Origin of the sequence: Escherichia sp. 93.0816, assembly GCF_013368855.2 — a bacterium.
Taxonomy (GTDB): domain Bacteria; phylum Pseudomonadota; class Gammaproteobacteria; order Enterobacterales; family Enterobacteriaceae; genus Escherichia; species Escherichia ruysiae.
In genome coordinates, this window is record NZ_JABWNC020000008.1 from 57,672 (window position 1) to 173,014 (window position 115,343).

The following is a 115,343-nucleotide window of genomic DNA, read 5'->3' on the forward strand; positions in this document are numbered from 1 at the left end:
AACGCGCTGTTGGTGTTTACCTGTTGATTATTCTTGACCTGCGCGCCTTGTGCACCGGTGGTGACGCGTCCATCAATCCATTCGGCTTGTTCCAGTTGTTCGCGAACGCGGGCGACGTCTTGTGGCGATAACACGCCGGGAATGTGGTACATCATATAAGTTCTCCAAAAAGTGGGGCTTTCACCCCACATCTGAATCAGAAATGCATATTGGCGGTGAGCAGGAAGGTTCTTGGCTCACCCGGGTGATAACGGTAACCGCTCTTGTTGATTGAGGCGACGTAATCGGTATCAAACAGGTTGTAGACGTTTAGCTGGAAGTCGAGATTGCGATTAACCCGATACCCCAGTTTGGCGTCGGCGACCCAGTAACCTTCGGTAAACGCTGGCGTTCCCACCGCGCCGTCTGAACCTTTATGCATACTGCCGATATAGCGTGCGCCCGCGCCAACAGAGATATCATCGGTTGCCTGATATTGGCTCCATAAGGTGAAGGCGTGTTCCGGGGTATACGGCAGCGATGAGGAACCGTCCTGGGCAACATCTTTGCCGTTTTTGATGGTTGCTTTTTGCTGGGTATAGCCGCCAATCACCTGCCACGCGGGAGTGATATTCCCGGCCACGGATATCTCATAGCCTTCGACGCGTTTCTTACCGTATTGCGAGTAAGTCCCGTCATCATTTTGCTCAACTTCATTTTCGATATCAGTACGGAACAGTGCGGCGGTGAGCAACAGGCGTTTATCCAGAACCTGCCATTTGGTGCCAATCTCGCTGGTGTTGGCTTTTTGCGGTTTAAAATCGGTGCGGCTGGCACTGTTACCGCTACCAGACTGCGCAAGGGCGAAATTACTGCCACCTGGTGGTTGTTGGGAAACGGCATAGTTCACGTAGACATTGCCATTGTCTGTCAGGTGATACAGCGCCCCGGCTTTCCAGTTCACCAGATTGCCAGACTTAGCGGTGTCGACAGTGGTGACTGGAGAACCGTATCCCACGCCGCTCGGGCAGGTGACGGCACCGCGACCACTGCCACCGCAGGCGGTAGCACTGTCGTATTCAGTATGATAATTGTCCAGCCGAATTCCGCCGTTCAGCTCAAAATCACGGGTGATTTGCAGCGTATCGAAGGCATAAATCGCGAAGGTATCTGTCTGACCGTTAGCATTGGCACCGTTGCGCGTCAGGCCACCGGGATGAATGCTGCTGTCAGGATGATAAATATTCACCGCCGGTAACGTCACCGGATTAACGCCGTAGTTGGTTTGCGTTTCGCGGGTAAATTCCACGCCGGTACTGATATCATGACCGATAGAGCCGGTATAGAACGTCGAGGTCAGGTTGGTCTGGTTGGTGAGAATTTTATTACTCACATCTTTGGTATTCGCAGTGCGTGACCACGTCCAGCTATTCACATCGCTGGTGGGCTGGGTAATATTCGACGCCCCCCCCATAATTGCCGTCATCAGGTAATCCTGCTTCACGCGCGACCAACGCGTAGTATTGCGAATAGTTGTGTTATCGCTGATGTCGTGCTCAAAACGCATGGTGGCAGTATCGGTGGTCGAATCGTCGTAATCGGAATCCGTACCATAAAAGTTATGCGTATCAACTTTTCCAGAATGATTCAGCGCCGCCGTACCCGCAGAAGGTGCGGAATAGCCCGGTAAACCAATGGTCGGAATGCCGCCGTCTGGCGTATTGTGCTGGGTAACGTGTAAATAGTTGAGATACAAACGATTCGACGTACCGAGACCAAATGCCACGGAAGGGGCGACGCCATAACGCTCATTTTTGACTTTATCGCGCCCGGCATCGTGCGTTTTTTCGCCCATCATATTCAGACGTACCGCTGTGGTATCGCCAATGACCTGATTAACGTCCAGCGTGCCGCGACGGAACCAGGCGCTACCAATACTGGCGGAGGCGTCAATACCTGAATCATTGCGCGGCTGTTTGCTGATCATATTGATCGAACCCGTCGGCGCGCTGCGCCCGTAGTCGGTGCCGGACGGGCCTTTAATCACTTCGACCTGTTCGGTATTGAAGGTGTCGCGCGAGACGCTGCCAATATCGCGAATACCATCAATATAAATGCTGTTAGAGGTATCGGCGCCGCGCATATAAATGGCGTCACCAGTGGTGGAGTTACCGTTCTCACCAGCAAAAAACGCACCCACGCCGGGGACGTTTTTAAGCGCGTCGGTAAGGTTGGTTGCGCCCTGATCTTTAATCACTTGTTCCGAAATCACCGTCATCGTGCGGGTTGTATCCGCTACCGGACGTGAGAATTTCGGATCGGCAGATTGTTGTGGTGCATAAAGCGAAGGCGTTGATGCTTCGACAACCAGCGTGTCATCCGCGTTAGTTTGCCCTTCGGCGGCGAGTGCCTGTGCCACAGGCGTGATACCGATACAAAGACCGGCAAAGAACGTGAGCGAATGAAATTGTCTGGCAGGGAAATTGCGATTGTTTTCCATTTTGCAGGTGACTTTTTCTTATATGTTAAAATTTTCACTGTCACGAGAAAGCATCTCTGCGGATGCGATGCCACTGTTAATCCCGTAAAAGCGATCGTGCAAGTGATAATAATTTTGATAAGCATTATCACTTGGCGCGATTTTCTATCACCCATTGCGCGAAAAAGAAATACATTTATTTACATTGTGTTCATATTTGATGTTTTTCGATTACAAAATGGACGAAAACTGCATCCAGAGGCGAATGCAGTTACGTTGGTGGGGTTATTTGTAGATGGTTGCAGTACCGAACATCTGGTCATTTCCGCCTGCGGAATTAATGACATAACCTTTCGCGCCTTGTTCGCGCGCTTTTTCTGCCAGTTTATCCTCCAGATCGCTTAGGTTAGATGCGCCGGTCGCCGAAACGGTTCCGGCTGGTCGTAGTTGACCGCTGTCCTGGTTACTCAGTGGCTGCGCGGCATAAGCCGTGAAGGTGATTCCGCTCAGGACGGTGGCAATCAGTAGTGCGAGGCACTTTTTCATAATGACATCCTCATAAATACAACGAGTAGTGCCTGATAAGTGTAGGTCTCCTGTGCGATGAAAATGACGCAAAAAATTGACAGAGATGTGCTTATTTTTTGAACAATATATTTTTACAAAACAAGACAAATCAATGACATGCAGCGTGCTGATTTTTATGATGAATTGATGAAAAATGCAGTCAGGTTAAGGTTTTGAAGCATGTTAAACGCAGCCAGATATTTACCCTGCTGCGTTATGCGGGTATCTTACGCCGCTGCTTAAAGGAGAATGCTATGTCCGCCCAGAAACCGGGGTTACACCCGCGCAATCGTCATCACAGTCGCTACGATCTCGCCACGCTTTGTCAGGTGAATCCTGAACTGGCGCAATTCCTTACGCTTACCCCTGCAGGTGAGCAAAGCGTTGACTTCGCCAATCCGCTGGCAGTGAAGGCGCTCAACAAGGCGCTGTTGGCACATTTTTATGCTGTGGCGAGCTGGGATATCCCTGACGGTTTTCTCTGCCCACCGGTGCCGGGTCGGGCAGATTATATTCACCATCTTGCTGATTTACTGGCTGAGGCAAGTGGAACAATTCCAGCCAATGCCAGCATTCTGGATATCGGTGTTGGTGCGAATTGTATTTATCCGCTGATTGGTGTGCATGAATATGGCTGGCGTTTTACTGGTACAGAAACTAACAGCCAGGCATTAAGCAGCGCGCAGGCGATCATCAGCGCCAATCCGGGTCTTAACCGCGCTATCCGCCTGCGTCGGCAAAAGGATACCGGCGCCATTTTTAACGGCATCATCCACAAAAACGAGCAATACGACGCAACCTTGTGCAACCCACCGTTCCATGACTCCGCAGCAGCAGCGCGTGCCGACAGCGAACGCAAACGGCGTAACCTGGGGCTGGACAGAGATAACGCGCTGAACTTTGGGGGTCAGCAACAGGAGTTGTGGTGTGAAGGTGGCGAAGTGGCCTTTATCAAAAAGATGATTGAAGAGAGTAAAGGCTTCGCGAAGCAGGTGATGTGGTTTACCTCGCTGGTATCTCGTGGCGAAAACTTACCGCCGTTGTATCGTGCTCTGACGGATGTTGGCGCGGTGAAAGTGGTCAAAAAAGAGATGGCCCAGGGGCAAAAACAGAGTCGCTTTATTGCCTGGACCTTTATGAACGACGAACAGCGCCGTCGTTTTGTCAATCGCCAGCGTTAAAGCGTAGGCTCCCCCGATGGCAGTGGTGCTACCGGGGGCGTTCCCGGCAGCACCTGATAAGTTTGTACCGGCGCACGAACACCCGCCAGGTCGAAATGTTTTTTCACCTGGCTGTCGAGGGCAAATCTCACCGTCCACTGTTTGAGCGGCAGCGTGGTAAATGAAACACGCAGCGTAAACGCGGTATTGCTTAAGCCGACAATACCGGCAAAGTTCGGTTCACCAATAATCAGCCCGCGAATTTCTTCATTTTCCATCACCGCCGCTACGGCATCCTTCAGCGCCTGATTGGCTTTATCGGCATCCTCATGCCGATCGACATCATAGTTTGCTACCACCGAACCAATGCCACGGACGAAGTTAGCAAAGGTGGTTATCGAAGACCACGGAATGATGTGATACGCACCGGTATCCTGACGCACGCCCACGGAGCGAATCGACATCCGTTCCACCGTGCCGGTCAACGGCCCGATGGTAACCAAATCTCCAGTGTTCATACCGTTTTCAAACTGAATGAACACGCCAGTAATAATATCTTTCACCAGCGTTTGCGAACCAAACGAGATAGCCAGACCTAATGCCCCGGCACCTGCCAGCAGCGGCGCGATATTGACGCCGATTTCCGACAACACAATCATGATGGTGATGGTACTGATAATCACCGCCAGCGCGTTGCGAAACAGTGTCAGCAGGGTACGCGTGCGGGCGCTAGGCAGCGGGCGACCGTGAATATCCGAAGCCAGCCGGTTTTCGATCAAACTGGCGAGCACCGTCCAGCCAACCGCCGAGAAGAAAAGGATGAGCGCGATACGGATCAGGATATCCACGGTTTTCTGCCCCGCGCCGTTTTGCAGCCAGTTCCAGAAATCGAACAGCCCCCAGGCGCTGAGCAGCAACATTACCGCCACGCACACCGTCAGAATACGCGCCGTTTTCAGTGCTGCTGATAGCCAGCCGTTCAGCCGTTTTTGCAGCTCCGGATAGTTGCGCTGAGTATGTGGCGAGAGAGTGATGGTTTTCGCCAGCCAGCGGGAAAACATACCGGAAACAAACGCTGCGATACCAATAATCGCCAGGCTGCGCACCGTTGCACCCATCATAAATTTCAGGCTGTTGCCCGGATCGAACAACGAAAAGAAAAACAGCACGATAAAATAGGCGCTTGCCAGCCAGTGCCACACCAGCGCAAAGGCGCGGATAAACAGGCTGAAAAAGGCCAGCGAATGCTCCGCAAAGTTGAGCAGATGCTGGGTAATCTCTTTTTTATTACGAAAGATCAGATACAGCGCCCAGACGGTCATGCACAGCATGATTATCACGTTTGCCAGCGCCCCGATTTGCACATTCACCTGATTAGAGATAATCGGCACTGCCACAATCAGTCCATAACCAATCAGACTGCTTAACCAGCTAAGACGGCGGCACCAGTAGCGGGCGCTTTCATCCTGAATATTGAACGGGCGCAGCTCTGCCACGTTCGGGCAGAAAATCAGGCGTAAAACAGCTTTGAAAAATTCAATCAGAGCGAAAGCATTGAGAAACAGGCTTTGTTGAAAAGCAATGGTTTTACTACCGGCGTTCAGATTGTCGCTTAATACCTGGCCGACAAATAATGTCATTGCCAGCAACAGCAAATCGATAATAAACGCGCCGATGATCATCGCCGGAAGCTGTAACCAGTTGCTGCGCTCACGGTTTTTTTGCCGCGCCCACTGACCCATTTTGCGATATAACGGCAGCGCGCACAGGCGAATCAGCCAGTAAAAACCAAACACTAAAACCGCTAGCATTGAAAAATGGGTCAGCGCGTTGTTGAAGGTTTGCGGGTTAAAGGGTTTATGCGGGGAGCCAGTGATATTGCGGTAAAGTTGCCCGAAGCGCGCGGAGAGGGCTTCGCCATAATGGCGGCTGATTTCAGTCACCTTTTGCAGCACGGTTTGCTCTTCAACCAGCGTCGGCGGCACGATTTTCGGTACGGGGTCTGCGGGGGGCGTGGCGGCAACGGTGCGTAGCTGGTCGATCAACTCTTTGCGCGAGGTGTCATTATCCAGCACATCCGCCAGTGCGCCATAGGCCGCTTTTTTTTGTTCGATATCCGGTTCCGGAGCCGGTTCGGAGGTTGAATCTGTTGTTGCTGTGGTTGTTACGCCGGGTATGGACACCGCGTGGGCAGGTGCGCCCAGCAGGCAGATGAGGATGAACAGAATCCACCGCATGACTCCTCCAGTGAGAAAACAGAGCAAAAAGATAAGTATAGATGCTGGGGGAGGAGCGATTTGAAATGAGAGGAATCTGGTGTTCCTCCCTTTCGGGGGAAAGGGAGGCTGAGAAGTTAAGAGACGTGCTGTAAAAATTCCTGCAAACGCTGGCTCGGCGGGTTCTTGATCAACACCTGAGGATCGCCATCTTCCGCAATCCGGCCTTTATCAATAAAGATCAGACGTGAAGCCACTTTCTCAGCAAAACCGATTTCGTGGGTCACAATCACCATCGTCATGCCTTCTTCTGCCAGATCCTGCATAACCTTCAGCACTTCATGGCGCAGTTCCGGGTCAAGAGCGGAAGTCGGTTCATCGAACAGCATCATTTTCGGTTTTACCGCCAGCGCACGGGCAATCGCCACACGCTGCTGCTGACCACCAGAAAGTTCGGAAGGGTAGTGATGCGCGCGTTCTGCCAGACCGACCTTCGCCAGCAGCTCACGTGCCAGTTTTTCCGCCTCTTCTTTGTTTGCGCCACGCACGCGTAGCGGACCAAACATCACGTTTTCCAGCGCCGTCAGGTGCGGGAAGAGGTAAAACTGCTGGAACACCATGCCCGCTTCCTGGCGAATCAGTCGCTCGTCAACTTTCGGATCGTTAACCTTCAGACCATCGACAATCAGATCGCCAGAGGTAATTTCTTCCAGTTTGTTGATGCAGCGCAGCAGGGTTGATTTACCGGAACCAGAAGGCCCGATAATCACCACCACTTCACCCTGGGCAATGTTCAAATCGATATTGTGCAGCACCTGGGTAGGGCCAAAATGCTTGGAGACGTTTTTAAATTCAATCACAGGATTTTCATCCTTCTTTCCAGACGACGCAGAATAAAGCTCAGCACCAGGGTAATAATCAGATAAAACACCGCCACGGCGCTCCAGATCTCAAGGGCGCGGAAGTTACCGGCAATAATTTCTTGCCCCTGACGGGTCAGCTCCGCCACGCCGATAACAATAAACAGCGAGGTGTCTTTAATGCTGATGATCCACTGGTTGCCCAGCGGCGGCAGCATACGGCGCAGTGCCAGAGGTAAAATGACGTAGCGAATGGTTTCCCAACGTGAAAGACCAAGTGCCAGCCCGGCTTCACGGAAACCTTTGTGGATTGACAGCACTGCACCACGCGTGATTTCCGCAATGTATGCGCCGGAGTTGATCATGATGGTGACCACCGCCGCAGTAAACGGGTCGATGCGTAAGTCGTTAAACGCCATCGGCAGGGCGAAGTAGATAAACATCACCTGGACGACGATAGGTGTGCCGCGAATCACTTCAATAAAGACTAACGCGACGTGGTTGGCTATCCAACCGCCAAAGGTGCGTGCAAAACCTGCCGCCAGTCCGATCACCAGGCCGCCAGCCAGACCGAGGATCGAAATCCACAGGGTCATTTTGGCGCCTTCAATCAGAAGCGGAATGGCAGGCCAGATGGCACTCCAGTCAAACTGCATATGTTGTTCCTGTTACCGTGGTGTAAATAATCAAATTCAGGGTAATTAATGGCCTGTGTCCCTCACCCTAACCCTCTCCCCAGAGGGGAGAGGGGACTGTCCGTGCGCTTTACAGGCGTAGTGTTATTATTTCGGTTCTGTACCGAACCATTTTTTGTAGATTTCGTTGTAAGTTCCGTTTTCGCGCAGGGTTTTCAACGCGCCGTTGACTTTATCACGCAGCTCGTCGCTACCTTTCGGGAAAGCAATACCGTATTGCTGTGCTTCCAGAGAGTCACCCACCGCTTTGAACTGGCCGTTACCGGCGGTTTTGATGAAGTAAAGAATGTTTGGTGTATCGTGCAGGACGGCGTCTGCGCGGTTAGTACCCAGTTCCATATAGGCGTTATCGATGTTCGGGAACTGTCGCAGATCTTTGGTTTTGATGTTCGTCTTCGCGTAATCAACGGAGCCAGTGCCGCTCTTCACAGCAACCACTTTACCGTCGAGATCTTTCACGCTTTTCACATCGTTGTTGTTCGCTTTCACCATCACTAACAGACCGCTTTTGTAGTAGCCGTCAGAGAAATCGATCGCTTTTTTACGCTCGTCGGTGATAGTTATGCCCGCCAGCGCCAGATCGACGTTTTTGGTTTGCAGCGCCGGAATGATACCGCTGAAATCCATCGGTTTCAGTTCGTAATCCAGCTTCAGTTCTTTGGCGATTGCCGCCCACAGATCGACATCAAAGCCCACGTATTTGTCGCCCTGTTTAAATTCAAACGGAACGAAAGCGGTATCTGTCGCGACAACTAATTTTTTATCTGCGGCATGGGAAGAAACCGCAAAAGCCAGGGTCAGTGCTGCCAGTGAAACTTTTAATACAGACTTCATAGCATTTCCTTTTTTCTATCCACGGGACGATCCCCTGCGTAACATTTACCTATATGAAAAAATCGTGCCAGTTTTGCAACTCGTTGATTTTTCGAGAGGCGATGAAAACGGATTGCACGATTTATGAGGCAACACCGTTAGATTGCACCATTATGGGGCGCCAAAGTGGTGCGCTAAAATAGTGCAGTCAACACAGTGATTATTTAGCGTAAATCCTGATGAAAAAACAATCTTTATGTAACGATTGTGTGATGATGTTGATACAAAAAGTTTACTTTGTCAGGCTGGAAGGGCGGTTGGATGCACTAAAAAAGTGCGTAGAGACTGGGCATCAAAAAAAACGGCCCCCTTTCAGGAAGCCGCTTTTATTGTTTGTTAACGTTTTGAACCATCAGCGGTGGTGTTATTCGATGTTAGATTCGATAAACCACAGGAATTTATCCAGGTCGCGGGAGGCGGCGGTCAGGATATCTGCAGTATCATCATCTTTTGCTTCACCGATGGCTTTACGTACATCATTGGCGACAATTGCATAACGATCCGCCAGCTCTTTCAGGTGATCCTGAACGTTGTGGATGTCCAGTGGGTAGCTTTTCAGCGGTGTTTTGCTATTGATAACTTGAGTGGTGCCAAGGGCAACGCCGCCCAGTTGTACCGCACGTTCAGCCATGGTATCCAGATGATCGATCAGAGCGGTACGGAAGCCATCCAGCATTTCATGTACGGCAATGAAGTTAGCGCCGCGCATATTCCAGTGTGCCTGTTTGGTAATCAACGAAAGATCAATAAACTGGATAACCTGACGATTCAGCAACTCTACTGTCGCTTTTTTCTCGCTGTCAGAGACATCGTTGCGGGTATAAAGCAGATTGGTCGCTTTTGATTTAACTAATTTAGCGGTACTCATAATTTCATATCCTCTTGATGTTATGTCCCAGTAATTAACGAGACTAAGTATAGCACCGGCTATGTGTTCCGCTATTCTGGCTGTTCCTATCACACTAATAGTGGTAACAAGCGTGAAAGATAAAACCACTGAAAATACAGAAGCTTATATATTCCAATAAGAACGATTCTTATTTATTTGTCCACCAGGAATTTTCGGAATAAATATGCTTTTGTATAGTCAGATATATAAGGATGTGGCAGGTGAAAATTAGCGAAATATTCTGCATGGTTATGCATAACCATGCAGAATTGTAAATTTAATTAATATCTATTTCTTCTATTTTGCTCTCTTTGCGTGCTGTCAGCGTGGAGCCCATTGAAGCTGCGATGATAGCGCCGAGCGCCAGAATCTGTATTGGCGTCAGCATCTCACCGAGGAAAATCATCCCGGAAATGGCGGCCAGTGCCGGTTCCATGCTCATCAGCGTACCAAATGTCCGCGTCGGCAAACGGGTGAGGGCAATCATCTCCAGCGAGTAGGGCAGAGCGGTCGAGAGAATTGCGACAGCTAAACCTAATGGAACAACCGACCAATGCCAGAGAGCCTCTCCAGCCTGTAACGCGCCGATTGGCACGAAAATTAATGCCGCAATCAGCGAACCGATCGCCACCGTCGCAGGGCCGTGTTCAGCACCGGCACGTTGCCCACTTAATATGTAGATAGCCCAGCAAGCACCGGCACCGAGCGCCAGCGCACAGCCAGTTAAATCGACATGGGAAACATCTTGCCCCAGCGGCAGCAGGAACCACAGACCGAGTACTGCCAGCAAAACCCAAACGAAATCTACCGGGCGACGAGAGGAGAACAGCGCCACCGCCAGTGGCCCGGTGAACTCCAGCGCAACTGCAATTCCCAGAGGTACAGTCTGAATAGAGAGATAAAAGAGATAGTTCATCCCACCCAGAGATACACCGTAAAACAACAGCGGTAACCGTTGTTCTCTGGCAAAACGCAGCCGCCACGGTTTAAAGAAAGCGACAAGAATCAATGTTCCCAGCGCAAGGCGCAGTGCAGTCACTCCAGGCGCGCCAACCAGTGGAAAAAGTGATTTTGCTAATGAAGCCCCACCCTGAATAGACGCCATGGCAACGAGCAATATGACTATTGGTAACCAGACCGGCATTTTACGTAATGACCCTGGCATCTTTTCTCCCATAAATTTGTATAGCAAGGTAAAGCGTGGAGTGTACTGGATGTACCAGTGGCTGGTTGAGCATTTGTTGAAAAATTTTTCCCCATTTTGGCTAAAATGCGCCAGGATTGATGGATTCATCAGTTTGCTGATTAAGAATAATCTGGATGAGAGAGTGTGAATATATGCGTAATACTTACGCTGTTCACAGAAAAAGTGATTTAAATTTAGATGGATAGCGGTGAATGGAAACGTTCTGTTACACGAAATGGCCCGTTAGACATCACAAATCGCGAAGAGTTTCCCATTAATTTTTGATATATTTAAAACTTAGGACTTATTTGAATCACATTTGAGGTGGTTATGAAAAAAATTGCATGTCTTTCAGCACTGGCCGCAGTTCTGGCTTTCACCGCAGGTACTTCCGTAGCTGCTACTTCTACCGTAACTGGTGGTTATGCACAGAGCGACGCTCAGGGCAAAATGAACAAAATGGGCGGTTTCAACCTGAAATACCGCTATGAAGAAGACAACAGCCCGCTGGGTGTGATCGGTTCTTTCACTTACACCGAGAAAAGCCGCACTGCAAGCTCTGGTGACTACAACAAAACCCAGTACTACGGCATCACTGCTGGTCCGGCTTACCGCATTAACGACTGGGCAAGCATCTACGGTGTAGTGGGTGTGGGCTATGGTAAATTCCAGACCACTGAATACCCGATCTACAAACACGACACCAGCGACTACGGCTTCTCCTACGGCGCGGGTCTGCAGTTCAACCCAATCGAAAACGTTGCTCTGGACTTCTCTTACGAGCAGAGCCGTATTCGTAACGTTGACGTAGGCACCTGGATTGCCGGTGTTGGTTACCGCTTCTAATCACTTCGGTGATATAAAAAATCCGCCTCTCGGGGCGGATTTTTTTATCTTAAGATTTGGGATCGAATATATCGGTTCCGAGATGGTTGTAATCCACCTTCTGTAACTGGAAGTTAGTGATATATATCGGCCCGGCTTTCTTCTCAGAGATAAACGGGTAATTGATGTTGATCTCCTTCGCTTTAATCCCTGTCCATTGAGAGAAAAAACCTAAGAAGTCATTGGCTGAACGGCGGGCTTTAATTATCCGGTGCGCTTTATCGTCGCTGGAAATGACCATAAAAGGCACCTGGAAATTTTGCTGATATTTATCGTCATGAGCCAGATATTGCACTTCTTTACCGCGTTCTTTAAAGGCCAGACCGTGGTCAGAAAAGTAAACCAGCGAGAAACTGCTACCGCTGTTGCGTAACTGGTCATAGAGTTTGCGCAGTAAATCGTCCGTTTGCGTCATGGTGTAGAGATAGCACGACGTCTCTTTCGATTGCACAAAGGTTTCGTATTTGCCTTGTGTCCGGTCGCAGGCCTGCGGATGTGAGCCCATCAGATGCAAAACAATCAGTTGCGGTTGCGAGTGTTCTTGCGCCAGCACCTGAGCGGTCATGTCCAGTAACGCTTCGTCTTTGGTGTTCTTATCTGCTTCAAAATTACCTTCTTTCAGGAAGTGCACTTCATCTGCACGTTTAGCAATGCTGGCGATGGCGGTATCGTACTCACCAATTTGTCCCTGATTGGAAAACCACCAGGTCTGAAAACCTGCGCGGTTGGCAAGGGTGACAAAGTTATCCTGAAATTGTGGCTTGCCATCGACGACGCGGTTAAGCGTTAAGCCAAGCGATTTTTGCGTGGAGCCGCTGGCGGCAATGTAGTCAGCGAAGATCAGACCGTTAACGCTGCTGGCAAACGGGGTGTTGTTCCAGTGACCGCCAAAGGCACCGAGAGCGTCGCGACGTGCGCTTTCACCGATCACCACCACATAGGTCTGATATTTCGGTTTAACTGCAGTAACCGTCCAGGTATCTTTCATCCCGGAAAGTTTTGCCATCCGCTCTTGCTCTTCAATCACCTCGTTATTGTTGACGATGACATCCTTAGCGAAACGAAATACCGGATAGCCAGTATCCTTCAATTTAAATACGCCGCCCCAGGCCAGGTTTTGCGCGGGGGCAACAAAAAAAGTCGCCACGCTGAATACCAGACACAGGCTGTCGAATTTACTCCAGCGCGTTTTTTCACTCTCTTTTTTTCGCCGGACAGCTATCACGCCGAGCGCAAAAATAAATAAGCCGATCAGGTAGCTGTACCACGGAAAAATCGTCAGGATTTCGGTCGACTCTTCCATATTGGTGGAGTGCAGGGCCAGCAAGGTATTGAAATTAGGCGCGCCGTAGGCCTGAGCAAAAGGGAAATAACAGGCTGCCACTAACGAACTGACGCCGACCAAGACTTTTTGCACGCGAGGCAATGTCCGCCATAGCAAAAGCAAAATAGCCGTAAACGCGGCGGTGTAGAGAAAACTGAAGGGATAGCCTAAGCCGAGATTAATTAATAGCGACTGTAAAAAGTAGAACGCAGTCCACGGGCTAAATACCCGGCTACGGGTAACAAGCGATTCTTTGAGGGTTAAATTCATATGCCACTATCGTAACAAACGCCATGTGCTTACCCTGGCGTCAAGGGTCAATACCTGCAAGAGTGCGTGAAGAGGGGAAAAGGGTCCGCATCCGCGAGCCGCAATATACGCAGGGCTGCAAGAAGATAGAGCGAGCCGCCGTTCAGGTCAACTACTGACGAACAAATCTTTTGCGAAGGGGATTAAAAATCCGACAAAAAATGGGGGTTTTCAGGCAGAAACTATTTATGCCTGCAATAAAGCACGAGTGAAGCGGCGTACCGCGACGCCGCTATTTATCGGAAGGTTTATCTTGCTGCGGTTTATTGTTGACCATATCGCACAACATAGAGAGCAACATTAACCGTACTTTAAAGGGAGAATGACTAAACACGCGCATACACCTCTTGAACTCATTCATAAGACCTCCTGACTTGCTAATCCCGTCGATCCATGAGGGATGATTGCATTACATACAGATATAGCACAGGCTATATTATATAGCTATTGCTAAAACGTTAATTTTTTGTGCCTTCGCAACTCTGGTTTACAATGTGCGCACGAAATGAGAACGCTATATGTGTGTCACCATAATGAGGAAGCACAATGAGTCGTCGCGCAGGTACGCCAACAGCAAAAAAAGTGACGCAGTTAGTGAACGTGGAAGAACACGTTGAAGGGTTTCGCCAGGTCAGAGAAGCGCATCGCCGCGAACTTATTGACGATTATGTTGAGCTGATTTCTGACCTGATAAGAGAAGTGGGGGAAGCCCGTCAGGTGGACATGGCTGCTCGTCTGGGCGTTTCGCAACCGACGGTGGCTAAAATGCTTAAGCGGCTGGCAACCATGGGACTGATTGAAATGATCCCGTGGCGTGGCGTGTTTTTAACGGCGGAAGGGGAGAAGCTGGCGCAGGAAAGCCGCGAGCGCCATCAGATAGTCGAAAATTTCTTGCTGGTGTTGGGCGTCAGCCCGGAAATTGCCCGTCGTGACGCGGAGGGTATGGAACACCATGTGAGTGAAGAGACGCTGGACGCCTTTCGTTTGTTTACCCAGAAACACGGTGCCAAATGAGCCTGCCTTTTTTACGCACGCTGCAAGGCGATCGCTTTTTTCAGTTATTAATTCTCGTTGGTATCGGATTAAGTTTTTTTGTTCCCTTTGCGCCGAAATCCTGGCCTGCTGCTATCGACTGGCACACCATCATTACCTTAAGTGGCCTGATGCTGCTGACCAAGGGTGTTGAATTAAGCGGTTATTTTGATGTGCTGGGGCGCAAAATGGTGCGCCGCTTTGCTACGGAGCGTCGGCTGGCGATGTTTATGGTGCTGGCGGCGGCGCTGCTTTCTACCTTTCTGACCAACGATGTCGCGCTGTTTATTGTTGTTCCGCTGACTATCACGCTAAAAAGACTGTGTGAGATCCCGGTTAATCGGCTGATTATTTTTGAGGCGCTGGCAGTCAACGCTGGTTCTCTACTGACGCCGATTGGTAATCCGCAAAATATCCTTATCTGGGGACGTTCGGGTCTTTCGTTTGCCGGTTTTATTGCACAGATGGCACCGCTGGCTGGTGCGATGATGCTGACATTGCTGCTGCTGTGCTGGTGTTGTTTTCCTGGAAAGGCGCTGCAATATCATACGGGGACGCAAACGCCGGAGTGGAAACCACGGCTGGTGTGGAGTTGTCTGGGGCTGTATATCGTCTTCCTTACGGCGCTGGAGTTGAAACAAGAGCTGTGGGGGCTGGTGATTGTGGCGGCGGGCTTTGCGCTGCTGGCACGTCGCGTGGTGCTCAGTGTGGACTGGACGTTGCTGCTGGTGTTTATGGCGATGTTTATTGACGTCCATTTACTGACCCAGCTTCCGGCGTTGCAAGGCGTGTTGAGTAACGTGAGTCATTTATCCGAACCCGGATTATGGTTAACGGCGATTGGTTTATCGCAGGTGATCAGTAACGTGCCGAGTACTATTTTGCTGCTGAACTATGTGCCGCCGTCGTTGCTGCTGGCATGGGCGGTTAACGTAGGTGGTTTTGGCTTGTTACCGGGATCGCTGGCAAATTTGATTGCGCTACGGATGGCGAACGATCGTCGTATCTGGTGGCGTTTCCATCTTTATTCGATACCAATGCTGTTGTGGGCGGCGCTGGTAGGATACGTTTTGTTAGTTATGCTCCCGGCAGTGTAAGAGCTGGCAAATAAAAAGGCGGATTATGAGTCCGCCTTGTGCTTTAAGTTTTGAAGATTAATTCAGACGAACCGGCATCCCGGAACGGTTTTGAATAGCCTGATCCAGAACAGCCTGGTCAACATCTGGCTGACCGGTCACTGTCTGCACGCTCTTGGTTAGCGTAATCGGCACAATTTCCTGACCTTCAAACTGAGCTTCGGTCGTAGACAGCGGATTATGGACTTCAATATAACGGCTGCCGTCCGGCTCGGTGGTGGCTTTTACCGGCTCATCAATAAACTGTACGCGAGTACCGACCGGCACTTTCTCGAACAGGAATTTGATGTCTTCGTTACGCAGGCGCACACAACCGTGGCTTACGCGCAGACCGATACCAAAGTTGGCGTTGGTGCCGTGGATAGCGTACAGGCGACCGATATACAGTGCATACAGTCCCATCGGGTTATCCGGGCCAGCCGGAACGACAGCCGGAAGCGGTTCGCCCGCAGCGCGGTATTCTGCATGCATTTTGGCGGTCGGCGTCCAGGTCGGGCCTGCTTTCTTACGCTCTACTTTGGTGGTCCAGTTGATAGGTGTGTCTTTACCTAACTGACCAATGCCGATCGGCAGTACGATAACGGTGTTAGTCCCTTTCGGATAGTAATACAGACGCATCTCTGCGCTGTTAATCACAATGCCTTCATGAACAGTGTCCGGCAGGATCAGTTGCTGCGGGATGTTCAGTACGGTGCCGCCTTTCGGCAGGAAGGTATCCACACCAGGGTTCGCTTCCATCATATTGGAAAGCCCCATCTGATACTCCGCCGCAAAGTACTCCAGCGGCTGAGTGTTACCTTCAGGGATAGTGATCACCTGATTTTGACCAACCAGGCGACTCCCGTCGGTTGGCAGAGGATAAGTTACCGCTGAAGCGGTACTGCAAAAGCCGACAACAGCGAAGGCCGCTGCGAATAACGTTTTCAATTTCATATTCATGTTAAGCGAGATTTCGTGCCTGGCAGGCCATTAGGTTGAGAATATTAGAGTATTGGAAGCGCATTATATGTTCATTCCAGCTAACAGTGAAATCAGATGTGTACGAAATCACATTTTTTGCCTTTGGGAAGAGTGTAGACCTTAAGCGGGGGACGGGATCTTCTTTCAGACTTATGGCATAATGCGCGGTTTGTCATATCTCTTTTCAGGATACGCCTGTGTTAGTTTCCAGTAACGTCACCATGCAGTTCGGCAGTAAGCCGTTGTTTGAAAACATTTCCGTCAAATTTGGCGGCGGCAACCGTTACGGCCTGATTGGCGCGAACGGTAGTGGTAAATCCACCTTTATGAAGATCCTCGGCGGCGACCTTGAGCCGACGCTGGGTAACGTTTCCCTCGATCCCAACGAGCGAATTGGTAAGTTGCGCCAGGATCAATTTGCCTTTGAAGAGTTCACCGTGCTGGATACGGTGATCATGGGGCATAAAGAGTTGTGGGAAGTGAAGCAGGAGCGCGACCGTATCTATGCTTTGCCGGAAATGAGCGAAGAAGATGGCTATAAAGTTGCCGATCTGGAAGTGAAATACGGCGAAATGGACGGTTACTCTGCGGAAGCTCGCGCTGGTGAACTGTTGCTTGGCGTGGGAATTCCAGTGGAACAACACTATGGCCCGATGAGTGAAGTTGCTCCTGGCTGGAAGCTGCGTGTGTTGCTGGCGCAGGCGCTGTTTGCTGATCCGGACATTCTTCTGCTCGACGAACCAACCAACAACCTCGACATCGATACCATTCGCTGGCTGGAGCAGGTGCTGAACGAGCGTGACAGTACCATGATCATCATCTCGCACGACCGTCACTTCCTGAACATGGTTTGTACCCACATGGCGGATCTGGATTACGGCGAACTGCGCGTTTATCCGGGCAACTACGATGAGTACATGACGGCGGCGACGCAGGCACGCGAACGTCTGCTGGCTGATAACGCCAAGAAGAAAGCGCAGATTGCCGAGCTGCAATCTTTCGTTAGCCGCTTTAGCGCCAACGCCTCGAAATCTCGTCAGGCAACTTCGCGTGCGCGTCAGATTGATAAAATCAAACTGGAAGAGGTGAAAGCCTCCAGCCGTCAGAACCCGTTCATCCGTTTTGAGCAGGATAAGAAACTGTTCCGTAACGCGCTGGAAGTGGAAGGGCTGACCAAAGGGTTTGATAACGGTCCGCTGTTTAAAAATCTCAACCTGCTGCTGGAAGTGGGTGAAAAGCTGGCGGTACTCGGTACCAACGGCGTCGGTAAATCGACCTTGCTGAAAACGCTGGTGGGTGATCTGGAACCGGATAGTGGCACCGTAAAATGGTCAGAGAACGCGCGCATTGGTTACTACGCGCAGGATCACGAATATGAGTTCGATAATGACCTGACCGTGTTTGAATGGATGAGCCAGTGGAAGCAGGAAGGCGATGACGAGCAGGCGGTGCGCAGCATTCTCGGTCGCTTATTGTTCAGTCAGGATGACATCAAAAAGCCTGCCAAAGTGCTTTCCGGTGGTGAAAAAGGCCGTATGTTGTTTGGTAAGTTAATGATGCAGAAACCGAACATTCTGATCATGGACGAACCGACCAACCACCTGGATATGGAGTCCATCGAGTCGCTTAACATGGCGCTGGAACTGTATCAGGGCACGCTGATTTTTGTTTCTCACGACCGTGAGTTTGTAAGCTCCCTGGCGACCCGTATTCTGGAAATCACGCCGGAACGCGTGATTGACTTTAGCGGTAATTACGAAGATTACCTGCGTAGTAAAGGGATCGAGTAAGTTATTGTCAGTAGCCCTGGTAATGTCAGGGCTACTGGTGACAAATGCAAGATTGTTATCAGGCCTACGCAGTACCTGCAATATATTGAATCTGAAGGACTTTGTAGGCCGGATAAGGCGTTAACGCCGCATCCGGCATGAATAAAGCGCACTTTGTCAGCAATCTGAGCAACATCGAACCGACTTCCTTAACCTCACATCAATTCACTTCCACTAATCCATCACCTCTCAAACATCCATGCCCAGCGCGCGTTTACCGTGAACGTTCAGATCCTCCAGCGTAAAACGACCTTGCCAGTTTGTTTCATAATCTTCACGCGGGAAATCCCCCGGCGAGATGCCTTTTTCCAGTGCCTCTTTGACCTTGTGCGCATAAGCCCGGTTCTTCTCGCACATCGGCGCGGCAGGAATATACATCACGTTCCCCCAGCCCTGTTGATTGTCTACCGGTGCGACACAGTGGATCACATCGCAGTGCCACCAGACAGAATCCCCCGCTGTTATTGCCGGAATTGACGTTAGTGCTTTCATCAATAAGGGGTGCCATTTCTCAGAAACAGGCAGAACTTTACCAGGCGCGACGCCGCACAGCTCGTCGTCCGGCACGTCATCCAGCAACGGACGCAGCAGAATGTATACCATCGCTTCCGGGATCGGCACCACATGTAACAACCCCTGGCCTGGTAACATATCGGAAAGTGCCGTCCAGCCCTGGAACGTGCGAAACACCGAACATTTGGTGGTGTTATCGACGGTGTATTCTTCTACATCGGTACGGTGTGCGGCATCCCACGGATCGTAATCATCAAAATTACCGTTGAAAACATGGGCAAAAACGCGCTGATAAGCGGGTAATAACCAGCGTTCCAGCGCGCCAGAATCGGTGTGAGCGCCCAGGCCTTTGGACGTCGTGCCCGGTGGGCGACGGCGGATCCTGTCTGGATAGATCACGCTGACATCGGGCTCAAACCATTGTTTGCCGCTGCTTTCAGACTTCCACAGGCGGTTAAGGAAAGATTGCACCGCAGCCATATTGTCACTTTGTCGTGCTTGCATCTGCGCCTGTGACCAGTAAATGGGATAGATTTCGGGGCGAGACGCCTCCAGCGAGCCGAAAAAGCTGTCACCGGGACCTTTATAAACATCATCAAAGTGATTGGCATCAAGGTAGTTGAGCATTGCGCGATCCCACGCCAGCGCCTGCTCGCGGGGGAAATGGCTTTTTATTACCGCGCAACCGCGACGTTTTATCTCATTGCGCGTGGCTTCACTCACTGTACCTGCTGCAATGTCGCTATAAGGAACTTCCGGCCAAACCGGCAATCCTTGCGCTTTCAGTGCGTCTATTTCTGCTACACGCGCTTCGATTTTTGCAGAGAGTTTATCGAAGACCTGTTGTACATCGCCGATCTGTTGCCGCAGCTCCGCTTTCATCTCACGGATAGCCGTTTTCGCATCTGTTGGCAGCGTCTCATGGGTAAAAGTCATATCAACCTCATAGCTTTCGTTCGAAAGTAAAAATGATTACGATTGATACTTTAAGTTAAAAATAAGTTAACGCAAGATGAAAATCTTGAGTTAGTGCACAAAGTGAGCAAAAAAGAGAGATGCCGGAGCGGTCACTCCGGCCGGGAGAAGATTACTTATTGAAAGGAGTGGTGCTATCCAGAACCGCCTGAATTACATTCAGCGCGCCTTCATGATTATTATCATCGGTAGCGTAACGGGCGATTTGTTTAATGTTTTCCGCAGCATTGCCCATTGCAAAGGAATAATGCGCCATTTTAAGCATCTCTGCGTCGTTACCGCTGTCGCCAATCGCTACCACATTTTGCGGCGACAGACCCCAGCGTTTTAACAACCGCGAAATACCATTTGCTTTATGCAGGCCGGGAATAATCAGGTCGATAAAACCCGCGCCACTGGTGACAGGTTTCATAATGCCATCGAGCGCAACGTGCAGTTTGTCGACAACCAGCGGGATTTGTTCATCTGGCAGGTTGAGCGAAAACTTAAAAAGCACGTCATCAATCTCCTGGTAATCCTTCACAGGTTTCAGTCGATGGTAGTGTTTTTCCATCAGTGCGACGAATGCTTCCGGCGCATTTTCACTGATGTATGCGCTTTGCAGACCACAGGCGACAAAATTGAGTTGTTTATCTTTCAGCAGTTCGCCAATGACAATCCTGGATTCATGCAGGGTCAGTTCGCCGTGGAACAACTGCTTGCCATGTTCATAGACCAGTGCGCCATTTTCCGCGACAAAAGAGATTTCATCTTTTAGCTCAGGAAAGAAGGAAATAAGCTGGTAATACTGGTTACCACTGGCGACAACGAACTCAATATCGCGCTTTTTCAGTTCCTGATACTGCGCCATAAAACGTGACTGGTTGTACATTTTGGCGTCGTTAAGAAAAGTACCGTCCATATCGCAAACGATAACTTTTACAGTCATAAAAGTGCTCCCGGCAATGAATGCAAACGCCACAGTGTAATGACAATGTGATGCGGAGCACAAACTAATTTCGAATGAAAGCGAGAGTAAAATTGATTTCGTGAATGTTTTAGCCCGGCGGCGACGCCGGGCTGAGGGGATTACAGCATGTGTTCGGTGCGGGCGATGATATCGTCCTGTGCGTCTGGAGAGAGCGCGGTGAAGAAGGCGGAATAGCCCGCGACACGCACTACCAGATCGCGGTATTGATCGGGATGTTTTTTCGCTTCCAGCAATGTTTCGCGGGAAACAATGTTGTACTGAATATGCCAGCCTTTATGCACTTCGAAGAAGGTGCGCAGCAGGATCATCAGTTTCTGCTTGTCAGATTCGTTCTCCAGCGTCGCCGGGTTCAGTTTCTGATTGAGCAACACACCGCCGAGAATCGCTGCCGTAGGCAGTTTACCCACAGAGCCAATGACCGCCGTTGGGCCGAGATGGTCAGTACCGGAGGCCGGGCTTGCGCCTTCTGCCAGCGGGGTATGCGCTTTACGTCCGTCCGGCGTTGCCATCGTCTGCGCGCCAAACGGTACGTTGGCGGAAATAGATGATGTACCTGCGTAATAGTTGCCACCAACCGGACCACGACCATAGCGCGGGTTGTGGTATTGCTTCAGTTCGTCGATATAGGTCTGATAGGCGTGAGCCAGCAGCGTATCGACGCTATCATCATCGTTGCCATACTTCGGCGCGCCGTTAATCAGACGCTGACGCAGTTGCTCGTGAGTCAGACCTTCGAAGTCTTCCGCCAGTGCGGCAGCCAGTTGTTGTTGACCAATCGCACCCTGTTCAAATACCAGTTTTTTCACCGCCGCCAGGCTGTTGCCGAGGTTGGCAATACCAACCTGCAAGCCGGAAACCCAGTCATATTTCGCGCCACCTTGCTTAATACTCTTCGCTCGCTCAATGCAGTCATCCACCAGCGCCGAGCAGAGAATATCGTGCACGTTCTCTTCCAGCATGGTGTCGACGACATATTCGATTTCGATTGATTTGCGGGTGTAGTAACGGATTTGCGTATCCCACGCGTCCATTACTTCATCGAAGTTGTTGAAGTTACCCGCTGACAACGCTTTTTCTTGTGGCAGGAACACTTTGCCACTGGTGGCATCACGACCGCCTTCCAGCGCCGCCAGCATCACGCGGGCGAAGTTGATAAAGCTCATGCCGGTGCAGCGATAGCCCCATTTACCGCCGACGGCGGTTTCGATACAGCCAATCGCTGCATAATCGTAAGCGTCCTGCGGTTCAATACCGAGTTTGATAAATTCCGGGATCACGATTTCGTCGTTGTTGAACGCGGGCATCCCGAAGCCGCAGCGGATCACCTGTACACAGGCATCGAGGAAATCGTTACTCATTCCCGCATGGTAGCGCACGCTGAGGTTAGGCTGAGTGGAGCGCAGACGACCGCAGGATTCAAGGATCGCGTAAGAGAGCGGATTCACTGCGTCCATCGGTTGACCATCAACCAGATTTTGCCCGCCAATGGTGACGTTCTGATACAGCGGGCTACCCGCAGAGGCTTTCGAGTGCGAGCCGGAGCGGATCTTGTTTACTTCCAGCAGTTTCAGCCAGCAGCTATGCAGCATCTCGATGGCGTGTTCGCGATCCAGCGTCTGGTTGAGTTCAACGTCGCGGCGATAGTACGGATAGAGATACTGGTCCATACGACCAAACGAAACCGAGTGACCGTTAGATTCAATCTGCAAAATCAACTGGATGAAGTAGCACAGTTGCAGCGCCTGCCAGAAAGTCTGCGGCGGCTGGTGGGCGATAAGGTCGCAGTTTTCTGCTATCGCCAGCAGTTCATCACGACGGCTTTCGCGAGTTTCGGTGGCTGCCATTTCACGCGCCAGAGCAGCGAAACGTTCAATGTGTTCACTGACTGCCACCAGCACGATATCAATGGCTTTCAGGAACTGCTCGCCGTGCAGATCTTCCAGTACCGTCAGGTTGATACGCGAGCGACGTTCCGCGACTTTCTCGCGCAGACCATCAAGCCCTTTTTCCAGCAGCAGCGGGAAATTGACCGCCAGGTGCGCATCGCCGGAGGTCATATTGCCTTCAGCTTTAATGATACCGGTCGCCAGCAGGCCTTTTTGCTCATCGGTAAACATGCCGTAGCAGCGATCCTGTACCGTCTGACCGCGCCACCACGGGCACACTTCATGCAGAACACGTTTGTTCTCTTCGCTCACCGCAAAACCAGCACCCGGACGATCCGCCAGATCATCAATCTCTTTTTCGATCCAGGAGACGGTATATTCCGGGAAGATCGGCGCGGCACGAACTTCGCTTGCCTGGTTGCCGATGATCAACTCATCGTGTTTGATCCAGATGGTGCGATTCGCCAGGTGATGCGCCAGCGCCAGCGCGCGACGTACCGGGATCGGCTTATCGAGATGTTGTTGATACATCTCGGTATAGTGCTGTGCGCGCTCGGTACAGACCGGCGGTTTCACAATATGCACCAGCGCATTTTTGTGCGCTTTAATGCGGTCGCTGAGCGTGTCCAGTTTCAGTGTTGTCATGGTTGTTATCCTCGTAAAGTCGCGGTTAACCCTTTCTGGCAGGCATACTGCTGGGCAAAGTCGAGCAGTTCTGGCGCATCAAGCGGTTTTTCCGGGGCGTCATAGGGCAGATTAAGTAAGTGATATTTGTTGATGCCCAGCGTGTGGTAGGGCAGGAAATGGATTTCGCCAACGTGCAGCTCGTCGGCGGCAAAATCGGTAATGGCTTTCACAGAGGTTTCATCGGTATTAAAGCCCTGAATCAGCGGTACGCGGATGATGATTTTTTTGCCCGCCGCAGCGAGTTTTTTCAGGTTATCCAGCACTCTGGCGGCGTTACCGTCGGTCCACTGTTTAAACGGCGCGTCGGCGACGTGTTTTAAATCGGCAAGAAACAGATCGATATAGGGCAGAGAAGGGGCGATATATTTCCACGGCACATGCAGGCAGGTTTCTACCGCAGTATGAATGCCGGCCTCGTGGCTGGCTTGCAGTAGCGCCATCGCCATTTCCGGCTGCATAAACGGTTCACCGCCAGAAAGCGTTAAGCCGCCGCCGCTGCGATCGTAAAACGGTTTATCGCGCAGAACGGTCGCCATGATCTCCTCAACGCTTTTCACTTCGCCGCACACGGTTAACGCCTGTGTCGGGCAGCAGTCGGTTAACGCCGTCAGATGTTCAGGGGTTAACTTTTCCCGATGAATAAGCAAACCATTCAGCGCGCGCTCAATCATTTCCGGAGCCGCTTTAGCGCACAGCTCGCAGCCCTCCAGGCACAGACGCGCGTCATACAGCAGATCCTGCGTGCGGGCGCGGCTTTCTGGGTTCTGACACCAGCGGCAACCCAGCGAGCAACCTTTCAGAAAAACCACTGTGCGAATGCCGGGACCGTCGTGGGTCGAGTAGCGTTGAATATTGAAGATCATAGATGCCTCTCTGTTTCGTTCAAACATTAAATTACTTTCGAATGAAAGTTGTGTTGATGTGCGTCAACTGTTCAGAGAGTTTTCTCGTGGTAGTCTGGTTTCAGACAAAAAGTACATTTTGAGGATGGTTATGGAACTGTATCTGGATACTTCAGACGTTGCAGCAGTGAAGGCGCTGGCGCGCGTTTTTCCGCTGGCGGGTGTGACCACTAACCCAAGCATTATCGCTGCGGGTAAAAAAACGCTGGACGTTGTGCTTCCGCAACTTCATGAAGCGATGGGCGGTCAGGGGCGTTTGTTTGCGCAGGTAATGGCTACCACTGCTGAAGGCATGGTGAACGATGCACGCAAACTGCGTTCTATCATTGCGGATATCGTGGTGAAAGTACCGGTGACCGCCGAGGGGCTGGCAGCTATCAAAATGTTAAAAGCGGAAGGGATCCCGACGCTGGGCACGGCGGTGTATGGCGCAGCACAAGGGCTGTTGTCGGCGCTGGCGGGCGCGGAATATGTTGCGCCTTACGTCAACCGTATTGATGCTCAGGGGGGGAGCGGTATTCAAACCGTGACCGATTTGCATCAGTTACTGAAAATGCATGCGCCACAGGCGAAAGTGTTAGCCGCGAGTTTCAAAACCCCGCGTCAGGCGCTGGACTGCTTACTGGCAGGGTGTGAATCAATCACCCTGCCGCTGGATGTGGCGCAGCAGATGATTAGCTATCCGGCGGTTGACGCTGCCGTAGCGAAATTTGAGCAGGACTGGCAGGGCGCGTTTGGCAGAACGTCGATTTAACAGGATGTTCTGCATCCTCATCAATTGCTTATGACGTGGCGGAGTGCATCGATGCCTGCCGCGTCTTATCAGGCCTGGAGGCGACAATTACTGTCCGCAAACCTCACATCCCGGATTGGGCATCAGTTTCATTTCGCGGAACTGACAGGTCATCGCATCGTACATCACGATTTTTCCGCTGGCAGGTTTGCCATAATCTGCCAGCAGTTTGATCGCTTCCATTGCCTGCAACGAACCAATTACGCCAATCAATGGCGCCATCACGCCAGCTTCTACGCAGGTTAACGCGTTTTCACCAAACAAACGGCTAAGGCAGCGGTAGCAAGGCTCGCCGTCCTGATAAGTAAAGACGGTGATTTGCCCTTCCATACGAATTGCTGCCCCGGAAACCAGCGGCACCTTTGCGGCAAAACAGCCAGCGTTCAGTTGATTACGTACCGCTACGTTATCCGTACAGTCGAGCACCAGATCGTGTTCAGCAATCAACGCTGCAAGCTCAGCGTCATCAAGCAACGCATTCACCGGCGTAATCGCGATATATGGATTGATCCGTGCCAGGGCGTCACGAGCAGATTCAACCTTCGGTTGCCCGACCGTAGCGTCACTGTGTAGCGTCTGGCGTTGCAGATTTGAGAGCGAAACGGTGTCGAAGTCGAGCAGCGTCAGGTTGCCGACACCGGCGCTTGCCAGATACTGCGAGGCTGCGCAGCCGAGTCCACCGAGGCCGACGACCAGCACGCGAGAATCTTTTAACGCTTCCTGACCATCAAAATCAAAACCACGCAGGATGATTTGCCGGTTGTAGCGCAGCATCTCCTGATCGCTGAGTTCCGCCATTACAGGCCTCCGAACAACGCGTTAAACGGTTCTACTTCCACCCATTCGCCCGCTTCAACATTGCCGCGATCGCGTTCAAGCACGATAAAACAGTTGCCGAGGCTAAAGGAGCTAAATATATGCGAGCCCTGATGCCCGGTAGTGGTGACTTCCAGTTCGCCGTCGGCATTGCGTTGCAGCACACCACGCTGGAAATCAAGACGACCAGGCGTTTTCTTGAGGCGAGAAGCCGTGCGTACGCGCTGGCGCGCGGGCAGGCCGCTGGCGGTGTTGCCGCTTAATTTTGCCAGTAACGGTTGTACCAGTTGGTAGAAGGTTAGCGTTGCTGAAACTGGATTACCCGGCAGGCCGCAGAACCAGCTATTGCCGAGTTTACCGAACGCGAACGGTTTACCTGGTTTAATCGCCAGCTTCCAGAAGGCAATTTCACCCAGCTCTTCGAGAATGGTTTTGGTGTAATCTGCTTCACCAACCGAAACACCGCCAGAACTGATCACTACATCCGCCTGACTGTCGGCTTCAATAAATGCTGCGCGCAAGGCGTGGGGATCGTCGCGGATAATCCCTAAGTTGATCACCTCGCAACCCAGTTGTTCTAACATGAGGTGTACGGCGAGACGGTTGGTATCGTAGATTTGACCGTCGCCCAGTGGCTGACCTGGCAACTGGAGTTCATCACCGGTGGAAAACAGCGCCACACGCACTTTGCGAATCACCGGAACTTCGGCAATTCCCAGCGAAGCAATCACCGGCAGCTCTGCGGTAGTCAGGCGAGTACCCGCCGGGAAAACAACCGCACCCGCAGAGATATCTTCACCGCGACGACGAATATTTTGCCCGCTACGCACTTCAGCGGTAAAACGCACTCCTGCGTCTGTTTGTTCGGTCTGTTCCTGCATCACCACCGCTTCGCAGCCTTCCGGCACCGGAGCACCGGTCATAATGCGAATACAGGTGCCAGCAGGCCATTCACCATGATACGGCTGACCGGCAAACGATTTGCCAGCAACAGAAAGCGGTTGCCCGGAGGCGATATCGGCTAAACGAACCGCGTAGCCGTCCATTGCCGAGTTATCAAACCCAGGGACATCGAGCGGCGAAACCACATCGCTCGCCAGAATACGCCCAAAACACTGAACCAGTGGCAGCGTTTCCTGAGCAGTCAAAGGGGTAACGCGAGAAAGCATCTCATTAAGCGCGGTGTCGAGCGACATCAAACCGGTGGTAAATTCCATGAAAACACTCCTGCGGGGCAAAATCGAATCCGCCTATTATGTCAGAAAAACGCCACGGACTGTATGCCACCTCGGTCGTAGAGCGGGCTCCTGCCTTTACATGCCATATACATCTTTCTATATTCAAAAATTGAATGAATAATTCATAAAAATTCTGATATTTATAGCAAAGTGGCGAGCCACCCTTAATGGACGAATACTATGGGCAAAGCAGTCATTGCAATTCACGGCGGCGCAGGCGCAATTAGCCGCGCACAGATGAGTCTGCAACAGGAATTACGCTACATTGAGGCACTGTCAGCCATTGTCGAAACCGGACAGAAAATGCTCGAAGCGGGCGCAAGTGCGCTGGATGCAGTGACGGAAGCCGTGCGCTTACTGGAAGAGTGCCCACTGTTTAACGCCGGAACTGGCGCTGTCTTTACGCGTGATGAAACCCATGAACTCGACGCCTGTGTGATGGATGGCAACACCCTGAAAGCCGGTGCAGTGGCGGGCGTCAGTCATCTGCGTAATCCGGTTCTTGCCGCCCGTCTGGTGATGGAACAAAGCCCGCATGTGATGATGATAGGTGAGGGCGCAGAAAATTTTGCTTTTGCTCATGGCATGGAGCGCGTCTCGCCGGAGATTTTCTCCACGCCTTTGCGTTATGAACAATTGCTGGCGGCGCGTGAGGAAGGGGAAACGCTCCTCGACCATAGCGGCGCACCGCTGGATGAACAACAGAAAATGGGCACTGTGGGAGCCGTGGCGTTGGATCTCCATGGCAATCTGGCGGCTGCCACGTCCACGGGGGGAATGACCAATAAATTACCTGGTCGGGTCGGCGACAGCCCGCTGGTTGGCGCCGGATGCTACGCCAATAACGCCAACGTGGCAGTTTCTTGTACCGGCACGGGCGAAGTTTTCATTCGCGCGCTGGCGGCGTATGACATTGCCGCGTTGATGGATTACGGCGGCTTAAGCCTCGCACAAGCCTGCGAGCGGGTCGTTATGGAAAAACTCCCTGCGCTCGGCGGCAGTGGCGGACTAATCGCTATCGATCACGAAGGTAACGTCGCGCTACCTTTTAACACCGAGGGAATGTATCGCGCCTGGGGCTACGCAGGCGATACGCCAACCACCGGTATCTATCGTGAAAAAGGGGACACCGTTGCCACACAGTGATGAGCTTGATGCCGGTGATGTGCTGGCGGTTGATAATCTCAATATTGCCTTTATGCAGGACCAGCAGAAAGTGGCTGCGGTTCGAGGTCTCTCTTTTAGCCTGCGACGTGGCGAGACGCTGGCGATTGTTGGAGAGTCCGGTTCCGGCAAGTCAGTCACAGCACTGGCGCTGATGCGTCTGTTAGAACAGGCGGGGGGGCTGGTGCAGTGCGACAAAATGGTATTGCGGCGCCGCAGTCGTGAGGTGATTGAGCTTAGTGAGCAGAGTTCCCGGCAAATGCAGCATATACGCGGTGCGGATATGGCGATGATTTTCCAGGAGCCAATGACGTCGCTAAATCCGGTATTTACCGTGGGCGAGCAGATTGCCGAGTCTATCCGTCTGCATCAGAACGCCAGCCGTGAAGAAGCGATGGCGGAGGCGAAGCGGATGCTGGATCAGGTTCGCATCCCGGAAGCACAAACCATTCTTTCGCGTTATCCGCATCAACTCTCTGGTGGGATGCGCCAGCGGGTGATGATTGCCATGGCGCTGTCATGTCGCCCGGCGGTGCTGATTGCCGATGAGCCGACGACCGCACTGGATGTCACCATTCAGGCGCAGATCCTGCAATTAATCAAAGTGTTGCAAAAAGAGATGTCGATGGGCGTCATCTTTATCACTCACGACATGGGCGTGGTGGCGGAGATTGCCGATCGGGTACTGGTGATGTATCAGGGCGAGGCGGTGGAAACAGGCAGCGTCGAACAGATTTTTCATGCGCCACAGCATCCTTATACCCGTGTGCTATTGGCTGCTGTTCCGCAGCTTGGCGCGATGAGAGGGCAAGATTATCCCCGACGTTTCCCGTTGATATCGCTTGAACATCCGACTAAACAGGAACGCCCTGTCGAGCAGAAAACGGTGGTTGATGGCGAACCTGTTTTACAGGTGCGTAATCTGGTCACCCGTTTCCCTTTGCGTAGTGGGTTGTTGAATCGCGTAACGCGGGAAGTGCACGCCGTTGAAAAGGTTAGTTTTGATCTCTGGCCGGGTGAAACGTTGTCGCTGGTGGGGGAGTCTGGCAGTGGCAAATCCACCACCGGACGGGCGCTGTTGCGCCTTGTTGAAAGCCAGGGCGGCGAAATTATCTTCAACGGTCAGCGAATTGATACTCTGTCACCCGGCAAACTTCAGGCATTGCGCCGCGATATTCAGTTCATTTTTCAGGATCCTTACGCCTCACTGGATCCACGCCAGACTATTGGTGATTCGATTATTGAACCGCTGCGTGTTCATGGGTTATTGCAGGGTAAAGAAGCTGCTGCACGCGTTGCGTGGCTACTGGAACGCGTTGGTCTGTTACCCGAACATGCGTGGCGCTACCCGCATGAGTTTTCCGGCGGCCAGCGTCAGCGTATCTGTATTGCCCGTGCGCTGGCGTTGAATCCCAAAGTCATTATTGCCGATGAAGCCGTGTCGGCGCTGGATGTTTCTATTCGCGGGCAGATTATCAACTTGTTGCTCGATCTCCAGCGTGATTTCGGCATTGCATATCTGTTTATCTCCCACGATATGGCGGTCGTGGAGCGGATCAGCCATCGTGTAGCGGTGATGTATCTCGGGCAAATTGTCGAAATAGGCCCCCGACGCGCGATCTTTGAAAATCCGCAGCACCCTTATACGCGTAAATTACTGGCGGCAGTTCCGGTTGCTGAACCATCCCGACTGCGGCCACAGCGCGTACTGCTATCGGACGATCTTCCCAGCAATATTTATCAGCGTGGCGAAGAGGTTGCAGCCGTCTCGTTGCAATGCGTCGGGCCGGGGCATTACGTCGCACAACCACAATCAGAATACGCATTCATGCGTAGATAACATTCAGGCGGAGAATCAAATGGCAAGAGCTGTACACCGTAGTGGGTTAGTGGCGCTGGGTATTGTCACAGCGTTGATGGCATCTTGTGCATTCGCTGCCAAAGATGTGGTTGTGGCGGTGGGATCGAACTTCACCACCCTTGACCCGTATGACGCGAATGACACGTTGTCACAGGCCGTGGCGAAATCGTTTTACCAGGGGCTGTTCGGTCTGGATAAAGAGATGAAGCTGAAAAATGTGCTGGCAGAGAGTTATACCGTCTCCGGCGACGGCCTCACTTATACCGTGAAATTGCGTGAAGGGATCAAGTTCCAGGACGGCACCGACTTCAACGCGGCGGCGGTAAAAGCGAATCTGGATCGGGCCAGTGACCCGGCGAATCATCTTAAACGCTATAACCTGTACAAGAATATTGCCAAAACTGAAGCGGTCGATCCGACAACGGTGAAGATTACGCTTAAACAGCCGTTCTCCGCGTTTATTAATATTCTCGCCCATCCGGCAACAGCGATGATTTCTCCGGCGGCGCTGGAAAAATATGGCACGGAGATTGGTTTTCATCCGGTGGGAACCGGACCGTATGAACTGGATACCTGGAATCAGACCGATTTTGTGAAGGTGAAAAAATTCACTGGTTACTGGCAGTCGGGACTGCCCAAACTGGACAGCATTACCTGGCGTCCGGTGGCGGATAACAACACCCGTGCGGCCATGCTGCAAACCGGTGAAGCGCAGTTTGCTTTCCCCATTCCCTACGAGCAGGCCGCGCTGCTGGAGAAAAACAAAAATATCGAGCTGATGGCCAGTCCGTCGATTATGCAGCGTTATATTAGTATGAATGTGACGCAAAAGCCGTTCGATAACCTGAAGGTACGTGAGGCGCTGAATTATGCCATCAACCGTCCGGCACTGGTGAAAGTCGCGTTTGCGGGATATGCAACGCCCGCCACTGGTGTGGTGCCGCCGAGTATCGCCTACGCGCAAAGTTACCAACCGTGGCCTTACGATCCGGCAAAAGCGCGCGCATTACTCAAAGAGGCGGGATATCCCAACGGTTTCAGTACCACGCTGTGGTCGTCGCATAACCACAGCACCGCGCAGAAAGTGCTGCAATTTACCCAGCAGCAGTTAGCGCAGGTAGGGATTAAAGCCCAGGTGACGGCGATGGATGCCGGACAGCGGGCGGCAGAAGTAGAAGGTAAAGGGCAAAAAGAGAGTGGCGTGCGACTGTTCTACACTGGCTGGTCGGCATCGACCGGCGAAGCTGACTGGGCGTTATCGCCGCTGTTTGCGTCACAGAACTGGCCACCGACGCTGTTTAATACTGCGTTTTACAGCAATAAACAGGTGGATGACTACCTGGCCCAGGCACTGAAAACTAACGATCCGGCGGAAAAGACCCGCTTGTATAAGGCGGCGCAGGATATCATCTGGCAAGAGTCGCCGTGGGTTCCGCTGGTGGTCGAAAAACTGGTGTCGGCACACAGTAAAAATCTGACCGGTTTTTGGATCATGCCAGACACCGGCTTCAGCTTTGAAGATGCGGATTTGCACTAAGCAACGCAGGGAGTGGAATGCTTAATTACGTTATCAAACGCTTGCTGGGGTTGATTCCGACGCTGTTTATCGTCTCGGTGCTGGTGTTTTTATTTGTCCATATGCTGCCCGGCGATCCGGCGCGATTGATTGCCGGGCCGGAAGCCGATGCTCAGGTCATCGAACTGGTGCGTCAGCAACTGGGGTTGGATCAGCCGCTGTATCACCAGTTCTGGCACTATATCAGCAATGCCGTGCAGGGAGATTTTGGCCTGTCGATGGTCTCGCGTCGTCCGGTTGCCGATGAGATTGCCAGCCGCTTCATGCCAACGCTGTGGCTGACCATAACCAGTATGGTCTGGGCGGTGATATTTGGTATGGCGGCGGGGATTGTTGCCGCCGTCTGGCGTAACCGCTGGCCAGATCGTTTGAGTATGACCATCGCGGTGTCGGGGATCTCCTTCCCGGCATTTGCCCTGGGGATGCTTTTGATTCAGGTTTTCTCCGTTGAGCTGGGTTGGCTACCTACGGTAGGTGCAGACAGTTGGCAGCACTACATTTTACCCTCCCTGACGCTCGGCGCGGCAGTGGCAGCCGTGATGGCGCGCTTTACCCGCGCGTCGTTTGTCGACGTCTTAAGCGAAGATTATATGCGTACCGCGAGGGCGAAAGGGGTGAGCGAAACCTGGGTTGTCCTCAAACACGGGCTACGCAACGCCATGATCCCGGTAGTGACCATGATGGGCTTACAGTTTGGCTTTTTGCTCGGTGGGTCCATCGTGGTGGAGAAAGTCTTCAACTGGCCCGGACTTGGGCGCTTACTCGTTGACTCCGTAGAAATGCGCGATTACCCGGTGATTCAGGCGGAAATTCTGCTTTTCTCGCTGGAATTTATTCTTATCAACTTAGTGGTGGACGTGCTTTATGCCGCCATTAACCCGGCTATCAGGTACAAGTAAGGATGCGATTATTTAACTGGCGTCGTCAGGTGGTGTTAAACGCCATGCCACTGGTAAAACCTGATCAGGTGCGTACTCCGTGGCATGAGTTCTGGCGACGTTTTCGCCGCCAGCATATGGCGATGACCGCCGTATTATTCGTCATTTTGTTGATTGTGGTGGCCATTTTTGCTCGCTGGATCGCCCCCTATGACGCCGAAAATTATTTCGATTATGACAATCTGAATAACGGGCCTTCTTTGCAGCACTGGTTTGGCGTCGATTCACTGGGACGCGACATTTTCAGCCGTGTCCTGGTTGGTGCACAAATCTCGCTGGCGGCGGGCGTGTTTGCGGTGTTTATCGGTGCGGCGATTGGGACGTTGCTGGGTTTGCTGGCTGGATATTATGAAGGCTGGTGGGATCGGCTGATCATGCGTATTTGTGATGTGCTGTTTGCTTTCCCTGGCATTTTGCTGGCTATTGCTGTTGTTGCGGTGCTGGGAAGCGGCATTGCTAACGTGATTATCGCCGTCGCTATCTTTTCTATTCCGGCGTTTGCCCGACTGGTGCGCGGCAATACGTTGGTGTTAAAACAGCAAACCTTTATTGAATCAGCGCGCAGTATTGGGGCCAGCGATATGACCATTTTGTTGCGCCACATCTTACCGGGGACAGTCTCTTCCATCGTCGTGTTTTTCACCATGCGCATTGGCACCTCGATTATCTCCGCCGCCAGTCTGTCGTTTCTCGGCCTGGGAGCGCAGCCGCCGACCCCGGAGTGGGGAGCGATGCTCAACGAAGCGAGAGCGGATATGGTTATCGCGCCGCATGTGGCGGTTTTTCCGGCACTGGCTATTTTCCTGACCGTGTTGGCGTTCAACTTGCTGGGTGATGGTTTGCGTGATGCGCTGGACCCCAAAATTAAAGGATAGTCACGGTTGAATATTGCTTGAAAGGGTAATGACCTCAGAGGAAATTATTGCCTTAAGCAAGTGTTGTAACTTTCTTCTAATTTTGTAGAATCGAGTAATTTGGTTAAAAAGCCGCTGTGAGGGACTATTTATGCAGCGGCACAGCGTACTGACAGTTATTTTGTTAAATGTATTAACATGCTGAGTTTATACGAAAAGATAAAGATAAGGCTGATAATTTTATTTTTATTGGCTGCGCTGTCATTTATTGTTCTTTTTTTCATCATTAACTATCAACTGGTATCGGAGCGTGCGGTAAAACGTGCCGATAGCCGCTTTGAACTTATTCAAAAAAACGTTGGCTATTTCTTTAAAGATATTGAACGTTCCGCTCTGACGTTAAAGGACTCACTCTATTTATTGAAAAACAGTGAGGAGATTAAACGTGCCGTCATCCTGAAAATGGAAATGATGCCATTTTTAGATTCAGTGGGGCTGGTACTGGATAATAATAAATATTATCTATTTTCGCGGCGGACGAATGATAAAATCGTTGTTTATCATCAGGAAAAGGTAAATGGCCCCCTTGTTGATGAGACAGGACGCGTCATCTTTGCCGATTTTAATCCGTCGCAGCGCCCGTGGTCAGTAGCTTCGGATGGCTCTGACAGTAGCTGGAATCCGGCATATAATTGCTTTGATCGTCCGGGGAAAAAATGTATTTCTTTTACGCTGCGAATTAACGGCAAAGACCGTGATTTGCTGGCTATTGATAAAATTCATGTCGATTTAAACTGGCGATATCTGAACGAATACCTTGATCATATCAGCGCATCTGATGAAGTCTTGTTTCTGAAACAAGGTTATGAAATCATTGCCAAGAACCAACTCGCCCGTGAAAAATTGATTATTTATAATAGCGAAGATAATTATAATATTATTGATTCTGTCGATACGGAGTATATAGCAAAAACATCGTGCGTACCCAATAACTCGCTATTCGAAATCTATTTTTATTATCCTACGGGGAAACTATTTAACGCGTCAGATAAACTCTTTTATTTGCCGTTTGCTTTCATTATTGTCGTATTGCTGGCGCTTTACTTAATGACGACCCGTGTGTTCCGTCGCCAATTTTCAGAAATGACAACGCTGGTCAATACGCTGGAGTTTTTACCTGACTCTGCGGATCAAATGCAGGCACTGAAAATTCGTGAAGGCGATGCGAAAGAGATTATCAGCATCAAAAATTCGATCGCGGAAATGAAAGATGCTGAAGTTGAGCGTTCAAATAAATTGCTCTCGCTGATCTCCTACGATCAGGAAAGCGGTTTTATCAAAAATATGGCGATTATTGAGTCAAACAATAATCAGTATCTGGCCGCTGGGATCATCAAACTTTGCGGACTGGAAGCCGTCGAAGCCGTGTTTGGTGTTGAGGAACGCAACAAGATCGTCAGGAAGCTGTGTCAGCGAATTGCCGAGAAATATGCACAATGCTGCGATATCGTGACATTTAATGCCGATCTCTATTTATTATTGTGTCGGGAAAATATACAGACTTTTACCCGTAAGATCGCGATGATAAACGATTTCGACAGTAGCTTTGGCTACCGCAATCTGCGTATACACAAATCTGCCATTTGTGAACCTCTGAAGGGCGAAAATGCCTGGAGCTATGCAGAAAAACTGAAGCTGGCGATTTCCAGCATCCGTGACCATATGTTCTCTGAGTTTATTTTCTGTGATGATGCGAAACTCAGCGAAATTGAAGAGAATATCTGGATTGCGCGCAATATCCGTCACGCCATGGAAAAAGGCGAGCTATTCCTGGTTTATCAACCGATTGTTGATATTAACACCCGCGACATTCTGGGCGCTGAGGCGCTGTGTCGCTGGGTTTCTGCGGAGCGGGGGATCATCTCGCCGCTGAAGTTTATTGCTATCGCGGAAGATATCGGTTTTATCAATGAACTGGGTTACCAAATTATTAAAACGGCGATGGCTGAATTCCGCCATTTTAGCCAGCGTGTGCTCCTGAAACAGGATTTCTTACTGCATATTAATGTTTCGCCCTGGCAGTTAAACGAACCACATTTTCATGAGCGTTTTATCGCCATCATGAAAGAACATGAACTGACAGCGAAAAGTCTCTGTATTGAGATCACTGAAACTGTGATCGAGCGAATTAGTGAACATTTTTATCTCAATATTGAACAATTGCGTAAACAAGGGGTACGAATATCGATTGATGACTTTGGTACAGGTTTGTCAAACCTGAAACGTTTTTATGAAATTAATCCTGATAGCATAAAAGTGGACTCGCAATTTACCGGCGATATTTTCGGCACTGCGGGCAAAATTTTGCGCATTATCTTCGACCTGGCACGCTATAACCGGATCCCGGTGATTGCAGAAGGTGTTGAGAGCGAAGAGGTTGCGCGTGAATTAATCAAATTAGGGTGTATTCAGGCCCAGGGGTATCTGTACCAGAAGCCGTTGCCATTCTCTGCCTGGGACAAAAATGGGAAGTTAGTAAAAGAGTAGTTTAGGTATGTCCAGAATCAATAAATTCGTACTTACAGTCAGTCTGCTGATTTTTATCATGATTTCAGCGGTTGCCTGCGGGATCTATACCCAGATGGTAAAAGAACGGGTGTATGGCCTGAAACAGTCCGTTATTGATACTGCTTTTGCGGTGGCAAATATTGCTGAATATCGGCGTAGTGTGGCAATTGATCTCATTAACACGCTTAACCCGACTGAAGAACAACTGCTGGTTGGCTTGCGCACAGCTTATGCTGACTCGGTTTCACCTTCTTATTTGTATGATGTTGGCCCTTATCTGATTTCCAGTGATGAGTGTATTCAGGTTAAGGAGTATGAAAACAATTATTGTGCAGATATTATGCAGGTTGTTAAGTATCGGCATGTTAAAAATACGGGGTTCATCTCTTTTGACGGCAAAACCTTCGTCTATTATCTCTATCCGGTTACTCACAATCGCAGTCTGATATTTTTGCTTGGGCTGGAACGATTTTCGTTACTGTCAAAGTCACTGGCAATGGATAGCGAGAACCTGATGTTCTCACTGTTTAAGAACGGCAAACCAGTTACCGGTGATGAATATAATGCCAAAAATGCCATCTTCACCGTTTCGGAAGCGATGGAGCATTTCTCCTATTTGCCGACCGGATTGTACGTATTTGCTTATAAAAAAGACGTTTATTTGCAGGTATGTACGCTGATTATTTTCTTTGCTGCCCTGGTGGCAGTTATTTCAGGCACAAGTTGCCTCTATCTGATACGCAGAGTGATTAATCGTGGCATTGTTGAGAAAGAAGCCATTATTAATAACCATTTTGATCGCGTTCTGGACGGTGGGCTTTTCTTTTCGGCGGCGGATGTCAAAAAACTCTACAGCATGTATAACTCGGCGTTTCTTGACGATCTGACCAAAGCAATGGGCAGAAAATCCTTTGACGAAGATTTAAAAGCCTTACCGGAAAAAGGCGGTTATTTATGCCTGTTTGACGTCGATAAATTCAAAAATATTAACGACACCTTCGGTCATTTGTTGGGCGATGAAGTGTTGATGAAGGTAGTGAAAATCCTTAAATCACAAATCCCGGTGGATAAAGGTAAAGTCTACCGCTTTGGCGGCGACGAATTTGCGATAATTTATACTGGCGGAACCCTGGATGAGTTGCTATCGATTTTAAAAGATATTGTCAATTTCCAGGTGGGGAGTATTAATTTAAGCACCAGTATCGGCGTGGCGCATTCAAATGAATGTACTACCGTTGAACGACTGAAAATGCTGGCGGATGAGCGGCTGTATAAGAGTAAGAAAAACGGCAGGGCACAAATTAGCTGGCAGTAATTTTTATTAACGAACCGGGCAAATGATTTTGCCCGGCCTGAATTAATTAAACCCGACTACCCCACAAATCGTACTCGTCGGCGTGCTCGACTTTCACACGCAGGATATCGCCCGGCTTAACGTTGGTTTCGCCGTTGAGATAAACCGCGCCGTCGATTTCCGGTGCATCTGCCATGCTGCGACCAATCGCGCCTTCTTCGTCCACTTCGTCGACGATCACCAGAATTTCACGGCCCACTTTTTCTTGCAGGCGCTCGGCGGAAATCTGCTGTTGCAGTTGCATGAAGCGATTCCAGCGTTCTTCTTTCACTTCTTCCGGAACCTGGTCAGGCAGAGCATTGGCATCAGCGCCTTCAACCGGGCTGTATTTAAAGCAGCCAACGCGATCCAGACGTGCTTCTTTCAGGAAGTCGAGCAGCATCTGGAAATCTTCTTCCGTCTCGCCAGGGAAGCCGACAATAAAGGTTGAACGCAGGGTCAGTTCCGGGCAAATTTCGCGCCACTGTTTGATGCGTGCCAGTTGGCGATCTACAGACCCCGGACGCTTCATCAGTTTGAGAATTCGTGGGCTGGCGTGCTGCAACGGAATGTCCAGATACGGCAGGATTTTGCCTTCAGCCATCAGCGGGATAACGTCATCTACATGCGGGTAAGGGTAAACGTAGTGCAGACGTGTCCAGATCCCCAGTTTTGATAACTGTTCGCACAGGCTGACCATACTGGTTTTTACCGGCTCGCCGTTGTGGAAGCCTGTACGGTGTTTAACATCAACGCCATACGCGGAAGTATCCTGGGAGATCACCAGAATCTCTTTAACGCCCGCGTCAACCAGGCGTTTCGCTTCGCTTAACACGTCGCCAATCGGACGGCTCACCAGATCGCCGCGCATAGACGGAATAATGCAGAAGGTGCAACGGTGGTTACAGCCTTCGGAAATCTTCAGATAGGCGTAATGACGTGGCGTCAGCTTAACGCCTTGCTCCGGCACCAGGCTCAGGAATGGGTTGTGTTTCGGTTTTGGCACGTAGTGATGAACGTGCTCCAGAACCTGCTCATAGCTATGAGGGCCGGTGATTTCCAGCACTTTTGGGTGGACTTCGCGGATCTGATCTTCTTTCGCCCCCAGACAACCGGTCACTATTACCTTGCCGTTTTCATTCAACGCTTCACCAATGGCTTCCAGTGATTCTTGCACCGCACTGTCAATAAAACCGCAGGTGTTGACGATCACCATGTCTGCGTCGTCGTAGCTCGGTACTACGTCATAACCTTCAGTGCGCAGTTCGGTCAGAATACGCTCTGAATCGACGAGGTTTTTCGGACAGCCAAGGGAAACAAAGCCGATTTTCGGCTGGGGAGTTACTTTGCTCATAGCTTAAAAAATATTCAGTTACAGGAAAGGTCAGGGCAGGGATTCTACAGAGTTCTGGATAAAATTTGTATCGTAATCTGGTCAACAGGCGAGGAAAACGCCCCAACTATCGGGGCGTAAATGGTTATCATGATACTGGGTTTTCAGTTAGCGCCTTCGCAGGCTGGCTGCTGGATTTGTCCCGCAGCGTAAAGACCGAAATAAGCGTGAAGCAACCGGCAATAGCCCCCAGGATGAGATAGGTTTCAGCAAAGCCAATGGTGTCATACAGATAGCCGGCAATGGGTGAATAGATTGCCGTGGCGATGGATGCCACAAAAAGCACCAGCAGGTAGACCGTCGAAGAGAGTTTGTGATCAAAGTTAGCCGCGATAAATTTAAACACAGACACCAGGATCAGTGGTTTTTCGATGGCATGCATCATTTTAACGGCCGCAATCCACACCGGTCCCAGTTGGATAGCAGAACCGGCAATGCGTAACGACATAATGGTTCCGGCAATCACTAATGCCCATTTTGCGCCAGTGCGGTTAACAAACCACGGCATCAGACAGAGAAATAGGGTTTCTCCGCAGACCTGGACAGAAGCCAGAATCCCGTACCAGCGATTGCCTTCTTCTGGCGTCGGAAATTGCAGCGAAAAATATTGTGCGAACTGTTGATCGTAGGTGTCATAAATTTGCGTTACGAACAGAGTGAACATCAATAAAAACCAGAACTGACTATTTTTCGCCAGTTCAAGCGCATGGATAGCTTTCAGCGAATTGGTTTTTTCAATTTCCGCCTCGGTCAGTTCGATTTTGGTAAACATAAAGCAGATTGCGGCGACCACAATGGCACAGCTTGCCAGCCAGAAAGAGAGATTAGGGCTGGTATCGATGTATTTACCCACAATCCACGCGGCGGCGGCCCATCCCAGAGAGCCCCACATTCTTACGCGACCATATTCAAAATGATAACGACGCGAAACTTTATCTATCCAGGAATCCAGAACGCCACAGCCAGAATTAAAAATGATCCCCAGGTAAACGCCACCCAAAACAGCACCCAGCCAGAAGTTATGAACCAGAAGCGGGGCGTATACATAAATAAAGAATGGGCCTACGGGAAGTAATAATGCGACGAGGATCCAGATGAGTTGTTTCTTAAGACCAAATTTATCGGAGATGAAACCGAAGAACGGTTGCATTAATAACGCAATGAAAGCATTAACGGAATAAAGTAATCCTGTGCGTGTGGCGGTAATTTCCAGATGCTGTGTCGTCCATATGACAAAAAATGCCATCGTTGCCGACCAGGCAAAGAGGTACAGGAAATCGAAAATACTGAGCAAAATATAATTACGTTTACCGGGCAATAACATAGCCATATCCTCAATCACTGGCGTTGGGTCATTTACCGTTGGCACAGGCATTCGCTGTGCTTACTGGTTATTGTTTTGGTATGCATCTCCGGAAAATGTCATACGTTAACAATTTCATTTTTACTCTGACCCTGACTGCGATGATTAGGCAATGTGTTAAATGAATGTTTGCGATTTGCATCACAATTATTGCTGGTAATAAAAAAGATTTAGCGAAATAGATCACTAAATCTTTTTATGAGAACGTATTACTTTTATGCCTTGCGTGTTAGCTCATCCGCCAGTGTACGAAGGTGTTCAGCAATATTCATCAGATCAGTCTGTGGTGAGTGCAGAGGGCCAGCAGAGTTACGCACGACCAGGCGACTGGGAAGGATGGTTGAAGAGCGGAGCATTGCGTGTTCATCGTCCGGCTGTAAAATCTGTTGAACGGCAATTTTCCCTTGTAAATCAAAGTCGATTGCGACGGTCGTTAGCGAAGGTTCAAAAAACGCACTCTCATAGGTGTCGTCATAGCCAATGACAGAAATATCTTGCGGGATTTTACGTTTTTGCTGATGTAAGGCGCTTAACGCCCCCAATGCCATCTGATCATTGGCGATCAGAAGAGCGGTCGCCTGTGGCGTTTCACGTAGCATCTGTAACGTCGCCAGATAGCCGCTTTGAGCGTCCCAACTACCGTAATGAATGGCCAGCGGCGTAAGTTGGAGTGAGGCGAGAGTATCGCGCCAGGTATTGAGTCGTAGCCGCGCCGGTACTGAGTTTTCTGGGCCGGAGATCAGGCAAAATTGACGATGCCCCAAATCGTAAAGATATTTCACGCTGGCGCGTGCACCTTCTGCAGGATTAAAAGTGACGTTAAACACCGGGCTATAAGGGTCCACGTCGAGAAACAGACACAACACATCGCTGTTTTCAGCAACCAGAGTTTCAGCCAATGCCGTTTCCAGCGGTGCGTTGATAATAATCTTTGTTACCCGTTGTGCTTTTAAGTCATTAATTGCAGCCTGAATACCTTTAATATCAACATCATCTATCATGGATATCAGTACCTGATATCCCTGTTCTCCGGCATATTTTTTCACTGCTGCCGCAATTTGCGAGGGGGCATGTAGGGCGAGCGAAGTTGTAACCAGCCCGACCGTTTTGCTCTCTTTCCCTACCAACTGTTGAGCTACGCGATTTGGAACGTATTTAAGTTCGGCAATGGCTTGTTCAATTTTTTGACGTGTTTTGGCAGACACGTTCGCTGAATTGTTAAGCACCCGCGACACTGTCTGATAAGAAACATTGGCATGACGAGCAACATCGGCAAGGGTTGCAGCTTTGGTTTTCATATTCGCCCCGGCTAAAAGATTTGTCACAGTATACCGCAGTGAATGTCATACGTATCACGCTCACCTGTCTCAGTGCCGGTAAGCTGACCCATCGAACCTGTTTGCAGGGAAAAACGCGTACTTGATCACATTCCTGCCGGACATTCCTTGCATAACGAAGCAATTAATTACTAGATGACAGTATTGTGAACGAATAACATTTTTTGTCTGTTTAAAACAATTCAGGAGTCAGCATGGACAAGCACCCACCGATCATTCCCAGAGCCCCATGGTTACTTCATGGTGCTGATTACAATCCGGAGCAATGGTTACATGTCCCCGGGATTCTGGAGAAAGATATCGCCATGATGCAACAGGCTGGTTGTAACACCATGTCGGTGGGTATTTTTAGCTGGTCAATGCTGGAACCCACAGAGGGGGAATATTGCTTTGACTGGCTGGATGAGGTGCTGGATAAACTTCATGCTGGTGGGATCTCTGTCTTCCTCGCAACACCAAGCGGAGCCAAACCCGCCTGGCTTGCTGCACGTTATCCAGAGGTTCTGAGAGTTAGCGCCTCACGCGAGAAAATGCTTCACGGCGGTCGCCATAATCACTGCCTTTCTTCTCCCGTGTATAAAGAGAAAGTGACGCAAATTAACCGTAAGCTGGCGCAGCGATACGCAAATCATCCGGCGGTTCTGGGATGGCATATCAGTAATGAGTATGGCGGAGAGTGTCATTGTAATGGATGCCAACAAGCGTTTCGCCGTTGGTTGCAGACTCGTTACACCACTCTTGAGGCGCTTAATCAGGCATGGTGGACTGGCTTCTGGAGCCATACATACAGTGACTGGTCACAAATTGAATCTCCTTCCCCATTAGGTGAGATGTCTAACCACGGTTTGAATCTTGACTGGCGGCGCTTTGTCACATCGCAGGTAAAAGAGTTCTATCAAATGGAGATCGCGCCGTTAAAAGCAGTACGCCCCGATTTACCAGCGACGACCAATTTTATGTGGTATTTCAATGACTACAACTACTGGGCATTAGCTGAAGTGGTTGATTTTGTGAGTTGGGATAGCTATCCCATGTGGCATAAACAGGAAGATGAACGCGCCGTTGCCTGTAAAACAGCGATGTATCACGACCTGATGCGTACTTTGAAAAATAAACCGTTTATTCTGATGGAATCCACGCCCAGCCAGACAAGCTGGCAGCCAACCAGCAAATTGAAAAAGCCGGGAATGAATATTCTTTCTTCCTTACAGGCCGTCGCTCACGGCGCAGACGGCGTGCATTATTTTCAGTGGCGTAAGAGTCGTGGCGCCGTGGAGAAGTTTCATGGTGCGGTGGTTGATCACGTCGGTCATCTGGAGACGCGTACCGGGCGCGAAGTCATACAACTGGGGCAACGACTGGCACATCTTAAGCAATTGGTCGGAACGAAAACCCAGGCAAAAGTTGCCATTATTTTTGACTGGGAAAACCGCTGGGCGGTCAATGATGCTGCCGGGCCGCGCAATTGCGGTATCCACTACGAGCAAACGGTAGTGGAGCATTACCGACCTTTCTGGGAGCAGGGCGTGGCGGTCGATATTATCAATGCTGATTGTGATCTTACGGGTTATCAGTTAGTTATCGCCCCAATGCTCTATATGGTTCGCGATGGATTTGCTGCTCGTGCTCGCGCCTATGTTGAAGCTGGTGGCAATTTTGTCACCACCTACTGGTCCGGGATTGTCAATGAAACCGATTTATGTCACCTGGGTGGGTTCCCTGGCCCGTTGCGTGATCTGATGGGCGTGTGGGCTGAAGAGATTGATAGCCTTAATGATTATCAGCATAACGAAGTTATCTGCGAGCCGAATGCGTATGGACTGCAGGGGCAATGGCAGGCACGGGAATTATGTGCGGTTATTCACGCTGAAGGTGCACAGGTTCTGGCGCGCTATGGTGAGGATTTTTATGCGGGTACGCCGGCGTTAACGGTAAATCACGTCGGACAAGGTCGAGCTTTCTATGTGGCTTCGCGTAATGATGCGTCATTTCATCAAGCGTTTGCCGCGATGTTGATCAACACACTTCATCTCCCAAAAGCACTTGCTACTGAACTTCCTGCTGGCGTTATTGCAACGCGTCGGACAGACGGCGAGCAGGAATGGGTTTTTGTACAAAATTACACTGCTCATGTACAAAATGTTGTGCTTCCTGGAGCATGGCGAGTGGCGGAAACAGGCAAGGCTTGTTCACAAGCATTAGAACTGGCGCCGTGGGGATGTGAGGTACTGGAAAGAGAAATAATGTAAATTCTTATTAATAAGATGTGAAGTATTGATCCTTGACAGCATTTTGTACAAAAAGTAGCCATACTATTTAATTGCACAAAGGCTGCAAAGAGGAGGATCGAAGTATGTTCGTTGACAGACAGCGAAGCGATCTACTTAACCGGTTGATCGATGCAAGAGTTGACCTCGCCGCATATGTGCAACTGAGGAAGGCCAAAGGATACATGTCCGTCAGCGAAAGCAATCATCTACGAGATAACTTTTTTAAACTGAATCGCGAACTGCACGATAAATCGCTGCGGTTGAATCTTCATCTGGATCAGGAAGAGTGGAGTGCTCTTCATCATGCTGAAGAAGCATTAGCGACAGCCGCAGTATGTTTGATGAGCGGGCATCATGATTGCCCGACTGTTATTACCGTCAACGCCGATAAGCTTGAAAATTGTCTGATGAGCTTAACGCTGAGTATCCAGAGCCTTGAACAGCACACCATGCTTGAGCAGGCCTGAAAACTAAGGGGGAGAAAGCGTCTCCCCCTTCATGTTTAAGTTTTTGTAAAAATGAATTTGTCATCTCCTCCACTGACTACGCTTTAAGCCAGAGTCAATCCGGAGGCGTTATGCATCGACAATCCCTTTTCCTTGTGCCCTTTCTCTGTGTTTCTTCCGCTCTCTGGGCGGCTCCTGCGCCAGTAAATGTCGAAGTCCTGCAAGACAAACTCGATCATCCGTGGGCGCTGGCCTTTTTACCTGATAATCATGGCATGTTAATCACCCTGCGCGGTGGCGAGTTGCGTCACTGGCAAGCAGGAAAAGGATTATCTGCGCCGCTTGCCGGTGTGCCGAACGTCTGGGCGCACGGGCAGGGAGGCTTGCTGGATGTGGCATTAGCGCCTGATTTTGCCCAGTCGCGCCGCATCTGGTTAAGTTATTCCGAAGTTGGCGATGATGGCAAAGCCGGAACTGCCGTGGGTTATGGTCGCTTAAGTGATGATCTCTCAAAAGTGACCGACTTCCGTACCGTTTTTCGCCAGACACCAAAACTTTCTACCGGCAACCATTTTGGCGGGCGGCTGGTCTTCGACGGTAAAGGTTATCTGTTTATTGGTCTGGGAGAAAACAATCAGCGCCCGACAGCGCAGGATCTGGATAAATTGCAGGGTAAATTAGTGCGTCTGACCGACCAGGGCGAGATCCCGGATGATAATCCTTTTGCCAGGGAATCCGGTGCGCGCGTAGAGATCTGGTCTTATGGCATTCGTAACCCGCAAGGGATGGCGATGAACCCGTGGAGTAATGCACTGTGGCTGAATGAACATGGCCCGCGCGGCGGCGATGAAATAAATATCCCGCAAAAAGGCAAAAACTACGGCTGGCCGCTGGCTACCTGGGGCATTAATTACTCAGGTTTTAAAATACCGGAAGCGAAAGGGGAAATCGTCGCCGGAACCGAGCAACCGGTTTTTTACTGGAAAGACTCACCAGCGGTGAGCGGCATGACCTTCTATAACAGCGACAAATTCCCCCAGTGGCAGCAAAAATTATTTATTGGTGCGCTGAAAGATAAAGATGTCATCGTGATGAGCGTCAAAGGTAACAAAGTGACAGAAGATGGTCGTATTTTAACGGACAGAGGGCAGCGAATTCGTGATGTTCGCACTGGACCCGACGGTTATTTATACGTTCTCACCGACGAGTCCAACGGGGAATTACTCAAAGTTAGCCCACGCAATTAGCTAACGGGGATCATCACCACTTTACGCACTGCGGGGCGTTCGGTGAGTTGCTGATACCAGCGTTGCAGATTCGGACGCGGTGTCCAGGTCAGGCCAACGTTAAACAAATTGTAAATAAACGGTGCGATAGCGATATCGCCCACACCAAACTCGTCGCCAGAAAACCATTTTACTTTTGCCAGTTCCGCATCGAGTAGGGCAAACAGGGCATCGCACTCTTTGCAGCTGGCATCAATGGCGGCCTGATCACGTTCTTCCGGTGGCGTTCTGACTAATCCCATCAGGATCCCACGATGGGCATTGCTGAGCGTCTGGTTTGCCCAGTCCATCCACTTTTCGGCTTCTGCGCGACGTGCCGGTGAGTCGATCCACAGACGTTTTTGCCCGTACTGTGCAGCCAGGTAGCGGACAATGGCATTTGATTCCCAAAGAATTAAGTCACTTTCGTCGTCACGCAACAGCGGCACCAGCCCGTTGGGATTCATCGCCAGAAAATCGGCGTCATGGTTTACCCCAAACTCACGCCCCGCCAAAATTTGCTCATAAGGCAGTTCCAGTTCTTCGAGCGTCAGCAACACTTTTTTAACGTTGGTTGAATTATTCCGACCCCACAGCGTAATCATACTCACCCCTTTTCCGACAGGCAGCCACAGGCTGAACAGGACTCCGATGGTGAAGTAAAGTTAACTTTTAAGCAACAGCGAGTAAAAAAATGACGCCAGAAGCAGCGAAGCGGCAGGATATTGCATAAACTTTAAAAACTTTACCAACTTACGGTTTCTTTAAACTTGTGTGTGCGTTATTAATCACCGAACTTATCATACGGCGATATAACGTATTTTTTTTGAATGGATACTCGGGTGGCATTTATGACGCAATACTCCTCTTTCCTTCGTGGTTTTGCAGCGGGTTCTGCATTTTTATTCCTTTTTGCCCCAACGGCATTCGCGGCGGAACAAACCGTTGACGCGCCGAGCGTGGATGCGCGTGCATGGATTTTAATGGATTACGCCAGCGGTAAAGTGCTGGCAGAAGGCAATGCGGATGAGAAACTGGATCCCGCGAGCCTGACCAAAATAATGACCAGCTATGTGGTTGGGCAGGCGCTTAAGGCCGATAAGATCAAACTCACCGATATGGTGACGGTCGGTAAAGATGCCTGGGCGACGGGAAACCCGGCACTGCGCGGTTCGTCGGTGATGTTCCTCAAACCGGGCGATCAGGTTTCGGTGGCAGATTTGAACAAAGGTGTGATTATCCAGTCCGGTAATGACGCCTGTATTGCACTGGCCGATTACGTTGCCGGGAGCCAGGAGTCATTTATTGGTTTGATGAATGGTTATGCCAAAAAACTGGGCCTGACCAACACTACCTTCCAGACTGTGCACGGTCTGGATGCGCCGGGGCAATTCAGTACCGCGCGCGATATGGCATTGCTGGGTAAAGCGTTAATCCACGATGTGCCGGAAGAGTACGCCATTCATAAAGAGAAAGAGTTTACCTTTAACAAAATTCGCCAACCAAACCGTAACCGTCTGCTGTGGAGCAGCAACGTTAACGTTGATGGTATGAAGACCGGAACCACGGCAGGTGCGGGATACAATCTGGTCGCTTCTGCTACTCAGGGTGATATGCGTTTGATCTCCGTGGTGCTGGGGGCAAAAACTGACCGCATCCGTTTTAATGAGTCTGAGAAATTACTGACCTGGGGCTTCCGCTTTTTTGAAACCGTGACGCCAATTAAACCTGATGCCACCTTTGTGACTCAGCGCGTCTGGTTCGGTGATAAGAGCGAAGTGAATCTCGGCGCAGGCGAAGGGGGATCAGTGACCATCCCACGCGGGCAACTGAAAAACCTGAAAGCGAGTTATACGTTAACGGAACCGCAGCTCACCGCGCCGCTGAAAAAAGGTCAGGTTGTCGGCACCATTGATTTCCAGCTTAACGGTAAATCTATTGAACAGCGTCCGCTGATCGTGATGGAAAATGTGGAAGAGGGCGGGTTCTTTGGTCGGATGTGGGACTTCGTGATGATGAAATTCCATCAGTGGTTCGGCAGCTGGTTCTCTTAATCTTCTGATGACCGGATGGCGCGGAAACGTCATCCGGTTATGCGTCATTAATACATCAACTTAATACGCTGCGTCTGCGCATACTTCACATACTCATCTTCCGGACAACAATCGCTCACCACAATATCAAAGCGTTTCAGCTCGCCCATGCGCGCCGGACGTACCTTGCCAAACTTACTGTGGTCGACAACCAGCACGTGCTTTTGTGCCATCGACATCGCCCAGTGTTTTACCGGCAACTCTTCAAGATTAAAACAGGTTGCGCCTTTACTGACATGCACGCCCGCTGCGGAATAAAAAGCGATATCCGGGCAAAAATTATTCAGTGTTTGCTGAAAATCAATGGGCTTGAAAATAGCGTTGCTGGCGTGAAATTCACCACCGCAAAGAAACGCGCGACAATGGGGTTTCTCTTTCAGCGCCAGAAAGGTATTTAGTGAATAACAAATGGCGGTGAAAGGGATTTCATTATCTATCGCTTCAATAATCCACGGCGTGGTGGTGCCGCAGTCAAAAAAGAGGGTCTGATCGGGTTCAACCAGCGTCGCGGCCAGTTTTGCCGCCCGGCGTTTTTCTTCCACCAGGCGGGATTTTTGATCGCTTAACAGGTAATGGCTGGCACTACGCGGTTCCAGAACAATATAGCCGCCGAGTAGTACGACGGGGGCACTGTTATTATTCAAATCACGACGAATCGTCATCTCTGAAACCCCGAGCAGGGCGGCGGCGTCCTTCAGGTGTAACTTATCGCTGCGTTTTAATTCTTGTAATAACTGCCCTATACGCTCTTCGCGACGTGTTTCCATATTCCCTCTGAATAGTTATTGAAGCGAGCCGCCTGATATTACACTTTTTATCCGAAATCAGCCACGCACCCAGCCTTTACGTATCGGTAAGGCGAAACAGAAGCGATACCACAATTGCAGCTTCTGGTAGAGTATAGCCCCCACTGCCTGCCAGATAATCTGGGCGCTAAGGCAACCAATCATTCCTGCCAACAATCCACCGAGCATGTCCAGCGGCCAGTGAACACCGAGATAAACACGTGACCAGGCAATGACCAGCGCCAGCGCCATAAGGATTGTGCCTGACCACAGGCGATGCCAGCATAAAAATGCCAGCGCAAAGGTGAAAATCACCGTACCGTGGTCGCTTGGGAAAGAGTCATCCGCCGCATGATGCAGGAAGTTATAGCCGATATGATCAACAAACGGACGGTCGTGCGGAAATAAGTGCCCCATCGTCCAGGAAACAAACAGGCTGACTGCCAGCGCGATGGCGATTTTTATCACCAGTTGCCGTTGAGCCGTAAATCCCCATAGCCAAAGCACCGTAGCCAGCAGCGGCACTACAGTAATTAAATCTTTGGCAATAAAAATCGCTAACGAAATCATCCATGCGGATGAGTCTGGCGTCGCATTAATAAGAGAGAATAATGAGTAATTCAGATTTTCCAGCATAACTTTCAGACTCAAAAGGTGATTAAAATGGGGAGCCATCAGGCAAGTCGATGAGCATAAAGTGCGTGTTAAACAGGGTAAAGCAGCATCGTCTTATTTCACTTTCGAATTGGCTTACAACAGGGAATAGTAACGCGAAGGAATTAAATAAAGCTTAAAGAAAGAGTAGCTATACCCGGAATAATGTAAGAATGTGCTTAAGCGTGGTTTCACCTACAAAATTTACTTTCTCGTTTGCCGCGCTTTTATTAAACTTTGCGCGATTATTATTGGCGAAGAAATTGCATGCAAAATAGATTAGCTTCCGGTGCCAGACTTGGGCGTCAGGCATTACTTTTCCCCCTCTGTCTGGTGCTCTACGAATTCTCGACCTATATCGGCAATGATATGATTCAACCCGGTATGCTCGCGGTAGTGGAAGAGTATCAGGCGGGTATTGACTGGGTTCCTACTTCGATGACCGCTTACCTGGCGGGCGGGATGTTTTTACAGTGGCTCCTGGGGCCGCTGTCGGATCGTATTGGTCGCCGTCCGGTGATGCTGGCGGGCGTGGTGTGGTTTATCGTCACCTGTCTGGCAATATTACTGGCGCAAAACATTGAACAATTCACGCTACTACGCTTCCTGCAAGGCATAAGTCTTTGTTTCATTGGCGCTGTTGGATACGCCGCGATTCAGGAATCCTTCGAAGAGGCGGTTTGTATCAAGATCACCGCGCTGATGGCGAACGTGGCGCTGATTGCTCCGCTACTCGGTCCGCTGGTGGGCGCCGCGTGGATCCATGTGCTGCCCTGGGAAGGCATGTTTGTGCTGTTTGCTGCATTGGCGGCGATCTCCTTTTTCGGTCTGCAACGCGCTATGCCGGAAACTGCCACGCGTATTGGTGAGAAACTGTCCCTGAAAGAGCTTGGCCATGACTACAAGCTGGTGCTGAAGAACGGTCGCTTTGTTGCCGGAGCACTGGCGCTGGGGTTCGTCAGCCTGCCGCTGCTGGCGTGGATCGCCCAGTCACCGATTATCATCATCACCGGCGAAAAGTTGAGCAGCTATGAATATGGTTTGCTGCAAGTGCCAGTTTTCGGGGCGTTAATTGCGGGTAACTTGCTGTTAGCGCGTTTGACCTCGCGCCGCACCGTTCGTGCATTGATCATTATGGGTGGCTGGCCGATTATGATTGGCCTGCTAGTCGCCGCTGCCGCAACGGTTATCTCATCGCACGCGTATTTATGGATGACCGCCGGATTAAGTATTTATGCTTTCGGTATTGGTCTGGCGAATGCGGGACTGGTGCGATTAACCCTGTTTGCCAGCGATATGAGTAAAGGTACGGTTTCTGCGGCGATGGGGATGTTACAAATGCTGATCTTTACCGTCGGTATTGAAATCAGCAAACATGCCTGGTTGAACGGGGGCAACGGCCTGTTTAATCTCTTTAACCTTGCCAACGGAATTTTGTGGCTGCTGCTGATGTTTATTTTTTTAAAAGATAAACAAACAGGAAATTCAAACGACGGATAAGAAAATGCCTGGTTGCTTTGTACAATCAGGCATTCATGGATTAATGGTGATGGTCGTCGATTTGATGTTCGATAACCATCCCTTCGCCTACGCTGGCAAGATGACGAACATACGGATGTGGGCGGTAAGCCGGAGCTGGAGTAGGCGCCACATAGACAGTTTGCGGCACAGTCGCGACGCTGACCGCTTGTGGAACGCTGACTGAATCGGGGACTACCACCACTTTGTATCCGCTCGGCACATCAACGGTGACACTTTGCGCCATTGCCACACCAGTAAAACTCAACAGAAACGCGCCCAGCAGTACACAATTTTTCATCATCATTTCGCCTGAAATAATCCAGAAGGGGAATTTCCGCGAATTATGCATCCTTCATTCAGGCATTGTGTTGCCGGGCGTGCTGCCGTTTTATTGATTAAATGGCGCTTCGTGCTTAAGAACTTTATCGATCACATCCAGTACGCCTTCACGGTTATTGGAGCCTGCGCGGTATTTCGCCGCAGCTACGACCGCGTTGCCGGCATTTTCCATCGCAAAGCTAAAGCCAGCCTGGCGCAGCATTTCGATATCGTTACCGCCATCGCCAAAGACCACCACTTCACTGTCGTCTATTCCCCATAACTTCTGGAGTTGCCGCAGGCCATTGGCTTTATGTACGCCGGGGATAATCAGATCGATGCTACCGTTGCCGGTATGAACCGGCACCATAATATCGCCAATCGAATCATGTAACTCTTTTTGCACTTGCGGAATCAGTTCATCGGAAAGATTCAGGCCAAACTTAAAGAAGATATCTTCTAAGTTGTCAAAGTTATCGACATATTCCAGACGGTGATAATACATTTCCGCCACCGTTTTCATGGTATCGTCATATTTTTTGAGGGTATAGGCGCTATTTTTTCCGCAGGCAATAATTTCCACTTCCGGGCGCGTCAGTAAATGTTCCACGACAGTGGCAAATGCATCCTTCGACAGCTCGCCATTAAAAACATCTTTGCCTTCGCTCACTACCCAACCACCGTTTTCTGCCACAAAGGCAATTTCATCGGCAATTTCGGGGAAGAAAGAGATCAACTGATAATATTGATTCCCGCTGGCGACCACAAAGCGAATCCCTTGTGCTTTCATTTGCTGATACTGAGCCATAAACCGCTCGCGGTTATAGGTTTTTTGATCGCTTAAGAAAGTACCATCCATGTCTACCGCAATTAATTTAATGCTCATCAACTATTCTCCATCGCCGTCTGCGTTTTGGTATCGGGTTTGGCGACGGCCTTCGCGACAATAGCCGCGAGAATAACCAGCGCCAGTACAACCAGCATTGCACTACGTAATCCATAATGTTCGCCGAGATAGCCCAGCAGCGGCGGTCCGACGAGGAAAGCCAGATAACCGGTTGTTGCTACCACGCTGACGCGGGTCGGCGCATCGGGGCCGGTATCGCTGGCGGCAGAAATGGTCAGCGGGAAGCCCAGCGAGGCACCCAATCCCCAAAGAACAACAGACACCCCAGCGACCCAGGCGCTATCGACAAAAATAATCAGCCCAATACCCAACGCACCCATTAGCGCACTGGCACGAACCACGGCAACGCGACTGTAACGGTCGATGAACCAACCGCCAGTGAAGCGTCCAACGGTCATCCCCAATGTGAAACCGGCATAAATCAGTGAGCCGGAAGTGGGGCTAAAACCGTGACCATCAACCATTAACAAGGGTAACCAGTCGTTGGCAGAACCTTCTGCAAAAGCCATCGCCAGCACCACGACACCAATCAACAGCAACTGGATATCGCGATAAAAAGGTACGCCTTTTTCGCCATGTTGCGTGCCATCGGCGGCATTTTTTCCCGTACCGCTAGGGATTGCCTGAATGGCGATATAAATAGGCGCGATGCCTACCAGTGCCGCCAACAAAATATGCACAGTTGCCGGAACGCCAAAGGCCGTTAGCGCCATCCCAACACCAGCGCCTGCCAGCGTGCCGAGGCTATAAAAGCCGTGCATCATCGGCAAAACCGTTTTATTCATTTCTCGCTCAACGGCGGCACCTTCAACGTTTATAGCAACTTCAGCGGAACCAAAACTGGCTCCAAAGACGCCAAGACCAACGGCAAAGAGCACGGGCGATGTCAGCCAGAGCGCCAGACTTAATATCATCATCCCGATCAACGCGCAGGACATCGTGACCAGGATGACATTACGCGTCCCAAAACGTTTCACTAACCACGCCGAGCAGAGAATTCCGCTCATCGAACCGATCGACAAGCCAAAGAGTACACCGCCCATTTCAGCGATCGAGACAGAAAGAATGTCGCGAATCGCTGGCGTACGGGTTGCCCAGGACGCCATTAACAGGCCTGGCAAAAAGAAGAACATAAACAGCGCCCAGGTTCGGCGTTTCAAGGCATTACGTGAAGAATTTACGGTCATAGATCACGTCAAAAAAAGAAGAGGGAAGACAACCTTAGCAAGGTTGTGTACATTTGTACACAATTGCAAAGAGAGGAAATGACATGCGTCGCGCTAACGATCCGCAACGGCGAGAAAAAATCATCCAGGCTACGCTGGAGGCGGTGAAACTTTACGGAATACATGCCGTTACGCACCGCAAAATCGCTACCCTTGCCGGAGTACCGTTGGGGTCGATGACCTACTATTTTTCAGGAATTGATGAGTTGCTGCTGGAGGCGTTCAGCAGTTTTACAGAGATAATGTCTAAGCAATATCAGGCATTTTTTAGCGATGTTAGTGATGCCTCAGGCGCCTGCCAGGCCATAACCGACATGATCTACAGCTCGCAGGTTGCAACGCCGGATAACATGGAACTGATGTATCAACTTTACGCATTGGCCAGCCGAAAACCGCTATTAAAAACGGTGATGCAAAACTGGATGCAGCGCAGTCAGCAAACGCTCGAACAATGGTTTGAACCCGGAACCGCCCGCGCGCTGGATGCGTTTATTGAAGGGATGACACTGCATTTTGTCACTGACCGTAAGCCGCTATCGCGCGAGGAGATTTTGCAGATGGTGGCGCAATTGGCAGGGCAGGAGATAAATTTCAGGCAACAAAAAACCCATCAACCTTGAACCGAAATGGCGGGGTTGATGGGCTCCACAAAATGGGGACATCAAAGAAAAGCAGTGGCACTAATTAAGACTGATGCCCCGAGGAAAAGTTCTGCGGTTGTACAAAAAAATTTCATTTTTGGGGCAACTTCAGTTTTATCCGAGTCCTGGCCATACCATTACGACGATTGTCCCTGCCAGCGTCAGCAGTACGTTAGCTATTGCATAAGTGCCCGCATAACCTAAGGCCGGGATGTTGCTGCGCGCAGTGTCGCTGATGATCTCCATTGCCGGAGCACAAGTACGTGCGCCCATCATTGCACCGAACAACAGCGCGCGGTTCATGCGCAGCACATAAGCGCCAAACAGGAAGCAAATAACAACGGGCACCAGGCTGACAATTAATCCGGCAATCAACATCTGACCGCCAATCGCACCCAGGCCGTTATTGATGCCACTACCGGCGCTTAAACCCACGCCCGCCATAAATACCATCAAACCGAACTCTTTCACCATGCTTAACGCGCCCTGGGGAATATAGCCGAAGGTCGGGTGGTTCGCTCGCATAAAGCCCAGCATAATACCAGCGAATAACAACCCGGCGGCGTTACCCATGCCGAAGCTGAATGTGCTGAACTGGAAGGTGATCATCCCGATCATCAGACCGATGACAAAGAACGCGCAGAATGCCAGTAGATCGGTAACCTGGCTGTGAATCGAGATAAAGCCGATGCGATCGGCGATGGTTTTCACGCGACGGGCATCGCCGCTCACCTGCAATACATCGCCTTTATTAAGCACCACGTTATCGTCGATCGGCATTTCGATCTGGCTGCGGATGACGCGGTTAAGGAAACAACCGTGATCGGTCAGCTTCAGTTGTGCCAGGCGTTTACCGACAGCGTTATGGTTTTTGACGACCACCTCTTCAGTGACGATACGCATGTCGAGAAGATCTCGATCAAAAACTTCTTTACCGTTACGGAAGCTGGGATCGAGTCGGGCGTGGGCGTCGGGATATCCTACCAACGCTATTTCATCGCCCATCTGTAGCACGGCGTCACCATCCGGATTTGCCAGAATCCCGTTACGACGAATACGTTCAATGTAGCAACCGGTTTGTCGATAAATACCCAGTTCGCGCAAGTTTTTGCCATCGGCCCAGGCGACCAGTTCCGGCCCGACGCGGTAGGCGCGAATGACCGGCAGATAGACTTTACGGCTGGCGTCGGTATCCAGACCTCGTTCACGAGCGATTTGTTGGGCGCTGGTTTGTAAGTCCTGATGCTGCAACTTAGGCAAGTAACGCGCCCCGACAATCAAACTCACCAGGCCAATCAAATAGGTTAATGCATACCCGAGGCTTAAATTATCCAGTGCCGCAGAGAGCTGCCCGCTTTCTATTCCTGAGTGGCGTAAGGTATCGCCCGCACCAACCAAAACCGGTGTTGATGTCATTGAACCAGCCAACATACCGGCCGTCAGGCCGATGTCCCAGCCAAACAACTTACCCAGCCCTAAGGCGATCAGCAGTGCACTACCGACCATTACCAGGGCTAACATTAGGTAATTTTTCCCATCGCGGAAAAAAATGGAAAAAAAGTTGGGTCCGGCTTCGACCCCGACGCAGAAAATAAACAGCATAAAGCCAAGATTAAGCGCGTCGGTGTTAATACTGAAATGTTGTTGACCTAATAACAGTGATACGACTAAAACGCCAATGGAATTACCCAGTTGGATTGAACCAAGTCGTAATTTTCCGAGACATAGTCCAAGCGCGAGGACCACGAATAATAACAGAATGTAATTCCCATTTAACAATTCGGCGACGTTTATATTCACGGAGACTAACTTCTTGTTTACGAGTAAGCTGTTGAAAGAAATGGTAATTTAAGATAATGTTTTTACCTGAATTCAGAGCGCAGATTCATTCAGCGCACTTAATCAATAGTAAAGTAACAATATATTTTACTAGTGTAATCACATTAGATACCAACGGCTATAAGAATTGTGTTGGCCTATATTAGCATGGAATGCGAAGCGGCTTTATCTTACTGAGCGCCACACCGGCGAAAAATGTGTTCGATAGAGGCAGTGTCAGGAGGAACATGTGAAACATAAACAACATTGGGCGGGGGCAATTTGCTGTTTTGTCCTCTTTATTGTGGTGTGCCTTTTTCTGGCGACACATATGAAGGGAGCTTTTCGGGCTGCCGGGCACCCTGAAATCGGCTTACTGTTTTTCATTCTTCCTGGGGCTGTAGCCAGCTTTTTTTCGCGGCGTAGAGAAGTCCTTAAACCACTGTTTGGCGCAATGCTGGCAGCACCGTGTTCTATGTTAATTATGCGTCTGTTTTTTTCACCATCACGCTCATTCTGGCAGGAGCTGGCGTGGTTGTTGAGTGCCGTCTTCTGGTGTGCGCTGGGCGCGTTATGTTTTTTGTTTATTAGTAGCTTGTTCAGGCCACAACACAGAAAAAATCAATAAAGCCCTCAAACAGAGAGGGCTTATCCGGTAATCAGGCGTCAAGATTCTCTTTCACCCAGGCAGCAAAATCGGTATAGCCACCGATGTGTTGCTGATCGACAAAAATCTGCGGTACGGTTTCTACCGGCTTGCCAGCTTTCTGTTGCAGATCCTCTTTAGTGATCCCTTCAGCACGGATATCCACATACTGATAGTGAAAATCATCGTGTTCATTACTTAACTTTTCTGCCAAATCTTTGGCACGCACGCAGTAAGGGCAACCCGGACGACCGAAAATAACGGTTTGCATTGGCTTTCTCCATTTATCTCTCATGTGTGCATGATCACGCCAAATCTTATTCGCTGAAAGTAGGTTTAACCTGTTGCATTGATTGCTTAAAGCTATAACTGTTAAGCACAACGCGGCGAAAGGTTTTAAACTGGCAGCTCACTTTGCAGAGGGAAGTTTATGCGCGCGATCGGTAAATTGCCTAAAAGCGTGTTGATACTGGAATTTATTGGAATGATGTTACTGGCGGTGGCGTTGCTGTCGATAAGTGACAACTTTTCGCTTCCAGCGCCGTTTTCTACGCCAGAAGCGCAAATTCTGATGATTTTTCTCGGTGTTTTGCTCATGCTTCCCGCTGCGGTGGTGGTTATTCTTCAGGTGGCAAAACGGCTGGCCCCGCAACTGATGAATCATCCACCGGAATCTTCACGTTCAGAAAGAGAAAAAGATAATGACGCCAACCATTGAACTTATTTGTGGTCACCGCTCCATTCGCCATTTCACTGATGAACCTATCTCCGCTGAACAGCGTGAGGCGATTATCAACAGCGCCCGCGCGACCTCCAGTTCCAGCTTTTTGCAGTGCAGCAGCATTATTCGCATTACCGATCCCGCATTGCGTGAAGCCCTGGTGCCGCTGACCGGCGGGCAAAAACACGTTGCGCAAGCGGCGGAGTTCTGGGTGTTCTGCGCCGACTTTAACCGTCATTTACAAATCTGCCCGGATGCTCAACTCGGCCTGGCAGAGCAGTTGTTGCTCGGTGTTGTTGATACGGCGATGATGGCACAAAACGCCTTAACCGCAGCGGAATCGTTGGGGTTGGGCGGTGTATATATTGGCGGCCTGCGCAATAACATTGAAGCGGTGACGGAACTGCTGAAATTACCAAAGCATGTTCTGCCGCTGTTTGGCCTGTGTCTCGGCTGGCCTGCGGATAACCCGGATCTCAAGCCGCGTTTACCGGCCTCCATTTTGGTGCATGAAAACAGCTACCAGTCGCTGGATAAAGATGCTCTGGCGCAGTATGACGAGCAACTGGCGGAATATTATCTTACCCGTGGCAGCAATAATCGCCGGGATACCTGGAGCGATCATATTCGCCGGACGATTATCAAAGAAAGCCGTCCTTTTATTCTCGATTATTTGCATAAACAAGGTTGGGCGACGCGCTAAAACCGTTACGGCGATGTATTATACGCGGGCTTTTGACCAGGTCTGACAGAGAGGTGCAGGGTGAAAATTGCCATATTGTCCCGGGATGGAACGCTCTATTCGTGTAAGCGGCTGCGTGAAGCCGCCATACAGCGTGGTCACCTGGTTGAAATTCTCGATCCGCTTTCTTGCTACATGAACATTAATCCTGCGGCGTCTTCCATTCACTATAAAGGCCGCAAACTCCCCCATTTTGACGCGGTGATCCCACGCATTGGCACTGCTATAACCTTTTATGGAACGGCGGCGCTGCGCCAGTTCGAAATGCTGGGGAGTTACCCGCTGAACGAATCGGTCGCGATTGCCCGGGCGCGTGACAAATTGCGTTCCATGCAACTGCTGGCGCGTCAGGGCATTGACCTGCCTGTCACGGGGATTGCGCATTCGCCGGATGATACCAGCGACTTAATCGATATGGTCGGTGGTGCGCCGCTGGTGGTTAAGCTGGTCGAAGGCACGCAGGGAATTGGTGTGGTGCTGGCGGAAACGCGCCAGGCGGCAGAAAGCGTGATTGATGCTTTTCGCGGCCTGAACGCCCATATTCTGGTGCAGGAATATATAAAAGAGGCGCAAGGGTGCGATATCCGCTGTCTGGTCGTCGGTGATGAAGTTGTCGCGGCGATTGAACGGCGGGCGAAAGAGGGCGATTTCCGCTCCAATTTGCATCGTGGCGGCGCAGCAAGCATCGCCAGTATCACGCCGAAAGAGCGTGAAATCGCCATCAAAGCCGCGCGAACAATGGCGCTGGATGTTGCCGGTGTGGATATTCTGCGTGCCAATCGCGGGCCGTTGGTGATGGAGGTGAATGCGTCGCCGGGGCTGGAAGGAATAGAAAAAACCACCGGTATCGACATTGCGGGTAAAATGATCCGCTGGATCGAACGCCACGCCACGGCAGAATATTGCCTGAAAACGGGTGGTTAGTCGCAATTACATTACTGATCATGGTTTTGCCTGCGCTTTTTGCGTAAGCTGTGCCAGTCTTTTTATCGGAAGAGGTTGTACAAAATTATGACATCGCTGGTCGTTCCTGGTCTGGATACGTTGCGTCAATGGCTCGATGACCTGGGGATGAGTTTTTTTGAATGTGATAACTGTCAGGCTTTGCATCTGCCTCATATGCAGAATTTCGACGGTGTCTTTGATGCCAAGATCGACCTGATTGATAACACAATCCTGTTTTCTGCCATGGCGGAAGTCAGGCCTTCAGCCGTGTTGCCGCTGGCGGCGGATTTATCAGCCATCAATGCCAGTTCACTGACCGTGAAAGCATTTCTCGATATGCAGGATGATAATCTGCCAAAGCTGGTGGTTTGCCAGTCTTTATCTGTTATGCAGGGCGTAACCTATGAACAGTTTGCATGGTTTGTACGTCAGAGCGAAGAACAGATTTCGATGGTCATCCTCGAAGCTAATGCCCATCAGCTGCTGTTGCCGACTGACGATGAAGGGCAAAACAACGTTACCGAAAACTATTTCCTTCACTGATAACTCTCTTCGAGCACGCAGTCGCTGCCGCAGTGACTGCGCGTCGTAATATTTCCTGCTGATTTTAACCTTTCATTAAAGATTAATTCACTTCTATTGTGCCGGGTTTGCTTTATCACATAGAGCAAATACGCATAAAAATTTGTTAAATACCGTTTTTTAATTACAGCTATAGTTTCAAACCCTGGCTAAAGTTATTCTTGCGAGGCTTTTATATAGCGAGCAATGCTGGCCGGGAGAGAGTTCTCTTTTCTTGCACCGCGCCGATAAAAAATATGCACGTTTATTGCATATCTTTCAGTGTGACAACTTTTGTTCGTTTGTTAACGAACTTTCAGAAGGAAAGAGATATGACTGCCTTAAATAAAAAATGGCTATCGGGCCTGGTTGCGGGTGCTCTGATGGCCGTCTCTGTCAGCACGCTCGCGGCTGAACAAAAAACACTCCACATCTATAACTGGTCTGATTATATCGCCCCGGATACGGTGGCAAATTTTGAAAAAGAGACCGGTATCAAAGTCGTCTACGATGTTTTTGATTCCAACGAAGTGCTGGAAGGCAAATTAATGGCGGGGAGTACCGGCTTTGATCTCGTTGTGCCGTCAGCCAGCTTTCTTGAACGCCAGTTGACTGCGGGAGTATTCCAGCCGCTGGATAAAAGCAAATTGCCGGAGTGGAAGAATCTCGATCCAGAACTGCTGAAGCTGGTGGCAAAACACGATCCCGACAATAAATTTGCTATGCCCTATATGTGGGCGACGACCGGGATTGGCTATAACGTCGATAAAGTTAAAGCGGTGCTGGGCGAAAACGCGCCCGTCGATAGCTGGGACTTGATCCTCAAGCCTGAAAATCTGGAAAAACTAAAAAGTTGCGGTGTATCTTTCCTCGATGCGCCAGAAGAAGTTTTTGCTACCGTGCTGAATTATCTCGGCAAAGATCCCAACAGCACTAAAGCGGATGATTACACCGGACCGGCTACCGATCTGCTGTTAAAGCTGCGCCCGAATATTCGTTATTTCCATTCATCTCAATACATTAACGACCTGGCAAACGGCGATATTTGTGTCGCTATCGGCTGGGCGGGCGATGTCTGGCAGGCGTCAAACCGCGCGAAGGAAGCGAAGAATGGCGTGAATGTCTCTTTCTCGATTCCGAAAGAAGGGGCGATGGCATTCTTTGATGTATTCGCCATGCCTGCCGATGCCAAAAATAAAGACGAAGCGTATCAGTTTCTGAATTATCTGCTGCGTCCGGATGTAGTGGCACATATCTCCGACCATGTGTTCTATGCCAACGCGAACAAAGCAGCTACGCCGCTGGTGAGCGCGGAAGTGCGTGACAATCCTGGTATTTATCCTCCGGCAGATGTCCGCGCCAAAATGTTCACCCTGCAAGTGCAGGATCCGAAAATTGATCGTGTGCGCACCCGCGCGTGGACCAAAGTGAAGAGCGGAAAATAATCCGCAGCCTTAGATGCCGGACGGGCGCACCACCCCCGCCGGCAATTCGCACCATCATGGTGCGCTTGCACACATTAAATGCCGGAGAGCAGCCGTGAATGACGCTATCCCTCGCCCGCAGGCGAAAAGTCGTAAGTCGCTGACACCACTATTAGAAATCCGCAATTTGACCAAATCTTACGATGGTCAACATGCGGTCGATGATGTCAGTCTGACCATTTATAAAGGCGAAATCTTTGCACTGCTGGGCGCATCCGGCTGTGGCAAGTCCACACTGCTGCGTATGTTAGCAGGTTTCGAACAACCTTCTGCCGGGCAGATTATGCTTGATGGCGTCGATTTGTCACAGGTTCCGCCTTATCTGCGCCCCATCAACATGATGTTCCAGTCCTACGCGCTATTCCCCCATATGACCGTGGAGCAAAACATTGCCTTTGGTCTGAAACAAGACAAGTTACCAAAAGCGGAAATTGCCAGTCGGGTCAACGAGATGCTGGGGCTTGTGCATATGCAGGAGTTTGCCAGACGCAAACCGCATCAGCTTTCCGGTGGTCAACGTCAGCGAGTGGCGCTGGCCCGAAGCCTTGCCAAACGCCCGAAACTATTACTGCTCGATGAACCGATGGGCGCGCTGGATAAAAAACTGCGCGACCGGATGCAGCTTGAAGTGGTGGATATTCTGGAGCGTGTCGGCGTGACCTGTGTGATGGTAACGCACGATCAGGAAGAGGCGATGACCATGGCGGGGCGCATCGCGATTATGAATCGCGGTAAATTTGTTCAGATTGGCGAGCCGGAAGAAATTTATGAGCACCCGACCACGCGATATAGCGCCGAGTTCATTGGATCGGTCAATGTTTTCGAAGGGCTGCTTAAGGAACGCCAGGAAGATGGCCTGTTGCTTTATTCGCCTGGGCTGGTGCATCCGTTGAAAGTCGATCCCGATGCGTCGGTGGTGGATAACGTGCCGGTGCATGTGGCGCTGCGTCCGGAAAAAATCATGCTCTGTGACGAACCGCCTGCTGATGGCTGCAATTTTGCGGTGGGAGAGGTGACACATATTGCCTATCTCGGTGATTTGTCTGTTTATCATGTCCGTCTGAAAAGCGGGCAGATGATCAGCGCCCAGTTACAAAACGCCCATCGTTTTCGCAAAGGGTTACCGACCTGGGGCGATGAAGTTCGTTTGTGCTGGGAATCAGACAGTTGTGTGGTGCTGACGGTTTAAGGAGCAAAGATGAGTACACTTGAACCTGCTGCCCAGCCGGGCGGGTTAAAGCAGTGGCTTACACAGTGGCAAATGAAGCACGGGCGCAAACTGGTGATTGCGCTGCCGTATATCTGGTTGATTTTGTTGTTTCTGCTGCCATTTCTGATTGTCTTTAAAATAAGCCTGGCGGAGATGGCGCGCGCTATTCCACCTTATACCGAACTGATGGAGTGGGCTGACGGGCAACTTTCCATCACTCTTAATCTCGGTAATTTCCTGCAACTGACTGACGATCCGCTCTATTTCGATGCTTATCTCCAGTCGTTACAGGTGGCGGCGATTTCGACCGTTTGTTGCTTATTGCTCGGCTACCCACTGGCATGGGCAGTGGCGCACAGTAAACCTTCGACCCGCAATATCTTATTGCTGCTGGTGATCCTGCCGTCGTGGACCTCATTTTTAATCCGTGTTTACGCCTGGATGGGGATACTAAAAAACAATGGCGTGCTGAATAATTTTCTGCTGTGGCTGGGGGTTATCGATCAGCCGCTGACCATTCTGCATACCAATCTGGCAGTTTATATCGGCATTGTTTATGCCTACGTACCGTTTATGGTGCTGCCGATCTACACCGCCTTGATTCGTATTGATTATTCGCTGGTGGAAGCCGCGCTGGATCTCGGCGCGCGTCCGCTGAAGACTTTCTTTACGGTGATTGTGCCGCTTACCAAAGGTGGGATTATCGCCGGATCAATGCTGGTTTTCATTCCGGCGGTGGGTGAGTTTGTGATCCCGGAACTGCTCGGCGGCCCTGATAGCATCATGATCGGGCGCGTTCTGTGGCAGGAGTTTTTCAATAACCGCGACTGGCCGGTGGCCTCTGCGGTGGCGATCATTATGTTATTGCTGCTGATTGTGCCAATTATGTGGTTCCACAAATATCAGCAAAAAAGCGTAGGGGAACACGGATGAATAATTTACCGGTCGTTCGTTCGCCCTGGCGAATTGTGATTTTGTTGCTGGGCTTCACCTTTCTCTATGCGCCGATGCTGATGCTGGTCATCTATTCATTTAACAGTTCGAAGCTGGTGACGGTGTGGGCCGGTTGGTCAACGCGCTGGTACGGTGAGTTATTGCGTGATGATGCGATGATGAGCGCGGTCGGCTTAAGTCTGACGATTGCCGCCTGTGCGGCGACGGCGGCGGCGATCCTTGGGACTATTGCGGCGGTCGTGCTGGTACGTTTCGGGCGGTTTCGTGGATCAAATGGCTTTGCCTTTATGATCACCGCGCCGTTAGTCATGCCTGATGTGATCACTGGCCTGTCGCTGTTGTTATTGTTCGTTGCTCTTGCTCATGCCATCGGCTGGCCTGCCGATCGCGGTATGTTAACTATCTGGCTGGCGCACGTGACTTTCTGTACGGCTTATGTGGCAGTTGTTATTTCTTCGCGTCTGCGGGAACTGGATCGCTCCATTGAAGAAGCGGCGATGGATCTCGGCGCGACGCCGCTGAAGGTGTTTTTCGTCATTACACTACCGATGATCATGCCGGCGATCATTTCTGGTTGGTTGCTTGCTTTTACTCTGTCGCTCGACGATCTGGTGATCGCCAGCTTTGTTTCCGGGCCGGGAGCCACCACGTTACCGATGCTGGTCTTCTCCAGCGTGCGGATGGGGGTGAATCCGGAAATCAACGCCCTGGCAACATTGATTCTCGGCGCGGTCGGAATTGTCGGATTTATCGCCTGGTATTTAATGGCGCGCGCAGAAAAGCAGCGGATACGCGATATCCAGCGTGCAAGACGTGGCTGAAGACACTAAAATTTGCCAACCTGGCTACATAATGCCGCGCATGTCGCGGCATTGTTTTCATGGAAGACGAAACGTTGGGATTTTTTAAGAAAACATCTTCATCACATGCTCGCCTGAATGTGCCTGCACTGGTGCAGGTGGCGGCGCTCGCCATTATTATGATCCGTGGCCTCGACGTGCTGATGATTTTCAATACGCTGGGCGTGCGCGGTATCGGCGAGTTCATTCATCGCAGCGTACAAACCTGGAGTTTAACGCTGGTCTTTCTAAGCAGCCTTGCGCTGGTTTTTATTGAAATCTGGTGTGCGTTTTCGCTGGTGAAAGGGCGTCGCCTGGCGCGCTGGCTGTATCTGTTGACGCAAATCACGGCCGCCAGTTACCTGTGGGCAGCTTCGCTCGGTTATGGTTACCCTGAGCTGTTCAGCATTCCTGGTGAATCGAAACGTGAAATCTTCCATAGCCTGATGTTACAAAAGCTGCCGGATATGCTCATCTTATTGCTGCTGTTTGTTCCCGCCACCAGTCGGCGGTTCTTCCAGCTGCAATAATGTGTATAATCCTCGCCCCTGATGATGTGAAGGTCAATGTATGCAGTGCGCACTTTACGACGCGGGTCGCTGTCGCTCCTGTCAGTGGATAACGCAGCCGATTCCAGAGCAACTCTCCGCTAAAACCGCCGATCTTAAAAATCTGTTGGCCGATTTTCCGGTTGCGGAGTGGTGCGCGCCGGTGTCTGGTCCGGAACAAGGGTTTCGCAATAAAGCCAAAATGGTGGTGAGTGGTAGCGTTGAAAAACCACTGCTCGGAATGCTACACCGCGACGGTACGCCAGAAGATCTTTGCGACTGCCCGCTTTACCCTGCCTCATTTGCGCCCGTTTTTGCGGCGCTAAAACCGTTTATCGCCCGTGCGGGGCTGACGCCCTACAACGTGGCGCGCAAGCGTGGCGAACTGAAATATATTCTGCTGACTGAAAGCCAGATGGATGGCGGTATGATGCTGCGCTTTGTACTGCGTTCTGAAACCAAGCTGGCGCAACTGCGTAAGGCGCTGCCGTGGTTACAGGCGCAACTGCCACAGCTAAAAGTCATTACCGTCAATATTCAGCCAGTGCATATGGCGATAATGGAAGGGGAGATGGAGATCTACCTGACCGAACAGCAGGCGCTGGCAGAGCGTTTTAATGACGTGCCGCTGTGGATCCGACCGCAAAGTTTCTTCCAGACAAATCCGGCGGTCGCCAGCCAGCTGTACGCCACCGCGCGTGACTGGGTGCGGCAATTGCCGGTAAATCATATGTGGGATCTGTTCTGCGGCGTTGGCGGTTTTGGTTTGCATTGCGCAACGCCAGAAATGCAGTTAACGGGGATTGAGATTGCGCCAGAAGCGATTGCCTGTGCGAAACAATCTGCTGCTGAACTGGGTCTAACGCGTCTGCAATTTCAGGCGCTGGACTCCACTCAGTTTGCCACCGCTCAGGGTGAAGTGCCGGATCTGGTGCTGGTTAATCCACCGCGTCGCGGCATTGGTAAACCGCTGTGTGATTATCTCTCGACGATGGCACCGCGTTTTATTATCTACTCAAGCTGTAACGCCCAAACGATGGCGAAAGATATCCGCGAACTGCCAGGATATCGCATTGAGCGGGTACAGCTTTTCGATATGTTCCCCCACACCGCACATTATGAAGTGCTGACGCTGCTGGTGAAGCAATAAAAAAGCCGCATCTGCGGCTTTCTGAATCTTACTGCGGGAACCACTGATCGCTGATTTTCTGATATGTACCGTCTGCTTTAACGGCTGCCAGTGCCTTATTCAGTTTCTCCAGCAGAGCTTTGTTATCCGGACGTACAGCGATGCCCAGACCGGTGCCGAAGTACTGCGGATCGGTTACTTTCTCAGTCGCAACGCCCAGTTGCGGATTGGTTTTCAGCCACTCATTAACTACCGCTGTATCACCAAATACCCCATCAATACGACCATTTTTCAGGTCGATAAATGCATTCTGATAACTGTCATAAGAGACGGTTTTCACTTCCGGATGCTGATCCTGAATGTATTTCTGGTGGGTAGTGCCGTTTTCCATACCAATACGTTTACCTTTCAGGTCGGCAAAAGTCTTATAGGTATCTTTTTTGGCAATCACGACGGCTGAGTTTTCGTAATAGGGGGTGGTAAAGGCTACCTGCTTGCTACGTTCTGGCGTGATGTCCATCCCGGAAATCACTGCGTCATATTTTCTGAATTTCAGTGACGGGATCAGGCTGTCGAAAGCGTGATTAGTAAAAGTACATTCTGCCTGCATTTGTTTGCATAACGCCTTTGCCAGATCGATATCAAAGCCGACGATCTGGTTGTTTGCATCCATCGATTCGAATGGCGGATAAGTGGCAGAGACGCCGAAATTGATTTTCTCTGCGGCAGAAGCGCCGAATGCACAGGATGCAAGTAATGCGGCAAGAACTAGCTTTTTCATGATGGAACTCCCGTCTGTCAATCTTATGATTATTAGCCGTGTCTGCGGCATGGATTTACAATGCCATCAAATGAATTTGTATGCAATAAATATGATTAAATAGTTTGCGAGAGATAAAAAAAGACGGACAACTTAGTGGGTTGTCCGTCTTCATTATAAGGATTTATGCACTATGTACGCCGCATCCGGCACAGGCACCGTGCAGGTGTCTGATGCGACGCTGGCGCGTCTTCTCAGACCTACAAAACCCCCCAGCGAATGTGTACGCAGTCACATTAATTCCGACGTTCAAATGCCAGTGCTTTACGCTCAATCAGACGCATCATCAGCGTCAGCAGGCCGTTGACGACGAGGTAAATAATCCCCGCCGCGCCAAACACCATTACGTCGTAGGTGCGTCCGTACAGTAACTGGCTGTAGCCCATCACTTCCATTAGCGTAATGGTGTATGCCAGAGAGGTACTTTTGAACACCAGCACCACTTCGTTGGAATAGGAAGAGAGCGAGCGTTTAAAGGCATACGGCAGGAGGATCGCCAGCGTATCTTTTTTGCTCATTCCCAGCGCGCTACAGGACTGCCATTGACCTTCCGGGATCGCGCGAATCGCCCCGTAAAACAGTTGCGTGGTATACGCCGCACTGTTCAGCGACAACGCAATTAGCGCACACAGCCACGGTTCCGATAGCAAATGCCACAGCGCCGGATACTCCTGCAATGTCGGGAACTGACCCGGTCCGTAGTAAATCAGGAAGATCTGCACCAGCAGCGGCGTACCGGTAAACAGCGTGATATAGCCACGCACCAGCCACACCAGCACCGGCGTTTTCAGCGTCAGGATGATGGTAAAAATCAACGCCAGAATCAGCGCCACAATCAGCGAGGCAACCGTCAGCGTCAGGCTGGTATGCAGCCCTTTCATCAGTTCGGGTAAATACTCAAGCATCAGCCAGGTCTCCGCTCAAAACGTGTCGCGCGCAGGTCAATGCGTTTGAGAATGTACTGGCTCAACAGGGTAATCACCAGGTAAATCGCCGCCGCCACAATGTACCAGGTAAACGGTTCCTGGGTACGGGTGGCGATGCTTTTGGTTTGCAGCATTAAATCATTCACACTAATCAAACTGACCAGCGCGGTATCTTTCAGCAGTACCAGCCACTGGTTGCCGAGACCAGGCAGCGCATGACGCCACATCTGCGGCATCACCAGACGGAAAAAGATAGCCGATTTCGACAGCCCCAGCGCCTGACCCGATTCCCACTGACCCACCGGCACCGCTTTCAGTGCGCCACGCAGAGTTTGCGAAGCATAAGCGGCATACAGCAGTGACAGAGCGATAACACCGCAAAGGAACGGGCTAACGTCGAAGTTCTCAATGTCCATCTGCACCGGGATCTGCACGAATCCAAGATTGATGGTGAAGCCATCCGCAAGCGTCAGCAGTAACTGCGAGGAGCCAAAGTAGATAAACAGCACCACCAGAATTTCTGGCAGGCCGCGTAGAATCGTCACCAGCGCCGAACCTGCCCACGCAACAGGGCGCCATTTTGCTGACTCCCATACTGCAAAGAACATCGCCAGCGCCAGTCCGACAATCAATGCACAAACGGCAAGGCCGACGGTCATCCCGGCGGCGCTTGCTAAAGGAAAAAATTCATTCATCAGGAATTACTTCTGGAACCATTTGTTGTAGATGGTTTCGTAAGTGCCATCTTTCTTCACTTTTTCCAGCGCAGTATTAAATTTCTGCTGCAGTTCAGTGTTGCCCTGACGTACTGCGATGCCGAGGCCAGTACCGAAGTAATCTTTATCGGTCACTTTGTCGCCCACAGCCGCCAGTTTTGGATTATCTTTCAGCCATTCGGTTACCACTGCGGTGTCACCGAATACGCCGTCAATACGCCCGTTTTGCAGATCCAGTTTCGCGTTCTGGTAGCTGTCATACGGCACGGTAGTGATTTCCGGGTGCTTATCCATAATGAATTTCTGGTGTGTTGTCCCGTTCTGCACACCGACTTTCTTGCCTTTCAGCTGATCAACGCTGGTGTATTTACCTTGCTGACCCACAAACAGGGCGGAGTTGTCATAGTACGGAGTGGTGAACAGCACCTGTTTTTCACGCTCTGGAGTGATATCCATACCTGCCATAACGGCGTCCACACGGCGGAATTTCAGACTCGGGATCAGGCTGTCAAATGCCTGGTTGGAGAAGGTACAGGTTGCATCAATCTCTTTACACAGCGCCTGTGCGAGGTCGACGTCAAAACCGACGATCTGGTTATTCGCGTCTATAGATTCAAACGGAGGATAGGAGGCTTCGGTAGCAAAACGAATGGTTTCGGCAGCTGTGGCGGAAAGACTAAAACCTGCAATTAACGCGGCAATCAGAACTTTTTTCATTGTCGTTATCCCGAATCTTTAGTGAGAGAGATAGTTTTTAAATGCTTCGGTTTGCGGCTCGGTAAAGCAGCGCGCGTCGCCTTGTTCAACGATGTGACCGTTTTCCATATACACCACACGGCTGGCGGTTTTACGCGCCACTTCAACTTCATGGGTGACGATCACCTGGGTAATATTGGTCTCCGCCAGCTCACGAATGATGCTGACGATCTGTGCCGTAATTTCCGGGTCCAGCGCGGCGGTCGGTTCATCAAACAGCAGTACTTGCGGCTCCATCATCAGCGCACGGGCAATAGCAACACGTTGTTGCTGACCACCAGAAAGGTGCAGCGGGTAACGATCGCTATAAGGTTTGAGACGCAGACGCTCAAGCAGTTTTTCTGCGCGAGCCAGCGCCTGATCTTTACTCAAGCCGAGTACGCGGCATGGCGCTTCGATCAGGTTTTGCTGCACGGTGAGATGCGGCCACAGATTGTATTGCTGAAACACCATGCCGACGTTGCGACGCAGGTCGCGAATCGCTTTGTCAGACGGTGCTTTGGTGAAATCGAAATGGTTGCCTGCAATGTTGAGCGTACCGGAGCGCGGCATCTCAAGCAGATTGAGTACACGCAGCAGCGAGCTTTTCCCCGCGCCGCTGGGGCCAAGTAACACCAGCGTTTCGCCCTGCGGGCAATCCAGCGTGATATCGAACAGCGCCTGGTGTGCGCCGTAGAAGCAATTAATGCCGTTTAATTGAATACTCATTGACACTCGTATACTGGCAGTCTGATAGCTATTGAGGTCGAAGATAGTACCTTTGACAGAATAATTATGCAATATTTATGCTTTAAAAGTTAAAAGCAAAGCGCATTATTCAATAAACATAGCACAAAATAACGGGGGCGCTGTTCGGCGAGCATAAATGTCGGCATTCCTCACAGAATGCCGGACAATTTATAGGGGTTATAATCTAATCAAGGGATTAACGGTTCTCAATGGACTGGCGTAATGTCCCCGCTTTGGCGTGAACGCTGCCACCTAAATAGCGCACATCGTCGATGACCCAACACTGGCCTTCCTGAATCATCAGTACTTCATCCTGCCAGCTCTGGTCGCCTTGTTTTAGATCCACGCGCAGCGGAATATTACGTGCATCGCGATTCGGGATGGTAGAAGCACTGGCGACGCGGGCGCTGTCTGGCAAGGTGGTACGGCTGGAGAAGGGATCGCTGCTTAACAATTCACGTTGGTTGTTATTGCGGCTGGCATCGCTGAGCAGTGCCGCCAGTTTGTCACTCAAGTACGGACGCAGAGCGGTAATGTCGTTACTGCGATGTTGAATACGGTAGTCATAGAATTGCTGAGCCACGCTGTCAGGGCCGCCCTGGACGCAAGAACCAGTGCGGGAGCCGTTGTCTTTATAGGCTGGCGTGACGGTGGTGCAAGCACTGAGTAACAGTGCGCAAGGGATAAGCATGGTCAATTTGCTGTAGCGCATAATGATTTCCTTATAAGCGAACACCTTGAAAGCGTTCTACGATAATAATGATATCCTTTCAATAATAGCGTATCAGTCCGATAATGCTTTTGAGATCGAAGGCTTAGCATACAAGGAGATCGATCATGCAATTTTCCACAACCCCAACACTTGAAGGTCAGACCATCGTTGAATATTGCGGTGTGGTGACGGGCGAAGCGATTTTAGGCGCCAATATTTTCCGTGATTTTTTTGCCGGTATCCGCGATATCGTCGGCGGTCGTTCAGGGGCTTACGAAAAGGAACTGCGCAAGGCACGAGAAATTGCGTTTGAAGAATTAGGTTCCCAGGCACGGGCGCTGGGAGCGGACGCAGTGGTCGGCATTGATATCGACTACGAAACCGTCGGGCAAAACGGCAGTATGCTGATGGTCAGCGTCAGCGGAACGGCGGTGAAAACGCGTCGATGAAAAGAGTTTTCTGGCTGGTTGCGGCGATCCTGTTACTGGCAGGGTGCGCAGGCGAAAAAGGCATTGTCGAGAAAGAGGGATACCAACTCGATACCCGACGCCAGGCGCAGGCGGCATATCCCCGTATTAAAGTGCTGGTGATCCACTACACGGCGGATGATTTCGACACGTCGCTGGCGACGCTGACCGATAAAAAAGTCAGCTCGCACTACCTTGTGCCAGCCGTGCCGCCGCGTTACAACGGCAAACCGCGTATCTGGCAACTGGTGCCGGAGCAAGAACTGGCCTGGCACGCGGGGATTAGCGCCTGGCGCGGGGCGACGCGGATTAACGACACCTCTATTGGCATTGAGCTGGAAAATCGCGGCTGGCAGAAATCAGCGGGGGTGAAATATTTTACGCCGTTTGAACCAGCGCAAATTCAGGCGCTCATTCCTCTGGCGAAAGATATTATCGCCCGCTATCACATCAAACCAGAAAACGTGGTGGCACATGCGGATATTGCCCCACAGCGCAAAGACGATCCTGGTCCACTGTTCCCGTGGCAGCAACTGGCGCAGCAGGGGATTGGTGCCTGGCCCGATGCATCGCGCGTTAGCTTTTATCTGGCCGGGCGCGCGCCGCACACGCCGGTAGAAACCGCATCGTTGCTGGAGCTTTTAGCACGCTACGGCTATGACGTAAAACCTGAAATGACGCCGCGCGAACAGCAGCGAGTGATTATGGCGTTTCAGATGCACTTCCGCCCGACGTTATATAACGGCGAAGCGGATGCAGAAACTCAGGCGATTGCCGAAGCGTTGCTGGAGAAATACGGTCAGGATTAGCGCGGCAGTTTTCCGTGGTCGCGCAGCCAGGCGGCAGTTTGCTCAATACCTTCATTTAGCGTGATGATCGGCTGATAACCTAACTCTTCCTGCGCACGCGTAATATCCAGCGTAAAGTCAAAATTCAACTTGGAGACGCCGTAATGGGTCAGCGGCGGCTCTTTTGCTGACTTGCGTCCTAAACGCTCCATACTGCGGGCAATCATATCCAGCATTGGGTAAGGCACCGACCGGATACGGCAATCAATGTTCAGTTCGTCGATCAGTTTCTGCACGATGCTGCGCAGAGTGCGATGTTCGCCGTTGGTAATGTTGTATGTACGACCAGAAGGCAATTTATCGCACGCTTCCTGACTCGCCAGCCACATAGCGTGCACGGCATTTTCATAGTAGGTCATATCGACCAGCGCGCTGCCGCCGTGGGGTAACAGGATGCTGCCGTAGTGGTGCATCATATGCGCCAGACGGGGAATAAAAACTTTATCGTGCGGGCCGAACAGACTTTGTGGGCGCAGAATAGTAAAGCGCGTCTGTGGGTTGGTCTGCGAAAGCATATTGATCACTTCTTCGCTGGCGGCTTTGCTGCGGGCAAATTCGTTGGCGAAGCGGTGAGGGCGAAAATCTTCTTTGATATCGCGATGGTGGTGATAGTCGAAGTACAGGGAGGGTGAAGAGATATGAATAAAATTACGCACGCCCCAGGCGACAGCCCATTCGCCCAGGCGGCGAGTGGCGCGAACGTTTGCCAGATCGAAAGCCTGCTGCGTTCCCCACGGCGAGGTAAAGCTGGAACAGTGCCACAGTGTATCAATGCCCGCGAGCATTACCTTCGCCTGCGATGAGACCAGCTCGGTCAGATCCGCATGGACAAACTCTGCACCTATTTTTTCCAGCAATTTGCCCATCGCTTCGTTGCGACCGGTTGCTCTCACACTGATGCCTTTCCGGCATAAAAACTCAACCGCGTTTCGACCTAAACCGCTGGTGGCGCCGGTAACCAGTACCTTCATATCATTCCACTGTTGTTGATAAAACGACGAGCGCATTCTTCCGTGATTTCCTCCTTGATGCAATGGGAAACGTGAAAGAATAACGCAGGTTTTTTTCGATTAATCTGTGCTTTGTTCTGCCAGTCTGGCGATTCGTTTTGCCATGCCGCGAAAAATAAACAGATGCGCGGGGATCATCAGTAGCCAGTAAAACAACCCTGGCATACCGTGAGGATGCCAGAAGGCGCGTACATCAATAGTGCGATAGTCGCCTTTATCTTCCAGCGTAAAACACAGTCGCCCAAGTCCTGGCGCTTTCATGCCAAATAACAGGGTAAGTTGTTTTTCCGGCTCGACGACAATCACTTTCCAGCTATCCACCGCATCGCCCGTTTGCAGATATTCCCGTGCTGGGCGACCTTTCGCCAGTTTGTGACCTATCGCGCGATCCATTAGCGCCCGGGTCTGCCACAAAATATTGCCAAAGAAATAACGCTCTTTACCGCCGATTTGATTCACCACCTGCCATAAAGCCTGAAGGCTGGCGGAAGTTTTAACGGTAAACCCCGCCTGTTTGGCGAAATAACCGTATTCTGGTCGCCAGCGGGCAAAAGCCTGAGCGTCGTATCCCCAGTCGCTGGAGTTAACCAGTTTTTCTTCTTCTTTCAGGGTGCGACGTACCGCGTCATCGAAGGCGATCAGCGGTTGTGGGATGAGCGCGCGTAACGCGGTGTCATCCGCCAGCAGATCGTGTTTCAGCCCCTGAATCAACGCTTTGGCAGTAGTAGAGGGAACGGAGGTAATCACATTGAGAAACCACACCGAAATCCAGCGGGTGGGGAAGGGGACTGGAATCAACCAGCGATGTTTACCGCTCACCGCCATAAAATGTTCAAACTGCTGCTGATAGCTGAGCACTTCTGGTCCGGCGGCTTCGAATACCCGATGTTCGCTGGCCGGATGGTCCAACAGCGCCACCAGATAGTGCAGCAAGTTTTCCAGCGCGATGGGCGTGGTACGTGAACGTACCCAGCGTGGCGGCGTTAACACTGGCAGGTTGTAAACCATATCACGCATCACTTCGAACGCCGCTGACCCGGCTCCGACGATAATTCCGGCACGCAATTCGGTAACCGGTACATTAGCTTCACGCAAAATATCCGCCGTGGCCTGGCGGGCGCGCAGATGATCCGATTGCTCATGTGGCGGGGCTTGCAGTGAACTGAGAAAAATTAATTGATTAACCGGCACTTCGCGCAGCGCATCGCGGACGTTGAGAGCCACCTGGCGCTCCTGCGCGATAAAATCGCCACCTTCGCCCATGCTGTGCACCAGAAAATAGACGGTATCGATATCCTGCAACAGGGCCGGAAGATTATCCGGCCAGCTAAGATCGACTTTATGGCAACTGACATTAGCCAGTTGCAGCTTCGAAAGTCTGTCGACGTGACGTGCCGCCGCCAGAACCTGATGCCCCTGCTGGCTGAGTGTGCGCACCAGATGCTGACCAATGTAGCCACTGGCACCGAGAACTAAAATGCGTTGCGGCACGTCTCTCTCCTTAACGCGTCAGGAAAGCGCGCCAGTGGGCGGCGACTTCAGCCAGTTGCTCGCGCGAGACGTCAAGATGCGTCACCAGGCGGACAATCGGCGAGGCGTTAATCAGCACGTTTCGCGCTTTCATGTATTCGCCTAACGCGGCGGCATTTTCTTCCCCGACGCGGACAAACAGCATATTGGTGTCCTGACGCATGACATCGGCACCTGCTTCACGTAGCTGTTCTGCCATCCAGGCGGCGTTATCGTGGTCTTCCTGCAACCGTGCGACGTTATTTTTCAGGGCATACATTCCGGCGGCAGCCAGAATCCCGGACTGGCGCATCCCGCCGCCGGTCATTTTCCGCCAGCGGATGGCGCGTTTAATGTAATCACGATTGCCGACCAGTAACGAACCGACTGGCGTACCAAGACCTTTCGACAGACAAATGGTGAACGAATCACAATATTGCGTGATCTCTTTCAGTTCGCAGCCGTAAGCCACTACGGCGTTAAAGATGCGCGCACCGTCAACGTGTAATGCCAGATTACGCTCGCGGGTAAATTCCCATGCTTGTTTCAGGTATTCACGCGGCAGCACTTTGCCGTTGTGGGTGTTTTCAAGACTGAGTAATTTGGTGCGGGCGAAGTGAATATCGTCGGGTTTGATTTTCATCGCCACTTTATCCAGCGGCAGCGTGCCATCAGCAGCAGCGTCGATGGGTTGCGGCTGAATACTGCCCAGCACCGCAGCGCCACCGGCTTCAAACAGATAATTATGCGCCGCCTGACCGACAATATACTCTTCGCCGCGTTCGCAGTGACTGAGCAGAGCGACCAGGTTAGCCTGGGTGCCGGTCGGCAGAAAGATGGCGGCTTCTTTACCGGAAAGCTCTGCGGCGTAGTCCTGCAAAGCATTAACGGTAGGGTCGTCTCCGTAAACGTCGTCCCCTACCGGGGCGGCCATCATCGCTTCGAGCATGGCGCGGCTCGGTCGGGTTACGGTATCACTGCGTAAATCAATCATGGCATGTCCTTATTTATGACGGGAAATGCCACCCTTTTTACCTTAGCCAGTTTGTTTTCGCCAGTTCGATCACTTCATCACCGCGTCCGCTGATGATTGCCCGCAGCATATACAGGCTAAATCCTTTGGCCTGCTCGAGTTTGATTTGTGGCGGAATGGCTAACTCTTCTTTGGCAACCACCACATCCACCAGCACCGGGCCGTCTATAGAGAAGGCGCGTTGCAGTGCTTCATCGACTTCAGACGCTTTTTCTACGCGGATACCCGTAATGCCGCACGCTTCGGCGATACGGGCAAAGTTGGTGTCGTGCAGTTCGGTGCCGTCGGTAAGGTAGCCACCGGCTTTCATCTCCATCGCCACAAAGCCCAGCACGCTGTTGTTGAAGACGATAATTTTCACCGGCAGTTTCATCTGCACTACTGAGAGGAAATCGCCCATCAACATGCTAAAACCGCCATCGCCGCACATGGCGACCACCTGACGTTCCGGCTCCGTTGCCTGAGCCCCCAGCGCCTGTGGCATGGCATTAGCCATTGAACCGTGGTTAAACGAACCTAACAGGCGACGCTTGCCGTTCATTTTCAGATAACGCGCTGCCCATACTGTTGGCGTGCCGACGTCACAGGTAAAGATGGCGTCATCGGCAGCAAAATGGCTAATTTGCTGCGCCAGATATTGCGGATGAATTGCTTTCTCGCTCGGTTTAGCTAAATCGTCCAGCCCTTTGCGAGCATCGCGGTAATTTTCCAGCGCCTTATCGAGGAACTTGCGATCGGTTTTTTCTTCTACTAGCGGTAGCAATGCACGCAGAGTCGATTTGATATCGCCGACCAGTGCCATATCCACCTTGCTGTGTGCGCCAATGCTCGCTGGGTTGATATCAATCTGAATAATTTTGGCATCGGTCGGGTAGAACGCGCGGTAGGGAAATTGCGTGCCGAGCAGCACTAACGTGTCGGCGTTCATCATGGTATGAAAACCCGATGAGAAGCCGATTAATCCCGTCATTCCAACATCATACGGGTTATCGTATTCGACATGTTCTTTACCGCGCAGGGCATGAATAATAGGCGCTTTAATTTTCCCGGCAAACTCGACTAACTCTTTATGCGCTCCCGCACAGCCGCTGCCGCACATCAGGGCGATATTGCTGGAGTAACGCAGCAGTTGCGCCAGTTTGCGTAACTCTTCTTCTTCCGGTGTGACTACCGGCTGTGGCGCATGATACCAGTGCGTAGTTGCCCCTTCTGGCGCTGGTTTTAACGCTACGTCGCCCGGTAAAACGACAACCGAAACGCCACGGTTAAGCACTGCTTTGCGCATGGCTATTGCCAGCACTTGTGGGATCTGCTCCGGGCTGGAAACCAGCTCGCAATAGTGACTACATTCGCGGAATAACTCTTGCGGGTGGGTCTCCTGAAAATAACCGCTGCCGATTTCGCTGGAAGGGATGTGGGCGGCAATCGCCAGTACCGGAACGTGATTGCGATGACAATCGAACAGGCCGTTGATTAAGTGAAGGTTGCCGGGGCCGCACGATCCGGCACAGACCGCCAGTTCTCCTGAAAGCTGGGCTTCAGCGCCAGCGGCAAAGGCCGCGACTTCTTCATGGCGAGTAGGCATCCACTCGATAGTGCCCATGCGATTAAGACTGTCGCTAAGACCGTTCAGTGAGTCACCCGTGACTCCCCAGATGCGTTTCACGCCTGCCGATTCGAGCGTTTTGGCGATATAAGCTGCAACCGTTTGTTTCATGGTTCTCCATCTCCTGAATGTGATAACGGTAACAAGTTTAGTAGATGCTGCCTGTTGCGCTGGCTGAATACTGATATTTCTGTTGCTTTTAATCCGGGAATCGCCAAGGCTGATGCGAATGACATTTTTACGATAAAAGGACTTAATTCAGATGGTTACACCAATGTTAAATGCAGTGAACCGGATGCTGACGCATGAGGATTTTGGCAAATTATTGTTACGCCTGGCGGTGGGTGGATTGATGCTTTTCCACGGGATACATAAGTTATTTGCCGGAATTGACGGTATTAGTGGAATGCTGGTTGCAAAAGGTTTTCCTGGCTTTATTGCCTACGGCGTACTGATTGGGGAAGTGGCTGCGCCGATATTGATTATATTAGGTATTTTGACGCGACCAGCCGCATTGGTTATCGCCCTGACAATGGTCGTGGCGTGGTTGATGGTGGGAATGGGAAAAACAGGGATGCTGGATAAAACCGGAGCCTGGGCGATTGAAAGCCTGGTTTATTTCTTTATTGCAGCTCTGGCCGTCGCTTTTCTTGGTGCCGGGCGTTATGCCGTGGCGGGTAATTCTGCCTGGCGATAACTCCTTAAAAAATGCCCGGCTAAGTTTGCCGGGCATTAAACTTTAGGCGAGAACCATATCCCCCTGCGGATGGCAGGAGCAGGCCAGTACGTAACCTTCGGCGATTTCGGCGTCGGTCAGCGTCATGGTGCTGCTCACCGTATATTCACCGGAAACCACTTTTGTCTTACAGCAGCCGCAAACACCCGCACGGCAGGCGGCGACAACCGGAACTTTGTTGCTTTCCAGCGCCTCCAGCAGCGTGGTGCCAACCGGTGCGTAAAATTCTTGCGCCGGTTGCAGTTTGGTGAATTTCAGACCGCTGGTCGCCGTTTCCGCCACTGGCGTAAAGAATTTCTCTTTAAAGAAGTGTGTCACGCCAAGCGCCTTCACTTCCTGTTCTACCCAATCCATATACGGAGCCGGGCCACAGGTCATCACGGTACGTGAAGCCAGTTCAGGAACGCTTGCCAGCAATTCGCGAGTGAGACGACCCGCGATAAAGCCTTCGCTGACGTTATTTTCCGCCACCAGCGTCACCGGATAATTACGCCACTCATCAGCGAAAATGACGTCCTGCGGCGTACGCACGTTGTAGATCACCTGTACATCCGCCTGCGGACGATTTTTCGCCAGCCAGCGACGCATCGACATAATCGGCGTGACGCCGCAGCCGGCCGCCAGCAGCAGGAATTTATCTTCTGATTTATCGTCGCAGGTAAATTCCCCCATCGCGTCCGAAAGCCAGAGATAGTCACCGCGTTTCACGTCGCGGGTCAGCCACTGGGAACCGACACCGTCATCAATCCGCCGCACTGTCAGGGTGATGTATTCACTCACGCCTGGTGTGGAGGAGATAGTATAAGCACGCAGCGTTTCGGCTGAGTTTCGTACGCTGACCAGCGCATATTGCCCGGCGCGATACGGATAGTAATCGTGGCAAATCAGGGAAATCGTCCACACATCCGGCGTTTCTTGCTTAATGTGATGAACCTGCATCCGCCACGGGCATTGGTTCGTTGGCATCGTCATCGACAAACTCCTTACGCGCTCAACAGTTGCTTCATGTCTTCTTCAACAGTGGTGATAGAACGCAGGCCGAATTTCTCGTTCAGCACCGCCAGTAGATCTGGTGTCAGGAAGCCGGGTGCAGTCGGGCCGGTGACGATATTTTTCACGCCCAGAGAAAGCAGCGTCAGCAGAATGACAATCGCTTTCTGTTCAAACCAGGAGAGCACCAGCGACAACGGCAGATCGTTAACACCGCAGCCCAGTTTTTCTGCCAGCGTTACCGCCAGAATAATCGCTGAATAAGCATCGTTACACTGACCGGCATCCACCAGACGCGGCAGGCCTTCGATATCGCCAAACTCGAGTTTGTTAAAGCGATATTTACCACAGGCGAGGGTCAGGATCAGGCAGTCATCCGGCACGCTGGTGGCGAAATCGGTGAAGTAGTGACGTTCGCCGCGCGCGCCGTCACAGCCGCCAAGCAGGAAGATATGACGCAGTTTTTCGCGGCTCACCAGATCAATCAGCGTATCCGCCGCGCCAAGCAGCGTCTGGCGACCAAAACCCACAGTGATCAGGTGCGGAATTTCGCTGTACGGGAAGCCCGCCATTTGTTGCGCCTGGGCGATAACCGCAGAGAAATCATCACCATCCAGATGACGCACGCCCGGCCAGCCAACAATGCTGCGGGTCCAGATACGATCGTCATAAGCGCCGACGGTTGGGTCGATGATGCAGTTAGAGGTCATCACGATGGGGCCAGGGAAGCGAGCAAACTCAACTTGTTGATTCTGCCAGCCGCTGCCGTAGTTACCGACCAGATGTTTGAATTTACGCAGTTCCGGGTAGCCATGCGCTGGCAGCATTTCGCCGTGGGTGTAGACATTAACGCCCGTGCCTTCGGTCTGTTCCAGCAGGTTGTAGAGATCTTTGAGATCGTGACCGGAAATCAGGATGCATTTGCCCGCCGTCGCTTTCACGTTGACCTGCGTTGGCGTCGGGTGACCGTATTTACCGGTTTCGCCTGCATCCAGAATGCTCATCACTTTGAAGTTCATCTGACCGATTTCCATTGAACACTCGAGAAGAGCGTTCATATCGGAAGGCCAGGTTCCCAGCCATGCCATGATTTTATGGTACTGGGCGTAAATATCGTTGTCGTATTGACCGAGAACGTGTGCGTGTTCCATATAGGCCGCCGCACCTTTCAGGCCATACAGGCAGAGCAGACGCAGGCCGAGAATGTTTTCGCCAATCGCCGCTTTATCTTTGTTCGGGGTAAATTCTGCCGCCTGACGTTGCAGTTCGCCGAGATCGTCGCTCACCAGTTGTAAGTCCGCCATCGGGTTATCGACGTGGGCGTTGGCATCTACAGCCAGGCATTGCGCTTTCAGTGCCTCGCGCAGGGCAATCGCTTCACGAGCGTAGCCGACAATACGCGGAGAATCGAAGTTAACGTTGGTCAGGGTTGAGAAAAATGCGCGTGGCGCGAAGCTGTCAACGTCGTGGTTGATGATGCCGTATTCACGCGCTTTTACCGCCCAGGCAGAAAGCCCTTGCAGCGCCGCGATGAGTAAATCCTGAAGGTCAGAGGTTTCCGCCGTTTTACCACACATCCCCTGCGCGTATGAGCAGCCGTTTCCTGCCGGAGTACGGATAGTTTGTTCACATTGCACACAAAACATGATCACACCTTTTAAAGTTATATTTAATATACATGTTTAAGGTTAAGACTCTTCAAGACGGGATAAAAGGGGTTTTTCATGCAACTTTAAGGGAGATTGATTTAGCGCAATTTTGGCGGCAGAGATCTACCGCCAGAGAGGTATTACGCAGAGAAAAGGGCGATCAGAATTGGCACTAACAGACTAAGAATAAAACCGTGAACAATCGCCGCTGGAACCATCTCCAGCCCGCCTGTCCGCTGAAGCACGGGCAGGGTGAAATCCATTGATGTGGCACCGCACAAACCCAGTGCCGTTGAGCGACTGCGACGGATAAGACCGGGGATTAACATAATGGCGATTAGCTCACGAGCCAGATCATTAAAAAACGCCGCGCTTCCGATTACCGGCCCAAAAGATTCGGTCAACAAAATACCGGAAAGAGAATACCAGCCGAAACCGGAGGCCATTGCCAGCGCGGTATTGATGGGGAGATCAAGAATAAAGGCGTTAATTAAGCCACCAATTAAAGAACTGGCAACCACCACCACAGCGACAATCATTCCCCGGCGATTAAGGACAATCTGCTTTAAGGTCATGCCATTATTGCGTAGCTGAATACCGACGAGGAAAAGTAACAGAATTAATGTGTATTCGCTGGCTTCAGTGGCGTGTTGTAAGAAACCTAATCCGCTAAGGCCAATGGCAAAACCAATTACGACTACGCCGCACAGTTTTAGCGACTCCAGCGCCATCGCAATACGTGACGGGAGTTTTTCTTGCTGGTGGTTATTACGCCACGGCAGACCGCGCTCCAGCCACAACAACGCAATAATATTGCAGAGTAAAATAATGGTAATGCTGACGGCGGAATAATGCAGTATCGCCAGCAAATTACTGGCGAGATTATCAAGGAACGCCAGACTGATACCCATAAAAAAGAGAATGAGATAGACCATCCAGCTTAATAGCTGATTAATGCGTTTTAACGCAGCTTTTTGGCGAAGCGGAATGAGGTAACCCACAATCAGGGGAACCAGAATGATTAACAGCCCAGAAAACATGAAAACTCAGTCCTTGCAAAGAAGAAGTCGAAATGCGCGATGACACACTACTGAAAGCAGAAGGATGAGTAAAGTTGCAATTAAAAGGAAACGTTATTCATCAGAAGGGGACTACGTTTAGGTTAATTCTATTTGAGAGTTTAACATTGTTGCGCTCCTTTCATGTGCAATGCCATATAAAGCCACTGGCGCAAGGAGCACGCAGGGGGAGGACAATCGCCTCCTCCCCCTGCACCCCCGGGCTCTGGCGAACAAAATCGCCGCTGCGCGGTGCCTTCAGCTTATCCCCTGCGGCTACCGGGTCGGGCGCGAGGTAACGTCCCTGTAAAACGCGCCCTCAGCCCACATCCATGTGGGCTGCCCCGGCCTTCGGGGAACGCTTCAGCGATTTTGACGCCACCAACACCCGTGCGGTTTGTAACGTCGAAGATAAAACAATCAGGGCAGATAAAATGCCAATGCTAATTAATCACGTTTTTCCAGCAGAGTACGGTAAATCAGACCACCGATAATACCGCCGACAATTGGCACCACCCAGAAGAACCACAGTTGTTCTAATGCCCAACCGCCCTGGAAGATGGCAACCGCAGTACTGCGCGCCGGGTTAACGGAAGTGTTAGTCACCGGAATACTGATTAAGTGAATCAGCGTTAATGCCAGACCAATGGCAATGGGTGCAAAACCCGCCGGAGCGTATTTGTCAGTTGCACCGTGGATCACCAGCAGGAAACCCGCACTCAGTACCAGTTCAACCACCAGTGCAGAAAGCATGGAATAACCGCCCGGTGAATGCTCGCCATAACCGTTAGAAGCAAAACCGCTGGCTGCCGCGTCAAATCCAGCTTTGCCGCTGGCAATTAAATACAGCAGTGCCGCCGCAACAATACCGCCGACAACCTGGGCAATCACATAGCCAACGACTTCTTTTGCCGGGAAACGACCGCCTGCCCATAAACCAATAGTGACCGCCGGGTTAAAATGACCACCAGAAATATGACCGACAGCGAAGGCCATGGTCAGTACGGTCAGACCAAAAGCCAGCGCGACACCAGCAAAACCAATGCCTAATTCCGGGAACGCCGCCGCCAGCACTGCGCTACCGCAGCCACCAAATACAAGCCAGAAAGTACCAAAACATTCAGCTGCTAATTTTCTGAACATATCCACCTCAATTAAAAATTGACCCTGTGAAAAATATGGTCGTTTTATAGGGTCGTCGTAAAAAAGTGACGACAGAAATAATGCGTGGGTATTTTAAAAACGAAGGCGACTCATTCGCCAGATAAATAAATCCAGTAATTTTGATTTAGGGCAATAGTCGGTTCCCTCATATAGTCATTTGCCTGATTGACATTGTAGTGCAAACAACTGAATTAAGCCTTTGGGGGTAACAGAAATAATTAATAGGGTTAATTATTTGATTTCGTTGTTTTTTATGGGGAAGCGTCAAGAGGGGGCATAACACAATTATTCGCTCATTTTTCAGACGTTTGCCATGCTTAATTGTGCTGTCATCACGTATTGCCACGGTCTTTCTCGTTATACTGCCGGAGTAGAAGATAAATAACATATTTCTGGAGGGGATATGATTCTTGAGCGCGTTGAAATTGTGGGTTTTCGCGGTATCAACCGTTTATCGTTGATGCTGGAACAAAACAACGTCCTGATTGGGGAGAACGCGTGGGGTAAATCCAGCTTGCTGGATGCCTTAACCCTGCTGTTATCGCCAGAGTCAGATCTCTACCATTTTGAGCGCGACGATTTCTGGTTTCCGACGGGAGATATCAATGGGCGGGAACATCATCTGCATATCATTTTGACCTTCCGTGAATCGCTGCCAGGCCGGCATCGGGTGCGCCGCTATCGTCCGCTGGAAGCGTGCTGGACGCCGTGCGCCGATGGTTATCACCGTATTTTTTATCGCCTGGAAGGGGAGAGTGCGGAAGATGGCAGCGTGATGACACTCCGCAGTTTTCTCGATAAAGACGGACATCCGATTGATGTCGAGGATATTAACGATCAGGCACGCCATCTGGTGCGTTTAATGCCGGTGCTGCGCTTGCGTGATGCCCGTTTTATGCGCCGTATTCGTAGTGGCACGGTGCCAAATGTCCCCAATGTGGAAGTCACCGCACGCCAGCTCGATTTCCTCGCCCGTGAGTTATCCTCGCATCCACAAAATCTCTCTGATGGGCAGATTCGTCAGGGGCTTTCGGCAATGGTGCAACTGCTTGAGCATTATTTCTCCGAGCAGGGAGCCGGACAGGCGAGATATCGTTTAATGCGGCGGCGAGCCAGCAATGAACAACGAAGCTGGCGCTATCTGGATATCATCAACCGGATGATTGACCGGCCCGGAGGTCGTTCGTATCGGGTTATTTTGCTCGGCCTGTTTGCCACTTTATTGCAGGCAAAAGGGACATTGCGGCTGGATAAAGACGCCCGTCCATTATTGCTGATAGAAGATCCAGAAACCCGTTTACACCCCATTATGCTTTCAGTTGCCTGGCATCTGCTGAATCTTCTGCCATTGCAGCGTATTGCTACCACCAACTCTGGCGAGCTGCTTTCGTTAACGCCGGTGGAGCATGTTTGCCGTCTGGTGCGTGAATCTTCTCGCGTTGCCGCCTGGCGTCTGGGGCCGAGTGGCTTGAGTACCGAAGACAGCCGACGCATCTCCTTTCATATTCGTTTTAACCGTCCGTCATCGCTGTTTGCCCGTTGCTGGTTGCTGGTGGAAGGGGAAACAGAAACCTGGGTTATTAACGAACTGGCGCGTCAATGCGGGCATCATTTCGATGCAGAAGGGATTAAGGTCATTGAATTTGCCCAGTCCGGGCTAAAACCGCTGGTCAAATTTGCCCGGCGGATGGGGATTGAATGGCATGTGCTGGTCGATGGCGATGAAGCCGGGAAGAAATATGCCGCTACGGTGCGCAGCCTGCTGAATAACGATCGGGAAGCTGAACGAGAACATTTAACGGCGTTACCGGCGCTGGATATGGAACATTTTATGTATCGCCAGGGGTTTTCCGATGTGTTCCATCGCGTGGCGCAAATCCCGGAAAACGTGCCGATGAATCTGCGCAAAATTATCTCGAAGGCGATCCATCGCTCTTCCAAACCCGATCTCGCCATTGAAGTGGCAATGGAGGCCGGACGTCGTGGGGTGGAGTCCGTGCCGACGCTGCTGAAAAAAATGTTCTCACGCGTGTTGTGGCTGGCGCGCGGTCGGGCAGATTAACCGCGAAACATCGTTGTCATCTGTGGCTGAATGGCGTCGAGCATTTCATAGCGCCGACGGTATTCAGCTCTTTTTTTACTGGCGATTTCGGCAACTTCTTTTCGTGCTATCTGTGCTGGAAGGCGGTAGTGACGTTCAGCATCACATACGCCACCAACCGATTCCCAGAAAGCGTTGTAATCAGCATGGATCTTGCCTTCTTTATCGCGATAACGCAGGCTGCGGTAAATATGCGTTTCATTACTGACGGCAATGATTTGCTCTACCTGTAAACGTTGGGCAAACAGGCAGGCCGCTTCCATCACGAGGCGTTTTGGAAATAGCCCGTGGCAGGCTTTCGTCGCATTCTGAATTTCCTGATGCGGAATTTCCCATTTCGCACCTTGCAGTCCGCCAATAAACATCGTTCTTTTACCCTGATATTCACACAGGGTAAAAGTGATCTCCGCCAGAGGAATACCTTCACCGTTACGGAACAGGATTGTGCTGTCACCTTCTTTATCCATTGAGATCATCATGGTCAGCTCAAGCGTGAACTGCTCACCGTTTTTGCCTTCCAGCTTCGCCAGTTGCAGCCCGGGGGTATTCAAATATAAGCTGAATTCTTCTGCCGACATACACGCACGCAGCAATGCATAATGGTAACGTAACGCCTCGAGTAATTGCTTACGGTTAAGATTGGCGGCAAGGTAAGGGCGATGCAGACGAACAGGCAGTCGCGGCTGGCGTGTTAACAGCGTATTGAGATTAGGCCAGTGGGATAGTTCGTTCATCCATTCAACGCTTAAGCGCGGCATAATCAACGAGCGCAGCAAAAATTTCTGACGAAAGCTACGTCGGTGCCAGAATTTACCTGGTCGACACTGTCCGCGTGCCAGACTAAGAAAAAGAGACAGGCTGCTGAGAGATTCAGATGGCGTAAAGGACCGTTCAGTTAGCTGCGACATATTCATGAAATCAATGGTTATACATGACGCCGATTTCACCATTGCGTATCTTAACCAAACATCAATAGTGTGATTACTAACGTAAATTTTAGGGTTTTGTTGATATTTCGTTGAAGTTGATGACCCGGATTGGCATATGGAGTATTCAGAATATTTATGAAAAATCGGAGAACCGTGAAGAAACGTTACGTTATTGCGCTGGTGATAGTCATCGCCGGGCTGATTGCGTTATGGAGAATTCTCAACGCGCCCGTGCCGACTTATCAGACACTGATTGTGCGCCCCGGTGATTTGCAGCAAAGCGTACTGGCGACCGGAAAGCTGGACGCGCTGCGTAAGGTTGACGTAGGCGCGCAGGTCAGCGGTCAGTTGAAAACGCTGTCGGTGGCGATTGGCGATAAAGTTAAAAAAGATCAGCTTTTAGGGGTTATTGATCCTGAACAGGCAGAAAACCAGATCAAGGAAGTGGAAGCCACACTGATGGAGCTGCGCGCGCAGCGGCAGCAGGCGGAAGCGGAGCTGAAACTGGCGCGGGTGACGTATTCACGTCAACAACGTCTGGCGCAAACGCAGGCGGTTTCACAACAGGATCTCGACACCGCCGCGACGGAGATGGCTGTGAAACAGGCGCAAATCGGCACTATTGACGCGCAAATTAAGCGCAATCAGGCCTCTCTCGACACAGCTAAAACTAATCTCGATTACACCCGCATCGTGGCTCCAATGGCCGGGGAAGTCACGCAAATCACCACTCTGCAAGGTCAGACGGTGATTGCCGCACAACAAGCACCGAACATTCTGACGCTGGCAGATATGAGCACTATGCTGGTAAAAGCGCAGGTTTCTGAAGCGGATGTTATCCACCTGAAGCCGGGGCAAAAAGCCTGGTTTACGGTGCTTGGCGATCCGCTGACGCGCTACGAAGGGCAGATTAAAGACGTGCTACCGACGCCGGAAAAGGTTAACGATGCCATTTTCTACTATGCCCGTTTTGAAGTGCCAAACCCCAATGGTTTGCTGCGGCTGGATATGACGGCGCAGGTTCATATTCAGCTCACCGATGTGAAAAACGTGCTGACGATCCCTCTGTCAGCGTTAGGCGATCCGGTTGGTGATAATCGTTATAAGGTCAAGTTGTTGCGTAATGGTGAAACACGCGAGCGTGAAGTGACGATTGGCGCACGTAACGATACCGATGTTGAGATTGTCAAAGGGCTGGAAGCGGGCGATGAAGTGGTGATTGGTGAGGCCAAGCCAGGAGCTGCGCAATGACGCCTTTGCTCGAATTGAAGGATATTCGCCGCAGCTATCCCGCTGGGGATGAGCAGGTCGAGGTGCTGAAGGGCATCAGCCTTGATATTTATGCCGGTGAGATGGTGGCGATTGTCGGCGCTTCGGGTTCTGGTAAATCGACCCTGATGAATATTCTCGGCTGCCTGGATCAAGCCACCAGCGGCACCTATCGCGTTGCCGGTCAGGATGTTGCCACACTGGACGCCGATGCGCTGGCGCAACTGCGCCGCGAGCATTTTGGCTTTATTTTCCAGCGTTACCATTTGCTTTCGCATTTAACCGCCGAGCAGAACGTTGAAGTACCCGCCGTCTATGCCGGTCTTGAGCGGAAACAGCGACTGCTGCGCGCCCAGGAGTTACTGCAACGGCTGGGGCTGGAAGACCGCACAGAGTATTACCCGGCGCAGCTTTCTGGCGGTCAGCAACAGCGTGTCAGTATCGCGCGGGCATTGATGAACGGTGGGCAGGTGATCCTTGCTGATGAACCGACAGGCGCACTGGACAGCCATTCTGGCGAAGAGGTAATGGCGATCCTGCATCAGTTACGCGATCGTGGACATACGGTAATTATCGTCACCCACGATCCACAGATTGCTGCCCAGGCCGAGCGGGTGATCGAAATTCGCGACGGCGAAATCGTGCGCAATCCGCCCGCTATTGAAAAGGAGAATGTTGCTGGTGGGACGGAGCCTGTAGTCAAAACGGCGTCTGGCTGGCGGCAGTTTGTCAGCGGTTTTAACGAGGCGCTGACGATGGCGTGGCGGGCGCTGGCAGCGAATAAAATGCGTACCTTACTGACCATGCTGGGGATTATTATCGGTATTGCGTCGGTGGTTTCTATTGTCGTAGTGGGCGACGCCGCCAAACAAATGGTGCTGGCGGATATTCGTTCTATTGGTACGAATACTATTGATGTCTATCCCGGGAAAGATTTTGGCGATGACGATCCGCAATATCAACAGGCGCTGAAATACGACGACTTAATCGCTATTCAAAAACAACCGTGGGTCGCCTCTGCCACACCCGCCGTTTCGCAAAACCTGCGCCTGCGTTATAACAATGTTGATGTTGCTGCCAGTGCCAACGGCGTGAGCGGCGATTATTTCAATGTCTATGGCATGACCTTCAGCGAAGGGAACACCTTTAATCAGGAGCAACTTAACGGTCGCGCGCAGGTCGTCGTTCTCGACAGTAATACCCGCCGTCAGCTTTTCCCGCATAAAGCGGATGTGGTTGGCGAGGTGATTCTGGTTGGCAATATGCCAGCGAGGGTCATCGGCGTGGCGGAAGAAAAACAGTCGATGTTTGGTAGTAGTAAAGTGCTGCGCGTGTGGTTGCCTTACAGCACGATGTCCGGGCGAGTAATGGGACAATCGTGGCTTAACTCAATTACCGTAAGAGTGAAAGAAGGCTTTGACAGCGCCGAGGCGGAACAGCAACTGACGCGTTTGTTGTCGCTGCGTCACGGCAAAAAGGATTTCTTCACCTGGAACATGGACGGCGTCTTGAAAACCGTCGAAAAGACCACACGTACTTTACAACTGTTTCTGACGCTGGTAGCGGTGATTTCGCTGGTGGTCGGAGGCATTGGTGTAATGAACATTATGCTGGTGTCAGTGACCGAGCGAACGCGGGAAATTGGCATTCGCATGGCTGTAGGGGCGCGAGCCGGCGATGTACTGCAACAGTTTCTGATCGAAGCCGTGCTGGTTTGTCTGGTGGGTGGTGCGTTGGGGATCTCTCTTTCGCTGTTAATCGCTTTCACCTTGCAGCTTTTTTTACCCGGCTGGGAAATTGGCTTTTCTCCGTTGGCGCTGCTGCTGGCGTTTCTTTGCTCGACCATTACCGGGATTTTATTCGGCTGGTTGCCTGCGAGAAATGCGGCACGGCTGGATCCAGTGGATGCTCTGGCGCGAGAGTAGTATTTGAGATAAAAATGCCAGCCGATCGGGCTGGCATTTTGCCTGTAGGATGTACACAATGAGACAGAAGAGCTATGCGACTGCCGCTTCTACTTCGACGGGCACAATAACACTGGCATGATTGCCTTTTGGCCCCTGGTGGACATCAAACTGAACGGATTGCCCAGCTTTTAGCGTTCTGTAACCATCCATCTGGATGGTGGAATAATGAGCGAAAATATCTTCGCCGCCGCCTTCAGGGCAGATGAAACCAAACCCTTTGGCATTGTTGAACCACTTAACAGTACCCTTTTCCATGCTTCGACATCCTTCGCAAATCTTATACAAGTAAGATGGAATAAACCGGGGTCAGAGAGGGGGCAGTTCAAAACCTCGCCAACTCTAGAAATACAATTTAGAGAAATAGGGCGAGTCGTCAAGCGTTTGACAGGGGCCAGGGGGTAGGTATGCATCAAAAATTTGAAGCAGTTAACGCTATTGACAGTAATGTGACTGATGTCGCTGATGCCAACGATAGATGATACTTATCTATTATGTGGAGTAGATTGGTCAGGCAAATAAGCTCTTGTCAGCGGCAGAGCGTTCTGCCGATAACCGTAACCGAAGATGATAACTGACAATGGGTAAAACGAACGACTGGCTGGACTTTGATCAACTGGCGGAAGAAAAAGTGCGTGACGCGCTAAAACCGCCATCTATGTATAAAGTGATATTAGTCAATGATGATTACACTCCGATGGAGTTTGTTATTGACGTGTTACAAAAATTCTTTTCTTATGATGTAGAACGTGCAACGCAATTGATGCTCGCTGTTCACTACCAGGGGAAGGCCATTTGCGGAGTCTTTACCGCCGAGGTTGCAGAAACCAAAGTGGCGATGGTGAACAAGTACGCGAGGGAGAACGAGCATCCATTGCTGTGTACGCTGGAAAAAGCCTGAATGCAGGCATAAAAATTGGGGGAGGTGCCTATGCTCAATCAAGAACTGGAACTCAGTTTAAACATGGCTTTCGCCAGAGCGCGCGAGCACCGTCATGAGTTTATGACCGTCGAGCACTTGTTACTGGCATTGCTCAGTAATCCGTCTGCTCGGGAGGCGCTGGAAGCATGTTCCGTGGATCTGGTGGCGCTCCGTCAGGAACTGGAAGCCTTTATTGAACAAACCACACCCGTTCTGCCTGCCAGTGAAGAGGAGCGCGACACGCAGCCGACGCTGAGTTTTCAGCGGGTACTGCAACGTGCGGTCTTCCATGTTCAGTCCTCCGGTCGCAGTGAGGTTACCGGTGCGAATGTTCTGGTTGCTATCTTTAGCGAACAGGAGTCACAGGCGGCGTATCTGTTGCGCAAACATGAAGTCAGCCGTCTCGATGTGGTGAACTTTATTTCTCATGGCACGCGTAAAGACGAGCCATCTCAGTCTTCTGAACCAGGAAACCAGCCGAGCAGTGAAGAACAAGCTGGTGGGGAGGACCGTATGGAGAATTTCACGACTAACCTGAACCAGCTTGCACGCGTGGGAGGAATCGACCCGCTGATTGGTCGTGAGAAGGAACTGGAGCGCGCCATTCAGGTTCTCTGTCGCCGCCGTAAAAACAACCCGCTGCTGGTCGGGGAGTCTGGCGTCGGTAAAACCGCGATTGCGGAAGGTCTTGCCTGGCGTATTGTTCAGGGCGATGTACCGGAAGTGATGGCTGACTGTACGATTTACTCCCTCGATATCGGTTCTCTGTTAGCGGGCACCAAATATCGCGGTGACTTTGAAAAACGTTTCAAAGCATTGCTTAAACAACTTGAGCAGGATACAAACAGCATCCTGTTTATTGATGAGATCCACACCATCATCGGCGCAGGTGCAGCCTCTGGCGGTCAGGTGGATGCAGCTAACCTGATTAAACCGTTGCTCTCCAGCGGTAAAATTCGCGTTATAGGTTCGACGACGTATCAGGAGTTCAGCAACATTTTCGAGAAAGACCGTGCTCTGGCGCGTCGCTTCCAGAAAATTGATATTACTGAACCGTCGATCGAAGAAACTGTTCAAATCATCAACGGCCTGAAACCGAAGTATGAAGCGCACCACGACGTGCGTTATACCGCGAAAGCGGTGCGTGCGGCGGTAGAGCTGGCGGTGAAATACATAAACGATCGTCATCTGCCGGATAAAGCGATTGACGTTATCGACGAAGCGGGCGCTCGTGCACGCCTGATGCCGGTAAGCAAGCGCAAGAAAACGGTCAATGTAGCGGATATTGAATCCGTGGTAGCCCGTATTGCACGTATTCCAGAGAAGAGCGTTTCTCAGAGTGACCGCGATACGCTGAGAAACCTCGGCGATCGCCTGAAAATGCTGGTCTTCGGTCAGGATAAAGCCATTGAGGCGCTTACCGAAGCCATCAAGATGGCGCGTGCAGGCTTAGGTCATGAACATAAACCTGTCGGTTCGTTCCTGTTTGCCGGTCCAACCGGGGTCGGGAAAACCGAGGTGACAGTACAGCTTTCGAAAGCTTTGGGCATTGAGCTTCTGCGTTTTGATATGTCCGAGTATATGGAACGTCATACCGTTAGCCGCCTGATTGGTGCGCCTCCGGGGTACGTTGGTTTTGATCAGGGTGGTCTGCTGACCGATGCGGTGATCAAACATCCACACGCGGTACTGCTGCTGGACGAAATCGAGAAAGCGCATCCGGACGTGTTCAACATTCTATTGCAGGTGATGGACAACGGCACGCTGACCGATAACAACGGACGCAAGGCAGACTTCCGTAACGTGGTGCTGGTGATGACCACCAACGCCGGGGTACGTGAAACCGAGCGTAAATCCATTGGCCTTATCCACCAGGATAACAGCACCGACGCGATGGAAGAGATCAAGAAGATCTTTACGCCGGAATTCCGTAACCGTCTCGACAACATTATCTGGTTCGATCATCTGTCAACTGACGTGATCCATCAGGTGGTGGATAAATTTATTGTCGAGTTGCAGGTTCAGCTGGATCAAAAAGGTGTTTCTCTGGAAGTGAGTCAGGAAGCGCGTAACTGGCTGGCTGAGAAAGGTTATGACCGGGCAATGGGGGCACGTCCGATGGCACGCGTCATTCAGGACAACCTGAAAAAACCGCTCGCTAACGAACTGCTGTTTGGCTCGCTGGTGGACGGCGGTCAGGTCACCGTTGCACTGGATAAAGAGAAAAATGAGCTGACCTACGGGTTCCAGAGTGCGCAAAAGCACAAGGCGGAAGCAGCGCATTAATCCGATGGTGTAAAGCCTTTTAAGTAGGTTGATAAAGTCCGTAATCCTGTATGGGGTTACGGACTTTTTTTGTTTGTGAGGTGAGGGCGGTTGTAACCCTAATTTTTATGGTTACTGTAACTTATTGATAATTAATGCTGCTGGAAGGTAAGGATAAAAAAGGGTAGCAGCAGGGAAATTAGATAGTTTTACTTTATTAACAACGGGCTAAACGTGTAGTATTTGAGTTCACTGCCGTACAGGCAGCTTAGAAATTGCGCCGCTTCGTGTAGCGTCGGGAACATGGGTTCACTGCCGTACAGGCAGCTTAGAAAGGTCATCCTGAACGTAACCAGTGGCGAAACAGGTTCACTGCCGTACAGGCAGCTTAGAAAAACAACGGCAGCCTGTTCGTCGCGGGTAACGTGTTCACTGCCGTACAGGCAGCTTAGAAAAACGTCTAAAAGCCAAATTCGGCTAAGAGGAAGTTCACTGCCGTACAGGCAGCTTAGAAAACCAACAAATACGGGTGTTGCCGCGCAACACAGTTCACTGCCGTACAGGCAGCTTAGAAAACAAGGGACTGGAAAGACGGCAAGGAATGCAAGTTCACTGCCGTACAGGCAGCTTAGAAAATACTGGATACACCCTCGGCGGCGGTCGTCGAGTTCACTGCCGTACAGGCAGCTTAGAAAAGAGTATAACGTAAAAGTTATGGGCCCTATGAGTTCACTGCCGTACAGGCAGCTTAGAAATATGATTACACCGGGCCTATTAATGGGTATTGGTTCACTGCCGTACAGGCAGCTTAGAAAGTCCAAATCAAAAGTTACTGGAGAACTCATAGGTTCACTGCCGTACAGGCAGCTTAGAAAGCCTGATTCCTTTGTTCCCCCCGTGGCAGCAAGTTCACTGCCGTACAGGCAGCTTAGAAAATCTTCGCGACCCTCAAAAATTGCGTCTATTCGTTCACTGCCGTACAGGCAGCTTAGAAATTAAAGACGCGACGATGGCTGCTATTCGCAATGTTCACTGCCGTACAGGCAGCTTAGAAATGAATACGTGCCCACTCATATCCACGAGATGTGTTCACTGCCGTACAGGCAGCTTAGAAAGCAACGGAAGCCCGGCAGAATGCCGCCGCCGCGTTCACTGCCGTACAGGCAGCTTAGAAAGGTAAACGAGGTTGTTCTGATTCTGGAATCAGGTTCACTGCCGTACAGGCAGCTTAGAAATTGCAAAAAAAAGAGGTCCGATTTTCTATCTAGTTCACTGCCGTACAGGCAGCTTAGAAAACACGCAAGCGGTCAGCAATGCAGCAAGCGGAGTTCACTGCCGTACAGGCAGCTTAGAAACTGGTCACTGCCAGTGACTGAAGCGCCACCAGCGTTCACTGCCGTACAGGCAGCTTAGAAATCGGTGGGCTGGTTTCCTATGCGGCAAAGGTTGTTCACTGCCGTACAGGCAGCTTAGAAATGCTGAACGCGCGAACCAATCCAGCGCATAACGTTCACTGCCGTACAGGCAGCTTAGAAAGCTTACGGTAAATCCGCGTTATACGCAGTGCAGTTCACTGCCGTACAGGCAGCTTAGAAAATTGCCGATGCGTTAAACGTCGATGCGCGATGGTTCACTGCCGTACAGGCAGCTTAGAAAAGAAGAAGCTCTCCCTGTTTTGTACGCTAAATGTTCACTGCCGTACAGGCAGCTTAGAAATCAAGAAAGCTGTCCATGGACGATTTCAGAGCGTTCACTGCCGTACAGGCAGCTTAGAAAATCTCATTATTATTGAGTATGCCGCTTCCCAGGTTCACTGCCGTACAGGCAGCTTAGAAAAAACGTAGAGGATCAGCTGTCGAATGCAGCAAGTTCACTGCCGAACAGGCAGTTTCACAATACGATAATGGTAGACGTTTGGTCATATCATGATGCTCTCAACGTCAAAACATTAGCCTTAGCACACAATAACAATTGTGATAATTGCGACAGAAATCAATTTCCTGCACAGAAATCAATGTTGTACTAATCCTAACGCCTTAAAACAAAAATAATCACAGGATGTGTTTATGTCTTCGAATTACTTTACTCCTTCTGACCTCAAAACCATTCTCCACTCCAAACGCGCCAATATTTATTATCTGGAAAAATGCCGGGTGCAGGTGAATGGGGGGCGGGTGGAGTATGTTACCAGTGAAGGTAAGGAGTCGTACTACTGGAATATCCCTATTGCGAATACCACGGCATTAATGTTGGGGATGGGAACTTCCGTTACCCAGGCGGCGATGCGTGAATTTGCTCATGCGGGGGTGATGGTAGGATTTTGTGGTACGGATGGCACACCGCTTTACTCCGCCAATGAAGTAGATGTTGATGTCTCCTGGCTCAGCCCACAAAGCGAATATCGTCCTACCGAGTACCTTCAGCAATGGGTTTCTTTCTGGTTTGTTGAAGACAAACGATTTGCCGCCGCGAAACGTTTTCAGTTAATCCGCCTGACACATATTGATAAGCACTGGACCAGCGCGAAAATGCAGCGTGAACACGCATTTCAACCTGATGCTAATGCGCTCCAGACCCTGCTAAATCGTACTCGCGAAGAAATAGACGCGGCGGAAAACCATACGCAGCTTATGCTCATAGAAGCCAAAATGACCAGGGCGTTATACAAAATGGTCAGTCAAACAGTGGGTTATGGCGATTTCACCCGCGCAAAACGGGGCGGTGGGATTGATATGGCCAACCGCTTCCTCGATCAAGGGAATTATCTGGCCTATGGCCTGGCGGCAGTGGCGGCGTGGGTAACAGGTATCCCGCACGGTTTAGCGGTAATGCACGGTAAAACACGTCGCGGTGGGCTTGTTTTTGACCTTGCCGATCTGATTAAAGATGCCCTTGTTATGCCACAAGCATTTATCGCCGCAATGGCGGGAGAAGATGCTCAGGCGTTTCGTCAACGCTGCATCAATATCTTTCAACAAGCGGATGCGCTGGATGTCATGATCACCTCTCTGCAGGAAACAGCTCAGGCACTGGCTAAGGCTGACCAATGAACGTTCTGATCATTTCGCGCTGCACAAAAAATGCCCGCGTGGAGAGTTGCCGTATTATTGATCAGTTTGCCGAACGCACAGGTGATGCCGCATGGCAAACGGTAATTACTCAGGAAGGTGTTAACACTTTACGCCGTTTACTGCGCAAAACGGCAAGACGAAATACAGCGGTTGCTTGTCACTGGCTGAAGAAGAATGGGCAAACGGAGCTGATGTGGATTGTCGGCAATATTCGTCGCTTTAATGCTCAAGGCCGCGTTCCCACAAATCGAACAACGCAAACCAGCCTGGTGAACAAAGAAGAAAATCGCTGGCAGTGCGCGGAAAGCATTGCGCTGCTGGCGGCTATTGCTGGGTTATTTCATGATTTTGGTAAAGCAGGACGCAGCTTTCAGCAAAGCCTGACCAAAAAGAGTGCACGAAGTTATCAACCTTACCGGCATGAGTGGATTTCGCTGCGGCTTTTTCAGGCTTTTGTCGGTAAGCAGTCAGATGATGTATGGCTGGAAAAACTCGGGGAATTAACGGCTGATGATGAAACCGCGATTCTTGAGCGCCTGCAAAAAGACACGCCTCATTTTTCCAATAGCCCATTCAGTTCGCTGCAACCACTCGCCAAAACGGTAGGCTGGTTGATCCTTTCCCATCATCGAATGCCGGAGAATCTTTCGCCACAACAGGAACAATCATGCAAAGGCTGTGAAAGTTGGCTGGAGAAACAACTCAATGCTGACTGGAATGCCGTTAACCACCGTAAGAATGACTGGTCACCTCAGGATTTCGAGCAAGTCTGGCAGTTTCCGTCAGGAACGCCGCTTCAAAGCGCGAGCTGGCGAGAAAAAGCGCGCCAGATTGCCCGTCGGGCGCGTAACGCAGTCGCTTTAAAGGAATGGGGGCTGATGGAGCAACTGTTTCCATTACATATGGCGCGTTTTTGCCTGATGCTTGCTGATCACTACTATTCATCTAACGACGCGCAGCAAAAATGGCAAGATCCGAATTATATCGTCTGGGCAAATAGCGATCGGCAGAGCGGCACGCTCAAACAACGGGTAGATGAGCATCTTGTGGGCGTTGCGCATCATGCGTATTTGCTTGGGCGGCAACTGATGCACACACGGGCATCGCTTCCGGCAATTGCCTGACATAAAGGTTTTAACCAGCGAGCTACAGATGCGAAATATCGCTGGCAGGACAAAGCCTGGGATGTGGCGCGTGCGTTACGTGAACGCAGTCGGGAAGATGGTTTTTTCGGTGTCAATATGGCCTCGACGGGGTGCGGTAAAACCTTTGCTAACGCCCGAATTATGTATGCGCTTGCTGATGAGCGTGAAGGGTGTCGTTTTACCATTGCATTGGGATTACGTACGCTGACCTTACAAACGGGTGACGCTCTGCGCAGCCGGCTTGGATTGGGTGAGGATGAGCTGGCAGTACTGATTGGTTCGGCGGCAGTCAAACAACTCTGGCAGCAGGAAAAAACAGACAATGATTGCGGAAGTGCTTCGCAAGAGTCGCCAGCAGAGGAGCAACAGTTCGTTAAATACGAAGGCAGCCTGCATACCGGCGCGCTGGAAAAATGGTTGAAGGATGACAGCAAACTTAAAGAGCTAGTAAGCGCCCCAATTCTGGTAGCGACGATTGATCATCTTATTTCCGCGACCGAAGGTGTACGCGGCGGGAAACAGCTTCCGGCGATGTTGCGTCTGTTAACCAGCGATTTAGTGCTCGACGAACCTGACGATTTTGATATTGCCGATCTTCATGCGGTATGTCGTCTGATGAACTGGGCTGGAATGCTGGGTACGCGGGTATTACTTTCTTCCGCGACGTTGCCGCCAGATTTGATTCAGGCTCTGTTCGCGGCTTATCTTGCCGGGCGCAAAATGTGGCAGGCGTCATGCGGTACGAATGGCAGACCCGTCAATATCTGCTGTGCCTGGTTTGATGAAAAAGATGCCGATGCCACACAAATTGGTGATGGCGCTACTTTTCGTGAGACGCACAAAAAGTTTGTTGCGCGACGAGCGTTAATGTTGGCTGAAAAAGAACGACTGCATTTCGGGCGTATAGCTTCGATTTCATCCCCATCAAGCGCGATTCAGGATGTTATCGAAAGCGTGGCTCAGACGGTACATGAGCAAATGCTGAAGTTGCATCAGGCGCATCGCCAGCAACACGAAAGCGGCAAAACTGTTTCGCTGGGTCTGGTGCGCTTCGCCAATATTAATTCTCTGGTCGCGGTGGCCAAAGCTCTGATTACCATTCCTTCACCAGAAGATGTCTGCATTCATTATTGCGTTTACCACTCCCGACATCCGCTGGCGGTACGTTCAAATATTGAGAAGCGGCTGGATCGCGCTTTTACTCGTCATAGAGAAGATGATTTCTGGAAAAACGAGGATATCGCTGAAGCCTTACATAAAAGTCCGGAATCGCACCATATTTTTGTGGTGTTGGGCACATCGGTTATAGAAGTGGGGCGTGACTGGGATGCGGACTGGGGAATTATCGAACCGAGTTCTATGCGTTCGATTATTCAATTTGCCGGACGTATTCAACGCCACCGCAGAAATGTGCCAACCAGTGAGAATCTGGTTATTTTGCGGAGCAATATCAAAGCATTGCAGAAAAAATGCCCCGCATTTTGTAAACCGGGTTTCGAAACAAAAGATCGCGTGCTGAATAGCCATGATATTTGCGAGCTGATACCACTCACGGACTACCGGACGATTAATGCCTTACCACGGATCTTACCTGCCAATAATGAAAATAAACTGGCGGAACTTGAGCATAGTCGTTTATTCACCGAGTTGATGAGTAGTAAAAGCAAACATGTGGTAGCTGCGCAATGGTGGCGCGCACCACTAAGCTGGAACGGCTGGATGCAGCGCCAGACGCCTTTTCGTTATTCGTCGTTACCGGAAGCGGTGTTTTTTCTGCATATGGATGACGAAGAAAGAAAAGCGAGTTTCTATTCCCGCATGGGCGACAACGAGCGTAAAGAGCAGGGGAATTTCAAACGAGAAGAAGTGATATGCGCCAGCGGCGTTGCTTGTTGGGGCATGATGGATTACCAACAAGTTTTGTTGGATCTGGCTGTTGAGCACAGTTGTGAGATTAATCGTGTCGGGGAAAGGTTTGCTGAAGTGAGAGTACCCGTCTGTGACGAAGATGCGCTCAACGGCTGGCATTATCACCCATGGTTAGGGGTGTTTCGCGCCCCGTGAAGGGGCGCGAGCTGCCTGTACGGCAGTTTACAAGTATCGCTATAGGAGCTTTATATATTTCTAAGCTATCTGTTCGACAGTTTAGTTCTTAACTTTATCGCAATTCTGGAAAACATTGCAACGTGATTCATATTAAAGAAGCTTTATATAGGTGTTGATCGTTTTTTGATCGTTGATTACAATCCCCTACACTTGAGGCGTGGAGGGGGTTGTGAATGCGTGATGATATGAAAGTATTTTGTGCAGTTTTGTTTTGTACTTGCTGGATATTTGCATCTAAACCGATGTTGGTTTCGATTGATCACAAGGTTGCGACAGGCGGGGAAGTGAATAATTCATTAATAATATTAAATTTTTAGCTAGTAGGTGGCGCAAGGAGGGAATCTTTTGAACAACAATTTAGTAGATTTTATAACTGACTACATTGCCTCGCGAAGGCAACCCAAAATCGATGCCTTTGAAAAAGAAGCAGCAAAGAGGCTGGAGCAGGGCGAGGATGCCAGCGTTATCGCTCTGGAGCGGCAGGAACTCGAGGCGCGTTATCAGCCTCGTAACTGGTTAACGGATGCGGCGAAACGTGCCGGGCAAATTAAGTTAGTCACTCATGGTGCTAAATTTAGTCATGGTGATTCTAAAGCCAGCAGCTTTTATCTGGACACCTCCGTTAACGAAAGCTATTTAAACACAGCATCGTTGGCGAAAGTCGCCACTGACGCCATTGGCAACGCCGCCGCACTGGACGTCGCAAAACTGCTACAAACCGATGTCAATGGAGATTCATTGCTTGCCAGTCTTAAGCGCGGCGATTATCAGGCATTAAGCACGTTTGCGGAGGATGAAGCCCAACTGGCGCAGTGGGTTGCAGGGTTTCGTCAGGCATGGACACTTGCACAGCCTGTCAGCCATAAACTGGCAAAACAAATCTATTTCCCTGTCAATGATGGCTATCACCTGTTATGCCCGCTGTTTTCCAGTTCACTGGCGCAGGCGATGTATGAAAAGCTAACCGCTGTGCGTTTTAGCGAGGAATCGAAAGCCATTCGCGATGCTCGCAAGGCAGGTAAATGGCACTCACAGCCAGATATTCGTTTCCCTAATCTTGCTGAGATGCATTTTGGCGGCACAAAACCGCAGAATATTTCTCTGCTCAACAGTGTTCGTGGTGGTCGTATTTGGTTGCTGCCATCAATGCCCCCCACCTGGTCGACGCAGGATCGCGCACCACAAAACATGCGCAGTATTTTTGCCTTACGCGGCGATTTCAATCGCTTAGCTTCGGGCACTATCGCCCGGATGACCTACTTACTGAAAGTTGACATAAACAATGTTCATATCCGTACTGCGCGCGCGAAATATATTGATGAGTTGATAGATTTGCTGTTCATGCAGGCATCCTCTTTTCAGCAAGAAAAATGGCAGGGGTGGTCAGCACAATCACCAGACTTACCACGTCACCAGCAGCTTTGGCTGGACCCGTGGCGAAGCCTGTCAGATGAGGCTTTCAAACTGGAGCGTGAGAAAAACGACTGGCAGAGAACCGTCGCTGATGACTTCGCGCGCTGGCTGAACTATCGCCTGAAAAAAGCAAGTTTCGATGTGGGAGCCGTCGAGCAAAGAGAGTGGCGTAGTCAGTCCCTGTTCACTCAACGGATGCGTGAAATGGAAGCCGTTTTGCAGGAGGCGCTGAAATGAGTTATCTGCTCTTGTTACCCCATATACGCATAGAAAACGCTAACGCCGTTTCCGGGTTGACCTGGGGATTCCCGGCGATGACCCATTTTCTCGGCTATGTTCATGCGCTTTCTCGCAAAGTGGTGGATGAATTTGGCGTAAGTTTTGCCGGTTGCGCAGTCGTTAGCCATGAACAGCATATTCAGGCGTACAGTTCCGGGCGCGATTTTCAGTTCGCTCTCACCCGTAACCCATTAACCAAAGAAGGTAAAACTGCCTCGTTCAATGAAGAGGGGCGTATGCACCTGACGGTTTCTCTACTTGTTGAATGTAATGGCGAAATTACTAATGGTGAATACGGTAGAAAAGCCCTGTCTGACCATCTGAAAGTGCTTTGCCAGAGCCATAAACTGGCGGGTGGCAGCATTGTCAGTATGCGCGATCCGCAGCTTTTTCATGCACCTGAAGATGGAAAGCAACTGCGTAAAATCATCTGGCGTTTAATGCCGGGTTACGCGCTTTACGATCGCAGCGAATGGCTGGCTGAACATCACCAACAACATCCTGATATATCGTTGCTTGATGCCTGGCTCGATTTCGCCGCCATTAAATATCAGGCCGAATCTCCGGCAGAAGACAACAGCGCAAAATGGACATACCAGCCGAAGCCGATGCCCGGTTTCCTGGTACCGTTAATGTGCGGTTACCAACGCATATCTCCTGTTTACGCCCCCGGTGAAGTTGAAAATGCGCGCGACACCGTGACGCCATTTGCTTTTGCCGAAGCCGTTTATGGAATTGGTGAATGGCGCGGATTACATCGCATCACTGACCTGCAACCGCTGATGTGGCGCTACCGTACAACGGACACCGGCTACTATTGCTCGGCAATACCACTCGTTGACGACCCTATAACTCATGAAGATGACGATTCAGAATAAGGACATAATTATGGCAAAGGCTCCTGTAGCAATAAAAACAGCATCGGTACTGGCATTTGAACGCAAACTGGCAACATCCGACGCGGTGATGTATGCAGGTAACTGGCAAGGAAATGAATGGCAACCCATTGAGATTCAGGAGAAAGCGGTTCGTGGAACCATCTCTAATCGCCTGAAAAACACGATTGCCAGCGACCCCACAAAACTGGACGCTGAAATCCAAAAAGCCAACTTGCAGCGGGTAGATGTGGCCTCGCTTCCGGTAGATGCGGATACGCTAAAAGTGGTGTTTACGCTGCGAGTGCTGGGCAACCTATCCTCACCTTCAGTATGTAATGATATGGCTTACCAGGAGGCACTTTCCGGGGTCATTGAAGGTTACATCAGCGAACATGGATTTAAAGAGCTGGCGTTACGCTATGCACTGAATCTGGCAAACGGTCGTTTTTTGTGGCGCAACCGCATTGGTGCTGAGCAGATCCAGGTGAAAGTTACCGCTAATGATATTTCATGGACTTTTAACAGCCATGACTTCTCTTTACGTCAATTTGATCAGGAGCAGGCAGCGGTCACGCAGCTTGCGGCCATCATAGAACAAGGGTTAAGCGGAAAAGAGTGGGTCATGCTTACCGTTGAAGCGCAGGTTCGCCTCGGTGCCGGGCAAGAAGTCTTCCCGTCACAGGAACTGGTGCTCGACAGCAACAGTAGCAAAAGTCGCGTGTTGTACCAGGTTGCAGGCATTGCCGGTATTCACTCCCAAAAAATTGGCAACGCTTTACGTACCATTGATACCTGGCATCCGAAGGTTGATGAGCTGGGAGCTATCGCTGTGGAACCTTATGGTTCTGTAACCAGTCGCGGTGTCGCTTGCCGTCAACCAAAAGAAAAACTCGATTTTTATACCTTACTGGATAATTGGGTGACTAAAGGCGTCAAACCAGAAGTTGATCAGCAGCACTACGTGATGGCTGTCTTGATTCGTGGTGGTGTTTTTGGTGAGAAAGCGGAATAAGGAGCTGCCAATGGATCACTATCTTGAGATCCTCGTTCTGCCCGATCCTGAATTTTCGAGTGAAATGTTGATGGCGGCGTTATTTGCCAAATTGCACCGGGCACTGGGTGCAAGAGGTCAAGGTGATATCGGCGTGAGTTTCCCGGACATAAACGTTAAGCCAGGAGCGCGTTTACGCTTGCATGGTAGCGCCCCAGCATTGCAGGAGCTTGAAGCCTCAATGTGGCGTAAAGGGCTTACGGATTATTGCCAATGTTCGCCTGTCACTCCCATTCCTGAAATAAAGGGCTGGCGAGTGGTAAGTCGTGTGCAGGTCAAAAGTAACCCACAGCGTCTGTTAAGGCGTTCAGTGAAAAAAGGCTGGCTTACTGAAGAGCAGGCGATTGAGCGACTGGCGACGCAAACTGAACAGCGGACCGATTTACCTTTTCTTAATATGAAGAGTTTGTCGAGTCAGCAACAGTTTAAGCTGTTTATCCAGCACGGTGATTTGCGTGCAGAACCGGTTAAAGGGGAATTTAGTAGTTATGGATTAAGCGCAACGGCAACTATTCCCTGGTTTTGATGTTTTGCAATTATTAAGAGGCCTGGCCGTGTGGCTGGGCCTTTTTGTAGTGTGGCCAGGCCGTTGAGAAGATGTGTTCGATATTAAGTGTTCATATCCGGGATGTTGTTTTCTTTGCTAAAAAAGTTTTATTGCTAAACCATTTCCTGGAGAGGGAGTTATTGAACTGAGAGGTATACGAAGCCATCTATATGCGAAAAAAAAAGCCCGTACTTTCGTACGAGCTCTTCTTAAAATATGGCGGTGAGGCGGGGATTCGAACCCCGGATACGTTGCCGTATACACACTTTCCAGGCGTGCTCCTTCAGCCACTCGGACACCTCACCAAATTTTTGTTGCCTGACCATATGGGGGCAACGGGGCGCTACTATAGGGAGTTGGAGTAAAACGGTCAAGAAGAATTTATTTAGATTGGTTTGTTTGGTTATGCATTGTTCACGCAGTTCATCCGACCAGGATTGTGACTGTATATGCTCTGGGCAATTATTTATCAAAAGCTACGCTGGAAATATGAGATTGAAGACATTCCAATCGACCCTTTTTTCAGGGTGAGATGTAACGCATTGATTTTATTTATTACTATTTTGATGCCTCGAAAAAGGGTATGAATTGGAGATTTTGTAAGTTTTAACAGTAAATCAATCGGATAGTCTGTTATTATTCCAGTTCACTGCCGTACAGGCAGCTTAGAAATTCAACGATGAAGTCGGCACGCGCCTGCGGTTGTTCACTGCCGTACAGGCAGCTTAGAAAAGAGTCAGGGATAGCGTGTTAATCGTCCATTCGTTCACTGCCGTACAGGCAGCTTAGAAAAGGCCGCCAGGTCCTACGACCCCCTTAACTATGTTCACTGCCGTACAGGCAGCTTAGAAAATGCCTACTGTTTTCTGTTGCGGGCCGTTTTTGTTCACTGCCGTACAGGCAGCTTAGAAAGGTCGCAGCCAGGATTACACAGGTGTAACAATGTTCACTGCCGTACAGGCAGCTTAGAAAATCTCCGTTGAAAATCTTCCATCACTTTCCCTGTTCACTGCCGTACAGGCAGCTTAGAAACGATCTCCGCGCTGTCCATCATTGCTTTATTGGTTCACTGCCGTACAGGCAGCTTAGAAAATATCGTACAGCATACCGGCGAGAGAGAAGGTGTTCACTGCCGTACAGGCAGCTTAGAAAACTTCGCCATCTGACTGGCACACTGACTAATCGTTCACTGCCGTACAGGCAGCTTAGAAAGGTGAAGTGAAAGCGTCAACCGGGCGTTTTAAGTTCACTGCCGTACAGGCAGCTTAGAAAAGCAATGAATGTTGGTGTAGAGTTCGGGTGTTGTTCACTGCCGTACAGGCAGCTTAGAAAATTCATGCAGCAGCTCTTTCGCACCACCAGCACGTTCACTGCCGTACAGGCAGCTTAGAAAAGTGTGCCGAATCGGAAACGCTCCATATACCGGTTCACTGCCGTACAGGCAGCTTAGAAAATTTCAGGTAACAAGCATACCTGAAATAAAACGTTCACTGCCGTACAGGCAGCTTAGAAATCATGGCCTTTATTCGAAAAGCAATGCGCTTTGTTCACTGCCGTACAGGCAGCTTAGAAAGCAAAGGGTTTTCGACCATTACCCAGATAATTGTTCACTGCCGTACAGGCAGCTTAGAAAGTTTGCATCGTTTCACATTGACGTGCAGTCGAGTTCACTGCCGTACAGGCAGCTTAGAAAACAAGTAGGGCATGGTGATCCTACTTTAGTACGTTCACTGCCGTACAGGCAGCTTAGAAACATGGAGCGGCGTAACCGTCGCACCGGCAGGAGTTCACCGCCGTACAGGCAGCTTAGAAAGCTAACGCGGAGATACGCCCCGGCTGCGGGTGGTTCACTGCCGCACAGGCAGTTATAAAATCCATAACCCCATATTTATTTTCTTCATTAACTCCAGACGCAAAAAAGGCCGGCTAAACCGACCTTTTACTCGTTCTTTCTCTTCGCCCATCAGGCGGCAAAACAATCAGCGACTACGGAAGACAATGCGGCCTTTGCTCAGGTCGTACGGGGTCAGTTCAACAGTCACTTTGTCGCCCGTCAGGATGCGGATGTAGTTTTTGCGCATTTTACCGGAGATGTGTGCAGTAACCACGTGACCGTTTTCTAACTCTACGCGGAACATGGTGTTAGGCAACGTTTCAAGAACGGTACCTTGCATTTCAATATTGTCTTCTTTGGCCATCTAATCCTCTGGGGTATCACTACCGTAATTTGAACCGGCAAGATAATGCCGAAGTTCTGTAAATAAGTAAAGATTTGCGCGCTAAATCGCAACAAACAGGTTTGGCACATAACTCCGAAAACACACGGCTAAGCCGCACCAAAAGCGCAACGTATAAGGGAGCGGTGAGATAAACGATGGGCGTTACCTGACGCGAAAAATTCCTTATCGGCAGCGGAGTAATGAGCGTAACCAACTCTGCGACCGCAATTATAACACTCTGGAGAGAAATGTGCCGAAAACATTCATTTCTGAGGCGAAAACAATTGTCGTGGCACCCAGAAGTTATTCGGTAATCGTTCCGGGCGCATTTGATTAAGATAATTGAGGTAATCCCTGCGGGGAATTTCGCAGGCGCCAAGCGAAGCTGTGTGATCATTAAGCACCTGACAGTCGATTAATTTGCCACCGTGATGGATAAATTCTTCGCAGAATATCAGGAGCGCCGTTTTGGACGCATTTTCCATGCGGCTGAACATCGACTCACCACAAAATAACGTTCCCTGCGCCACGCCATATATGCCGCCGACAAGCTCGTCTTCACGCCAGACTTCAATAGAGTGGGCATGACCCAGCTCGTGCAGGCGGTAGTAAGCTTCAACCACGTCGCGCGTGATCCAGGTTCCTTCTTCGCGATCGCTGGCACAACCTTCAATAACCTGACCAAATGCGTAATTCATCGTGACACGATAGGGCGAGCGTTTATGAAAGCGTTTCATACTGCGACTAATATGCAGTGATTCTGGCCATAATACCGCGCGCGGATCGGGCGACCACCACAGAATGGGGTCGCCAGGAGAAAACCACGGAAAAATACCACGTTGATAAGCCATCAACAGACGCGCAGGGCTTAGATCGCCCCCCAGCGCCAGCAGGCCGTTAGGCTCACGTAATGCGCCTTCCGGAGAAGGGAAGGCTATTGAATGGCGAGAAAGCTGAACCAGGCGCATGACCGCAAAACTCCACTACGCAAGTCGGATCGTTCAATAATAGCTCACAAACCCTGCTTAAACTGGTAATAACGTCCCTGTCTGGCAAGCAGTTCTGCATGAGTACCTTGCTCAATAATTTGTCCGTTGTCCATCACAATTATTTGTTGGAAACGAGAGAGTCCGCGAAGTCTATGGGTGACCATTAACACCGTTTTCTCACGCATCATTTCTGCAAGCAATTCAAGGATCTCGCTTTCAGTTGTGGCATCTAAGCCTTCGGTTGGTTCGTCCAGCAATACCAGCGGCGCATCGTGTAATAGCGCACGGGCGATAGCCAGACGGCGCAGTTCGCCACCGGAGAGTTGGCGTCCACCTTCACCCAGCCAACTGTTTAGTCCTGCGTCTTCAAGCAGCTTCTCCAGACCGACGCGGCGCAAGATCTCCGCCAGAGCCTCATCACTGCTGCCTGGTGCTGCAAGTAACAGATTATCTCGCAGCGTTGCGCTAAACAGATGTACACGCTGTGGCACAACGCTGATGGTCTGGCGCAAAGTCGCTTCATTCAGGCTGGCAATGGGGCTACCGTTAAGCAAAATCTCGCCCTGTTGCGGGTCCCATGCGCGAGTCAGCAGTTGTAACAGTGTTGATTTACCGCATCCCGTTCGACCGAGAATCGCAATATGTTCTCCGGCGTTTGCCTGAAGGGAAATCCCTTTAAGAGCTTGCTGTGATTGCTCAGGATAAGTGAACTGAACATCACGTAACGTCAGGGAAACCTGATCGGCAACATGGGTTTGGGTATCAGGGAAGGTGACTTCTGGTTTTTGATCCGTTAAGTCAGTGATCCGTACTGCAGAGGCAATGACTTGCCCCAGATGCTGAAATGCACCTGTCACCGGCGCCAGAGCCTCAAACGCAGCTAACGCACAGAAGACAAACAAGGCAATTAACGCGCCCGGTTGAGCATTGCCGCCAACGCCGCCAGACGCCATCCACAGCATCAGGATCACCGCTAACGCGCCAATTAGCAGCATTATCGCTTGCGATAAAGCGGTCAGTTCAGATTGACGGCGTTGCGCTTCCAGCCACTGAATTTCAGTATTCTCTAACTGCGTGCGATAACGATCGCTGGCACCAAAAATGGTCAGTTCAGCTTGCCCTTGCAGCCAGGCCGTCAGTTGTTGGCGATACTGCCCGCGAAGATGAGTCAGATTTTGCCCGGTGCTTTTTCCCGCACGATAAAACAGCGGTGGCATCAGGAAAAGCGTCAGTAACATAATGCCGCCCAGCGTAAAGGCGAGGGTGAAATCAAGGAAACTTAACCCGACAGTCACCACCATAATCACCACAAAAGCGCCCACCAGCGGCGAAATAACGCGCAGGTAAAGATGATCGAGCGTATCAACATCCGCCACCACGCGGTTGAGCAATTCGCCCTGACGATAGCGCGCCAGTCCGGCAGGGGAGAGGGGTAGCAATTTGCTGAAGGTGTAAATGCGCAGATGCTGCAACACGCGGAAAGTCGCGTCGTGACTTACCAGACGTTCAAAATAACGCCCGGCAGTACGAGTGATTGCTGCGCCACGCACGCCCGCAGCGGGTAGCATATAGTTGAAGCTGTACAGTCCGGCAATCCCCGCAACCGCTGAGGCGGAGAGGAACCAGCCCGAAAGTGTCAACAGACCGATGCTGGCGAGCAGAGTAATAATCGCCAGCACAATACCAAGGCTTAACATCCATTTATGACGTTTATACAGTGCCAGATAGGGTAGCAAAGCGCGCATTTAAATCTCCTCCTGACGATGGGCCAGCAATGTAGCGAAAGGACCGTTAGCCACGCTTAATTCCGCGTAACGTCCTTGCTCGACAATCTGACCATCCTGCATCACCCAGATAGTATCCCAGTCAGCAAGATCTTCTAACTGGTGGGTGACCATTAACGTAGTCTGGCGTAGCGAGGCGGCATTCAGCGCCTCCATTACGCGCTGTTCGCTGTGTGCATCCAGGCTGGCAGCGGGTTCATCCAACAGTAATAGCGAACAGGGATGCAGTAATGCACGCGCCACCGCAACGCGCTGCGCCTGACCTACGGAAAGGCGGGCAGCCTGGTCGCCAACAGGCGTATCAACTCCTTGTGGCAGGAGCGGTAGAAACTCACTGACCCATGCGTTATCCAGTGCTGTTTGTAACTCTTGTTCGCTGGCATCAGGTCGCGCCAGTAGCACATTGTCCCGTAGTGTTGCTGCTGGTAGTTGTGGATTCTGCCCAACCCAGGAGAGATGTTTGCGCCATGATTCCGGTGATAAATCGCGCAATTCGATACCGTTGACCCGTAGCGATCCCTGATATGAGAGGAAACCGGAAAGTGCATTCAACAGTGAGCTTTTACCTGAACCGCTACGGCCAACCAATACAGCTCGTTGGCCTGCTGGCAAAGTAAAGTTCAGCGGTCCGGCCAGCGTTTTACCTTCCGGCGATGTGATAAACAGATCCTCGGCCTCAATGGTCACCGGATCGGTTGATGCTAATTCCGTCTCACCGCGCTGCGGATGGGCGAGCGGGGTTTCCATAAACGTTTTCAGACTGTCAGCCGCACCAACAGCCTGGGCTTTAGCATGATAAAACGTACCGAGATCGCGCAATGGCTGGAAAAACTCCGGCGCAAGGATCAGCGCCAGAAAACCCGCAGCCAGCGTCACGCCAGTATCATAGTGACCAAAATCCAGCTCGCCGAGATAGGAAAAACCAAAGTACACCGCCACAAGGGCAATCGACAGCGAGGTAAAGAATTCCAGAATGCCGGAGGATAAAAATGCCAGTCGCAGCACTTCCATTGTCCGTTGACGGAAATCTTCAGAAGCAGAACGAATGCTTTCAATTTCAGCTTCACCACGACCAAAAATACGCAGCGTTTCCATGCCGCGCAGGCGATCGAGGAAATGCCCACTTAAGCGAGCAAGTGCGAGAAAGTTACGTCGGTTAGCATCGGCGGCGCCCATTCCAACTAACGCCATAAACAACGGGATTAACGGCGCAGTGCCCAGCAGAATAAGCGCCGCAGCCCAGTTAGAAGGGAATATTGCTACCACAATCAGCAGCGGCACTGACACTGCCAGCGCCATTTGTGGCAGGTAGCGAGCATAGTAATCATGCATATCGTCAATTTGCTCAAGTACCAGCGTCGCCCAACTCCCCGCCGGTTTGCCCTGAATCCACGCTGGTCCTGCTTGCTGCAAACGGTCGAGAACCTGGCGGCGGATGGCAAAACGGATATGCTGTCCGGCGTGATATCCCACCCGTTCGCGCAACCAGACCACCCATGCGCGCAACACAAAGGTCAGCACCAGTAAAGTAAAGGGCAGCAGCAGGGCTTCGCGGGGGATGTTCTCCATAATCATGTGCTGCAGAATACGCGCCATGAACCAGGCCTGGGCAATTATCAATATGCCACTCACAAAGCCCAACAGACGAGAAATATTCAGCCAACGTTGGGAGATGACGCTTTGCTGTTTTAACCAGCGGGTTAACTCTTTTTGACGGGATTTATTCATTGCACGCTTAGCAGGTGAGTTATCAGAATTTTTTGCAGGGCAATGTTACAACGGAGGAATAATAAAGGCGACCCATAGTCGCATGGTGTCGCCTTCTTTACTTTTGTTACTGATTTGTAAAATTATTTTGCGTCAGCTAAACCGTCGAGGTAGCGTTCAGCATCAAGTGCCGCCATGCAGCCTGTACCGGCGGAAGTAATGGCCTGGCGATAAATATGATCCATCACGTCACCTGCCGCAAAGACGCCCGGAATGCTGGTCTGGGTGGCATTACCATGAATACCCGATTGTACTTTGATGTAGCCGTTTTCCAGTTCCAGTTGCCCTTCGAAAATGGCGGTATTCGGGCTGTGGCCGATAGCAACAAACAGACCGGCAACGTCGAGTGACTCGATGTTATCGCTGTTTTGCGTATCGCGAAGACGAACGCCAGTGACGCCCATCTGATCGCCGGTCACTTCTTCCAGCGTACGGTTGGTGTGCAGAATGATGTTGCCGTTCTCCACTTTATCCATCAGACGCTTAATCAGAATTTTTTCTGCGCGGAAAGTATCGCGGCGGTGAATCAGGTGTACTTCAGAAGCAATGTTAGACAGATACAGCGCCTCTTCAACAGCGGTATTACCGCCGCCGATAACCGCAACCTTCTGATTGCGATAGAAGAATCCATCGCAGGTCGCACAGGCAGAAACCCCACGCCCTTTAAAGGCTTCTTCAGAGGGCAGGCCGAGATAGCGTGCAGAAGCTCCGGTAGCAATAATCAGCGCATCGCAGGTGTACTCGCCGCTGTCGCCAGACAGACGGAACGGACGATTCTGCAAATCCACTTTGTTGATGTGATCAAAGATGATTTCAGTTTCAAATTTGGTGGCATGTTCATGCATGCGTTCCATTAATAACGGACCGGTCAGATCGTTTGGATCGCCTGGCCAGTTTTCCACTTCCGTGGTGGTGGTCAGTTGGCCGCCTTTTTCCATGCCGGTAATCAGCACGGGTTGCAGGTTGGCGCGCGCCGCGTAGACAGCAGCGGTATAGCCCGCCGGGCCTGAACCCAGGATAAGCAGTTTACTGTGTTTGGTCGTGCCCATGAGATCCCCATAGTTGTTGGCAGACAATGGGCAGGATTGTAGGGAATTTACAGACGTAAAAAAAGAGTATGACGATTTTGTTAACGATTTGTGCAATCGTCAGAAGCGATAAGCGTGTCAAATTCTTCTGTCATTATCACGCCTGCTACTTAATTTTTTCGGTTTATAAGCCGATTAAATGATGATTAAACGCGACTGTTAATGAATAACTGGCATGTTGTACTAAAAAACGATGTTTTGCTTTGACAATCACCTGGCGTTTTGCGAAAACATTCGAGGAAGAAAAAAACAGTATTCTTATATGCGCATAATCATGCATGTAAATACCATGTTTACCGTGCTAGTGAAATCTACGCATGGCGTGGACAGACGCCATTCGTGATGTCGATAGCTGCCTCCAGGCAACGGTCTTCTCACCGTAGACCCAGGCATTGCGCGCCGTGAATCTTAATGATTTCGGTCTATCGTGACGGGTAGCGACTCTGAACAGTGATGTTTTCAGGGTCAGACAGGAGTAGGGAAGGAATACAGAGAGACAATAATAATGGTAGATAGCAAGAAGCGCCCTGGCAAAGATCTCGACCGTATCGATCGTAACATTCTTAATGAGTTGCAAAAGGATGGGCGTATTTCTAACGTCGAGCTTTCTAAACGTGTGGGACTTTCCCCAACGCCGTGCCTTGAGCGCGTGCGTCGGCTGGAAAGACAAGGGTTTATCCAGGGCTATACAGCACTGCTGAACCCGCATTATCTGGATGCATCACTTCTGGTATTCGTTGAGATTACTCTGAATCGTGGTGCTCCGGATGTGTTTGAACAATTCAATACCGCTGTACAAAAACTTGAAGAAATTCAGGAGTGTCATTTAGTATCTGGTGATTTCGACTACCTGTTGAAAACACGCGTGCCGGATATGTCAGCTTACCGTAAGCTGCTGGGGGAAACTCTGCTGCGTCTGCCTGGCGTCAATGACACACGGACATACGTTGTTATGGAAGAAGTCAAGCAGAGTAATCGTCTGGTTATTAAGACGCGCTAACACGGAACAGGTGCAAAATCGACGTATTTTGATTACACTCCTGTTAATCCATACAGCAACAGTACTGGGGTAACTTGGTACTGTTGTCCGTTTTAGCATCGGGCAGGAAAAGCCTGTAACCTGGAGAGCCTTTCTTGAGCCAGGAATACACTGAAGACAAAGAAGTCACATTGACAAAGTTAAGCAGCGGGCGCCGACTTCTGGAGGCGTTGCTGATTCTTATTGTCCTGTTTGCCGTCTGGTTGATGGCAGCTTTATTGAGTTTTAACCCTTCGGATCCTAGCTGGTCGCAAACGGCCTGGCATGAGCCTATCCATAATTTAGGCGGGGCACCTGGTGCGTGGCTGGCCGATACCCTGTTCTTCATTTTTGGCGTGATGGCTTACACCATCCCCGTCATCATTGTCGGTGGCTGTTGGTTTGCGTGGCGTCATCAGACCAGCGACGAATACATTGATTATTTTGCCGTTTCGCTACGTATTATTGGCGTGCTGGCGCTCATCCTTACCTCCTGTGGTCTGGCAGCCATTAACGCCGACGATATCTGGTATTTTGCCTCCGGTGGCGTAATCGGTAGCTTATTAAGCACCACGTTACAGCCTCTGCTACACAGCAGTGGAGGAACAATTGCGCTGCTTTGCGTCTGGGCAGCGGGCCTGACGCTGTTTACCGGCTGGTCCTGGGTGACTATTGCCGAAAAACTGGGCGGCTGGATTTTAAATATTCTCACCTTCGCCAGTAATCGTACCCGTCGCGATGATACCTGGGTCGATGAAGATGAGTATGACGATGACGAAGAGTACGAAGATGAAAACCACGGTAAACAGCATGAATCGCGCCGTGCTCGTATTCTTCGTGGCGCGTTAGCGCGTCGTAAACGCTTGGCGGAAAAATTCATTAATCCGATGGGGCGGCAAACGGACGCTGCGTTGTTCTCCGGCAAGCGGATGGATGATGAAGAAGATGTTACCTACACTGCGCGCGGAGTAGCGGCCGATCCTGATGACGTCCTGTTTTCGGGCAATCGTGCAACGCAGCCTGAATATGACGAATACGATCCTTTATTAAATAGTGCGCCGATTACCGAGCCTGTAGCTGCCGCAGCGGCTGCAACCACGGCGACGCAAAGCTGGGCCGCGCCGGTTGAACCTGTTACTCAGACGCCGCCTGTTGCCTCTGTTAATGTTCCACCTGCGCAACCTACTGTAGCCTGGCAGCCTGTACCGGGGCCGCAAACGGGCGAGCCGGTTATTACTCCTGCAGCGGAAGGTTACCCACAGCAGCCACAATATGCGCAGCCTGCGGTGCAATATAATGAGCCGCTGCAACAGCCTGTACCGCCACAGCAGTCGTACTATACGCCTGCAGCGGAACAACCTTACTACGCCCCTGCGCCTGAACAGCCGGTTCAGCAACCATATTACGCGCCTGCAGCGGAACAACCGGTTCAACAGCCGTATTATGCACCTGCACCGGAACAGCCGGTGGCAGGTAACGCCTGGCAAGCCGAAGAGACGCAATCCACTTTTGCTCCACAGTCTACATACCAGGCGGAGCAAACTTACCAGCAGTCAGCCGTTCAGGAGCCGTTGTACCAACAGCCGCAACCTGTTGAACAGCAGCCTGTCGCGACACCTGAGCCTGTTGTTGAAGAGACAAAGCCTGCGCGTCCGCCGCTTTACTATTTTGAAGAAGTGGAAGAGAAGCGTGCCCGTGAACGTGAACAACTTGCGGCCTGGTATCAACCAATTCCTGAACCGGTTAAAGAACCAGAACCGCTCAAATCTTCGCTGAAAGCACCTTCTGTTGCAGCAGTACCTCCAATAGAAGCCGCTGCCGCTGTTTCACCGCTGGCATCGGGCGTGAAAAAAGCGACCCTGGCGACGGGAGCCGCAGCGACGGTTGCTGCGCCTGTTTTCAGCCTGGCAAATAGCGGTGCGCCGCGTCCGCAAGTGAAAGAGGGCATTGGCCCGCAGTTACCTCGACCGAAGCGTATCCGCGTACCAACACGTCGTGAACTGGCGTCATATGGCATTAAGCTGCCATCACAGAGAGCGGCGGAAGAAAAAGCCCGTGAAGCCCAGCGCAACCAGTACGATGCTGGCGGGCAGTATAACGATGATGAAATCGATGCGATGCAGCAGGATGAACTGGCTCGTCAGTTTGCCCAGACGCAGCAGCAACGCTATGGAGAGCAATATCAACATGATGTGCCAGTGAACGCGGAAGATGCAGATGCTGCGACAGAGGCTGAGTTGGCTCGTCAGTTTGCCCAGACTCAGCAGCAGCGTTATTCCGGTGAACAACCGGCAGGGGCGAATCCGTTCTCGCTGGATGATTTCGAATTTTCACCGATGAAAGCGTTAGTGGATGATGGTCCACACGAGCCGCTGTTTACGCCAATTGTTGAACCTGTTCAGCAGCCGCAGCAACCGGTAGCACCGCAGCCGCAGTATCAGCAGCCGCAGCAACCGGTAGCACCGCAGCCGCAGTATCAGCAGCCGCAACAACCGGTAGCACCGCAGCCGCAGTATCAGCAGCCGCAGTATCAGCAGCCGCAACAACCGGTAGCACCGCAGCAGCAATATCAACAGCCGCATCAACCGACGGCGCCACAGCCGCAGGATACCCTGCTTCATCCGCTGTTAATGCGCAATGGCGACAGTCGTCCGCTACACAAACCGACGACGCCGTTGCCTTCTCTGGATTTGCTGACGCCGCCGCCGAGCGAAGTGGAACCCGTAGATACCTTTGCGCTTGAACAAATGGCGCGTCTGGTAGAGGCGCGCCTGGCTGACTTCCGCATTAAAGCCGATGTCGTCAACTATTCTCCGGGGCCAGTTATCACTCGCTTTGAGCTGAACCTGGCACCGGGCGTAAAAGCTGCGCGTATTTCTAACTTGTCACGTGACCTGGCCCGTTCGCTATCAACTGTGGCGGTTCGTGTCGTTGAAGTTATTCCGGGTAAACCTTACGTAGGTCTGGAGTTACCTAACAAAAAACGCCAAACCGTTTACCTACGCGAAGTGCTGGATAACGCTAAGTTCCGCGATAACCCATCGCCATTAACGATAGTGCTGGGTAAAGATATCGCTGGCGATCCGGTCGTTGCCGATCTGGCAAAAATGCCGCACTTGTTGGTTGCGGGGACTACCGGTTCCGGTAAGTCTGTCGGTGTGAACGCCATGATTCTGAGTATGCTCTATAAAGCGCAGCCGGAAGATGTGCGTTTCATTATGATCGATCCGAAAATGCTCGAGCTTTCAGTTTATGAAGGTATCCCGCACCTGTTAACGGAAGTCGTGACCGACATGAAAGATGCTGCCAACGCTTTACGCTGGTGCGTCAACGAAATGGAGCGTCGATATAAACTGATGTCGGCTTTGGGTGTACGTAACCTGGCGGGTTATAACGAAAAAATTGCTGAAGCTGACCGTATGATGCGCCCAATACCAGACCCGTACTGGAAACCGGGCGACAGTATGGATGCTCAGCATCCGGTGCTGAAAAAAGAGCCTTATATTGTTGTTCTGGTGGACGAATTTGCCGACCTGATGATGACGGTGGGTAAAAAAGTGGAAGAGCTGATTGCACGTCTGGCGCAAAAAGCCCGTGCCGCAGGAATCCACCTCGTACTGGCAACGCAACGTCCATCAGTTGATGTTATTACAGGTCTGATTAAAGCGAATATTCCAACTCGTATCGCCTTTACGGTATCCAGTAAGATTGACTCGCGTACCATTCTTGATCAGGCTGGTGCCGAATCGTTACTGGGAATGGGCGATATGCTCTACTCAGGGCCGAACTCCACCATGCCGGTACGTGTCCATGGTGCTTTTGTTCGCGATCAGGAAGTTCATGCCGTGGTGCAGGACTGGAAAGCCCGTGGTCGTCCGCAGTATGTTGACGGCATCACTTCCGACAGCGAAAGCGAAGGTGGAGCCGGTGGTTTCGATGGCGCAGAAGAGCTGGATCCGTTGTTCGATCAGGCGGTGCAGTTTGTCACTGAAAAACGCAAAGCGTCAATTTCAGGCGTACAGCGTCAGTTCCGCATTGGTTATAACCGTGCGGCGCGTATTATCGAACAGATGGAAGCGCAGGGGATCGTCAGCGAACAGGGTCACAACGGTAATCGTGAAGTGCTGGCTCCACCGCCGTTTGACTGATTAGGGCATTGTAGGCCGGATAAGACGCGATAGCGTCGCATCCGGCACACTATCAACTGAAAATTCAGTATTTTCTTCTTTCCTCAAGCTGATTATTAGCCTGGAATAGAGAGTAGAGGGAACTCCCGTTTGGGAGTGACGTAATTTGAGGAACCATGATGAAAAAAATTGCCATCACCTGTGTATTACTCTCAAGCTTTGTGGCTGGCAGCGTTTGGGCTGATGCCGCAAGCGATCTGAAAAGTCGCCTGGATAAAGTCAGCAGCTTCCACGCCAGCTTCACGCAAAAAGTGACTGACGGTAGCGGCGCTGCAGTACAGGAAGGTCAGGGCGATCTGTGGGTGAAACGTCCTAACTTGTTCAACTGGCATATGACTCAACCTGATGAAAGC

General features: G+C 50.9%; 98 protein-coding genes, 1 tRNA gene, 1 pseudogene and 2 CRISPR repeat arrays (2 of these 102 cut by a window edge). Of the genes and pseudogenes, 49 read left to right on the plus strand and 51 right to left on the minus strand.

Annotation, left to right across the window (positions count from 1 at the left end; all coding sequences use genetic code 11):
• The 3 genes from ybiX to mcbA form a co-directional block, all read right to left on the minus strand.
• Positions 1–155: the start of a PKHD-type hydroxylase YbiX gene (gene ybiX / locus HEM79_RS11095; RefSeq protein WP_176242780.1), read on the minus strand. 523 nt of this gene lie to the left of the window's left edge; 155 of the gene's 678 nt are visible here — the first part of the coding sequence; the start codon lies at positions 153–155; its stop codon lies off the left edge, out of view.
• 41 nt (positions 156–196) lie between these two features.
• Complete coding sequence (locus HEM79_RS11100; RefSeq protein ID WP_176242783.1) at positions 197–2,479, minus strand: catecholate siderophore receptor Fiu; 2,283 nt, start codon at positions 2,477–2,479, stop codon at positions 197–199.
• A gap of 264 nt (positions 2,480–2,743) precedes the next feature.
• Complete coding sequence (gene mcbA / locus HEM79_RS11105; RefSeq protein ID WP_010347475.1) at positions 2,744–3,004, minus strand: DUF1471 family periplasmic protein McbA; 261 nt, start codon at positions 3,002–3,004, stop codon at positions 2,744–2,746.
• A gap of 275 nt (positions 3,005–3,279) precedes the next feature.
• On the opposite strand from mcbA, the gene rlmF reads away from it, so the two are divergent.
• Positions 3,280–4,206 carry a 23S rRNA (adenine(1618)-N(6))-methyltransferase RlmF gene (rlmF, locus tag HEM79_RS11110; protein ID WP_176242785.1) on the plus strand — a complete coding sequence of 309 codons (927 nt, stop codon included), beginning with the start codon at positions 3,280–3,282 and terminating at the stop codon, positions 4,204–4,206.
• On the opposite strand, the gene ybiO is transcribed toward rlmF, so the two are convergent.
• From ybiO to rhtA, 6 genes are all read right to left on the minus strand, one after another.
• The gene (ybiO, locus tag HEM79_RS11115) at positions 4,203–6,422 is read right to left on the minus strand and encodes a mechanosensitive channel protein (RefSeq protein WP_176242787.1); all 2,220 of its coding nucleotides are present in this window, start codon (positions 6,420–6,422) and stop codon (positions 4,203–4,205) included. The two genes, rlmF and ybiO, sit on opposite strands and share 4 nt — an antisense overlap.
• Before the next feature lie 116 nt (positions 6,423–6,538).
• Positions 6,539–7,261 (minus strand): glutamine ABC transporter ATP-binding protein GlnQ, encoded by a 723-nt coding sequence (gene glnQ / locus HEM79_RS11120; RefSeq protein WP_000569080.1) that lies wholly within the window; start codon positions 7,259–7,261, stop codon positions 6,539–6,541.
• Positions 7,258–7,917, minus strand: a complete 660-nt coding sequence (gene glnP / locus HEM79_RS11125; RefSeq protein WP_001159053.1) for a glutamine ABC transporter permease GlnP — start codon at positions 7,915–7,917, stop codon at positions 7,258–7,260. Before glnP ends, glnQ begins: the two co-directional genes overlap by 4 nt.
• A gap of 126 nt (positions 7,918–8,043) precedes the next feature.
• Positions 8,044–8,790: a glutamine ABC transporter substrate-binding protein GlnH gene (gene glnH, locus HEM79_RS11130; RefSeq protein ID WP_000843874.1), complete on the minus strand. Its 747-nt coding sequence runs from the start codon at positions 8,788–8,790 to the stop codon at positions 8,044–8,046.
• 403 nt (positions 8,791–9,193) lie between these two features.
• Entirely contained in the window at positions 9,194–9,697 is a 504-nt protein-coding gene (dps, locus tag HEM79_RS11135; protein WP_000100800.1) for a DNA starvation/stationary phase protection protein Dps, read from the minus strand.
• Between the two features lie 298 nt (positions 9,698–9,995).
• Positions 9,996–10,883: a threonine/homoserine exporter RhtA gene (rhtA, locus tag HEM79_RS11140; protein ID WP_010351217.1), complete on the minus strand. Its 888-nt coding sequence runs from the start codon at positions 10,881–10,883 to the stop codon at positions 9,996–9,998.
• A gap of 233 nt (positions 10,884–11,116) precedes the next feature.
• Here rhtA and HEM79_RS11145 point away from each other — a divergent pair, with 233 nt between their 5' ends.
• Together HEM79_RS11145 and ompX are read left to right on the plus strand one after the other, a co-directional pair.
• Positions 11,117–11,182 carry a hypothetical protein gene (locus HEM79_RS11145; protein WP_123056750.1) on the plus strand — a complete coding sequence of 22 codons (66 nt, stop codon included), beginning with the start codon at positions 11,117–11,119 and terminating at the stop codon, positions 11,180–11,182.
• 52 nt (positions 11,183–11,234) lie between these two features.
• Positions 11,235–11,750, plus strand: coding sequence for an outer membrane protein OmpX (gene ompX / locus HEM79_RS11150; protein ID WP_010351215.1), 516 nt, complete (start codon positions 11,235–11,237; stop codon positions 11,748–11,750).
• A 49-nt stretch (positions 11,751–11,799) separates the two neighbouring features.
• On the opposite strand, the gene opgE is transcribed toward ompX, so the two are convergent.
• Both opgE and mntS read right to left on the minus strand, forming a co-directional pair.
• On the minus strand, positions 11,800–13,383 hold the full coding sequence (gene opgE / locus HEM79_RS11155; RefSeq protein WP_176242789.1) for a phosphoethanolamine transferase: 1,584 nt from the start codon (positions 13,381–13,383) through the stop codon (positions 11,800–11,802).
• A 271-nt stretch (positions 13,384–13,654) separates the two neighbouring features.
• On the minus strand, positions 13,655–13,783 hold the full coding sequence (mntS, locus tag HEM79_RS11160) for a manganase accumulation protein MntS (RefSeq protein WP_001001761.1): 129 nt from the start codon (positions 13,781–13,783) through the stop codon (positions 13,655–13,657).
• Between the two features lie 185 nt (positions 13,784–13,968).
• On the opposite strand from mntS, the gene mntR reads away from it, so the two are divergent.
• Both mntR and HEM79_RS11170 read left to right on the plus strand, forming a co-directional pair.
• Entirely contained in the window at positions 13,969–14,436 is a 468-nt protein-coding gene (mntR, locus tag HEM79_RS11165; protein ID WP_000091016.1) for a manganese-binding transcriptional regulator MntR, read from the plus strand.
• On the plus strand, positions 14,433–15,551 hold the full coding sequence (locus HEM79_RS11170; protein ID WP_000056428.1) for an anion transporter: 1,119 nt from the start codon (positions 14,433–14,435) through the stop codon (positions 15,549–15,551). The genes mntR and HEM79_RS11170 overlap by 4 nt, the downstream gene beginning before the upstream one ends.
• Positions 15,552–15,608: 57 nt before the next feature.
• Here HEM79_RS11170 and ldtB read toward each other — a convergent pair whose 3' ends face one another.
• The gene (gene ldtB / locus HEM79_RS11175; protein ID WP_001056379.1) at positions 15,609–16,529 is read right to left on the minus strand and encodes a L,D-transpeptidase; all 921 of its coding nucleotides are present in this window, start codon (positions 16,527–16,529) and stop codon (positions 15,609–15,611) included.
• 218 nt (positions 16,530–16,747) lie between these two features.
• Between ldtB and HEM79_RS11180 the strand changes: the two genes are divergently transcribed.
• Entirely contained in the window at positions 16,748–18,340 is a 1,593-nt protein-coding gene (locus HEM79_RS11180; protein ID WP_000961452.1) for an ABC-F family ATPase, read from the plus strand.
• Between the two features lie 228 nt (positions 18,341–18,568).
• Here the strand turns inward: HEM79_RS11180 and HEM79_RS11185 are convergent, their stop codons facing one another.
• The 4 genes from HEM79_RS11185 to HEM79_RS11200 form a co-directional block, all read right to left on the minus strand.
• Positions 18,569–19,828: a DUF1479 domain-containing protein gene (locus HEM79_RS11185; protein ID WP_176242791.1), complete on the minus strand. Its 1,260-nt coding sequence runs from the start codon at positions 19,826–19,828 to the stop codon at positions 18,569–18,571.
• Positions 19,829–19,979: 151 nt separating this feature from the next.
• Entirely contained in the window at positions 19,980–20,795 is an 816-nt protein-coding gene (ybiV, locus tag HEM79_RS11190; RefSeq protein WP_176242792.1) for a sugar-phosphatase YbiV, read from the minus strand.
• A gap of 140 nt (positions 20,796–20,935) precedes the next feature.
• Positions 20,936–23,368: a glycyl radical protein gene (locus HEM79_RS11195; RefSeq protein WP_176242793.1), complete on the minus strand. Its 2,433-nt coding sequence runs from the start codon at positions 23,366–23,368 to the stop codon at positions 20,936–20,938.
• A 5-nt stretch (positions 23,369–23,373) separates the two neighbouring features.
• Positions 23,374–24,273 (minus strand): glycyl-radical enzyme activating protein, encoded by a 900-nt coding sequence (locus HEM79_RS11200; RefSeq protein WP_176242794.1) that lies wholly within the window; start codon positions 24,271–24,273, stop codon positions 23,374–23,376.
• 130 nt (positions 24,274–24,403) lie between these two features.
• On the opposite strand from HEM79_RS11200, the gene fsa reads away from it, so the two are divergent.
• The gene (gene fsa, locus HEM79_RS11205) at positions 24,404–25,066 is read left to right on the plus strand and encodes a fructose-6-phosphate aldolase (RefSeq protein ID WP_176242795.1); all 663 of its coding nucleotides are present in this window, start codon (positions 24,404–24,406) and stop codon (positions 25,064–25,066) included.
• Between the two features lie 87 nt (positions 25,067–25,153).
• Here the strand turns inward: fsa and moeB are convergent, their stop codons facing one another.
• Together moeB and moeA are read right to left on the minus strand one after the other, a co-directional pair.
• Entirely contained in the window at positions 25,154–25,903 is a 750-nt protein-coding gene (gene moeB, locus HEM79_RS11210) for a molybdopterin-synthase adenylyltransferase MoeB (RefSeq protein ID WP_176242796.1), read from the minus strand.
• Positions 25,903–27,138, minus strand: coding sequence for a molybdopterin molybdotransferase MoeA (moeA, locus tag HEM79_RS11215; protein WP_176242797.1), 1,236 nt, complete (start codon positions 27,136–27,138; stop codon positions 25,903–25,905). The genes moeB and moeA overlap by 1 nt, the downstream gene beginning before the upstream one ends.
• 201 nt (positions 27,139–27,339) lie before the next feature.
• Here moeA and iaaA point away from each other — a divergent pair, with 201 nt between their 5' ends.
• The 7 genes from iaaA (at position 27,340) to HEM79_RS11250 (ending at position 37,435) form a co-directional block, all read left to right on the plus strand.
• A complete protein-coding gene (gene iaaA, locus HEM79_RS11220; RefSeq protein ID WP_016159014.1) occupies positions 27,340–28,305 on the plus strand; it encodes a beta-aspartyl-peptidase in 966 nt (321 codons plus the stop codon).
• Positions 28,292–30,163 (plus strand): glutathione ABC transporter ATP-binding protein GsiA, encoded by a 1,872-nt coding sequence (gsiA, locus tag HEM79_RS11225; protein ID WP_176242834.1) that lies wholly within the window; start codon positions 28,292–28,294, stop codon positions 30,161–30,163. The genes iaaA and gsiA overlap by 14 nt, the downstream gene beginning before the upstream one ends.
• 19 nt (positions 30,164–30,182) lie before the next feature.
• Complete coding sequence (gene gsiB / locus HEM79_RS11230) at positions 30,183–31,721, plus strand: glutathione ABC transporter substrate-binding protein GsiB (RefSeq protein WP_021550500.1); 1,539 nt, start codon at positions 30,183–30,185, stop codon at positions 31,719–31,721.
• Positions 31,722–31,738: 17 nt separating this feature from the next.
• Positions 31,739–32,659: a glutathione ABC transporter permease GsiC gene (gsiC, locus tag HEM79_RS11235; protein ID WP_016159011.1), complete on the plus strand. Its 921-nt coding sequence runs from the start codon at positions 31,739–31,741 to the stop codon at positions 32,657–32,659.
• Between the two features lie 2 nt (positions 32,660–32,661).
• On the plus strand, positions 32,662–33,573 hold the full coding sequence (gene gsiD / locus HEM79_RS11240; protein WP_176242798.1) for a glutathione ABC transporter permease GsiD: 912 nt from the start codon (positions 32,662–32,664) through the stop codon (positions 33,571–33,573).
• 177 nt (positions 33,574–33,750) lie between these two features.
• Positions 33,751–36,099 carry a sensor domain-containing phosphodiesterase gene (locus HEM79_RS11245; RefSeq protein WP_176242799.1) on the plus strand — a complete coding sequence of 783 codons (2,349 nt, stop codon included), beginning with the start codon at positions 33,751–33,753 and terminating at the stop codon, positions 36,097–36,099.
• Positions 36,100–36,106: 7 nt separating this feature from the next.
• Positions 36,107–37,435, plus strand: a complete 1,329-nt coding sequence (locus HEM79_RS11250; protein WP_016159009.1) for a GGDEF domain-containing protein — start codon at positions 36,107–36,109, stop codon at positions 37,433–37,435.
• A gap of 46 nt (positions 37,436–37,481) precedes the next feature.
• On the opposite strand, the gene rimO is transcribed toward HEM79_RS11250, so the two are convergent.
• From rimO to HEM79_RS11265, 3 genes are all read right to left on the minus strand, one after another.
• Positions 37,482–38,807, minus strand: a complete 1,326-nt coding sequence (gene rimO, locus HEM79_RS11255; RefSeq protein WP_176242800.1) for a 30S ribosomal protein S12 methylthiotransferase RimO — start codon at positions 38,805–38,807, stop codon at positions 37,482–37,484.
• 127 nt (positions 38,808–38,934) lie between these two features.
• A complete protein-coding gene (locus HEM79_RS11260; RefSeq protein WP_176242835.1) occupies positions 38,935–40,170 on the minus strand; it encodes an oligosaccharide MFS transporter in 1,236 nt (411 codons plus the stop codon).
• A gap of 254 nt (positions 40,171–40,424) precedes the next feature.
• Entirely contained in the window at positions 40,425–41,507 is a 1,083-nt protein-coding gene (locus HEM79_RS11265) for a LacI family DNA-binding transcriptional regulator (RefSeq protein WP_000849772.1), read from the minus strand.
• Positions 41,508–41,740: 233 nt separating this feature from the next.
• Here HEM79_RS11265 and HEM79_RS11270 point away from each other — a divergent pair, with 233 nt between their 5' ends.
• The 3 genes from HEM79_RS11270 to yliI all read left to right on the plus strand — a co-directional run bounded on the left by HEM79_RS11270 (position 41,741) and on the right by yliI (position 45,509).
• Positions 41,741–43,795 (plus strand): beta-galactosidase, encoded by a 2,055-nt coding sequence (locus HEM79_RS11270; RefSeq protein WP_176242801.1) that lies wholly within the window; start codon positions 41,741–41,743, stop codon positions 43,793–43,795.
• 104 nt (positions 43,796–43,899) lie between these two features.
• Complete coding sequence (bssR, locus tag HEM79_RS11275) at positions 43,900–44,283, plus strand: biofilm formation regulator BssR (protein ID WP_000497145.1); 384 nt, start codon at positions 43,900–43,902, stop codon at positions 44,281–44,283.
• A gap of 110 nt (positions 44,284–44,393) precedes the next feature.
• The gene (gene yliI, locus HEM79_RS11280) at positions 44,394–45,509 is read left to right on the plus strand and encodes an aldose sugar dehydrogenase YliI (RefSeq protein WP_176242802.1); all 1,116 of its coding nucleotides are present in this window, start codon (positions 44,394–44,396) and stop codon (positions 45,507–45,509) included.
• Here the strand turns inward: yliI and gstB are convergent.
• Entirely contained in the window at positions 45,506–46,132 is a 627-nt protein-coding gene (gstB, locus tag HEM79_RS11285; protein ID WP_010354318.1) for a glutathione S-transferase GstB, read from the minus strand. The genes yliI and gstB overlap by 4 nt on opposite strands.
• 246 nt (positions 46,133–46,378) lie before the next feature.
• On the opposite strand from gstB, the gene dacC reads away from it, so the two are divergent.
• Positions 46,379–47,581, plus strand: a complete 1,203-nt coding sequence (gene dacC / locus HEM79_RS11290; protein ID WP_176242803.1) for a serine-type D-Ala-D-Ala carboxypeptidase — start codon at positions 46,379–46,381, stop codon at positions 47,579–47,581.
• A 47-nt stretch (positions 47,582–47,628) separates the two neighbouring features.
• Here dacC and deoR read toward each other — a convergent pair whose 3' ends face one another.
• Together deoR and ybjG are read right to left on the minus strand one after the other, a co-directional pair.
• Positions 47,629–48,387, minus strand: coding sequence for a DNA-binding transcriptional repressor DeoR (gene deoR / locus HEM79_RS11295; RefSeq protein WP_000450138.1), 759 nt, complete (start codon positions 48,385–48,387; stop codon positions 47,629–47,631).
• Between the two features lie 57 nt (positions 48,388–48,444).
• Positions 48,445–49,041: an undecaprenyl-diphosphate phosphatase gene (ybjG, locus tag HEM79_RS11300; RefSeq protein WP_176242804.1), complete on the minus strand. Its 597-nt coding sequence runs from the start codon at positions 49,039–49,041 to the stop codon at positions 48,445–48,447.
• A 285-nt stretch (positions 49,042–49,326) separates the two neighbouring features.
• Between ybjG and mdfA the strand changes: the two genes are divergently transcribed.
• Positions 49,327–50,559, plus strand: a complete 1,233-nt coding sequence (gene mdfA, locus HEM79_RS11305) for a multidrug efflux MFS transporter MdfA (protein WP_010347523.1) — start codon at positions 49,327–49,329, stop codon at positions 50,557–50,559.
• 40 nt (positions 50,560–50,599) lie between these two features.
• Here the strand turns inward: mdfA and ybjH are convergent, their stop codons facing one another.
• The 3 genes from ybjH to HEM79_RS11320 all read right to left on the minus strand — a co-directional run bounded on the left by ybjH (position 50,600) and on the right by HEM79_RS11320 (position 52,992).
• A complete protein-coding gene (gene ybjH / locus HEM79_RS11310; protein WP_077629224.1) occupies positions 50,600–50,884 on the minus strand; it encodes a protein YbjH in 285 nt (94 codons plus the stop codon).
• 84 nt (positions 50,885–50,968) lie between these two features.
• Entirely contained in the window at positions 50,969–51,784 is an 816-nt protein-coding gene (ybjI, locus tag HEM79_RS11315) for a 5-amino-6-(5-phospho-D-ribitylamino)uracil phosphatase (protein ID WP_176242805.1), read from the minus strand.
• Positions 51,784–52,992, minus strand: coding sequence for an MFS transporter (locus HEM79_RS11320; protein ID WP_176242806.1), 1,209 nt, complete (start codon positions 52,990–52,992; stop codon positions 51,784–51,786). The genes ybjI and HEM79_RS11320 overlap by 1 nt, the downstream gene beginning before the upstream one ends.
• 83 nt (positions 52,993–53,075) lie before the next feature.
• Between HEM79_RS11320 and rcdA the strand changes: the two genes are divergently transcribed.
• Positions 53,076–53,651: a DNA-binding transcriptional regulator RcdA gene (rcdA, locus tag HEM79_RS11325; protein ID WP_021550510.1), complete on the plus strand. Its 576-nt coding sequence runs from the start codon at positions 53,076–53,078 to the stop codon at positions 53,649–53,651.
• Between the two features lie 135 nt (positions 53,652–53,786).
• Here rcdA and HEM79_RS11330 read toward each other — a convergent pair whose 3' ends face one another.
• On the minus strand, positions 53,787–55,472 hold the full coding sequence (locus tag HEM79_RS11330) for an aspartate:alanine antiporter (protein ID WP_176242807.1): 1,686 nt from the start codon (positions 55,470–55,472) through the stop codon (positions 53,787–53,789).
• Between the two features lie 268 nt (positions 55,473–55,740).
• On the opposite strand from HEM79_RS11330, the gene HEM79_RS11335 reads away from it, so the two are divergent.
• Positions 55,741–56,118, plus strand: a complete 378-nt coding sequence (locus HEM79_RS11335; RefSeq protein WP_000681103.1) for an inner membrane protein YbjM — start codon at positions 55,741–55,743, stop codon at positions 56,116–56,118.
• A 31-nt stretch (positions 56,119–56,149) separates the two neighbouring features.
• On the opposite strand, the gene grxA is transcribed toward HEM79_RS11335, so the two are convergent.
• Positions 56,150–56,407, minus strand: coding sequence for a glutaredoxin 1 (gene grxA / locus HEM79_RS11340; RefSeq protein WP_001195223.1), 258 nt, complete (start codon positions 56,405–56,407; stop codon positions 56,150–56,152).
• 159 nt (positions 56,408–56,566) lie between these two features.
• Between grxA and HEM79_RS11345 the strand changes: the two genes are divergently transcribed.
• The 10 genes from HEM79_RS11345 (at position 56,567) to rlmC (ending at position 65,290) form a co-directional block, all read left to right on the plus strand.
• Positions 56,567–56,854, plus strand: a complete 288-nt coding sequence (locus tag HEM79_RS11345) for a YbjC family protein (RefSeq protein WP_176242808.1) — start codon at positions 56,567–56,569, stop codon at positions 56,852–56,854.
• On the plus strand, positions 56,838–57,560 hold the full coding sequence (gene nfsA, locus HEM79_RS11350) for a nitroreductase NfsA (RefSeq protein WP_000189119.1): 723 nt from the start codon (positions 56,838–56,840) through the stop codon (positions 57,558–57,560). The genes HEM79_RS11345 and nfsA overlap by 17 nt, the downstream gene beginning before the upstream one ends.
• Positions 57,561–57,620: 60 nt before the next feature.
• A complete protein-coding gene (rimK, locus tag HEM79_RS11355; protein ID WP_000684316.1) occupies positions 57,621–58,523 on the plus strand; it encodes a 30S ribosomal protein S6--L-glutamate ligase in 903 nt (300 codons plus the stop codon).
• Positions 58,524–58,610: 87 nt separating this feature from the next.
• Positions 58,611–59,087, plus strand: a complete 477-nt coding sequence (locus HEM79_RS11360) for a type III secretion system chaperone family protein (protein ID WP_000203025.1) — start codon at positions 58,611–58,613, stop codon at positions 59,085–59,087.
• A gap of 350 nt (positions 59,088–59,437) precedes the next feature.
• Positions 59,438–60,550 (plus strand): spermidine/putrescine ABC transporter substrate-binding protein PotF, encoded by a 1,113-nt coding sequence (gene potF / locus HEM79_RS11365; protein WP_000126096.1) that lies wholly within the window; start codon positions 59,438–59,440, stop codon positions 60,548–60,550.
• Positions 60,551–60,644: 94 nt separating this feature from the next.
• The gene (potG, locus tag HEM79_RS11370) at positions 60,645–61,778 is read left to right on the plus strand and encodes a putrescine ABC transporter ATP-binding subunit PotG (protein WP_016159000.1); all 1,134 of its coding nucleotides are present in this window, start codon (positions 60,645–60,647) and stop codon (positions 61,776–61,778) included.
• Positions 61,779–61,787: 9 nt separating this feature from the next.
• Positions 61,788–62,732, plus strand: a complete 945-nt coding sequence (potH, locus tag HEM79_RS11375) for a putrescine ABC transporter permease PotH (protein ID WP_016158999.1) — start codon at positions 61,788–61,790, stop codon at positions 62,730–62,732.
• Positions 62,729–63,574: a putrescine ABC transporter permease PotI gene (potI, locus tag HEM79_RS11380; protein WP_001061658.1), complete on the plus strand. Its 846-nt coding sequence runs from the start codon at positions 62,729–62,731 to the stop codon at positions 63,572–63,574. Before potH ends, potI begins: the two co-directional genes overlap by 4 nt.
• Positions 63,575–63,633: 59 nt before the next feature.
• On the plus strand, positions 63,634–64,122 hold the full coding sequence (locus HEM79_RS11385; protein WP_000389254.1) for a YbjO family protein: 489 nt from the start codon (positions 63,634–63,636) through the stop codon (positions 64,120–64,122).
• Positions 64,123–64,162: 40 nt separating this feature from the next.
• Positions 64,163–65,290, plus strand: a complete 1,128-nt coding sequence (rlmC, locus tag HEM79_RS11390; RefSeq protein ID WP_176242809.1) for a 23S rRNA (uracil(747)-C(5))-methyltransferase RlmC — start codon at positions 64,163–64,165, stop codon at positions 65,288–65,290.
• Positions 65,291–65,318: 28 nt separating this feature from the next.
• On the opposite strand, the gene artJ is transcribed toward rlmC, so the two are convergent.
• The 6 genes from artJ to HEM79_RS11420 all read right to left on the minus strand — a co-directional run bounded on the left by artJ (position 65,319) and on the right by HEM79_RS11420 (position 69,928).
• Positions 65,319–66,050 carry an arginine ABC transporter substrate-binding protein ArtJ gene (artJ, locus tag HEM79_RS11395; protein WP_010349646.1) on the minus strand — a complete coding sequence of 244 codons (732 nt, stop codon included), beginning with the start codon at positions 66,048–66,050 and terminating at the stop codon, positions 65,319–65,321.
• Positions 66,051–66,325: 275 nt separating this feature from the next.
• Positions 66,326–66,994 (minus strand): arginine ABC transporter permease ArtM, encoded by a 669-nt coding sequence (artM, locus tag HEM79_RS11400; RefSeq protein WP_000895401.1) that lies wholly within the window; start codon positions 66,992–66,994, stop codon positions 66,326–66,328.
• Positions 66,994–67,710: an arginine ABC transporter permease ArtQ gene (gene artQ / locus HEM79_RS11405; protein ID WP_001001680.1), complete on the minus strand. Its 717-nt coding sequence runs from the start codon at positions 67,708–67,710 to the stop codon at positions 66,994–66,996. The genes artM and artQ overlap by 1 nt, the downstream gene beginning before the upstream one ends.
• Positions 67,711–67,716: 6 nt before the next feature.
• The gene (gene artI / locus HEM79_RS11410; RefSeq protein WP_000756564.1) at positions 67,717–68,448 is read right to left on the minus strand and encodes an arginine ABC transporter substrate-binding protein ArtI; all 732 of its coding nucleotides are present in this window, start codon (positions 68,446–68,448) and stop codon (positions 67,717–67,719) included.
• 18 nt (positions 68,449–68,466) lie between these two features.
• Entirely contained in the window at positions 68,467–69,195 is a 729-nt protein-coding gene (artP, locus tag HEM79_RS11415) for an arginine ABC transporter ATP-binding protein ArtP (RefSeq protein ID WP_176242810.1), read from the minus strand.
• 217 nt (positions 69,196–69,412) lie between these two features.
• A complete protein-coding gene (locus HEM79_RS11420) occupies positions 69,413–69,928 on the minus strand; it encodes a lipoprotein (RefSeq protein WP_176242811.1) in 516 nt (171 codons plus the stop codon).
• A 125-nt stretch (positions 69,929–70,053) separates the two neighbouring features.
• Between HEM79_RS11420 and HEM79_RS11425 the strand changes: the two genes are divergently transcribed.
• On the plus strand, positions 70,054–70,377 hold the full coding sequence (locus HEM79_RS11425) for a heavy metal-binding domain-containing protein (RefSeq protein ID WP_001160737.1): 324 nt from the start codon (positions 70,054–70,056) through the stop codon (positions 70,375–70,377).
• Positions 70,374–71,204 carry an N-acetylmuramoyl-L-alanine amidase AmiD gene (amiD, locus tag HEM79_RS11430; RefSeq protein WP_176242812.1) on the plus strand — a complete coding sequence of 277 codons (831 nt, stop codon included), beginning with the start codon at positions 70,374–70,376 and terminating at the stop codon, positions 71,202–71,204. The genes HEM79_RS11425 and amiD overlap by 4 nt, the downstream gene beginning before the upstream one ends.
• Here amiD and HEM79_RS11435 read toward each other — a convergent pair.
• The 4 genes from HEM79_RS11435 to poxB all read right to left on the minus strand — a co-directional run bounded on the left by HEM79_RS11435 (position 71,201) and on the right by poxB (position 76,512).
• Positions 71,201–72,214 carry an NAD-dependent epimerase/dehydratase family protein gene (locus tag HEM79_RS11435; protein ID WP_024191085.1) on the minus strand — a complete coding sequence of 338 codons (1,014 nt, stop codon included), beginning with the start codon at positions 72,212–72,214 and terminating at the stop codon, positions 71,201–71,203. The two genes, amiD and HEM79_RS11435, sit on opposite strands and share 4 nt — an antisense overlap.
• A gap of 99 nt (positions 72,215–72,313) precedes the next feature.
• Positions 72,314–73,744: an SDR family oxidoreductase gene (locus HEM79_RS11440; RefSeq protein WP_176242813.1), complete on the minus strand. Its 1,431-nt coding sequence runs from the start codon at positions 73,742–73,744 to the stop codon at positions 72,314–72,316.
• A 10-nt stretch (positions 73,745–73,754) separates the two neighbouring features.
• Positions 73,755–74,756 (minus strand): low-specificity L-threonine aldolase, encoded by a 1,002-nt coding sequence (gene ltaE, locus HEM79_RS11445; protein WP_176242814.1) that lies wholly within the window; start codon positions 74,754–74,756, stop codon positions 73,755–73,757.
• A gap of 37 nt (positions 74,757–74,793) precedes the next feature.
• Positions 74,794–76,512, minus strand: a complete 1,719-nt coding sequence (gene poxB / locus HEM79_RS11450) for a ubiquinone-dependent pyruvate dehydrogenase (protein WP_000815333.1) — start codon at positions 76,510–76,512, stop codon at positions 74,794–74,796.
• Between the two features lie 151 nt (positions 76,513–76,663).
• Between poxB and HEM79_RS11455 the strand changes: the two genes are divergently transcribed.
• Positions 76,664–77,098: a DoxX family protein gene (locus tag HEM79_RS11455; protein WP_176242815.1), complete on the plus strand. Its 435-nt coding sequence runs from the start codon at positions 76,664–76,666 to the stop codon at positions 77,096–77,098.
• A gap of 42 nt (positions 77,099–77,140) precedes the next feature.
• On the opposite strand, the gene hcr is transcribed toward HEM79_RS11455, so the two are convergent.
• The 4 genes from hcr to aqpZ form a co-directional block, all read right to left on the minus strand.
• A complete protein-coding gene (gene hcr, locus HEM79_RS11460) occupies positions 77,141–78,109 on the minus strand; it encodes an NADH oxidoreductase (RefSeq protein ID WP_176242816.1) in 969 nt (322 codons plus the stop codon).
• Positions 78,110–78,120: 11 nt separating this feature from the next.
• Positions 78,121–79,773, minus strand: a complete 1,653-nt coding sequence (gene hcp, locus HEM79_RS11465) for a hydroxylamine reductase (protein WP_176242817.1) — start codon at positions 79,771–79,773, stop codon at positions 78,121–78,123.
• A 143-nt stretch (positions 79,774–79,916) separates the two neighbouring features.
• Complete coding sequence (gene lysO / locus HEM79_RS11470) at positions 79,917–80,816, minus strand: L-lysine exporter LysO (RefSeq protein ID WP_176242818.1); 900 nt, start codon at positions 80,814–80,816, stop codon at positions 79,917–79,919.
• 465 nt (positions 80,817–81,281) lie between these two features.
• Complete coding sequence (gene aqpZ, locus HEM79_RS11475) at positions 81,282–81,977, minus strand: aquaporin Z (RefSeq protein WP_010347562.1); 696 nt, start codon at positions 81,975–81,977, stop codon at positions 81,282–81,284.
• 424 nt (positions 81,978–82,401) lie between these two features.
• On the opposite strand from aqpZ, the gene HEM79_RS11480 reads away from it, so the two are divergent.
• On the plus strand, positions 82,402–84,060 hold the full coding sequence (locus tag HEM79_RS11480; RefSeq protein ID WP_000599824.1) for an ATP-dependent endonuclease: 1,659 nt from the start codon (positions 82,402–82,404) through the stop codon (positions 84,058–84,060).
• Here HEM79_RS11480 and HEM79_RS11485 read toward each other — a convergent pair.
• Complete coding sequence (locus tag HEM79_RS11485; RefSeq protein WP_176242819.1) at positions 84,057–85,013, minus strand: VirK/YbjX family protein; 957 nt, start codon at positions 85,011–85,013, stop codon at positions 84,057–84,059. The genes HEM79_RS11480 and HEM79_RS11485 overlap by 4 nt on opposite strands.
• Positions 85,014–85,163: 150 nt before the next feature.
• Here HEM79_RS11485 and macA point away from each other — a divergent pair, with 150 nt between their 5' ends.
• Positions 85,164–86,279 (plus strand): macrolide transporter subunit MacA, encoded by a 1,116-nt coding sequence (gene macA / locus HEM79_RS11490; protein ID WP_000797455.1) that lies wholly within the window; start codon positions 85,164–85,166, stop codon positions 86,277–86,279.
• Complete coding sequence (macB, locus tag HEM79_RS11495) at positions 86,276–88,222, plus strand: macrolide ABC transporter ATP-binding protein/permease MacB (RefSeq protein ID WP_176242820.1); 1,947 nt, start codon at positions 86,276–86,278, stop codon at positions 88,220–88,222. The genes macA and macB overlap by 4 nt, the downstream gene beginning before the upstream one ends.
• 72 nt (positions 88,223–88,294) lie before the next feature.
• Here the strand turns inward: macB and cspD are convergent, their stop codons facing one another.
• Complete coding sequence (cspD, locus tag HEM79_RS11500; protein ID WP_000410785.1) at positions 88,295–88,519, minus strand: cold shock-like protein CspD; 225 nt, start codon at positions 88,517–88,519, stop codon at positions 88,295–88,297.
• A gap of 149 nt (positions 88,520–88,668) precedes the next feature.
• Between cspD and HEM79_RS22630 the strand changes: the two genes are divergently transcribed.
• From HEM79_RS22630 to cas6f, 9 genes and pseudogenes are all read left to right on the plus strand, one after another.
• Positions 88,669–88,743, plus strand: coding sequence for a hypothetical protein (locus HEM79_RS22630; RefSeq protein WP_212741843.1), 75 nt, complete (start codon positions 88,669–88,671; stop codon positions 88,741–88,743).
• A gap of 98 nt (positions 88,744–88,841) precedes the next feature.
• On the plus strand, positions 88,842–89,162 hold the full coding sequence (clpS, locus tag HEM79_RS11505; RefSeq protein ID WP_000520781.1) for an ATP-dependent Clp protease adapter ClpS: 321 nt from the start codon (positions 88,842–88,844) through the stop codon (positions 89,160–89,162).
• Between the two features lie 30 nt (positions 89,163–89,192).
• Positions 89,193–91,469: an ATP-dependent Clp protease ATP-binding subunit ClpA gene (gene clpA, locus HEM79_RS11510; protein WP_000934072.1), complete on the plus strand. Its 2,277-nt coding sequence runs from the start codon at positions 89,193–89,195 to the stop codon at positions 91,467–91,469.
• A gap of 226 nt (positions 91,470–91,695) precedes the next feature.
• Positions 91,696–93,344: direct repeats of the CRISPR family, unit length 28 nt; unit sequence GTTCACTGCCGTACAGGCAGCTTAGAAA.
• Positions 93,345–93,514: 170 nt separating this feature from the next.
• Positions 93,515–94,498, plus strand: a complete 984-nt coding sequence (gene cas1f, locus HEM79_RS11515; protein ID WP_176242821.1) for a type I-F CRISPR-associated endonuclease Cas1f — start codon at positions 93,515–93,517, stop codon at positions 94,496–94,498.
• Positions 94,495–97,728: pseudogene (cas3f, locus tag HEM79_RS11520) on the plus strand (type I-F CRISPR-associated helicase Cas3f). Before cas1f ends, cas3f begins: the two are co-directional and overlap by 4 nt.
• A gap of 387 nt (positions 97,729–98,115) precedes the next feature.
• Positions 98,116–99,420 carry a type I-F CRISPR-associated protein Csy1 gene (csy1, locus tag HEM79_RS11525; RefSeq protein ID WP_176242822.1) on the plus strand — a complete coding sequence of 435 codons (1,305 nt, stop codon included), beginning with the start codon at positions 98,116–98,118 and terminating at the stop codon, positions 99,418–99,420.
• Complete coding sequence (gene csy2 / locus HEM79_RS11530) at positions 99,417–100,340, plus strand: type I-F CRISPR-associated protein Csy2 (RefSeq protein ID WP_176242823.1); 924 nt, start codon at positions 99,417–99,419, stop codon at positions 100,338–100,340. Before csy1 ends, csy2 begins: the two co-directional genes overlap by 4 nt.
• Before the next feature lie 10 nt (positions 100,341–100,350).
• A complete protein-coding gene (gene csy3 / locus HEM79_RS11535; RefSeq protein WP_176242824.1) occupies positions 100,351–101,352 on the plus strand; it encodes a type I-F CRISPR-associated protein Csy3 in 1,002 nt (333 codons plus the stop codon).
• 10 nt (positions 101,353–101,362) lie between these two features.
• Complete coding sequence (cas6f, locus tag HEM79_RS11540) at positions 101,363–101,917, plus strand: type I-F CRISPR-associated endoribonuclease Cas6/Csy4 (RefSeq protein WP_176242825.1); 555 nt, start codon at positions 101,363–101,365, stop codon at positions 101,915–101,917.
• Between the two features lie 238 nt (positions 101,918–102,155).
• On the opposite strand, the gene HEM79_RS11545 is transcribed toward cas6f, so the two are convergent.
• From HEM79_RS11545 to trxB, 6 genes are all read right to left on the minus strand, one after another.
• Positions 102,156–102,243, minus strand: a tRNA-Ser gene (locus HEM79_RS11545).
• Positions 102,244–102,582: 339 nt separating this feature from the next.
• Positions 102,583–103,811: direct repeats of the CRISPR family, unit length 28 nt; unit sequence GTTCACTGCCGTACAGGCAGCTTAGAAA.
• 106 nt (positions 103,812–103,917) lie between these two features.
• Positions 103,918–104,136, minus strand: a complete 219-nt coding sequence (gene infA / locus HEM79_RS11550; protein WP_001040187.1) for a translation initiation factor IF-1 — start codon at positions 104,134–104,136, stop codon at positions 103,918–103,920.
• 284 nt (positions 104,137–104,420) lie between these two features.
• The gene (gene aat, locus HEM79_RS11555; RefSeq protein WP_176242826.1) at positions 104,421–105,125 is read right to left on the minus strand and encodes a leucyl/phenylalanyl-tRNA--protein transferase; all 705 of its coding nucleotides are present in this window, start codon (positions 105,123–105,125) and stop codon (positions 104,421–104,423) included.
• 44 nt (positions 105,126–105,169) lie between these two features.
• Positions 105,170–106,891: a heme ABC transporter ATP-binding protein/permease CydC gene (cydC, locus tag HEM79_RS11560; protein ID WP_176242827.1), complete on the minus strand. Its 1,722-nt coding sequence runs from the start codon at positions 106,889–106,891 to the stop codon at positions 105,170–105,172.
• Positions 106,892–108,658, minus strand: coding sequence for a heme ABC transporter permease/ATP-binding protein CydD (cydD, locus tag HEM79_RS11565; RefSeq protein ID WP_001043608.1), 1,767 nt, complete (start codon positions 108,656–108,658; stop codon positions 106,892–106,894). It lies immediately after the preceding gene.
• A gap of 122 nt (positions 108,659–108,780) precedes the next feature.
• Positions 108,781–109,746 carry a thioredoxin-disulfide reductase gene (trxB, locus tag HEM79_RS11570; RefSeq protein ID WP_000537426.1) on the minus strand — a complete coding sequence of 322 codons (966 nt, stop codon included), beginning with the start codon at positions 109,744–109,746 and terminating at the stop codon, positions 108,781–108,783.
• 544 nt (positions 109,747–110,290) lie between these two features.
• Between trxB and lrp the strand changes: the two genes are divergently transcribed.
• From lrp to lolA, 3 genes are all read left to right on the plus strand, one after another.
• Positions 110,291–110,785, plus strand: a complete 495-nt coding sequence (lrp, locus tag HEM79_RS11575) for a leucine-responsive transcriptional regulator Lrp (protein WP_000228473.1) — start codon at positions 110,291–110,293, stop codon at positions 110,783–110,785.
• A 134-nt stretch (positions 110,786–110,919) separates the two neighbouring features.
• On the plus strand, positions 110,920–114,951 hold the full coding sequence (ftsK, locus tag HEM79_RS11580; RefSeq protein ID WP_176242828.1) for a DNA translocase FtsK: 4,032 nt from the start codon (positions 110,920–110,922) through the stop codon (positions 114,949–114,951).
• A 158-nt stretch (positions 114,952–115,109) separates the two neighbouring features.
• Positions 115,110–115,343: the start of an outer membrane lipoprotein chaperone LolA gene (gene lolA / locus HEM79_RS11585; RefSeq protein ID WP_176242829.1), read on the plus strand. Its footprint extends 378 nt past the window's final position; 234 of the gene's 612 nt are visible here — the first part of the coding sequence; its start codon is at positions 115,110–115,112; its stop codon lies beyond the right edge, outside the window.

Coding starts and splice junctions, on each gene's coding strand:
- HEM79_RS11485 (WP_176242819.1), bottom strand. CDS start 85,013: ATGAATATGTCGCAGCTAACTGAACGGTCCTTTACGCCATCTGAATCT.
- HEM79_RS11435 (WP_024191085.1), bottom strand. CDS start 72,214: ATGAAGGTACTGGTTACCGGCGCCACCAGCGGTTTAGGTCGAAACGCG.
- HEM79_RS11455 (WP_176242815.1), top strand. CDS start 76,664: ATGGTTACACCAATGTTAAATGCAGTGAACCGGATGCTGACGCATGAG.
- mntS (WP_001001761.1), bottom strand. CDS start 13,783: ATGAATGAGTTCAAGAGGTGTATGCGCGTGTTTAGTCATTCTCCCTTT.
- glnP (WP_001159053.1), bottom strand. CDS start 7,917: ATGCAGTTTGACTGGAGTGCCATCTGGCCTGCCATTCCGCTTCTGATT.
- hcr (WP_176242816.1), bottom strand. CDS start 78,109: ATGACGATGCCAACGAACCAATGCCCGTGGCGGATGCAGGTTCATCAC.
- ldtB (WP_001056379.1), bottom strand. CDS start 16,529: ATGAATATGAAATTGAAAACGTTATTCGCAGCGGCCTTCGCTGTTGTC.
- deoR (WP_000450138.1), bottom strand. CDS start 48,387: ATGGAAACACGTCGCGAAGAGCGTATAGGGCAGTTATTACAAGAATTA.
- HEM79_RS11195 (WP_176242793.1), bottom strand. CDS start 23,368: ATGACAACACTGAAACTGGACACGCTCAGCGACCGCATTAAAGCGCAC.
- mdfA (WP_010347523.1), top strand. CDS start 49,327: ATGCAAAATAGATTAGCTTCCGGTGCCAGACTTGGGCGTCAGGCATTA.
- clpA (WP_000934072.1), top strand. CDS start 89,193: ATGCTCAATCAAGAACTGGAACTCAGTTTAAACATGGCTTTCGCCAGA.
- rimO (WP_176242800.1), bottom strand. CDS start 38,807: ATGAGCAAAGTAACTCCCCAGCCGAAAATCGGCTTTGTTTCCCTTGGC.
- cas6f (WP_176242825.1), top strand. CDS start 101,363: ATGGATCACTATCTTGAGATCCTCGTTCTGCCCGATCCTGAATTTTCG.
- gsiC (WP_016159011.1), top strand. CDS start 31,739: ATGCTTAATTACGTTATCAAACGCTTGCTGGGGTTGATTCCGACGCTG.
- HEM79_RS11250 (WP_016159009.1), top strand. CDS start 36,107: ATGTCCAGAATCAATAAATTCGTACTTACAGTCAGTCTGCTGATTTTT.
- glnH (WP_000843874.1), bottom strand. CDS start 8,790: ATGAAGTCTGTATTAAAAGTTTCACTGGCAGCACTGACCCTGGCTTTT.
- csy3 (WP_176242824.1), top strand. CDS start 100,351: ATGGCAAAGGCTCCTGTAGCAATAAAAACAGCATCGGTACTGGCATTT.
- HEM79_RS11200 (WP_176242794.1), bottom strand. CDS start 24,273: ATGATCTTCAATATTCAACGCTACTCGACCCACGACGGTCCCGGCATT.
- HEM79_RS11385 (WP_000389254.1), top strand. CDS start 63,634: ATGGAAGACGAAACGTTGGGATTTTTTAAGAAAACATCTTCATCACAT.
- ompX (WP_010351215.1), top strand. CDS start 11,235: ATGAAAAAAATTGCATGTCTTTCAGCACTGGCCGCAGTTCTGGCTTTC.
- HEM79_RS11270 (WP_176242801.1), top strand. CDS start 41,741: ATGGACAAGCACCCACCGATCATTCCCAGAGCCCCATGGTTACTTCAT.
- moeB (WP_176242796.1), bottom strand. CDS start 25,903: ATGGCGGAACTCAGCGATCAGGAGATGCTGCGCTACAACCGGCAAATC.
- HEM79_RS11360 (WP_000203025.1), top strand. CDS start 58,611: ATGACATCGCTGGTCGTTCCTGGTCTGGATACGTTGCGTCAATGGCTC.
- moeA (WP_176242797.1), bottom strand. CDS start 27,138: ATGGAATTTACCACCGGTTTGATGTCGCTCGACACCGCGCTTAATGAG.
- dps (WP_000100800.1), bottom strand. CDS start 9,697: ATGAGTACCGCTAAATTAGTTAAATCAAAAGCGACCAATCTGCTTTAT.
- mntR (WP_000091016.1), top strand. CDS start 13,969: ATGAGTCGTCGCGCAGGTACGCCAACAGCAAAAAAAGTGACGCAGTTA.
- artI (WP_000756564.1), bottom strand. CDS start 68,448: ATGAAAAAAGTTCTGATTGCCGCGTTAATTGCAGGTTTTAGTCTTTCC.
- HEM79_RS11100 (WP_176242783.1), bottom strand. CDS start 2,479: ATGGAAAACAATCGCAATTTCCCTGCCAGACAATTTCATTCGCTCACG.
- iaaA (WP_016159014.1), top strand. CDS start 27,340: ATGGGCAAAGCAGTCATTGCAATTCACGGCGGCGCAGGCGCAATTAGC.
- grxA (WP_001195223.1), bottom strand. CDS start 56,407: ATGCAAACCGTTATTTTCGGTCGTCCGGGTTGCCCTTACTGCGTGCGT.
- trxB (WP_000537426.1), bottom strand. CDS start 109,746: ATGGGCACGACCAAACACAGTAAACTGCTTATCCTGGGTTCAGGCCCG.
- artJ (WP_010349646.1), bottom strand. CDS start 66,050: ATGAAAAAGCTAGTTCTTGCCGCATTACTTGCATCCTGTGCATTCGGC.
- aat (WP_176242826.1), bottom strand. CDS start 105,125: ATGCGCCTGGTTCAGCTTTCTCGCCATTCAATAGCCTTCCCTTCTCCG.
- ybjI (WP_176242805.1), bottom strand. CDS start 51,784: ATGAGCATTAAATTAATTGCGGTAGACATGGATGGTACTTTCTTAAGC.
- ltaE (WP_176242814.1), bottom strand. CDS start 74,756: ATGATTGATTTACGCAGTGATACCGTAACCCGACCGAGCCGCGCCATG.
- ybiV (WP_176242792.1), bottom strand. CDS start 20,795: ATGACTGTAAAAGTTATCGTTTGCGATATGGACGGTACTTTTCTTAAC.
- yliI (WP_176242802.1), top strand. CDS start 44,394: ATGCATCGACAATCCCTTTTCCTTGTGCCCTTTCTCTGTGTTTCTTCC.
- HEM79_RS11480 (WP_000599824.1), top strand. CDS start 82,402: ATGATTCTTGAGCGCGTTGAAATTGTGGGTTTTCGCGGTATCAACCGT.
- rcdA (WP_021550510.1), top strand. CDS start 53,076: ATGCGTCGCGCTAACGATCCGCAACGGCGAGAAAAAATCATCCAGGCT.
- opgE (WP_176242789.1), bottom strand. CDS start 13,383: ATGAATTTAACCCTCAAAGAATCGCTTGTTACCCGTAGCCGGGTATTT.
- cydD (WP_001043608.1), bottom strand. CDS start 108,658: ATGAATAAATCCCGTCAAAAAGAGTTAACCCGCTGGTTAAAACAGCAA.
- macA (WP_000797455.1), top strand. CDS start 85,164: ATGAAAAATCGGAGAACCGTGAAGAAACGTTACGTTATTGCGCTGGTG.
- potF (WP_000126096.1), top strand. CDS start 59,438: ATGACTGCCTTAAATAAAAAATGGCTATCGGGCCTGGTTGCGGGTGCT.
- rlmC (WP_176242809.1), top strand. CDS start 64,163: ATGCAGTGCGCACTTTACGACGCGGGTCGCTGTCGCTCCTGTCAGTGG.
- ybjH (WP_077629224.1), bottom strand. CDS start 50,884: ATGATGATGAAAAATTGTGTACTGCTGGGCGCGTTTCTGTTGAGTTTT.
- csy2 (WP_176242823.1), top strand. CDS start 99,417: ATGAGTTATCTGCTCTTGTTACCCCATATACGCATAGAAAACGCTAAC.
- HEM79_RS11170 (WP_000056428.1), top strand. CDS start 14,433: ATGAGCCTGCCTTTTTTACGCACGCTGCAAGGCGATCGCTTTTTTCAG.
- clpS (WP_000520781.1), top strand. CDS start 88,842: ATGGGTAAAACGAACGACTGGCTGGACTTTGATCAACTGGCGGAAGAA.
- bssR (WP_000497145.1), top strand. CDS start 43,900: ATGTTCGTTGACAGACAGCGAAGCGATCTACTTAACCGGTTGATCGAT.
- gsiD (WP_176242798.1), top strand. CDS start 32,662: ATGCGATTATTTAACTGGCGTCGTCAGGTGGTGTTAAACGCCATGCCA.
- ybjG (WP_176242804.1), bottom strand. CDS start 49,041: ATGCTGGAAAATCTGAATTACTCATTATTCTCTCTTATTAATGCGACG.
- artQ (WP_001001680.1), bottom strand. CDS start 67,710: ATGAATGAATTTTTTCCTTTAGCAAGCGCCGCCGGGATGACCGTCGGC.
- mcbA (WP_010347475.1), bottom strand. CDS start 3,004: ATGAAAAAGTGCCTCGCACTACTGATTGCCACCGTCCTGAGCGGAATC.
- HEM79_RS11265 (WP_000849772.1), bottom strand. CDS start 41,507: ATGAAAACCAAAGCTGCAACCCTTGCCGATGTTGCTCGTCATGCCAAT.
- potH (WP_016158999.1), top strand. CDS start 61,788: ATGAGTACACTTGAACCTGCTGCCCAGCCGGGCGGGTTAAAGCAGTGG.
- HEM79_RS11345 (WP_176242808.1), top strand. CDS start 56,567: ATGCGCGCGATCGGTAAATTGCCTAAAAGCGTGTTGATACTGGAATTT.
- rlmF (WP_176242785.1), top strand. CDS start 3,280: ATGTCCGCCCAGAAACCGGGGTTACACCCGCGCAATCGTCATCACAGT.
- fsa (WP_176242795.1), top strand. CDS start 24,404: ATGGAACTGTATCTGGATACTTCAGACGTTGCAGCAGTGAAGGCGCTG.
- amiD (WP_176242812.1), top strand. CDS start 70,374: ATGAAAAGAGTTTTCTGGCTGGTTGCGGCGATCCTGTTACTGGCAGGG.
- artM (WP_000895401.1), bottom strand. CDS start 66,994: ATGCTTGAGTATTTACCCGAACTGATGAAAGGGCTGCATACCAGCCTG.
- HEM79_RS11185 (WP_176242791.1), bottom strand. CDS start 19,828: ATGACTTTTACCCATGAGACGCTGCCAACAGATGCGAAAACGGCTATC.
- cas1f (WP_176242821.1), top strand. CDS start 93,515: ATGTCTTCGAATTACTTTACTCCTTCTGACCTCAAAACCATTCTCCAC.
- aqpZ (WP_010347562.1), bottom strand. CDS start 81,977: ATGTTCAGAAAATTAGCAGCTGAATGTTTTGGTACTTTCTGGCTTGTA.
- HEM79_RS11245 (WP_176242799.1), top strand. CDS start 33,751: ATGCTGAGTTTATACGAAAAGATAAAGATAAGGCTGATAATTTTATTT.
- gstB (WP_010354318.1), bottom strand. CDS start 46,132: ATGATTACGCTGTGGGGTCGGAATAATTCAACCAACGTTAAAAAAGTG.
- HEM79_RS11425 (WP_001160737.1), top strand. CDS start 70,054: ATGCAATTTTCCACAACCCCAACACTTGAAGGTCAGACCATCGTTGAA.
- ybiO (WP_176242787.1), bottom strand. CDS start 6,422: ATGCGGTGGATTCTGTTCATCCTCATCTGCCTGCTGGGCGCACCTGCC.
- HEM79_RS11320 (WP_176242806.1), bottom strand. CDS start 52,992: ATGACCGTAAATTCTTCACGTAATGCCTTGAAACGCCGAACCTGGGCG.
- rhtA (WP_010351217.1), bottom strand. CDS start 10,883: ATGCCAGGGTCATTACGTAAAATGCCGGTCTGGTTACCAATAGTCATA.
- nfsA (WP_000189119.1), top strand. CDS start 56,838: ATGACGCCAACCATTGAACTTATTTGTGGTCACCGCTCCATTCGCCAT.
- macB (WP_176242820.1), top strand. CDS start 86,276: ATGACGCCTTTGCTCGAATTGAAGGATATTCGCCGCAGCTATCCCGCT.
- potI (WP_001061658.1), top strand. CDS start 62,729: ATGAATAATTTACCGGTCGTTCGTTCGCCCTGGCGAATTGTGATTTTG.
- lysO (WP_176242818.1), bottom strand. CDS start 80,816: ATGTTTTCTGGGCTGTTAATCATTCTGGTTCCCCTGATTGTGGGTTAC.
- dacC (WP_176242803.1), top strand. CDS start 46,379: ATGACGCAATACTCCTCTTTCCTTCGTGGTTTTGCAGCGGGTTCTGCA.
- gsiB (WP_021550500.1), top strand. CDS start 30,183: ATGGCAAGAGCTGTACACCGTAGTGGGTTAGTGGCGCTGGGTATTGTC.
- HEM79_RS11260 (WP_176242835.1), bottom strand. CDS start 40,170: ATGTTATTGCCCGGTAAACGTAATTATATTTTGCTCAGTATTTTCGAT.
- infA (WP_001040187.1), bottom strand. CDS start 104,136: ATGGCCAAAGAAGACAATATTGAAATGCAAGGTACCGTTCTTGAAACG.
- poxB (WP_000815333.1), bottom strand. CDS start 76,512: ATGAAACAAACGGTTGCAGCTTATATCGCCAAAACGCTCGAATCGGCA.
- cydC (WP_176242827.1), bottom strand. CDS start 106,891: ATGCGCGCTTTGCTACCCTATCTGGCACTGTATAAACGTCATAAATGG.
- artP (WP_176242810.1), bottom strand. CDS start 69,195: ATGAGTATTCAATTAAACGGCATTAATTGCTTCTACGGCGCACACCAG.
- HEM79_RS11420 (WP_176242811.1), bottom strand. CDS start 69,928: ATGCGCTACAGCAAATTGACCATGCTTATCCCTTGCGCACTGTTACTC.
- lrp (WP_000228473.1), top strand. CDS start 110,291: ATGGTAGATAGCAAGAAGCGCCCTGGCAAAGATCTCGACCGTATCGAT.
- hcp (WP_176242817.1), bottom strand. CDS start 79,773: ATGTTTTGTGTGCAATGTGAACAAACTATCCGTACTCCGGCAGGAAAC.
- cspD (WP_000410785.1), bottom strand. CDS start 88,519: ATGGAAAAGGGTACTGTTAAGTGGTTCAACAATGCCAAAGGGTTTGGT.